This is a genomic window from Undibacterium sp. Ji22W (assembly GCF_049340305.1).
Lineage (GTDB): Bacteria > Pseudomonadota > Gammaproteobacteria > Burkholderiales > Burkholderiaceae_D > Undibacterium.
In genome coordinates this window covers 57,672-173,014 of record NZ_JBMPOU010000004.1, presented here as the reverse complement: position 1 = coordinate 173,014, position 115,343 = coordinate 57,672, and the positions used below count along the sequence as shown (strand labels likewise).

At 45.6% G+C, this 115,343-nt stretch carries 96 protein-coding genes, 2 tRNA genes and 3 riboswitches (2 of these 101 cut by a window edge); of the genes, 49 read left to right on the top strand and 49 right to left on the bottom strand.

All coding sequences use genetic code 11. The features are described from left to right. From nuoG to ACO0KW_RS18290, 10 genes are all read left to right on the top strand, one after another. On the top strand, positions 1-1,536 hold the 3' portion of the coding sequence (gene nuoG, locus ACO0KW_RS18335) for an NADH-quinone oxidoreductase subunit NuoG (protein WP_423054810.1). 795 nt of this gene lie to the left of the window's left edge; 1,536 of the gene's 2,331 nt are visible here — the last part of the coding sequence; the start codon falls outside the window, past its left edge; its stop codon occupies positions 1,534-1,536. Beyond that, complete coding sequence (gene nuoH / locus ACO0KW_RS18330; RefSeq protein WP_423054809.1) at positions 1,536-2,621, top strand: NADH-quinone oxidoreductase subunit NuoH; 1,086 nt, start codon at positions 1,536-1,538, stop codon at positions 2,619-2,621. Before nuoG ends, nuoH begins: the two co-directional genes overlap by 1 nt. Before the next feature lie 66 nt (positions 2,622-2,687). Continuing rightward, a complete protein-coding gene (gene nuoI, locus ACO0KW_RS18325) occupies positions 2,688-3,176 on the top strand; it encodes an NADH-quinone oxidoreductase subunit NuoI (protein ID WP_186889854.1) in 489 nt (162 codons plus the stop codon). Positions 3,177-3,194: 18 nt separating this feature from the next. Continuing rightward, on the top strand, positions 3,195-3,842 hold the full coding sequence (locus ACO0KW_RS18320; RefSeq protein ID WP_423054808.1) for an NADH-quinone oxidoreductase subunit J: 648 nt from the start codon (positions 3,195-3,197) through the stop codon (positions 3,840-3,842). Then, on the top strand, positions 3,843-4,151 hold the full coding sequence (gene nuoK / locus ACO0KW_RS18315; protein WP_186940007.1) for an NADH-quinone oxidoreductase subunit NuoK: 309 nt from the start codon (positions 3,843-3,845) through the stop codon (positions 4,149-4,151). A 71-nt stretch (positions 4,152-4,222) separates the two neighbouring features. Then, positions 4,223-6,259, top strand: a complete 2,037-nt coding sequence (gene nuoL, locus ACO0KW_RS18310; protein ID WP_423054807.1) for an NADH-quinone oxidoreductase subunit L — start codon at positions 4,223-4,225, stop codon at positions 6,257-6,259. Between the two features lie 20 nt (positions 6,260-6,279). Next, positions 6,280-7,773, top strand: a complete 1,494-nt coding sequence (locus tag ACO0KW_RS18305; RefSeq protein ID WP_423054806.1) for an NADH-quinone oxidoreductase subunit M — start codon at positions 6,280-6,282, stop codon at positions 7,771-7,773. Between the two features lie 35 nt (positions 7,774-7,808). Then, the gene (gene nuoN, locus ACO0KW_RS18300) at positions 7,809-9,287 is read left to right on the top strand and encodes an NADH-quinone oxidoreductase subunit NuoN (protein ID WP_423054805.1); all 1,479 of its coding nucleotides are present in this window, start codon (positions 7,809-7,811) and stop codon (positions 9,285-9,287) included. A gap of 32 nt (positions 9,288-9,319) precedes the next feature. Further along, a complete protein-coding gene (locus ACO0KW_RS18295; protein ID WP_423054804.1) occupies positions 9,320-9,622 on the top strand; it encodes a DUF2818 family protein in 303 nt (100 codons plus the stop codon). Positions 9,623-9,637: 15 nt separating this feature from the next. Beyond that, positions 9,638-10,219 carry an NUDIX domain-containing protein gene (locus tag ACO0KW_RS18290; protein ID WP_423054992.1) on the top strand — a complete coding sequence of 194 codons (582 nt, stop codon included), beginning with the start codon at positions 9,638-9,640 and terminating at the stop codon, positions 10,217-10,219. An 8-nt stretch (positions 10,220-10,227) separates the two neighbouring features. Here ACO0KW_RS18290 and ACO0KW_RS18285 read toward each other — a convergent pair whose 3' ends face one another. Both ACO0KW_RS18285 and ACO0KW_RS18280 read right to left on the bottom strand, forming a co-directional pair. Beyond that, the gene (locus tag ACO0KW_RS18285; RefSeq protein ID WP_423054803.1) at positions 10,228-12,339 is read right to left on the bottom strand and encodes a TonB-dependent receptor plug domain-containing protein; all 2,112 of its coding nucleotides are present in this window, start codon (positions 12,337-12,339) and stop codon (positions 10,228-10,230) included. A 300-nt stretch (positions 12,340-12,639) separates the two neighbouring features. Then, on the bottom strand, positions 12,640-14,310 hold the full coding sequence (locus ACO0KW_RS18280) for a 4Fe-4S dicluster domain-containing protein (protein WP_423054802.1): 1,671 nt from the start codon (positions 14,308-14,310) through the stop codon (positions 12,640-12,642). A 433-nt stretch (positions 14,311-14,743) separates the two neighbouring features. Here ACO0KW_RS18280 and ACO0KW_RS18275 point away from each other — a divergent pair, with 433 nt between their 5' ends. Then, positions 14,744-15,520, top strand: a complete 777-nt coding sequence (locus ACO0KW_RS18275; RefSeq protein ID WP_423054801.1) for an SDR family oxidoreductase — start codon at positions 14,744-14,746, stop codon at positions 15,518-15,520. A gap of 68 nt (positions 15,521-15,588) precedes the next feature. Here the strand turns inward: ACO0KW_RS18275 and ACO0KW_RS18270 are convergent, their stop codons facing one another. Further along, positions 15,589-16,146 carry a LuxR C-terminal-related transcriptional regulator gene (locus ACO0KW_RS18270; RefSeq protein WP_423054800.1) on the bottom strand — a complete coding sequence of 186 codons (558 nt, stop codon included), beginning with the start codon at positions 16,144-16,146 and terminating at the stop codon, positions 15,589-15,591. Positions 16,147-16,374: 228 nt separating this feature from the next. Here ACO0KW_RS18270 and ACO0KW_RS18265 point away from each other — a divergent pair, with 228 nt between their 5' ends. Both ACO0KW_RS18265 and ACO0KW_RS18260 read left to right on the top strand, forming a co-directional pair. Beyond that, complete coding sequence (locus ACO0KW_RS18265) at positions 16,375-17,073, top strand: CoA transferase subunit A (protein ID WP_423054799.1); 699 nt, start codon at positions 16,375-16,377, stop codon at positions 17,071-17,073. 41 nt (positions 17,074-17,114) lie between these two features. Then, complete coding sequence (locus tag ACO0KW_RS18260) at positions 17,115-17,756, top strand: CoA transferase subunit B (protein WP_423054798.1); 642 nt, start codon at positions 17,115-17,117, stop codon at positions 17,754-17,756. Between the two features lie 144 nt (positions 17,757-17,900). Here ACO0KW_RS18260 and ACO0KW_RS18255 read toward each other — a convergent pair whose 3' ends face one another. Together ACO0KW_RS18255 and ACO0KW_RS18250 are read right to left on the bottom strand one after the other, a co-directional pair. Continuing rightward, the gene (locus ACO0KW_RS18255; protein ID WP_423054797.1) at positions 17,901-18,509 is read right to left on the bottom strand and encodes a DUF3617 domain-containing protein; all 609 of its coding nucleotides are present in this window, start codon (positions 18,507-18,509) and stop codon (positions 17,901-17,903) included. Between the two features lie 50 nt (positions 18,510-18,559). Next, on the bottom strand, positions 18,560-19,354 hold the full coding sequence (locus ACO0KW_RS18250) for a 3-hydroxybutyrate dehydrogenase (protein WP_423054796.1): 795 nt from the start codon (positions 19,352-19,354) through the stop codon (positions 18,560-18,562). A 116-nt stretch (positions 19,355-19,470) separates the two neighbouring features. Between ACO0KW_RS18250 and ACO0KW_RS18245 the strand changes: the two genes are divergently transcribed. The 10 genes from ACO0KW_RS18245 (at position 19,471) to ACO0KW_RS18200 (ending at position 35,048) form a co-directional block, all read left to right on the top strand. Further along, positions 19,471-20,334, top strand: coding sequence for an alpha/beta fold hydrolase (locus ACO0KW_RS18245; RefSeq protein WP_423054795.1), 864 nt, complete (start codon positions 19,471-19,473; stop codon positions 20,332-20,334). 24 nt (positions 20,335-20,358) lie between these two features. Further along, on the top strand, positions 20,359-20,706 hold the full coding sequence (locus tag ACO0KW_RS18240; protein WP_423054794.1) for a RidA family protein: 348 nt from the start codon (positions 20,359-20,361) through the stop codon (positions 20,704-20,706). A 5-nt stretch (positions 20,707-20,711) separates the two neighbouring features. Beyond that, positions 20,712-22,949, top strand: a complete 2,238-nt coding sequence (locus ACO0KW_RS18235; protein WP_423054793.1) for a RelA/SpoT family protein — start codon at positions 20,712-20,714, stop codon at positions 22,947-22,949. A 130-nt stretch (positions 22,950-23,079) separates the two neighbouring features. Next, positions 23,080-24,234: a M28 family peptidase gene (locus ACO0KW_RS18230; RefSeq protein WP_423054792.1), complete on the top strand. Its 1,155-nt coding sequence runs from the start codon at positions 23,080-23,082 to the stop codon at positions 24,232-24,234. Positions 24,235-24,395: 161 nt separating this feature from the next. After that, the gene (locus tag ACO0KW_RS18225; protein WP_423054791.1) at positions 24,396-26,072 is read left to right on the top strand and encodes a M14 family zinc carboxypeptidase; all 1,677 of its coding nucleotides are present in this window, start codon (positions 24,396-24,398) and stop codon (positions 26,070-26,072) included. A 145-nt stretch (positions 26,073-26,217) separates the two neighbouring features. Further along, positions 26,218-26,315, top strand: a riboswitch (glycine riboswitch). Between the two features lie 11 nt (positions 26,316-26,326). Beyond that, a riboswitch (glycine riboswitch) is annotated at positions 26,327-26,456 on the top strand. Positions 26,457-26,570: 114 nt separating this feature from the next. Beyond that, a complete protein-coding gene (gene gcvT, locus ACO0KW_RS18220; RefSeq protein WP_423054790.1) occupies positions 26,571-27,695 on the top strand; it encodes a glycine cleavage system aminomethyltransferase GcvT in 1,125 nt (374 codons plus the stop codon). Positions 27,696-27,880: 185 nt separating this feature from the next. Further along, a complete protein-coding gene (gene gcvH, locus ACO0KW_RS18215) occupies positions 27,881-28,258 on the top strand; it encodes a glycine cleavage system protein GcvH (protein WP_315467019.1) in 378 nt (125 codons plus the stop codon). Positions 28,259-28,508: 250 nt separating this feature from the next. Further along, the gene (gcvP, locus tag ACO0KW_RS18210; RefSeq protein ID WP_423054789.1) at positions 28,509-31,388 is read left to right on the top strand and encodes an aminomethyl-transferring glycine dehydrogenase; all 2,880 of its coding nucleotides are present in this window, start codon (positions 28,509-28,511) and stop codon (positions 31,386-31,388) included. 722 nt (positions 31,389-32,110) lie between these two features. Beyond that, positions 32,111-34,396: a collagenase gene (locus ACO0KW_RS18205; RefSeq protein ID WP_423054788.1), complete on the top strand. Its 2,286-nt coding sequence runs from the start codon at positions 32,111-32,113 to the stop codon at positions 34,394-34,396. A 319-nt stretch (positions 34,397-34,715) separates the two neighbouring features. Continuing rightward, positions 34,716-35,048 (top strand): energy transducer TonB, encoded by a 333-nt coding sequence (locus tag ACO0KW_RS18200; RefSeq protein ID WP_423054787.1) that lies wholly within the window; start codon positions 34,716-34,718, stop codon positions 35,046-35,048. An 82-nt stretch (positions 35,049-35,130) separates the two neighbouring features. Here the strand turns inward: ACO0KW_RS18200 and ACO0KW_RS18195 are convergent, their stop codons facing one another. From ACO0KW_RS18195 to ACO0KW_RS18180, 4 genes are all read right to left on the bottom strand, one after another. After that, positions 35,131-35,604 carry a DUF962 domain-containing protein gene (locus ACO0KW_RS18195; protein ID WP_423054786.1) on the bottom strand — a complete coding sequence of 158 codons (474 nt, stop codon included), beginning with the start codon at positions 35,602-35,604 and terminating at the stop codon, positions 35,131-35,133. A 146-nt stretch (positions 35,605-35,750) separates the two neighbouring features. Continuing rightward, positions 35,751-37,064, bottom strand: coding sequence for a cyanophycinase (locus ACO0KW_RS18190; RefSeq protein ID WP_423054785.1), 1,314 nt, complete (start codon positions 37,062-37,064; stop codon positions 35,751-35,753). 163 nt (positions 37,065-37,227) lie between these two features. Beyond that, entirely contained in the window at positions 37,228-39,930 is a 2,703-nt protein-coding gene (locus ACO0KW_RS18185) for a TonB-dependent receptor plug domain-containing protein (protein WP_423054784.1), read from the bottom strand. A 112-nt stretch (positions 39,931-40,042) separates the two neighbouring features. Continuing rightward, positions 40,043-40,996 carry a MurR/RpiR family transcriptional regulator gene (locus ACO0KW_RS18180; protein ID WP_423054783.1) on the bottom strand — a complete coding sequence of 318 codons (954 nt, stop codon included), beginning with the start codon at positions 40,994-40,996 and terminating at the stop codon, positions 40,043-40,045. Positions 40,997-41,324: 328 nt separating this feature from the next. Here ACO0KW_RS18180 and ACO0KW_RS18175 point away from each other — a divergent pair, with 328 nt between their 5' ends. Further along, positions 41,325-42,443, top strand: a complete 1,119-nt coding sequence (locus ACO0KW_RS18175; RefSeq protein WP_423054782.1) for a succinylglutamate desuccinylase/aspartoacylase family protein — start codon at positions 41,325-41,327, stop codon at positions 42,441-42,443. A gap of 32 nt (positions 42,444-42,475) precedes the next feature. Further along, positions 42,476-43,867: a YfcC family protein gene (locus ACO0KW_RS18170; RefSeq protein WP_423054781.1), complete on the top strand. Its 1,392-nt coding sequence runs from the start codon at positions 42,476-42,478 to the stop codon at positions 43,865-43,867. 62 nt (positions 43,868-43,929) lie between these two features. On the opposite strand, the gene ACO0KW_RS18165 is transcribed toward ACO0KW_RS18170, so the two are convergent. From ACO0KW_RS18165 to ACO0KW_RS18135, 7 genes are all read right to left on the bottom strand, one after another. Next, positions 43,930-44,499, bottom strand: a complete 570-nt coding sequence (locus ACO0KW_RS18165; protein ID WP_423054780.1) for a lipocalin family protein — start codon at positions 44,497-44,499, stop codon at positions 43,930-43,932. A 374-nt stretch (positions 44,500-44,873) separates the two neighbouring features. Further along, positions 44,874-45,449, bottom strand: coding sequence for a peptidylprolyl isomerase (locus ACO0KW_RS18160; RefSeq protein ID WP_423054991.1), 576 nt, complete (start codon positions 45,447-45,449; stop codon positions 44,874-44,876). Positions 45,450-45,833: 384 nt separating this feature from the next. Continuing rightward, positions 45,834-46,682 carry a substrate-binding periplasmic protein gene (locus ACO0KW_RS18155; RefSeq protein WP_423054779.1) on the bottom strand — a complete coding sequence of 283 codons (849 nt, stop codon included), beginning with the start codon at positions 46,680-46,682 and terminating at the stop codon, positions 45,834-45,836. Between the two features lie 134 nt (positions 46,683-46,816). After that, positions 46,817-48,091, bottom strand: a complete 1,275-nt coding sequence (gene glp, locus ACO0KW_RS18150; RefSeq protein ID WP_423054778.1) for a gephyrin-like molybdotransferase Glp — start codon at positions 48,089-48,091, stop codon at positions 46,817-46,819. Between the two features lie 18 nt (positions 48,092-48,109). Next, entirely contained in the window at positions 48,110-48,724 is a 615-nt protein-coding gene (gene mobA, locus ACO0KW_RS18145; protein ID WP_423054777.1) for a molybdenum cofactor guanylyltransferase MobA, read from the bottom strand. 45 nt (positions 48,725-48,769) lie between these two features. After that, positions 48,770-49,909, bottom strand: coding sequence for a GTP 3',8-cyclase MoaA (gene moaA / locus ACO0KW_RS18140; RefSeq protein ID WP_423054776.1), 1,140 nt, complete (start codon positions 49,907-49,909; stop codon positions 48,770-48,772). 163 nt (positions 49,910-50,072) lie between these two features. Then, on the bottom strand, positions 50,073-53,171 hold the full coding sequence (locus tag ACO0KW_RS18135; protein WP_423054775.1) for an Rne/Rng family ribonuclease: 3,099 nt from the start codon (positions 53,169-53,171) through the stop codon (positions 50,073-50,075). 687 nt (positions 53,172-53,858) lie between these two features. Between ACO0KW_RS18135 and ACO0KW_RS18130 the strand changes: the two genes are divergently transcribed. The 6 genes from ACO0KW_RS18130 to ccoS all read left to right on the top strand — a co-directional run bounded on the left by ACO0KW_RS18130 (position 53,859) and on the right by ccoS (position 59,290). Beyond that, a complete protein-coding gene (locus tag ACO0KW_RS18130) occupies positions 53,859-54,866 on the top strand; it encodes an RluA family pseudouridine synthase (RefSeq protein ID WP_423054774.1) in 1,008 nt (335 codons plus the stop codon). Positions 54,867-54,972: 106 nt separating this feature from the next. Continuing rightward, on the top strand, positions 54,973-55,632 hold the full coding sequence (locus tag ACO0KW_RS18125) for an HAD-IIIA family hydrolase (protein ID WP_423054773.1): 660 nt from the start codon (positions 54,973-54,975) through the stop codon (positions 55,630-55,632). An 83-nt stretch (positions 55,633-55,715) separates the two neighbouring features. Next, entirely contained in the window at positions 55,716-56,108 is a 393-nt protein-coding gene (locus ACO0KW_RS18120; protein WP_423054772.1) for a Rieske (2Fe-2S) protein, read from the top strand. Between the two features lie 482 nt (positions 56,109-56,590). After that, positions 56,591-56,839 (top strand): heavy metal translocating P-type ATPase metal-binding domain-containing protein, encoded by a 249-nt coding sequence (locus tag ACO0KW_RS18115; protein ID WP_423054771.1) that lies wholly within the window; start codon positions 56,591-56,593, stop codon positions 56,837-56,839. Then, entirely contained in the window at positions 56,836-59,127 is a 2,292-nt protein-coding gene (locus ACO0KW_RS18110; protein ID WP_423054770.1) for a heavy metal translocating P-type ATPase, read from the top strand. Before ACO0KW_RS18115 ends, ACO0KW_RS18110 begins: the two co-directional genes overlap by 4 nt. 19 nt (positions 59,128-59,146) lie before the next feature. Further along, positions 59,147-59,290 (top strand): cbb3-type cytochrome oxidase assembly protein CcoS, encoded by a 144-nt coding sequence (ccoS, locus tag ACO0KW_RS18105; RefSeq protein ID WP_423054769.1) that lies wholly within the window; start codon positions 59,147-59,149, stop codon positions 59,288-59,290. A 23-nt stretch (positions 59,291-59,313) separates the two neighbouring features. Here the strand turns inward: ccoS and mnmH are convergent, their stop codons facing one another. Next, positions 59,314-60,375, bottom strand: a complete 1,062-nt coding sequence (mnmH, locus tag ACO0KW_RS18100) for a tRNA 2-selenouridine(34) synthase MnmH (RefSeq protein WP_423054768.1) — start codon at positions 60,373-60,375, stop codon at positions 59,314-59,316. Then, positions 60,372-61,001, bottom strand: coding sequence for an arylesterase (locus ACO0KW_RS18095; protein WP_423054767.1), 630 nt, complete (start codon positions 60,999-61,001; stop codon positions 60,372-60,374). Before ACO0KW_RS18095 ends, mnmH begins: the two co-directional genes overlap by 4 nt. 24 nt (positions 61,002-61,025) lie before the next feature. Between ACO0KW_RS18095 and ACO0KW_RS18090 the strand changes: the two genes are divergently transcribed. Further along, positions 61,026-61,712 (top strand): ABC transporter ATP-binding protein, encoded by a 687-nt coding sequence (locus tag ACO0KW_RS18090; protein WP_423054766.1) that lies wholly within the window; start codon positions 61,026-61,028, stop codon positions 61,710-61,712. A gap of 88 nt (positions 61,713-61,800) precedes the next feature. Here ACO0KW_RS18090 and ACO0KW_RS18085 read toward each other — a convergent pair whose 3' ends face one another. From ACO0KW_RS18085 to fumC, 16 genes are all read right to left on the bottom strand, one after another. Continuing rightward, complete coding sequence (locus ACO0KW_RS18085; protein WP_423054765.1) at positions 61,801-62,640, bottom strand: hypothetical protein; 840 nt, start codon at positions 62,638-62,640, stop codon at positions 61,801-61,803. A 14-nt stretch (positions 62,641-62,654) separates the two neighbouring features. After that, complete coding sequence (locus ACO0KW_RS18080) at positions 62,655-63,224, bottom strand: DUF4337 domain-containing protein (RefSeq protein ID WP_423054764.1); 570 nt, start codon at positions 63,222-63,224, stop codon at positions 62,655-62,657. 8 nt (positions 63,225-63,232) lie between these two features. Then, positions 63,233-63,715, bottom strand: a complete 483-nt coding sequence (locus ACO0KW_RS18075; RefSeq protein ID WP_423054763.1) for a dihydrofolate reductase — start codon at positions 63,713-63,715, stop codon at positions 63,233-63,235. 11 nt (positions 63,716-63,726) lie between these two features. After that, positions 63,727-64,521 (bottom strand): thymidylate synthase, encoded by a 795-nt coding sequence (locus ACO0KW_RS18070; RefSeq protein WP_423054762.1) that lies wholly within the window; start codon positions 64,519-64,521, stop codon positions 63,727-63,729. A 119-nt stretch (positions 64,522-64,640) separates the two neighbouring features. Beyond that, positions 64,641-66,248 carry a sensor histidine kinase gene (locus ACO0KW_RS18065; protein ID WP_423054761.1) on the bottom strand — a complete coding sequence of 536 codons (1,608 nt, stop codon included), beginning with the start codon at positions 66,246-66,248 and terminating at the stop codon, positions 64,641-64,643. A 277-nt stretch (positions 66,249-66,525) separates the two neighbouring features. After that, positions 66,526-66,864: an ISC system 2Fe-2S type ferredoxin gene (gene fdx / locus ACO0KW_RS18060; protein ID WP_423054760.1), complete on the bottom strand. Its 339-nt coding sequence runs from the start codon at positions 66,862-66,864 to the stop codon at positions 66,526-66,528. Positions 66,865-66,884: 20 nt separating this feature from the next. Next, the gene (hscA, locus tag ACO0KW_RS18055) at positions 66,885-68,750 is read right to left on the bottom strand and encodes a Fe-S protein assembly chaperone HscA (protein WP_423054759.1); all 1,866 of its coding nucleotides are present in this window, start codon (positions 68,748-68,750) and stop codon (positions 66,885-66,887) included. 112 nt (positions 68,751-68,862) lie between these two features. After that, entirely contained in the window at positions 68,863-69,366 is a 504-nt protein-coding gene (gene hscB / locus ACO0KW_RS18050) for a Fe-S protein assembly co-chaperone HscB (protein WP_423054990.1), read from the bottom strand. 23 nt (positions 69,367-69,389) lie between these two features. Further along, entirely contained in the window at positions 69,390-69,713 is a 324-nt protein-coding gene (gene iscA, locus ACO0KW_RS18045) for an iron-sulfur cluster assembly protein IscA (RefSeq protein ID WP_186889176.1), read from the bottom strand. Between the two features lie 49 nt (positions 69,714-69,762). Next, a complete protein-coding gene (iscU, locus tag ACO0KW_RS18040) occupies positions 69,763-70,149 on the bottom strand; it encodes a Fe-S cluster assembly scaffold IscU (RefSeq protein ID WP_186923096.1) in 387 nt (128 codons plus the stop codon). A 25-nt stretch (positions 70,150-70,174) separates the two neighbouring features. Then, positions 70,175-71,392, bottom strand: a complete 1,218-nt coding sequence (locus ACO0KW_RS18035) for an IscS subfamily cysteine desulfurase (RefSeq protein WP_423054989.1) — start codon at positions 71,390-71,392, stop codon at positions 70,175-70,177. 81 nt (positions 71,393-71,473) lie between these two features. Beyond that, positions 71,474-71,956, bottom strand: coding sequence for a Fe-S cluster assembly transcriptional regulator IscR (gene iscR / locus ACO0KW_RS18030; protein ID WP_186889179.1), 483 nt, complete (start codon positions 71,954-71,956; stop codon positions 71,474-71,476). A gap of 186 nt (positions 71,957-72,142) precedes the next feature. Beyond that, positions 72,143-74,269, bottom strand: coding sequence for a TonB-dependent siderophore receptor (locus ACO0KW_RS18025; RefSeq protein ID WP_423054758.1), 2,127 nt, complete (start codon positions 74,267-74,269; stop codon positions 72,143-72,145). Positions 74,270-74,326: 57 nt separating this feature from the next. Beyond that, a riboswitch (TPP riboswitch) is annotated at positions 74,327-74,427 on the bottom strand. A gap of 106 nt (positions 74,428-74,533) precedes the next feature. Further along, positions 74,534-74,609 (bottom strand) — tRNA-Asn (locus tag ACO0KW_RS18020). 64 nt (positions 74,610-74,673) lie between these two features. Beyond that, positions 74,674-74,749, bottom strand: a tRNA-Asn gene (locus ACO0KW_RS18015). A gap of 174 nt (positions 74,750-74,923) precedes the next feature. Next, the gene (gene fumC, locus ACO0KW_RS18010) at positions 74,924-76,318 is read right to left on the bottom strand and encodes a class II fumarate hydratase (RefSeq protein WP_423054757.1); all 1,395 of its coding nucleotides are present in this window, start codon (positions 76,316-76,318) and stop codon (positions 74,924-74,926) included. A 188-nt stretch (positions 76,319-76,506) separates the two neighbouring features. Between fumC and ACO0KW_RS18005 the strand changes: the two genes are divergently transcribed. The 4 genes from ACO0KW_RS18005 to uvrB all read left to right on the top strand — a co-directional run bounded on the left by ACO0KW_RS18005 (position 76,507) and on the right by uvrB (position 80,854). Beyond that, on the top strand, positions 76,507-76,665 hold the full coding sequence (locus ACO0KW_RS18005; RefSeq protein ID WP_423054756.1) for a DUF3309 domain-containing protein: 159 nt from the start codon (positions 76,507-76,509) through the stop codon (positions 76,663-76,665). Positions 76,666-76,754: 89 nt separating this feature from the next. Beyond that, entirely contained in the window at positions 76,755-77,327 is a 573-nt protein-coding gene (locus ACO0KW_RS18000) for a hypothetical protein (RefSeq protein WP_423054755.1), read from the top strand. Between the two features lie 30 nt (positions 77,328-77,357). Next, a complete protein-coding gene (locus ACO0KW_RS17995) occupies positions 77,358-78,551 on the top strand; it encodes an AI-2E family transporter (protein WP_423054754.1) in 1,194 nt (397 codons plus the stop codon). 209 nt (positions 78,552-78,760) lie between these two features. Then, positions 78,761-80,854: an excinuclease ABC subunit UvrB gene (uvrB, locus tag ACO0KW_RS17990; protein WP_423054753.1), complete on the top strand. Its 2,094-nt coding sequence runs from the start codon at positions 78,761-78,763 to the stop codon at positions 80,852-80,854. A gap of 73 nt (positions 80,855-80,927) precedes the next feature. Here uvrB and cphA (ACO0KW_RS17985) read toward each other — a convergent pair whose 3' ends face one another. Next, a complete protein-coding gene (gene cphA, locus ACO0KW_RS17985) occupies positions 80,928-83,498 on the bottom strand; it encodes a cyanophycin synthetase (protein WP_423054752.1) in 2,571 nt (856 codons plus the stop codon). An 88-nt stretch (positions 83,499-83,586) separates the two neighbouring features. Continuing rightward, the gene (gene cphA, locus ACO0KW_RS17980; RefSeq protein ID WP_423054751.1) at positions 83,587-85,767 is read right to left on the bottom strand and encodes a cyanophycin synthetase; all 2,181 of its coding nucleotides are present in this window, start codon (positions 85,765-85,767) and stop codon (positions 83,587-83,589) included. 433 nt (positions 85,768-86,200) lie between these two features. Here cphA (ACO0KW_RS17980) and ACO0KW_RS17975 point away from each other — a divergent pair, with 433 nt between their 5' ends. Further along, a complete protein-coding gene (locus ACO0KW_RS17975; RefSeq protein WP_423054750.1) occupies positions 86,201-88,465 on the top strand; it encodes an ABC transporter transmembrane domain-containing protein in 2,265 nt (754 codons plus the stop codon). Positions 88,466-88,467: 2 nt separating this feature from the next. Next, positions 88,468-88,935, top strand: a complete 468-nt coding sequence (locus ACO0KW_RS17970) for a DUF1854 domain-containing protein (RefSeq protein ID WP_423054749.1) — start codon at positions 88,468-88,470, stop codon at positions 88,933-88,935. 64 nt (positions 88,936-88,999) lie between these two features. Here the strand turns inward: ACO0KW_RS17970 and ACO0KW_RS17965 are convergent, their stop codons facing one another. Both ACO0KW_RS17965 and ACO0KW_RS17960 read right to left on the bottom strand, forming a co-directional pair. Then, positions 89,000-89,518, bottom strand: a complete 519-nt coding sequence (locus ACO0KW_RS17965; RefSeq protein WP_423054748.1) for a GNAT family N-acetyltransferase — start codon at positions 89,516-89,518, stop codon at positions 89,000-89,002. Positions 89,519-89,573: 55 nt separating this feature from the next. Further along, positions 89,574-91,172, bottom strand: coding sequence for a methyl-accepting chemotaxis protein (locus tag ACO0KW_RS17960; RefSeq protein WP_423054747.1), 1,599 nt, complete (start codon positions 91,170-91,172; stop codon positions 89,574-89,576). 204 nt (positions 91,173-91,376) lie between these two features. Between ACO0KW_RS17960 and ACO0KW_RS17955 the strand changes: the two genes are divergently transcribed. The 5 genes from ACO0KW_RS17955 to ACO0KW_RS17935 all read left to right on the top strand — a co-directional run bounded on the left by ACO0KW_RS17955 (position 91,377) and on the right by ACO0KW_RS17935 (position 94,932). After that, positions 91,377-92,366, top strand: a complete 990-nt coding sequence (locus ACO0KW_RS17955) for a fumarylacetoacetate hydrolase family protein (protein ID WP_423054746.1) — start codon at positions 91,377-91,379, stop codon at positions 92,364-92,366. A gap of 257 nt (positions 92,367-92,623) precedes the next feature. Beyond that, complete coding sequence (locus tag ACO0KW_RS17950; protein ID WP_423054745.1) at positions 92,624-93,565, top strand: CysB family HTH-type transcriptional regulator; 942 nt, start codon at positions 92,624-92,626, stop codon at positions 93,563-93,565. A gap of 53 nt (positions 93,566-93,618) precedes the next feature. Then, complete coding sequence (locus tag ACO0KW_RS17945; protein ID WP_423054744.1) at positions 93,619-94,278, top strand: class I SAM-dependent methyltransferase; 660 nt, start codon at positions 93,619-93,621, stop codon at positions 94,276-94,278. 29 nt (positions 94,279-94,307) lie between these two features. After that, positions 94,308-94,604 carry an SCP2 sterol-binding domain-containing protein gene (locus ACO0KW_RS17940; protein ID WP_423054743.1) on the top strand — a complete coding sequence of 99 codons (297 nt, stop codon included), beginning with the start codon at positions 94,308-94,310 and terminating at the stop codon, positions 94,602-94,604. A gap of 22 nt (positions 94,605-94,626) precedes the next feature. After that, complete coding sequence (locus ACO0KW_RS17935) at positions 94,627-94,932, top strand: 2Fe-2S iron-sulfur cluster-binding protein (RefSeq protein ID WP_423054742.1); 306 nt, start codon at positions 94,627-94,629, stop codon at positions 94,930-94,932. Positions 94,933-95,025: 93 nt separating this feature from the next. Here the strand turns inward: ACO0KW_RS17935 and ACO0KW_RS17930 are convergent, their stop codons facing one another. After that, positions 95,026-96,048 carry a CapA family protein gene (locus tag ACO0KW_RS17930; protein WP_423054741.1) on the bottom strand — a complete coding sequence of 341 codons (1,023 nt, stop codon included), beginning with the start codon at positions 96,046-96,048 and terminating at the stop codon, positions 95,026-95,028. Beyond that, entirely contained in the window at positions 96,045-96,389 is a 345-nt protein-coding gene (locus tag ACO0KW_RS17925; protein ID WP_423054740.1) for a hypothetical protein, read from the bottom strand. Before ACO0KW_RS17925 ends, ACO0KW_RS17930 begins: the two co-directional genes overlap by 4 nt. Positions 96,390-96,832: 443 nt before the next feature. On the opposite strand from ACO0KW_RS17925, the gene ACO0KW_RS17920 reads away from it, so the two are divergent. Both ACO0KW_RS17920 and ACO0KW_RS17915 read left to right on the top strand, forming a co-directional pair. Further along, positions 96,833-97,036: a cold-shock protein gene (locus tag ACO0KW_RS17920; protein WP_186889194.1), complete on the top strand. Its 204-nt coding sequence runs from the start codon at positions 96,833-96,835 to the stop codon at positions 97,034-97,036. 248 nt (positions 97,037-97,284) lie between these two features. Further along, positions 97,285-98,994, top strand: a complete 1,710-nt coding sequence (locus tag ACO0KW_RS17915; protein ID WP_423054739.1) for a methyl-accepting chemotaxis protein — start codon at positions 97,285-97,287, stop codon at positions 98,992-98,994. Between the two features lie 79 nt (positions 98,995-99,073). On the opposite strand, the gene ACO0KW_RS17910 is transcribed toward ACO0KW_RS17915, so the two are convergent. Further along, complete coding sequence (locus ACO0KW_RS17910) at positions 99,074-99,982, bottom strand: LysR family transcriptional regulator (RefSeq protein WP_423054738.1); 909 nt, start codon at positions 99,980-99,982, stop codon at positions 99,074-99,076. Between the two features lie 442 nt (positions 99,983-100,424). Between ACO0KW_RS17910 and aceB the strand changes: the two genes are divergently transcribed. After that, positions 100,425-102,011: a malate synthase A gene (gene aceB / locus ACO0KW_RS17905; protein ID WP_423054737.1), complete on the top strand. Its 1,587-nt coding sequence runs from the start codon at positions 100,425-100,427 to the stop codon at positions 102,009-102,011. A 190-nt stretch (positions 102,012-102,201) separates the two neighbouring features. On the opposite strand, the gene ACO0KW_RS17900 is transcribed toward aceB, so the two are convergent. Beyond that, positions 102,202-102,474, bottom strand: a complete 273-nt coding sequence (locus ACO0KW_RS17900) for an oxidative damage protection protein (protein WP_314861109.1) — start codon at positions 102,472-102,474, stop codon at positions 102,202-102,204. Between the two features lie 214 nt (positions 102,475-102,688). Beyond that, entirely contained in the window at positions 102,689-103,999 is a 1,311-nt protein-coding gene (argA, locus tag ACO0KW_RS17895) for an amino-acid N-acetyltransferase (RefSeq protein ID WP_423054736.1), read from the bottom strand. Positions 104,000-104,023: 24 nt separating this feature from the next. On the opposite strand from argA, the gene hrpA reads away from it, so the two are divergent. The 3 genes from hrpA to ACO0KW_RS17880 all read left to right on the top strand — a co-directional run bounded on the left by hrpA (position 104,024) and on the right by ACO0KW_RS17880 (position 109,297). Then, the gene (gene hrpA, locus ACO0KW_RS17890; protein ID WP_423054735.1) at positions 104,024-108,142 is read left to right on the top strand and encodes an ATP-dependent RNA helicase HrpA; all 4,119 of its coding nucleotides are present in this window, start codon (positions 104,024-104,026) and stop codon (positions 108,140-108,142) included. A 100-nt stretch (positions 108,143-108,242) separates the two neighbouring features. Next, positions 108,243-108,755 carry a T6SS immunity protein Tdi1 domain-containing protein gene (locus ACO0KW_RS17885; protein WP_423054734.1) on the top strand — a complete coding sequence of 171 codons (513 nt, stop codon included), beginning with the start codon at positions 108,243-108,245 and terminating at the stop codon, positions 108,753-108,755. A gap of 194 nt (positions 108,756-108,949) precedes the next feature. Beyond that, on the top strand, positions 108,950-109,297 hold the full coding sequence (locus ACO0KW_RS17880; protein ID WP_423054733.1) for a hypothetical protein: 348 nt from the start codon (positions 108,950-108,952) through the stop codon (positions 109,295-109,297). A gap of 393 nt (positions 109,298-109,690) precedes the next feature. Here the strand turns inward: ACO0KW_RS17880 and ACO0KW_RS17875 are convergent, their stop codons facing one another. The 6 genes from ACO0KW_RS17875 to ACO0KW_RS17850 all read right to left on the bottom strand — a co-directional run. Then, complete coding sequence (locus ACO0KW_RS17875) at positions 109,691-110,725, bottom strand: cytochrome d ubiquinol oxidase subunit II (RefSeq protein ID WP_423054732.1); 1,035 nt, start codon at positions 110,723-110,725, stop codon at positions 109,691-109,693. Positions 110,726-110,734: 9 nt separating this feature from the next. After that, positions 110,735-112,087: a cytochrome ubiquinol oxidase subunit I gene (locus tag ACO0KW_RS17870; RefSeq protein WP_423054731.1), complete on the bottom strand. Its 1,353-nt coding sequence runs from the start codon at positions 112,085-112,087 to the stop codon at positions 110,735-110,737. A 45-nt stretch (positions 112,088-112,132) separates the two neighbouring features. Further along, positions 112,133-112,690, bottom strand: a complete 558-nt coding sequence (locus ACO0KW_RS17865) for a GbsR/MarR family transcriptional regulator (protein ID WP_423054730.1) — start codon at positions 112,688-112,690, stop codon at positions 112,133-112,135. A gap of 318 nt (positions 112,691-113,008) precedes the next feature. Beyond that, a complete protein-coding gene (locus ACO0KW_RS17860) occupies positions 113,009-113,587 on the bottom strand; it encodes an SAM-dependent methyltransferase (RefSeq protein ID WP_423054729.1) in 579 nt (192 codons plus the stop codon). Positions 113,588-113,669: 82 nt separating this feature from the next. Continuing rightward, complete coding sequence (locus ACO0KW_RS17855; protein WP_423054728.1) at positions 113,670-114,278, bottom strand: DUF6882 domain-containing protein; 609 nt, start codon at positions 114,276-114,278, stop codon at positions 113,670-113,672. Between the two features lie 141 nt (positions 114,279-114,419). Continuing rightward, positions 114,420-115,343, bottom strand: the 3' portion of a protein-coding gene (locus ACO0KW_RS17850; RefSeq protein ID WP_423054727.1) for a hypothetical protein. Its footprint extends 303 nt past the window's final position; 924 of the gene's 1,227 nt are visible here — the last part of the coding sequence; the start codon falls outside the window, past its right edge; it ends in the stop codon at positions 114,420-114,422.

Sequence of the window (115,343 nt, the reverse complement as noted above, 5' to 3'; positions counted from 1 at the left end):
GAAGGTTTAAATAGTGCAGATCGGTTGACTAAGCCTATGTTGAAGCAGGGCGGTCAATGGCAAGAAACAGACTGGCAAACTGCCTTGGAATATGTTGCACATGGACTAAAAAATGTGAAACATGAGCATGGCGCAAATTCTATCGCTGGTTTAGCGACTGCCAATTCGACATTGGAAGAAATGAGCTTGTTGTCACGCGTAGTCCGAGGTATGGGTTCTGAGAATATCGAAACACGCTTACGTCAATCTGACTTTGGCTTGACAGCTAAGATCAAGCCTTGGTTGGGTATGTCGATCACAGCATTTGCACAGCTGAAAAATGTTTTTGTGATCGGTTCTTTCTTGCGTAAAGATCACCCATTGTTGGCAGCACGTTTGCGCCAAGCAGTGAAGTCCGGAGCTAAATTAAGTGTCTTACATGCGACTGACGATGAGTTGCTGATGAAAGTCGCCAACAAAGCTGTATTGGCACCATCTGTTTGGTTGTCTTTCTTGGCTGAAGTAGCCACCGCAGTGGCTACTGTCAAACAAGTTGCGAAACCTGTTGGGTTGGCAGATGTCGCAGTTTCAGAATCAGCTCAAGCGATAGCTACTAGCTTGTTGTCTGGCGCAGATGCCGCTTCCTCCGGTGTATTTCTTGGGAATACAGCAGCGCAACATCCTGATGCGTCAAAGATTCATGCTTTGGCACAATGGATTGCACAGAATACGGGTGCAGGCTTTGGTTATCTGACTGAAGCAGCAAATACAGTTGGCGCTTATCTGGCAGATGCAGTTCCTGCGAATGCAGATGCAGCCGCAAGTTTGCTAAGTAACGCGCGAAAAGCAGTCGTATTGCTGAACGCTGAACCTGAACTCGATTTTGCCAATGCTAATCAGGCGCAAGCCGTGTTGGCACAAGCCGATATGGTAGTGTTGATGTCACCGTTTAAGCATGGTTTGGAATACGCGGATGTACTCTTACCGGTTTCTCCGTACACAGAAACAGCTGGTACTTTCGTCAACTGCGAAGGTCGCGCTCAAAGCTTCCACGGCGTCGTTAAACCATTAGGTGATACCCGTCCAGCATGGAAAGTCTTGCGTGTACTCGGCAACTTATTGGGCTTGGATAACTTTGAATTTGAAACGGCAGAAGCGGTTCGCGATGCGGTTTTGGGCCAGGGGCAAGCAGATTTGTCCGCTAAATTAAATAATATTACTGATGTGGCGATTACGTCCTCTTCATCAGTTTCTGGTTTGGAACGTGTTTCCGATGTGCCTATTTACAGTACCGATGCCATTGTGCGTCGTGCAGAATCGTTGCAGCGCACTGCCGATGCAAGAGCAGCAGGCGTAAGTCTCAGCGCTGCAGAATTTGCTCGCCTTGGTATTGAGGATGGTGATTACGTGAAGGTGACTCAAGCTGGGGCATCAGTCATGGTTTCTGCCAAGCTTGATAAATCTTTGCCTGCGACTGTCGTGCGCGTGGCTGCCGGTGTTTTGGCAACGCATCAACTGGGTGCGATGTTTGGCCCGATTAATGTGGAGCGTGCATAATGAATTTCTTAGATACGGTTCAATCTTACGGCGTTCAATACCTTGGTGGTTTGTGGCCTTTAGTGTGGACTCTGGTGAAAATCGTCTGCATCACCTTGCCGGTCATGGGTTGCGTAGCCTATCTCACCTTGTGGGAACGTAAGATGATAGGTTGGATGCACGTACGTCTTGGTCCAAATCGCGTAGGTCCAGCAGGTTTGTTGCAACCGATTGCCGATGCTTTAAAGTTGCTGTTGAAAGAGATCATCATCCCAGCAAAAGCGAATAAAGTCTTGTTCGTGATTGCGCCGATTATGACAATTATGCCGGCTTTGGCAGCTTGGTCGGTCATTCCTTTCGGTCCGGAAATTGTACTTGCTAACGTAAATGCTGGCTTATTGTTGATCATGGCTATTACTTCGATGGAAGTCTACGGGATCATCATCGCAGGTTGGGCTTCTAATTCTAAATATGCTTTCCTTGGCGCTATGCGCGCTTCAGCGCAAATGATTTCTTATGAAATCGCGATGGGTTTTGTATTGGTGATCGTGCTGATGGTGTCAGGCAGCTTGAATCTGACAGATGTAGTGAACGGTCAGTCGAAAGGCTACTTCGCTGAGTATGGCTGGAATTTTCTTTCATGGAATTGGTTGCCTTTGTTGCCCATGTTTGTCGTGTACGTCATCTCAGGCATCGCTGAAACAAATCGTCATCCGTTTGACGTAGTGGAAGGTGAGTCTGAAATCGTTGCGGGTCACATGGTCGAGTATTCTGGTATGTCGTTTGCGATGTTTTTCCTCGCTGAATATGCCAATATGATCTTAATTTCCGCATTGGCGTCATTGATGTTCCTCGGTGGCTGGAATTCCCCGATTGGTCACGCAGTTCCAGTGTTAGGTTTGTTAGCTTACCTTCCGGGTTGGATTTGGTTAGGCGTGAAGACTTTCTTCGTGGTTTCTTTGTTTATCTGGGCTCGTGCATCTTTCCCACGTTATCGTTACGATCAAATTATGCGTTTGGGTTGGAAAGTTTTTATTCCTCTGACTTTGACATACTTGGTGATCGTGGCGGCATGGATGCAAACCTCCTGGAACATTTGGAAATAATCGGCTAAAGAAAAATGTCGGCAGATAATGCTGGCGAATGATGCTAGCAAATAATGGAAGCAAATAATGGAAGCAATTAAGGATTTCTTTGGCAGCTTGATGCTGCGCGAGTTGATCAAGGGCTTAGCCTTGACTGGTCGCTATATGTTTGCGCGCAAAATTACGGTGCAATTCCCAGAGGAAAAAACACCGCAATCACCACGTTTTCGTGGTTTGCATGCCTTGCGTCGTTATCCAAATGGTGAAGAACGCTGTATCGCTTGTAAATTGTGTGAAGCTGTTTGTCCTGCAATGGCAATTACGATTGAATCTGACCAACGCGAAGATGGTTCACGTCGTACCACACGTTACGATATCGATTTGACTAAATGTATTTTCTGCGGATTCTGTGAAGAGTCTTGTCCAGTTGATTCGATTGTGGAAACGCACGTGTTGGAATATCACGGTGAAAAACGCGGTGATTTGTATTTCACTAAAGAGATGTTACTCGCAGTGGGTGATCGTTACGAACCAGAAATCGCGGCAGCGCGTCAAGCTGACGCTAAATACCGCTAAGACTGGAAGAGCTGAATTATGGATTTTGTTACTGCATTATTTTATGCCTTCTCAGCGATCTTGATTATCGCTGCAACGCAGGTGATTACTGCCCGTAATCCTGTACATGCTGCTTTGTTTTTGGTCTTATCATTTTTTACCGCAGCCGGAATTTGGTTATTGTTGAAAGCCGAATTTTTGGCAATCGTGCTGGTGTTAGTGTATGTCGGCGCAGTTATGGTCTTGTTCTTATTTGTTGTGATGATGTTGGATATTGATATCGACAAATTGCGAGAGGGGTTCTGGGGTCGTTTACCTCTTGCGGCAATTGTTGGCGTGATTGTGGCCTTGGAAATGTCTGCAGTTTTATTAAAAGGTTTCTTACGTCCAGATAACAACGTACCGGCAGCGGCATCACAGATCGGTGGAACGAAGGCTCTGGGTTTGGAAATTTTTACTAATTATCTGTTTGCCTTCGAGGTTGCTGCCGCAATTTTGCTGTTGGCGATCGTCGCCGCCGTCGCTTTAACTTTGCGTCGCCGTAAAGACAGTAAGTATTTTGACCCAGCGGCCGCGGTAAAAGTGAAAGCCGCCGACCGTATCCGTATCGTGAGTATGAAAGCTGAATCTGATCGTGCAAGAGCAAAGACAGATACGCAGGCAAATGCAGAAAACACAGGTGCATAAATGACTTTAACACTGACACATTTTTTGATATTGGGCGCAATTTTATTTGCGATCTCGGTTGTGGGTATTTTCATGAATCGCAAAAACATCATTGTGTTATTGATGGCGATTGAATTGATGCTGTTGGCAGTGAATATGAATTTCATCGCGTTTTCGCATTATCTAGGTGATGCAGCCGGGCAGATTTTTGTATTCTTTATTTTGACAGTGGCTGCAGCGGAATCTGCAATTGGACTTGCAATTTTGGTCGTAATGTTCCGTAATCTGGATACGATTAATGTTGAAGATCTGGGTACGCTCAAAGGCTAAAGTAAGTAACGGTCTTCTTCGTTTGAGTGCAGTTCGAGAATTTATAAGAATTAAGATAACAAAGGGTCATTATGGCGGGGCAACTTAACCCACATTTATTGCTGGCAGTACCATTAGCGCCACTCGCTGGTTCAGCGATTGCAGGTCTGTTAGGCACGAAATTTTTCGGCAATTTGGTCGGACGCAAGGTCTCGCATACGGCGACTATCCTTGGTGTATTGATCGCTTTCATCTTGTCTTGTATGACTTTGTCCCAGGTACTAGATGGTGCGAAATACAATGCCACTTTGTATCATTGGATGACGGTCGGTAGTTTGAGACTGGAAGTCGGTTTCCTAGTTGATAGCTTAACTGCCATGATGATGTGCGTAGTGACTTTTGTTTCTCTGATGGTGCATATCTATACAGTTGGTTATATGGCGGAAGACGAGGGTTATAATCGTTTCTTCGCATATATTTCTTTGTTCACTTTCTCGATGTTGATGCTCGTTATGAGCAACAATTTCTTGCAATTGTTCTTCGGTTGGGAAGCAGTAGGTCTGGTTTCTTATTTGCTGATTGGATTTTGGTACACTAAACCAACGGCTATCTACGCGAATATGAAAGCCTTCTTGGTGAATCGTGTCGGTGACTTTGGTTTTATCTTAGGTATTGGCTTATTGGTTGCTTACACTGGTTCTATGGACTATGCGGAAGTTTTCGCGAAGAAGGGCGAGCTTGCACCATTGATGTTGCCAGGTACCGACTGGATGTTGATCACCGTTGCCTGTATCTGTTTATTTATTGGTGCCATGGGTAAGTCAGCGCAGTTCCCTTTGCACGTATGGTTGCCAGATTCAATGGAAGGTCCTACGCCAATTTCTGCTTTGATTCACGCTGCAACCATGGTGACGGCCGGTATTTTCATGGTGGCGCGTATGTCGCCATTGTTCGAGATGTCTGATGCCGCATTGAATTTCATCATGATCATCGGTTCTATTACCGCTTTGTTTATGGGATTCCTTGGAATTATCCAGAACGATATCAAGCGGGTTGTTGCTTATTCGACGTTATCTCAACTGGGTTACATGACTGTGGCTTTAGGTGCATCTGCTTATTCAGTCGCAGTATTCCATTTGATGACCCATGCTTTCTTTAAAGCTTTGCTATTCTTAGCTGCCGGATCTGTAATTATTGGTATGCATCATGACCAGGATATTCGTAACATGGGCGGCTTGCGTAAGTACATGAAAGTAACCTGGATTACTTCGTTGTTAGGCTCCTTGGCATTGATTGGAACACCATTTTTCTCCGGTTTCTATTCAAAGGATTCGATTATCGAAGCCGTCATGTTGTCACATTTGCCGAGTGCAGGTTTTGCGAAGTTTGCGGTGTTGGCTGGTGTGTTTGTCACGGCTTTCTATTCTTTCCGTATGTACTTCTTAGTATTTCACGGTAAAGAAAATTTTGGCCACGCCCACGATGCTCATGGACAGGACGATCATCATGACGATCACCACCACGGCTTGGCCCCGGGACAAAAACCGCATGAGTCTCCAGCCGTGGTTTGGGTACCATTGGCCTTATTGGCAGTGCCATCAGTGTTGATCGGCTTGTACACGATAGAACCGATGCTTTACGGTGACTTCTTCAAAGATGTGATTTTCATTGATCACCACACTCATCATGCGATGGGTGAATTGAAAGAGGAGTTCCATGGTTGGCAAGCAATGGGTATTCATGCGCTAATGACCCCGCCTTTCTGGTTGGCATTGGCGGGAGTTGCATTATCTTACTTCTTCTATATGGTGAAACCTGCAATCCCAACGATGATCAAACAAAAATTTAGTGCAGTTTATACGTTGCTCGATAATAAATATTACCTAGATAAATTCAACGAAGTCGTGTTCGCTGGCGGTGCACGTTTGTTGGGTGGTGGTTTGTGGAATATTGGTGATAAAGGTTTGATCGATGGCTTGGTGGTCAATGGAAGTGCGAAGTTAGTAGGGTTGTTCTCCAAAATGATTCGCCTGTTCCAGACTGGGTTCATCTACCACTATGCGCTGGTAATGATTTTGGGTGTTTTAGGCTTCTTGATTTATTTCATGCCGCTCCCGTTTGCTAAATAAGTGACCATAATAAGATAATCATGATGCTGTCAAACTCTCCATTATTAAGCCTGTCGATCTGGTTACCAATCGCATTTGGCGTTTTCGTATTAGCTTTTGGTCGTGATAAGAACCCTAGTTTGGTTCGTCTCATTTCTTTGGTCGGTTCCTTGTTTAGTTTCGCTGTCACTATTCCGGTGATACTGGGATTCAATAATTCAGCGCACGGTATGCAGTTCGTGGAACGGATGAATTGGATTGAACGCTTTAACGCTTTTTATGCTTTGGGCGTCGATGGAATTTCTATGTGGTTGGTGCCGTTGACAGCTTTCATTACGGTGATCGTCGTGATTGCCGCTTGGGAAGTCATTGAGAAAAATGTAGCTCAATACATGGGTGCGTTTTTGATCTTGTCGGGCCTCATGATCGGTGTTTTCTGCGCCACTGATGGTTTGTTGTTCTATGTATTCTTTGAAGCGACTTTGATTCCTATGTACATCATCGTTGGTGTCTGGGGTGGTCCGAATCGTGTTTATGCTGCATTTAAGTTTTTCCTGTACACCTTATTGGGGTCATTGTTGACTTTGGTCGCAATCATTTATTTGTACTTTAAGTCTAACGGTTCATTTGATATTCAAGTCTGGCACCAATTGCCATTGTCTTTGCATGTACAAATTTTGTTGTTCCTTGCGTTCTTAATGGCGTTCGCGGTCAAAGTTCCTATGTGGCCAGTTCATACTTGGTTACCTGATGCTCACGTAGAGGCACCGACTGGTGGCTCCGTGGTTTTGGCAGCGATTATGTTGAAATTGGGTGCATACGGTTTCTTACGGTTCTCACTACCTATCGCACCGGATGCTAGTCACTATTTGTCCGGGATGATGATTACCTTGTCTTTAATCGCGGTGATTTATATCGGCTTGGTTGCTTTGGTTCAAAAAGACATGAAGAAATTGGTTGCATATTCTTCGATTGCCCACATGGGTTTCGTCACTTTGGGCTTCTTCATGTTTAATGAATTAGCAGTGCAGGGCGCCGTGGTACAGATGATCTCTCACGGCTTCATCTCTGCCGCGATGTTCTTGTGTATCGGTGTGTTGTATGACCGCGTACATTCGCGTGAAATCGCTGACTACGGTGGAGTGGTCAATACTATGCCTAAATTTGCTGCTTTGTTTGTATTGTTCTCTATGGCGAACTGTGGCTTACCAGCGACTTCTGGTTTTGTAGGTGAATTCATGGTGATCATCGGTGCCGTGAAGTTTAATTTTTGGATCGGTATGTTGGCAGCAACTGCCTTGATTTTTGGTGCAGCATATTCCTTGTGGATGGTTAAGCGCGTAGTGTTTGGTGCGATTACGCATGACCACGTTGCCAAGCTGGTTGATTTGAATAAACGCGAATTCTTTATGTTGGGCGTATTGGCAATTGCTGTTATCGCAATGGGTCTCTATCCAGCACCGTTCACAGATGCGATGCAAGTGTCTGTGGCTGATCTGTTGAAGCATGTTGCAACATCAAAAATTGCTCCGTAGTCGCTATTAGAAATTAGAAATTAGAAATCGATAATATGAACCTGATTCCACCATCACTTTATCCAGAAGTATTTTTGCTGTTGTCAATCTGTGCGATTTTATTGGTCGACATGTTTCTCGGTGATGACAAGCGAAATATTACTTATGCCTTGAGTTTGCTGTCTCTGGGCGTGTGTGGCCTGTTGACTATGAATGCGACTAGTGGCACCTCGGTCTATCTGAGCAACAATATGTTTGTCTCGGATGCGATGTCAAATTTATTGAAGATGTTCAGCTACATTGCCGTTGGCGTCACTTTTATTTACGGTCGCCAATACGCTACTGATCGTGGCATGACAACAGGCATGCTAGGTGGTGAGTTCTACACACTTGCCTTGTTCTCTTTGTTAGGTCAGATGATCATGATCTCTGGGAATAATCTTTTGATTATCTATCTTGGTTTGGAATTGATGTCTCTGGCTTTGTATGCCTTAGTTGCTTTGCGTCGTGATCACACTGCTTCAACTGAAGCAGCGATGAAGTATTTTGTTTTAGGTGCTTTGGCTTCTGGTTTCTTGTTATACGGCATCTCTATGTTGTATGGCGCAACGGGCACATTGAATCTCAACGAAATGTCGAGAGTGGCTGCATCTGCGACCGCGAACAAAACGATACTGGTATTTGGGATTGTTTTCTTAGTTGCAGGTCTGGCGTTTAAATTGGGTGTTGTGCCATTCCACATGTGGGTACCAGACGTTTATCAAGGCTCTCCGACAGTTGTGACTTTGTTATTGGGTGGTGCACCGAAATTAGCAGCTTTTGCGATTACTTTCCGTTTATTGGTTGAGGGCTTGTTCCCACAAGTGCTGGATTGGCAGCAGATGTTAATGGTCTTGGCGGTGATGTCGATGGCTATTGGTAATATCACAGCGATCGCACAGACAAACTTGAAGCGGATGCTGGCTTATTCCACCATTTCACAAATGGGTTTCATGTTGCTTGGTTTCTTGTCTGGCGTCTCGAACGGTAATGTGACATTGGCAGGTGAGGCTTACAGTGCGTCTATGTTTTATGCAATTACTTATGTGATGACCACTTTGGGTACCTTTGGTGTTATCTTGTTGTTGTCTCGCGCAGGTTTCGAAGCAGAAAACATTGTTGATCTTAAAGGCTTGAATAAGCGTAGCAAATGGTTTGCATTCATCATGTTGCTGTTGATGTTCTCTCTGGCGGGTATCCCACCATTGATGGGCTTCTATGCGAAATTGTCAGTCTTAAGCTCGGTGGTTGCGGCTGGCCAAATCTGGTTGGCGGTAGCGGCGGTACTGTTCTCTTTGATCGGTGCTTTCTACTATTTGCGTATCGTTAAAGTCATGTATTTCGAAGAGCCAGCTGATACTACGCCTATCGTGGCTCACATGGATTTGAAAATAGTGTTGAGCGTAAATGGCTTGGCAGTATTAGCTTTAGGTATCATGCCAGGTTCTTTATTGCAAAGCTGTATCGACGCAATCAAGAGCACTTTAGCTTCTTAAGTTTTTTATTCCCTACCAAAAAGAGAAGTGCTTTGAATACATCACTATCAAGTTGGCTTGTGATTGTCGTGGCACTTCTTGCCGCTAGTTTGCCTTTTTTTACTGAGCGAGTTTTTGGTCTCATACCCATCAAATTTACAAAGACTGTCTGGGTGCGTTTAGTTGAATTAATTGCGCTGTACTTTGGAGTCGGCGCTATGGGTTTTTTGCTGGAAGCGAACGCGGGTAATCGTTTTGAACAGCGTTGGGAATTCTTTGCCATCACAGCATGCCTGTTTATCGTGTTTGCATTTCCGGGATTTGTGTATCGTTACCTACGCAAGAATTCAAATTAAGTGTCTAAGCCAAGTATGCAAATCCTTGATCTACGTCCAGATCAAAATCCCCAACTAGCTGAGATTAAAGTTGATAGCCAACGCGTTTACCAAGGTAGTTTTCTGCACGTAGAAAAAGATACAGTCAGACTGCCGGACGGTAATCTGGTCACGCGTGAATATATCAAACACCCAGGTGCGGTTGTGATCTTACCTTTGTTCGACGATGGCACAGTCCTGATGGAACGGCAGTTTCGCTATCCACTCAATCAAGTCTTTCTAGAATTCCCCGCCGGAAAAATAGATCCAAACGAAGATTCTTTAGTCTGCGCAAAGCGGGAACTCAAAGAAGAGACAGGCTACACGGCAAGTGATTGGCAATTTCTTTGTACTATCCACAATGCGATTGCCTACGCAGATGAACATCTGGATATTTATCTGGCACGTGGCTTGATTGCAGGCGAGGCAAAACTCGATGAGGAAGAATTTTTAGAGATCTTTACCGCACCCGTTTCTGAAGTATTAGAATGGGTCAACTCAGGCAAAATCACTGATGTGAAAACTGTCATTGGTGCTTTTTGGTTAGATAAAATTCTCAAGCAAGAATGGAAATTCTGAAGCATTCATCATAGTTTCATTTCTAATGTGACGCCAAATTGCCTGAATGACGGTGAAAATTCCTGATTAGTGGTTATGAGCTTACTGCTAGCATATTGTTGGATATTGAAATTGTCTTGCGCCAGCAAATTTCGTACAACAAATCGCATTGTGGTCTCTTTGTTCAATTTCCACTTCACAAATGCATCCAAACGGCGACTCACACTAATATAGCGACTGTTTTCTCGGGATAATTGAAATGGACCTCCGCTTGTGAAGGTATAGGATGCGCCGCCCGACCAATTATTGTTCGCGTTGTAATCGATCCCTGTGTTGCCAGATATACGTGCTTGCTGTGCAAATCGATTATTGGGTGTAGGAACATTATCTACGGTCGACCAATTGCGGGCAGCGTTCGCTCTGAATTCAATATTTTTGCCACCTTCGAATAGTCCTGATAAGGGAAATTTGGTGTCTAGTTCGATACCATACGCTTGTGCATCACCGTCATTGACAGGCATATCAACCCATCGTTGATTGATCTCACTAATGTCGCGGCGGATGACGTTTTCAATCTTCTTAAGATAGGAAGTCACACTGTATTTCAAACCATTCTCTCCAAAATGTTCAAACCCTGCATCAAGACCTAAGGCTATTTCTGATTTTAAAAATGGATTGCCACTTCTTTCTGGAAACGCAGACTGATTGTTTAAGCCTTTAAAATTAGAGGGTATTAAGTCTGTAGCATCTGGATTTTTAAAGCTGCGAGCAAATGCCAACCTGACTTGATTTTCCTTACTATCAAGCAGCTTCCACAAGCTCTGAAATATCGGGCTTAACACACTGGTGTTATTTTTGAACTGACTGAAATTGTCACCCGATCCTTTAGTCTGAAACGTTTCCCAACGAATGCCCAGATAGTTTGACCAGGTTGGTGTGGTTTGCCATTCATCTTGTACATAAAACGCTGCCCGCTGAATTTGCACGTGACTCGTTTCGCTCAAACTATTTGCTTGTGTAATAATTTGGCCAAGAACTTGATTGCTCGTTTGGTTTCTATGACTATCCGAAGTGCTGATTGCGCCATCCCATCCACTTTTAGCAACGTGTGTTTTCGCAAATGAAGTCACGTAACTTCCTGTTGATTTCCAATCTTGATGCATTTCATTAATCTGTGTTTGTCGTGTTATTGGTATTGAAGAACTAGCATTCAAAGTTTGATCTGAACCTGCTATTCCAAGCACAAAATGATTAAATCCAAGATTGAATTTGAATGTTGACTCATTGCCGAATTCATTCGCTAAACGACGTTCCCAATTGAGTTCAGAACCCAATGCTTTTCTATCGTCATGCGATCGAGTTTTTTCGGTAGTGGTTCGCCAGTCGGTCAAACTATTTCTCGTGACGGTTTGGTAGAAAATATTATTCTTCAACGTTAGGGTGTCGCCGTCTACGAGCGTCCAAGTAAACCTAGGATCGATATTCAATGCAGGGAAGGATGCTCGCGTTTGAAATTTCGCATATTGTGTATAAGCGTGCTCAGTTGATCTATTTAGGGTATTTAGTACTCCTTCATTAGCGCCAGTAAAATCTCCCGCGATGATTCGCACTCTGATTCCGTAGGAAAATCGTTCAAGCTTACTGGACTGATTGAAGTTGATATTTCCAAAATTATCAATTGGGGAACGATTGAAACTCGCGATGAAATCGCGGCTAGTCGTCTCTATCTTCTTCATAATTACATTAATGGTTCCGGCGATCGCTCGGGTACTCATATCCGCTGTACCAGAGCGTAGTATTTCTATGCGTTTGATCTGATTAACATTGATCGTGTCGATGTTCATGCCTCTTGGCAGAGGCTCGCCATCAATAAGAATCTGTGTGTATCCATTGGCTAAACCGCGCATACGAATCTCACTACCGGTGATGGTAATGCCAGATTGACGCTTGAGAATTTCCGCTATATTGGATTCGCCAAATTGCTTTATTTCCTCTTCTGTCACCACGATTTTTGTAGCGGTGTCCTCGCGCCGCGCATCATACTGTTTGGCAGTAATCTCGACCTTCTGTTCTTGTTCAGATGTCGCTGGTGATTTATTCGCGATGTTTTCTTGTGCAAACGCCTCATGTGGGATGCACATATAACTCAATATCGAGCACACTAATATCTGTCGGGTCAGGGATGAGGAATAAATAGCATGCATGAAAAAATCGCTTCAAGAAAATAATGCAATTTTCGACAATATCACATTGCATTATCTATAACTAGATTTTTTGACTTTGCCAGTATGTTCGTTTTTGCTCTATAGACGGGTTCCTGAAACTTTGGATATGCGTCAATAGACATGCACATTGCAAAGCAAAAAAACCGCTAAAAAAGTAGCGGTTTTTTTAAGTTACTTCAATGAATCGGGACCTATATAAAGCCACTCAACAATCGATTACATACTAGGATAATTCGGCCCACCACCACCTTCAGGTGTAACCCACACGATATTCTGGGTCGGGTCTTTGATATCGCAAGTTTTACAGTGGACGCAATTCTGTGCATTGATTTGTAGGCGATCTGCGCCTTCGTCGGTTTTCACAAATTCATACACTCCCGCAGGGCAGTAACGACTCTCTGGTCCTGCGTATTTCGCCAGGTTGACGTTGACCGGCACGCTGGCATCTTTCAAGGTCAGATGGATAGGCTGATCTTCGGCGTGATTTGTGTTGGAGATAAAAACGGAAGACAAGCGATCAAAAGTAAGCTTACCGTCTGGCTTAGGATAGTTAATCGGCGTGAATTCAGACGCAGGGCGCAGGCAAGCATGATCTGGCGTGGAATGACGCAAAGTCCACGGTGCTTTGCCACGTAACAGCACTTGATCTAACCAAACGAATGGTGAACCGTAAGCGCCTTTTTTTAGTAAATTCTTGACGTTACGTGCGACGTGCAATTCTTCATGTAACCACGAAGCTTCAAATGCTGCTGGGTAGGCTGTCAGTTCATCATGTTGACGTGCTGCACCCAAGGCTTCAAACGCTGCCGTTGCCGCTAACATGCCCGTTTTAATCGCAGCATGGCTACCTTTGATGCGGCTCATGTTCAAGAAGCCTGCATCACAGCCGATTAATGCACCACCTGGGAAAGTTAATTTAGGTAGAGATTGCAAACCACCTGCAGTGATTGCACGTGCACCGTAAGAAATGCGTTTTGCACCTTCAAAGAAACCGCGAATTGTTGGATGCGTTTTAAAACGTTGGAATTCTTCGAACGGTGAAATATAAGGATTTTCGTAAGCGAGACCGACTACATATCCTACGGCGACTTGATTGTTTTCTAAGTGATAAAGAAAAGAACCCGCGTAATCACTCATCATAGGCCAACCTGTCGTATGCACGACTAAGCCTTCCTGATGTTTGGCCGGATCAATCTCCCACAACTCTTTAATCCCGATACCGTAAGACTGGGGATCTTTACCTTTATCGAGTTCATACTTCGCAATCATTTGTTTGCCCAGATGGCCGCGCGCACCTTCAGCAAACAACGTGTATTTAGCATGCAATTCCATGCCGATCTGAAATGAAGGGGATGCTTCACCTTCGCGGTTCACGCCCATGTTCCCAGTAGCTACACCCTTGACTGAGCCATCGTCATTGAATAAGACTTCAGCGGCGGCAAAGCCCGGGAACACTTCGACGCCTAATGCTTCGGCTTGTTGTGCCAACCAGCGTGTGACGTTGGCTAAGGATACGATGTAGTTGCCTTCATTGTGGAAGCATTTTGGAACCAACCAATTTGGCGTCTTGAACGAGCTGTTTTCAGTCAGTACATAAATTCGATCTTCTGTGACTGGGGTGTTGAGAGGTGCGCCGAGTTCTTTCCAATTTGGGAAAAGTTCGGTCAAAGCAATCGGATCCATAATCGCACCAGACAAAATATGCGCACCGGGCTCTCCACCTTTTTCCAAAACCACGACAGAAACTTCCTTGCCGCTTTCTGCTGCTAATTGTTTGAGTTTGATCGCTGCAGATAAACCAGCAGGGCCGCCACCGACGATGACGACGTCATATTCCATCGCGTCGCGTGGACCATATTCTTCTAGCAATTTTTGTGAAGTAGTCATTTTTAATGTGAGCTTTCTAAATGGAAGGCAGTAGCTTGCTAAAGTCGATCCACGATCTTATGAGCACTCACACAAATGTGCAAGGCGATCAACTAGTGGTGGATTTCTAATGCCAGAATCTTGTTGTATTTTGAGTAGGTCTTAATAGGCGAATTATCCCAGATTTTACGCTGCTTGCCTGCTGGCTAATTTTAGAAATCAAGAGATTCGACGCTGAAAGCGCCAATATTCTTACTGAAACGTCGTTTTTATTGAAACTACTCTAATTCCATTAGCCCAATGCAATGTTGATTGCGAGTATGATTCGATCAAAGTAAAAAATTATTTGAACTTATATTTTGTCTTATATTTGGTCTTACTTTTAGACTTATTTGGGGCACCGTAGTGGCATTTAAAAATCGATCATCAGATCACAATTTAGTTGGAGAAAGAAATGGGAATTGAAGTTAATTTTGAGGGTAAAGTAGCCCTTATTACCGGTGCATCGAGTGGCTTAGGTGCGCGTTTTGCCAAAGTATTAGCAATGGCAGGTGCACAAGTCGTGTTGGCATCACGCCGGATTGATCGTTTGAAAGAGTTGCGCGCAGAAATAGAAGCCGACGGTGGCGCTGCACATGTAGTGGCTTTGGATGTGACGGATTACGCGAGCATTAAGTCTGCAATTGCGCATGCCGAAACCGAAGCGGGTCCTATCGATATTCTGATTAATAATTCAGGCGTATCAACACAACAAAAATTGGTGGATGTCACTCCGGAAGACTACGCCTTCGTGATGGATACCAATCAGCGCGGTGCTTTCTTCGTGGCGCAAGAAACTGCGAAACGCATGATTACCCGCTACAAAGGTGATCACAAAAAACAACATCGCATTATTAATATCGCTTCAGTGGCAGGCTTGCGTGTGATACCACAGTTGGGTATTTACTGTATGAGCAAAGCTGCTGTGGTGCAAATGACTAAAGCAATGGCGGTAGAGTGGGGCAAGTTTGGCATCAATGTGAATGCAATTTGTCCTGGCTATATCGAAACCGAAATTAACGAAGATCATTTCAGAACTGAGCAGGGTCAAAAGTTGATTGATATGTTGCCACGTAAACGCGTTGGAACACCGGAAGATTTAGATGGCTTATTGTTGTTATTGGCGGCCGAAGAATCGCGCTTTATTAATGGCGCAATTGTGTCAGCTGATGATGGTTTGAGTGTGTCCTAAGCCAGCAAATATCAGAAGGATAGAATACCCAACCTACTGAGGTCGGGTATTTTTTTGGGTGATTAAATTTAATTTATTCGTAATAATTTGTTAATTAAATCATTTGATGTGGTCGCATTGAGTTTTTTCATTAACTTGGCACGATGCATTTCTACCGTGCGCGGACTGAGATTCAAATTCCGGGCAATTATTTTGCTGGTTTGACCATCTGCCAACAGCGCAGCGATTTCGCGTTCACGAGTTGATAGTTCTTGTGATACTTTTCTCCTTGCGCTCAGATCATCAAAAGTCCAGATGCCGGCGGCATGCACGTTGTCGGTAGATAAAGAGCGCCCAGTAACATGGCACCAAAATAGTTCTTGGTTAGCCCGCTTCATAATGCGCTCGTCCGAATATGTTCCTGTCGCATTGATGATAGGCACAATGCGCGCACCTGTCCGTTCAAACTCATCCGAACTTGGATACAAAATCAAAAATGATTGGCTCACAAGTTCGTCTTGACGATAGCCAAACATCGTCGCCAAAGCACGATTGCAGGCAGTGATACGTCGATTTTGCGAAACGCACATCCCAATGGGAGCCAATTCAAAAATGCTTGCAAAGTCGATCGGCAGGGCAGTAGACATAGTCGGACAAAAATGAGGTAGTGATGAATCGACGTGAAGAGATGCTGACGACGATTTGTAAGCTGCATAGAATACAACGAAGCGCATATTCTGGCGAGAGTTAGCTAACCGGCTGTGCGTTATCGCATATCGCCTGTGCGACGATTATGTAGTAGTTCTACGGTATTGCATTGTCGTCCATTGCACTCTATCCTAGATTTTTTTTGTACACCTAAAAAAGGGAGACGTATGAATAAGCTTTATCCTGATGCTGCAACGGCACTGGCAGATATAGTCCAAGATGGTCAAACCATTGCCGTTGGGGGTTTTGGTTTGTGTGGTATTCCAGAAGCCCTGATTGGTGCTTTGCGCGATAGCGGTAAGAAAAATCTCACTGCAATTTCCAACAATGCAGGTGTTGATGGTTTTGGCTTGGGGCAATTACTGACCACCCGCCAAATTACCAAAATGATTTCATCTTATGTGGGTGAGAACAAAGAATTCGAGCGCCAATATCTTGCCGGTGAATTGCAATTGGAATTTACGCCACAAGGCACTCTAGCTGAAAAGTTACGTGCGGGTGGCGCTGGCATTCCAGCATTCTTCACCAAAACTGGCGTCGGCACGATAGTCGCGGAAGGCAAAGAATTGCGCGAATTTGATGGCGAACAATATGTGATGGAACGTGCTCTGGTTGCGGATGTGTCTTTGGTGAAAGCCTACAAAGCCGATAAGGCTGGCAATCTGGTGTACCGCAAAACAGCGCGCAATTTCAATCCCAATGTCGCGATGGCAGGCAAGATTACGATTGTTGAAGTCGAACAGTTAGTCGAGATTGGTGAAATCGATCCGGATGAGGTTCATACGCCTGGCATTTACGTACATCGAATCGTCGTCAATGCGAATCCTGAGAAACGCATAGAACAACGTACTGTAACGCCGAGCTAATCACAGTTAAGACATCACCGAATAATAAAGAGGACATCATCATGGCATGGAATCGTGACGAAATGGCTGCACGTGCAGCGCAAGAATTACAAGATGGCTTTTATGTGAACTTAGGAATTGGTCTGCCAACTTTGGTTGCCAATCATGTACCAAGTCATATGGAAGTTTGGTTGCAGTCCGAAAACGGCTTGCTTGGTATCGGACCGTTCCCAACAGAAGATCAAGTCGATCCAGATTTGATCAATGCGGGTAAACAAACGGTAACGACTTTGGCTGGATCCTCCATATTCAGCTCCGCTGATTCATTCGCCATGATACGCGGCGGCAAGATCAACGTGGCGATTTTGGGTGCAATGCAAGTATCCGAAAAAGGTGACCTCGCGAATTGGATGATTCCAGGAAAAATGGTCAAGGGCATGGGCGGTGCGATGGATTTGGTGGCAGGTGTTGGCCGTGTCGTGGTCTTGATGGAGCATGTGGCAAAAGGCGATGCACACAAAATTTTGAAAGCCTGTAATTTACCATTGACCGGAGTTGGCGTAGTAGATCGAATCATTACGGATTTAGGTGTGATCGATGTTACTGCGAATGGTTTGAAGTTGGTGGAATTAGCACCGGGTGTAACGAAGGAAGAAATTCAGGCGAAAACCGAAGCAGAAATTGATATGGCAGCGTTAGCTTAAGCGGGCAATACTTGTAGTCATTCTGGATGCGGGATTGATTTTAAAAAAACCGGGCAGATCATAAGCCCGGTTTTTTTTGCATGTAATTTTAGCTAAGACTGCTAGAAAAAATGAACGACTTACAGGAATATTTGGAATGGGTGTTTATTTCTTGGTGTTTGGTGTTGCACTAGCGCTGGCAGATGCGTTCGACATGGCATCGGACGGTGCTTTAATTGGTTTGATATCGCCGCAGTCAGCACTAATCCATTTCCCCGTTGTTTCCACATGTTGAATAGAGGGCCGGCGATTGGCTATCCCCTTAAAATCAAAACTCGATTCTAGGCTCTTTTCTGTGTAAGTTGCCTTGACTGTGCCTGTGCCTTTGAGATTTGGGTTGTCGCAAGCCATTTCCATGATGTAAGTATTGCCTTGTCGTTTGTTGCTTTTTTGTTTGCAGCCACCAGGGTTATTCTGCAAAGGTGCTTTGCCATTTTGCTCGGACATTTCTTTTGTTATACAGACTTTTTGTTTGATCGCCCCATCCTGCATGTCGGGCATTTTGATGCCACGTTTTTTTAATTCTTCTAATTGTGCGGGCGGTATTGACTGCATACTCTTGAGCATGTCTGATTTGACTGTCATTTCCCAAAGGCCAGGCTTCATTTTTTCTTCAGCGTGGGTAGATGCGGAGAACGCATTAAGTCCCATGATGGCAAGGATATAGTAGCTTGAAGTTAAGCCTGTGAAGCTTAAATTTTTCATCATGTTCATGTGCGTCTCCTGATCGGATTGAATGTGAGTACGGTGAAACTATTCTGCGATTATTGTGCGACCCAACCGCCATCCATGTTCCAGGCAACACCGCGGATTTGAGTTGCCGCATCGCTGCAAAAAAATACTGCTAAAGCCCCTAACTGTTCTGGCGTAACAAATTCGCCCGACGGTTGTTTTTCTGAGAGTAGAGATTTTTTTGCGGCTTCATTGCTGATGTTGTCGCGCTCAGCGCGGGCATCGACTTGTTTTTGTACAAGCGGTGTCAATACAAAGCCAGGGCAAATCGCATTGCAGGTGATTGCGCTATCGGCCGTTTCTAGAGCGGTGGTTTTTGTGAATCCAACCAAACCATGTTTGGCTGCGACGTAGGCGGATTTTTGTGCGGATGCGACTAAACCATGTACTGAGGCGACATTGATAATCCTCCCCCAATTCTTTGTACGCATAGAAGGTAATGCTAAGCGTGTAGTATGAAATGCTGAAGTCAGATTAATCGCAATAATCGCATCCCATTTTTCAACCGGAAAATCTTCAATCGCTGCCACATGCTGAATGCCAGCGTTATTCACCAAAATATCCACACCGCCAAACTCGGCGTGTGCTTGCGCCATCATCGCGGCGATTTGATGGACCTGAGTCATATCTGCATTTGAATAGCTCGTTTTGACTTGAAAATCTTGCTCTATTGCCGTACGTAAATCGGCGATTTCTTGCGCATCGCCAAAGCCATTCAAACAAATATTGGCACCTTCGGCGGCGAGTGAACGAGCAATTCCCAAACCTATGCCTGAGGTGGAACCCGTGACTAGGGCAGTTTTTCCAACAAGTGATCGAGTTTGCATGCGGTTTCCTATAAAAAAACAAAAATAGTGAGAGAAAAAAAGTCTTCAAGGGGATTTTATGCCAAACCCTCGGTAAAATGGCAGCTTACTCTCTCAAACCAACAAAGAATTTTGCTATGACTGTTACCCGTCAATCTGTACAGTGTATCTCTCCTGCAGGCCTTCATCGTATGTCTTACAAGGAATGGGGCGACCCGCGGAATTCTAAGGTCTTGATTTGCGTGCACGGCGTTACTCGTGTAGCTGATGATTTCGATGTATTGGCACAAGCATTGCAGGATGAATATCGCATCATTTGTCCAGATATCGTCGGACGTGGGCAATCTGATTTTTTGCCCAATCCTCAGTTGTATCAAATTCCTCAGTATGTGAGTGATGTTGTCACATTGCTCGCGCGACTTGATGCCCAGACTGTCGATTGGTTTGGAACATCGATGGGCGGCTTGATCGGGTTGATACTCGCGTCAATGAAGCAAAATCCCGTACGCAAATTAATTTTGAACGATGTCGGCCCAAGTTTACACTTTGACGGCTTAAAACGGATCGGTGAACTGATTAGTCAGGACGTTCGTTTCGATACTTTCGCACAAGGTGTGCAATTTATTCGTGAGGTCTCTGCCTCGTTTGGCCCGCATAGTGAGGCGCAATGGGACAAGCTTGCGCGCGATGTATTGAAGCAAAATGCCGATGGCAAATGGGTTCGCCATTATGACTTGAGTTTAGCGATTCCGGTGCAGGCTACCACCCTCGAAACCGCTGCGTTTGCCGAAAAAATGTTGTGGTCGGCGTATGATGCAATTAGCTGTGAGACCTTATTAGTGCGTGGTAGTGAATCTGATTTACTGAGTGCGGAAACCGCGCGGCAAATGCAAGTGCGGGGACCGCGTGCAAGCTTGGTGGAAATTGCAGGGGTAGGGCATGCGCCAACTTTTGTCCATGCAGAACAAATTGCCATCGCAAAAGATTTTTTACTCAGTTAATTTTAATTTTGGAGTTGAATTGTTATGCAGCGTTTTCATGTAGGTCCACGTTTATCAGAGTTTGCGATTTTCAATCAAACCGTCTATCTCGCGGGACAAGTTCCGGAAGATACTAGTCAAGACATTGTCGGACAAACCAATAATGTCCTGGCTCAAATTGATCGTCTGTTAGAGGAAGCCGGTAGCGATAAGGCACGCATACTGATGTGCCAGATTTTTATTACGGACATGGCAAACATGGCCGGAATGAACGAAGCTTGGGATGCGTGGGTTGCACCGGGCAATGCGCCGCCGCGCGCAACTGTGCAAGCTGCCTTAGCCAATCCTCAATGGTTAGTTGAAATTGTCGTTACCGCTGCACAGAAAAAATAATTTATATGGTCTCGCTCTCTGCTTCTCTTTCTGAATCACAATTGGTTGAAGGCCTGTCGGCTGCAGATGCTGCTCGAATTACGCAAGCACTGGAGTTTGTCACGCCGTTTTTTGAAGACAGAAATATCGTCACAGAACAAAATGCGTTGCAGTTTGCGGTTGGTGTTGCATCGACTTTAGCTATGCTGAAGACGGATGTTGATACACGGATTGCGGGATTGTTATTTGAGTTGTCGGAAATTAATCCTCTGGCAGCGGAAAAAATAGAGGCAAAATTTGGCAGGGAAATCGCAGATTTAGTTGCCGGCGTCAGACGTCTGATGCGACTGCGCGAGGCCACCCTGACCCAGCATGATGTTGGACGCGGCAAAGATGAAGCAGAGCGGACGGCATCGCAAATGGAAGTCTTGCGTAAGATGGTGCTGGCGATGGCGAATGATATGCGGGTGGTCTTGGTACGCCTCGCATCCAGAGTCACCTCACTTCGTTATTTTGCCGAATGTAAGCGCGATGATGGTGCAGTTCAACAATACGCCAGCGAAACCATGGATCTTTACGCGCCTTTGGCGAATCGCCTTGGTGTTTGGCAATTAAAGTGGGAGTTGGAAGATTTATCGTTTCGCTTTTTAGAGCCTGATCAATACAAGCGTATCGCCAAAATGCTGGAAGAGAAGCGAGTGGAACGTGAAAGCTTCGTCGTTTCCGCAATTGCACGATTAGAACATGAGTTGACGTTAGTCGGTGTCAAAGCGGAAGTCAGTGGTCGCCCAAAACACATCTATAGCATATGGAAAAAGATGAAGGGCAAGCGAGTCGATTTTGACGAGCTCTATGATGTGCGTGCTTTCCGTGTGATCGTCGACGACATAAAAGATTGCTATACCGTGCTCGGGATTTTGAATAATTTGTGGACGCCAATTCCTAAAGAATTCGACGACTACATTTCACGCCCAAAACCAAACGGTTACAAATCACTGCACACGGTGGTGATCGTGGACGATGGACGTCCTCTCGAAGTGCAAATTCGCACCAAAGAAATGCACCAGTTCTCTGAATTTGGTGTGGCCGCACATTGGCGCTACAAAGAGGCGGGTGGCTCGAATTTTTCTGCGCACGAATATGACGAAAAAATTGCTTGGCTAAGACAACTGCTGGCATGGAAAAATGAAGTCTCCGACGTCGTCGTTGATCAGGAGCAGCTACAACGTGAATGGGTGGAGAAGGTTAAAGCGGCGACGCTGGACGATCGCATCTATGTGTTAACGCCACAAGCGCGTGTAATTGAGTTGCCGACGGGGGCAACTCCGGTTGATTTTGCTTATCAGTTGCATACCGACGTTGGTCATCGCTGCCGAGGTGCACGTGTTGATGGTGTGATGGTGCCGCTCAATACCAAATTGAAGAACGGTCAGACGGTTGAAATCATCACACTAAAAATCGGTTCAATTCAAACCGGTCCGTCGCGCGATTGGCTAACGCCGGAATACACAGTCGGTACTCGTACTCGAAGCAAGATTCGCGCTTGGTTCAATGCAATTGATCAGGAAATTACGCTATCGACCGGCCGCGGTATGATAGAAAAAACCTTGCAACGCGAAGGTAAAACTTCTGTCAATTTGGAGGAGTTAGCACGTAAGTTGAGTTTTGCCAGCCTAGATGATTTGTTCTTGGCAGTCGGCAAAGAAGAATTCAGTTTGCGTCAAGTTGAGACTGCTTTGCGTGATGATCCAGAAACGGAAGATACACCAGAATTCGTGATCTCGAATAAGATTCGTGCATCCAGCGTGATTCATGGAGCGAAATCGGGTGTTCTGGTCGTTGGAACTGACGGCCTCATGACGCAATTAGCACGTTGCTGTAAACCAGCACCGCCGGACGATATCGTTGGCTTTGTCACTCGTGGGAAAGGCGTATCTATTCATCGCTTAAGTTGTAAAAATTTCGCCGAGATGCGGAATAAGGCGCCGGAACGCGTCATTCAAACGACTTGGGGAGATGGTGGTAAAGATTCCGTTTATCCTGTAGATATTTTTGTGCTAGCGCAAGATCGACAGGGATTGCTGCGCGACATTTCAGAGGTGTTTTCGCGCGAAAAAATTAATGTTATTGGTGTTAATACGCAAAGTGCCAAAGGACAGGCAAAGATGTCTTTTACGGCAGAAATTAACGGTACCAGTCAGTTGCAAAAAGCGCTGACTGTGATACATGAAGTGAGTGGCGTGCAAGAAGTTAGAAGAGCTTAGCGAACGAGCCAATTGGCGTGAACGGGAACTAATTGGCGATTGTTAGCTCTGATGTTCTCGATTGCTATAAATTGGACTGTTTCTATATTTATTGGAAATGGTATTCATAATTTAAAAACGAGTGGAAAAGATGAATAAGAAAATGATGAATGCATTCAAAGTGCTTGGTTCAATCGCATTGCTTTCTCAATGTGTGATGTCGGGCAATCTATTGGCTCAAACGACGGCAGTGAGTACCACACAAAAAATGCCTGCATTGTCTGCACCCATGCAAGTAACTGTGGACCGCATTTCGGCTGACTCTATGCGCGGCCATTTAAGTTTCTTGGCATCTGATTTATTGGAAGGCCGAGCAACGCCGTCACGCGGTTTGGACTTAGCTGCTGAATACATCGCGGCACAATTTCGTGTGATCGGTTTGGAGCCAGCAGTCAATGATTCTTACTTTCAAACGGCTGATTGGAATGTATTGAAAAGGGACTTACCACGTCGACCTGGCACGCCCGCGCCAGCCGCTGATGCAGAGCCGCAACCACCGGTGATTGTGCGTAATGTGATTGGCGTTTTGCGAGGTTCTGATCCCGTATTAAGAGATTCCTATATTTTGGTCACCGCACATTACGATCATATAGGTATGAAACCAAATGCAGAAGGCGATAAGATTTTTAATGGCGCCAATGATGATGCGAGTGGCACTGTTTCTGTGATTGAACTGGCTAAAGTGTTCGCGCAAATGAAAGAACGCCCAAAGCGCAGTATTGTTTTTATGACTTTCTTTGGTGAAGAAAGAGGCTTGGTAGGTTCACGTTACTATGGTAAAAATCCTGTGTTCCCTATAGAGAAAACGATCGCGGGTATTAATATTGAGCAAGTTGGTCGTACTGATGATTCAGAAGGTTCGCAAGTTGCTTCTGTGGCTGTGACAGGATTTGATTTCTCTGATGTCGGTGCCATCATTAAACTAGCTGGCGATAAAACCGGAATCAAGGTGTGGAAACATGCGAAGAATAGCGACGACTATTTTGGACGCAGTGATAATCAAGCAATTGCCGACCAAGGCGTACCAGCGCATACGATTAGTGTTGCCTATGCTTTTCCAGATTATCATGGTTTAGGTGATGAAGCGAACAAGATCGATTACGACAATATGGCGAAAGTAAACCGTGCGGTGGCAGTGGCGATAGAACAAATTGCGAATAGCAAGGATGCGCCTAAGTGGGATGAAAAGAATCCTAAGACAGCAAAATACGTCGACGCCTGGAAACAGCGTAACGCCGGTAAATAAATTTGCGGAACTGTTAGCGGATTTACGGATCAGAAAACGACCTGAGTTATTGATTGCTCGGGTCGTTTTTTTATGCGAGTGAGATAAATTCAGTAAGTCGGAGTCTCACTTAATTTTTAACTGCAGTCTCACACCAACCTAAAAGAATAACAATGAAATCTATGAAAATTTCTTTACTCGCTTGTGGAGTGGCGCTCACATTTGCTTCGATCGTGCAAGCGGGGGAGATGCCAAAAGGTAACAATTGGCCGCAAGCGCGTTTTGAACAAAATAATTATCAGACGACTAGCACGGTCGCTGATGTAGCGCAATTCATGGCGGCATTGCAAATAAAGGATAAGTCACTAAGCTCATATCGTCCAAAAATTGGGCCACGTAACACGGAGACTGGTCAGCCCTTGAATGCCTGGCGTCTGGCCGCGACAGGCAAAGATCCTTTGCGTGTGTATATTAATGCGGGGATTCATGCTGGCGAGGTTGAAGGCAAAGATGCGATACAAATCATCCTACGCGAGCTGGTTCAAGGTAAATATCCAGAAATCCGTCAAGCGATAGAAATTGTCACACTGCCGACATATAACGCTGACGGTGCTGATGCGCAAGATCCTTTGAATCGTCGTCATCAGCCAAATCCAGCCGGTGGGGTAGGACCACGTGAAAATGCTTTTGGGATAGACCTGAATCGCGACATGATGAAAGCGGCTGCGGCAAATACACGTTGGATGCTGGCGATGTATCAAGATTTTCAACCGGCGGCGGTATTTGATTTACACACGACCAATGGCAGCTATCACGGCTTTCATATTACCTATGAACCAGCTTGGGCGACGGGTGGCGATGCATCGCTACAGGGACTTAATCGTAAGATGTTGACGGATGTGCGAGCGACCATGCTGCCGCGTGGTATGCCGACCTATGACTACGGTAATTTCCGCTATAACAAAGATAAGCAGATTGACGGTTGGGAATCGGCTTTTTCTACGCCAAACTTAGTTAGTAATTATCCGACGCTGCAATATGCTTTGGGTGTTCTGGTTGAGACCTACGTGTATCGCAGCTACAAAGAACGTATAGAAGACAATCGCCTGTATGTGGTGGAATTATTGCGGTGGCTAGCCGCAAATAAAGAGCAAGTCAAACGTGAGCAAGCAGCCGCAAAAGCTCGTTGGGCTGATCAATGGAAAAATAATGACGCGCGCCTGCCATTGCGCACTGAAATGACCTTGGCGGAGACCTATAGTTTTGACGTGGTTGATCCAGTTAAAGACGCGAACGGTCAAATCATCGGCGAAAAATCACGTACCAAGATGGACTTGCCTGCCTATGTTGCCTTCAAAGCGGTGGATGAAATTCTTGTCCCACAAGGCTATCTGGTTGATCCGGCTTATGCCGAAAAATTACGTCCAATATTGGAGGCGCATGGTTTGAAAGTATTGCCGGGATCGGCTCGACCGAAAGACCAGGCATTGATGTATTTCGACGAAACTGAACGCAATATTGCGAAGGATACTTTCCAGGGAATTTTTACCGCTCAAATTAAAGGGCAGTGGAAAGAACAAATTCCAGAGAAACGTGCGGGCTATACTTGGACCAAAGAGACTTTAGACAAAGCATTGTATGTGCCTTTGAATCAGCCTTTAGGTCGTTTAGGGTTTTACTTGCTTGACCCGCGAAGTGGCGATGGGCTGGTGTATTGGGGCTATTTACATGCTTACTATGCAAGGGGCAAAGGGATGTGGGGTGAGCCACCACGTCAGCCGATTTTGGCGGTGGGTAGTGCCGCAGCGAATCATACCGCTGAAAGTGTTGCAGGTAAGCCTGAGCGCGTGCAGGAGTGAGATAATTAAATTAAAGGAAATTTGCCTCCAATAAGTGACTTTTGAACGCTTATTTGCATAAGACAATTGACACTTTATTACGCAATAAAATGTGAAAAAAAGTGCTGCGATAAGAAATCACCCAGATGTTTCGGGTTATAATCGCGGCACTTGATCGGGAGAGAGTGGTGACTCACAGAGTACATCGCCGCCGAAGGGGCTAATACCCAACAAACTCTCAGGCAAAAGGACCGATCAGCGGGGTTGTGTGAAAACTCCCCTACTCTGGAGAGCGGTAGCAGTGTGCTGAATTATCAGACATTGAACTACCCACCGAAGGTGCGACGAGACTCCGTTTTTATGCGGAACTCGTAATCTCTCAGGTACCAGGACAGAGGGGTAACGATTTTTGACTATTTTTGATTTGAATTGAAAGTAGCCAGGTAGCATACGGAATGTAATGATTCGTATGTTTTTTTTCGTCCCTTTTTTGTCCATTATTGGTACTGAGGCTCTCACATGACGCAAGCAACTCTTAAAGTAACTCCCTTGAACGCAGCACATCGTGCAGCCGGCGCGAAGATGGTTGATTTCGGTGGATGGGATATGCCAGTTAACTATGGCTCCCAAATCGAAGAACATCACGCGGTGCGTACCGATGTAGGCATGTTCGACGTTTCCCATATGTGTGTAGTTGATCTCAAAGGCGAGAACGTCCGCAGCTTCTTGCGTGGCCTGGTTGCTAATAACGTCGATAAATTACAAGTGTCGGGTAAAGCCCTGTATTCAGCGATGCTGAAACCTGAAGGCACTGTGATCGACGATTTGATCATCTACTTCATGAGCGAAAGCTGGTTCCGTCTGGTGGTCAATGCTGGTACAGCAGAAAAAGACGTTGCATGGATGAATGCACACAACGCAGCAACGAACGCCGGCATCACGATCACGCAACGTCGCGACGGTGCGAACTCCTATGGTTTGATCGCAGTCCAAGGTCCTAACGCACGTGCTAAAGCATGGGAAGTTCTGCCAGAAACCAAAGCAGCCAGCGCAGAAATGAAACCATTTAATGCTGTGATTGTCGATGGCACAGCCTTCGGTGAAGTGATGGTTGCACGCACTGGTTATACAGGTGAAGATGGTTTTGAAATCGCGGTATCAGCAGAGCGCATTACGGATTTGTGGAATGCTTTGGTCGCTGTGGGTGTGAAACCAGCTGGCTTGGGCGCACGCGATACTTTGCGTTTAGAAGCCGGCATGAATCTGTACGGTCAAGATATGGATGAAACCGTTAATCCATTAAATGCTGGATTGGCATGGACTATCGATCTGGTAGCAGAACGTGACTTCGTCGGCAAAAAAGCTTTGCAAGAGCAAGGTCAAACAGCGCAATTCTTAGGCTTGATTCTGCGTGAAAAAGGCGGCATTTTGCGCGCACATCAAAAAATCATCACAGCACATGGCGAAGGTGAGATCACCAGCGGTACTTTCAGCCCAAGTATGCAAGAAGCGATTGCTCTGGCGCGTTTGCCAATGGGTGTCGCAATCGGCGACACAGTTCACGTGCAGATTCGTGATAAGCAATTAGCAGCAACTGTAGTTAAACTTCCGTTCGTACGTAACGGCAAAGTTCTTGTAGCTTAAGGAGTCACCACAAATCTAATTCTAGAGCGCATTCCGGCGTTGTAAATCCTCACAATACCGACGTATTGCTCCGGTTTACGTCTTGGACTGCATCTCTATAATTGAATTTTTTTGGCGATCCCTGATTATTCAGAAGTACAAAAAGAAATTATTTTGAATTATTTTTAAATTTTTTGGAGAAAAACATGACAGTTCCAGCAGATCGTAAATACACAGAATCCCACGAATGGGTACGCGTTGAAGCTGACGGCACAGTGTCCGTTGGTATTACCGACTTCGCACAAGATGCATTGGGCGATATCGTTTTTGTTGAAGTACCAAAAGTCGGTACCGTATTGGCTGCTGGTAAAGATTGCTGCGTGATTGAATCTGTCAAAGCAGCTGGTGACGTGTACGCACCAGTGGCTGGTGAAGTTGTTGCAGTCAATGATGCCGTCGTTGACGCACCAGACTCCATCAATTCTGGTGCATTTGATGCATGGTTGTTCAAATTGAAGCCAGCCAATGCAGCGGATGTTGATGCTTTGATGTCAGCAGAAGCCTATCAAAAAAATATTGGTTAAATTTTGACTTTTACCCCTCGCCCGCAAGCGGGAGAGGGGCAGGGGTGAGGGCAATGTTTATTTGATGACAGTCCAAGAGACCGATGCGAGGCGAATCTGATTTTCGTGATTGCATATGAATCAAATTTATTCTTGCTGATACTCCCTCACCCTAACCCTCTCCCGCTCGCGGGAGAGGGGATTAAGTCAGAGTCCTACAGGACTGCCGCTCCCAATTGTTGATTTTTGTTTTTCTACTCCCCAAATTACCATGACACGTACTAGCCTTTCCCAACTTGAGGCACATGATGCCTTTATCGCCCGTCATATCGGCCCATCTGAAGCAGAACAAGCTGCTATGCTCAAAGTGTTGGGCTATGCGGATCGTACCGCTCTGATCGATGCGATTGTTCCTGCGAATATCCGTCGTAAAAATGTGTTGCCGCTGGCAGATTTCACAGAAGCGAAATCTGAAACTGAAGCATTGGCAACGTTGAAAGCTTTGGCGAGCAAAAATAAAGTGCTCAAGTCTTTCATCGGCCAAGGCTATTACAACACGCACACGCCAGGCGTGATCTTGCGTAATATTTTCGAAAATCCAGCGTGGTACACGGCTTACACGCCATACCAGCCAGAAATTTCTCAAGGTCGCTTAGAGGCGATTTTGAACTTCCAGCAAGTCATCATGGATATGACAGGCATGGACATCGCGAACGCGTCTATGCTCGACGAAGGTACAGCCGCTGCCGAAGCGATGACCTTGATCCAACGCGTTGGTAAATCGAATTCCAATGTGTTTTACGTAGCACATGATGTGTTGCCGCAAACACGTGAAATCATCGAAACACGTGCTAAGCCTTTGGGCATCGAAGTGCGCACATTGACAGCAAACGAAGCTCTAGAAAACGACTGCTTCGGCGTACTCTTGCAATATCCAAGCGTAGACGGTGAAATCCGTGATTACCGTGAATTTGCAACGGCAATTCATGCTAAAGGCGCTATGGTGATCGCTGCTGCAGATTTGCTGGCATTGACCTTGATCGAAGCACCAGGCACTTGGGGTGCTGACGTGGTCGTCGGTAACAGCCAACGCTTTGGTGTTCCGCTCGGCTTCGGCGGCCCACACGCTGGCTTCATGGGTACCAAAGACGCGTTTAAACGTTCTATGCCAGGTCGTTTGGTGGGCGTAACTGTTGATGCACAAGGTAAGCAAGCTTACCGTTTAGCATTGCAAACACGTGAGCAGCATATTCGCCGCGAAAAAGCGACATCGAACATCTGTACAGCGCAGGTTTTATTGGCAGTAATCGCGTCTATGTACGCCGTGTATCACGGTCCAGCTGGTTTGAAACAAATCGCACAACGCACACATCGTTTGACTGGCACATTGGCAGCTGGTTTGAAACAAATGGGTGTGGCGATCGCTAACAGCAGTTTCTTCGATACTTTGACGATCAATGTTGCTGATGCAGCAGCATTGCACGCAGCAGCGCAAGCTGCGGGTTATAACTTGCGTCAAATCAGCGCGACACAAGTTGGCGTTTCTATCGATGAAACCGCAACTCGCGCCGATATTGAGGCTTTGTGGACTATCTTCGGCCAAGGCAAAACAGCGCCAGCCTTTGACGCGACTGAAGCAAGCGTTGCGGATGCATTCCCAGCAGCCTTGGCGCGTACTACAACTTACTTGACGCATCCAACTTTCAGCCGCTACCACGCAGAACACGAAATGTTGCGTTACTTGCGCAGTTTGGCAGATAAAGATTTGGCGTTAGATCGCACGATGATCCCGCTCGGTTCTTGCACCATGAAGTTGAATGCAACGTCCGAAATGATTCCTGTGACATGGCCAGAGTTTTCTAATATTCATCCATTCGCACCGAACGATCAAACGATCGGTTACCGCGAAATGATCGATCAGTTAGAAGCGATGTTGTGCGCAGCGACTGGATACGATGCAGTCTCTCTGCAACCAAATGCTGGTTCTCAAGGCGAATATGCTGGCTTGTTGGTGATTCAGGCTTACCATCAATCTCGTGGCGACGCACATCGTAATATCTGCTTGATCCCATCCTCCGCGCACGGAACTAACCCAGCGTCTGCTTCGATGGTTGGCATGGAAGTTGTGGTGGTTGCATGCGATGACAACGGTAACGTTGATTTGGTTGATTTGAAAGCAAAGGCAGAAAAACACAGCGCCAATTTGGCAGCCGCGATGGTAACTTACCCATCAACACACGGTGTATTTGAAGAAGGCATTCAAACTTTGTGCGAGATCGTTCACGCACATGGCGGCCAAGTGTATGTCGACGGTGCGAACATGAATGCATTGGTCGGTGTTGCTGCACCAGGTAAATTCGGTGGTGACGTTAGTCATTTGAACTTGCACAAAACATTCTGTATTCCACACGGCGGCGGCGGTCCAGGTGTTGGCCCAGTCGCGGTTGGCGCACATTTAGCTAAGTTCTTGCCGAATCAAAAGTCAACCGGTTATGTACGCGGTGAAGATGGTATCTCAGCAGTGAGCGCAGCACCGTTCGGTTCAGCATCGATTTTGCCAATCTCATGGATGTACATCGCCATGATGGGTGCAGAAGGTTTGAAAGCAGCAACTGAGACAGCAATTTTGGCAGCGAACTACATCGCTAAGCGTTTAGCACCACACTACCCAGTGCTCTACACAGGTCATGATGGCTTGGTAGCGCATGAATGTATTTTGGATTTGCGTCCATTGACAGATGCCACTGGTATCTCGAATGAAGATGTGGCAAAACGTTTGATCGACTTTGGTTTCCATGCACCGACGATGAGCTTCCCAGTGCCAGGTACTTTGATGATTGAACCAACTGAAAGCGAATCCCAAGCTGAGTTGGATCGATTCATTGATGCGATGATCGTCATCCGTGAAGAAATCGCTAAAGTCGCCAGCGGTGAATTCGACGCCAAAGACAATCCACTCAAAAACGCACCACATACTGCAGAAGTATTGGTCGCCAACGAATGGAATCACGCTTACTGTCGCGAAGTGGCAGCTTTCCCAGTACCAGCATTGCGTAAGCAAAAATACTGGGCACCAGTGGGTCGTGCTGACAACGTCTATGGTGACCGTAACTTGTTCTGTGCGTGCGTACCGATGAGTGATTACGAGTAAATCAGTGATAAATAAACTAGTGGAGAAGAGTTAAGCCATCGAGCTTATTTTTTCTTGTTAGATTGGAAACGGACATGCAAGAAATTGTGTGTCCGTTTTTTTATGTCGATCAAAGTTATTAATCGACATGGCTTGGAACCCTGATTCTGTATGAGTTTGACGGCTGCACCTCGCAAGAGCCTTATGGATTGAGTGCTTCCGCCGAACTCCAAAATTAATTTCTTTAAACTTGAGATCACTAAATCGATGTTTCTTGCTGGAATTAATTCACTTATTTGCCACATTATTCCAAACTTAATTTTACTTATATGTTTTTAATATATTTAAAGTTTGGATTTGGCGTTGCCAATTAAAATTTCCTCTGTTTTTTGCTCTAAATCTCCTTAACGGCTCCTTAAATTTAAATATATGGTTGATATTTAATAAATATATTTATAAGATGAATTCGTCCCAGAAAATTCGCAAGCAACTCTTCGGGAGGGGAGTTGAAGAATTTTTGATGAACGGAAACTCACGTTATGACCGTTTTAGTTCTTGTCTGGTCATGTACTTAGATTCTCCGTTTCAGTCCTTGAGAAGTTTTGTTACGACTGAAGGAAGAAAGGACGAAGCTTCAATGGTGAAATTAAATTTTTGTTTTGCTGTTGAAAACGAGAGGGTGACGTAACGGGACAATATCGGCCGTGACGTTACCCATAACTACAAATAGAGGAGTCATAGTAATGTCATTCCAACACAAGACCTTAGTGCTGGCTGGTTTAATTGCCGCTAGCTTTTGCAGTGTAAGTCAGGCTGCAAATAAGGATCGTCTTCTTGACGATCCTAAGCACAGCCACGAGAGTCAAAAAATAAATCAGGCACCCATGCCACATGCGCGTTCAGCGATGCCACCTAGCGCTGATCAGGTGAAATTCAATTTGCCAACAAGTAAAAAAGACTTGCAGGCATTGTATGCACAAAGCAAAAATGGCGTTAATGCGAAGACTTTGGCGGTGATGGCTGCAGCACCAACAACCGCTTGCAAAGATATGACAACCATGGCTGGTTATAGCGGCACTGCGTTAGCGAACTACTTGGTGTCTTTACCTGATCCAGAATGCACCTATGGATTATTTTCATTAGGAGCCGCTCAAGGCACGACGATTTATTCGGCAGCGAATATGAGCGCCGTTGCAGCGCGCTTTGCGCAAGAGGCTAGTAGCTATAATGCGTCAAATATTGCTTTGGTTAACTTAACTTTGTATTTGCGTGCTGGTTACTACCTCGCTAGCAGCAGTACTATCCCGGCGCCGGCATCGTCTATCTTGACAAATCTGCGTGCACCTATCAAGCAACTTATAGATGGAAATGCCTTGTATGCTTCGAATGCGGCTTGGGGAAATACAGCCAGTGAAGTATTCAAATTGGTGACCAATCTGAATGACGAAGCTTACTACTTGCCAAGCGTAAAAAATATGATCGTGCGCTTTACAAATACCAGCGCGAACCCGAACGCAGTAACTCCTTTGTTGCAATCATCTGCAGCCGGTGCATTCACAGGTGCATTGACAGTGATGTTTTATGCGCATGGACGTGCCAATGCAGCTACGATCATTCAAGATGTTTCTTATCCGACTGCGTTGAATAATTTTGTCGTCAATAACAAAGCTGCTTTGCTGAGCACCGGCACCGCTTATCAATTAAATGATGCAGAAAATGAAGCGTTTCGTTTCATGAAGTATCCGACTTTATTACCAAGCGTGAAGCCGATGGTTAAAAATCAGTTGGCAACTTCCAGCATGACGGGCACTGATAGTGATTTGTGGTTGAACGCAGCGACGGCAGTTGACTATTATGATAGTGCGAATTGCGCTGAATATGGGACATGCAATTTCAAAACCCAGCTCGCCAATATCGTATTGAAAACCACCTATACCTGCAGTCCGACGATCAAAATTCGTGCACAGGATATGACGACGACTCAGTTGCAAGATTCCTGCAATATCTTGGGTGCTGAAGAGAACTACTTCCACAATATGCTGGTGACGAATCAGCAACCAGTAGCAAATGACAATAACAAGTCATTGGAATTGGTCGTGTTTGATGACTATACCAACTACAGCAAATATGCCGGCGTATTGTTTGGTATCAGTACAGACAATGGCGGAATGTATTTGGAAGGCGACCCAGCTGATGTGAATAATCAAGCTCGATTCATCGCACACGAAGCTTCTTGGTTGCGTCCTGCATTTTCAGTATGGAATTTAGAACATGAATATGTACATTACCTTGATGGTCGCTTCGATATGTTAGGTGACTTTGGTGCTGGCACAGTGCAGCCAACAGTGTGGTGGATCGAAGGTGTGGCGGAATATTTGTCACATAAAAATAACTATCAGGATGCAATTGATGTCGCCAAAACAGGCACCTACAAGCTGAGCACCATTTTTGGGAATACTTACTCTATGTCAGATTATGTGACTCGCGCCTATCGCTGGGGTTATATGGCTGTGCGCTTCATGAATGAAAGACACCGTAGTGATATCGATGCGATTATCCCGAAGTTCCGCGTTGGTGACTATACGGGCTATCAAACTTATATGACCAATATAGGTACAAAATATGATGCAGAATTTGCCTCATGGGCACAATCAGCGACGGTTGCTGGCGAACCTCCTTTGCCAACACCACCAGTAGTGACTTTACCTGCTTGTTCTTCCAGCTCTCAATTGGGTAAAAATTGCTCGATCAGAAACCTGTCATCGAGCTCGCAAGCATACGCCTACATCATGTTGCCAGCTGGTGCAAAAAATCTGAAGTTGTATACCAATGGTGGCACAGGAGATGTCGATTTGTATGTGAAGAAGGGTTCATACCCAAGCACGACTTCCTATGACGCTGCGTCTTTAAGAGCTGGTAATAACGAAAGTGTGTTATTCGCTATGCCAACTTCTGGCACCTGGTATTACATCACTTTGAAAGCTAAACAGGCGTTCACAGGTGTAAATATCAATGCGAGCTATGAATGATCAATCACATGCATTCATAAGTGGCTATATGAAATTAAGCTCAAGTTTCCCGATGTGATCATTCACTAGCAACCCTGCAAGTAATGATTTTGCCGAACATGTTTTATGACATGTTCGGCTTTTTTATTGCCTCGGGAATACTATTCAGGAGAATATATTTACATTTACACGAAAAAACTGATGAAATTTTGTGCAGGCATATTGCCTTGTGGAAAAATAATCTTTAGAATGTCGGCTGTTTCCATGTGGCAATTTGCAAGTCTTAGTTCGCAATACAGTTCTCATGGGCTTATCTCAAAATCTTTACAGTGATCCGACTATGAAAAAATGTTTATTGGCAGTGGCTTTGTTAAGTTCCGTTTTTGCAGCAAATGCAGCAGAAGTTCCTATGGTTGACAAACAGACGTGTGAAAAAGCTGTTTACCCAAAATCTTCTTTGATGAATGAAGAAACTGGCACTGTGATGTTGTCCGTATTGGTTGGTGCTGATGGTAGCGTTATGGATTCTAAAGTAGATCAATCCAGCGGTTCCAAAGCTTTAGATAAAGCGGCAGTGAAGATCTACTCTTCATGCAAATTTAAGCCAGCTGTGAAAGATGGCAAAGCACAGCAAGCTTGGGCAAAATTGGAGCACGTTTGGAGCTTGTCATAATGTGCGCTAGCATGATTTAGAATATTAAATAGAAAACGCCAGTTACCTACTGGCGTTTTTTATTGGGATGTTGCAGTGAAGATTAGTAAGGCAACTTCCATCGTCGATACAAAAAGCTGATGACAAATAAAGGTCCAATTAGTAGGAAACGCAGATCTTCAAAAAAGGATGGCTTTTTACCTTCGATCTTGTGACCGATGAATTGAAAAATCCAAGCGATCACGAACACAATGATGGCGACACGCAATACTAGTTCCTGCGGCATCCACCAAAGTACACTCAACATAAGCGTAGCCATCATGCACATACCGAGCGCAAATCCCACCGACAAGCTGAAGTAATAGAACAGGGCGATTACGCTGCCAGCGACGGCGACTAATGGATGGACTGCCCACAATAGCGCTAAGACCGTCCACATAATCACAGGCACACAAATGAAATGGATGATCTCATTGTGCGGGTTTCGGTGGCTTTCGGCATACTTGTTGAGTAGTTGTAAGACTTTTCGTTCGCCTTGCATTTGATTTGATGCGGGTAATTGTTGAATATCCATCATGTCTCCAAAGCTGCTCTGAGGGCAGATAATCGTTTATCAGAACATGGTAGTTCATGCTTGTGTAAAACGCTGCTTTACCGTCAATTAAAACAACAGAAGACTTCCTCTAATTGAGCTCATTTGAACAATTTTTGTTTGACTAGGACTCACTGAGGTTTCACTTCCTTGATCAGTTCGTATAGAGGTTGCGCTATTTTGACTGGTCTCACATCTAACCGAAGTCGCATCACAGTAAAAGTCTCTGCACCTGAACCACTGGAGAAATACGCTTGGGTATCTGGCGTCTTGCTAAACGTAAATTCATAACCTAAGTCTGGTTTGACTTTGCTGTGGGTATCAAATGCTAAACCTAAGGCTGAATGACGCGAGCTTTCGGCGAGTCCGGACATTAATTCTACTACCGCTGAATTACCCAGAATATTAGGATAGAAAACAGCTGCTTGATCGCTGTCTTCTGATTCCGTGCTTGTTATTAAAGACTTGTCGGGAGCGGGGAACATTTTTTTACTTTGCAGCTCGAAGCGATCACCATGCGACATGTACGAAATATGAGCATTTTGCAGATTGAATTCAGGGAGCGACGTACTTGTTTTTACAGTATCAAAGTCAATCAGAATGGCACCTTTGTAACCGATGACTTCAATATCGCGCTGCGGACGTACCAGCAAGGCTGTATTTTCATCTATGCCTATGCCTAGTTTGTAATTTTTCTTTAGCATGACAGGCAACATACGAGCAAAACGACCACGAATGATTAAATGTTGATCGATAAAAATATCGTCACCGATAAAACCTAAACCTGCAGCGATTTCCTTCTCATCATTGACGCCCAGTTTTAAAGTCGTCAATACACTCTTTGCATTATTGAACATCGTACTACTCATTATTGCTGCACCTGCGCTAGTACCGGCGATGATGCCACCACGTTGATAGAGCGACCAGATCGTAGTTAGCATCGCGCTGGGTTTGCCATCCTCATTAACTAAAGCGCGCGTAATTTTTGCTTGATCACCGCCCGTAAAGTATACGCCGTCGGCCTGTTCAATTTGCTTGATCCAGTGTAGATCTTGATTTATTTGAGAGGTTTTTTTCTGGCCATCTTTAGTTTCGTACTTAATTGAAAGCGGAACGACAAAAGCATTGCCACCATATTTTTTTAAAGTTTGCACCACGAAGTCGGCAGCCCGATCAGGGTTGCCTGATGCGGCTGGGATGATGGCGATTTTGCTGTTTTTGCCGCCAGCCTGGTCAATCAATCTTTCCCAAACCACAGCGTTGTCATTGCGTAATGCGCCACCGATAATAAGCAACGAGCCGCGAACCTTGCTTAAGTCAGTGCTAGCTTGCGATGTTGTGGGTAGCAAGCTCAGGCAAATAAGCAACAGGCGTAAGAGTAGTGCGCCTTGAGCGCTTAAATATTGATGTACTCGTGAGAAAGAGCAAGCCACAAAAAGTGTCATGAATTATCCAAAATAAATGTTGGGGATATTGTTAAGTAAAATACGCTGAACTATTTATCGCGCGTGATTACTGCGGTAAAAAAAGGGGTAGCAATCCAAAGATGCTACCCCAAAATGCGGGAGAAGTGCCGCACAAGAAAGTTGTACTCGTGTCTTTAGTTTTTTATTTAAAGGCGTAATTCAAACGAATATAAAAAGCACGCCCACGTGGATCAACATAGGTCGAATCAAAACCAGCAAAGTAAGTCAAAGTCTGATTCGAGAACGGTGGTTTCGTGTTCAATACATTCAAAATGCCGCCAGTGATTTTGATATCTTTGAAACCATAGTATCCGGTCTGCAGATCCCACAAGCTATATGAGGCAACGGTAGGGCGATTACCTTTAGGATCTAACTGCTGATCTTCGTGATGCAACTGGAAGCTATTTGCGACCGTGAAGCCCCAGTTACCGATATCCCAATCTGCACTCAAACGATGACGCCATTTTGGTGTCACGTATTCAAAACCCCATTTACCGAGATTGTCGAAAACTTTAGAGTTTTCGGAGAATTGCTGTTCACTCTTGGTCATTAAAGTGCCAGACAAGCGTGTCGTCAATTTACCCATGTCATCAAACTTCAAGCGATACGCTAAATTCAAGTCGATACCACTCTTGGTTTCTTTACCCTGATTTTGTGCTGTTAAGGCCCAGTTGGTGATGTACCCATCGCTATCGCGGGTGATAGATTTTTCGACGAAAGCTGGGTCCGTGTCGATCAAAGTTTCTGGTGCAAACTTGATGACATCCGTTTTGCGTACACTCCAATAATCGACCGCAGCGGAGAATGCAGCTAAAGGTTCCCATACAAAACCCATAGAGAATTGCTTAGATTTCTCCGGCTTCAGATTTGGATTGCCTGCTTCTGTCGTTGGGATCTGATCGCTGTAGCACTGTGAATTGTATTTTGCACAGCCTATGCTGTCGAAGTACAATCCACCTGTCGATGTTTCAACTGCTGACGGATCAAGATCCTTCATTGTCGGTGCGCGGAAACCGGTGCCGAAAGAAATGCGGAATAAGAAATCCTTACTTGGCTGGTAACGCAATGCTACTTTAGGATTGGTTGAGCTACCGATATTGCCGCCGTATGAGTCATGGCGTAAAGCCATTTGTGCGCTCAGGTCTTTGGCAAGTGGCACATCAAATTCAGCGAAGATCGCTTTTACATCGCGAGATTCAGAGACACGACGTGATTTTGAAGTGGAATAAATCGTTCCAGCCAAAATTTCATCAGAAGAATTGTCTTCCAGTTTTTCGCGACGGAATTCTATGCCTGTTGCCATACCAACTGCACCAGCATCAAGTTGGGCGATTTCACGAGTAAAGCGTGCATCGAATACGTCAGTAGTGGATTTGCCTTTGCGACCATCGATATTACGCTCTGCTGAATCTAGTAAAGCTTGTCCTTCTTGTGATTGTGCACCGAATGGATTGATTTTTCCGGTTTTGAAAGCGGCCAGTAGTTTCGCTTTGTCGTAGTAACCGTTAGTCAAAGTTTGCGTATTTTCAGATATAGAATGGGCAAATGCGGTGTTGTAATCCCAGCCAGCGATGACGCCTTCAGCACCTAATAACAGACGTTGTTGTTCAGATTCTTGGCCATTGGTACGTGCGCCACCTGGTGTCATGCGCATACGAACGTTAAACGGTTTGCCGTCAGTCGCGACAGTTTGTCCGGCAGAATTGACATAAGTTTTAGGATAGAATGGGCCGCCTGCCGGATAAGTCCAGGCGCTACTACCAGTACCTTGATTACCGTTCACGCCAGTCGGTGATAAGCGATATTTCGCTTCATTTTTGGACGCTGTAAATTCTGCAAAGACCGTATGATCTGCATTGATCGCCAAAGTGCCGCGTGTGATTAAATTAGTTTTTTGTGACTCTGGATACACGTCAGCAGCAGCCTGATAATCAAAGCGGCAAGCGCCATTGATCAAGATGCTCGATGGTGGTGCACAATCTGGCGCACTAGGATTGCCCAGATATTTTTTGCCAGATACTGCATACATCGCAGCAGGGAAGGTGTTGGCGGACGTGAAGTTATCAGGATAACCGCGCGCCTCAAGTGGACGCCATGCGCTAACTGCGAAATCACGCTGTGCTGTGCGTAACTGATCATTCTTTTTGTGTTGCAGACTGGCGAAAACATTGTAACCATCATTCGCAAGATTACCAAAACCACCTAGTAAACTAACTGACTTATCACCGCCGCCGCCTTCGTCTGTGCGCATACCGCTAACGCTCGCTTCGAAGCCTTTAAAGTCTTTGCGGGTAATAAAGTTAATGACTCCACCGACAGCATCTGCACCGTAGACAGCGGAGGCGCCATCTTTTAAGACTTCGACGCGATCAATTGCTGAGAGTGGGATGGAATTTAAATCCGTACCTTCACCACCGAAAGCAAACGCCGCCATACGACGACCATTGAGTAGTACCAATGTTGAGGAAACACCTAAACCGCGCAAGTTAGCACCAGACATACCACTGGAACCTGGTTTATCACTGATACTCGCTGATTCCTGGGTGTAGCCGGTATTAGCACTCAAGGTGGTCAGCAATTGCTCTGCCGTAGTAGCGCCCGTTTTTGCGATCTCAATGCGGCTGATAACTTGCACGGGTAAAGCTGTTTCTGCATTGATACGTTTGATGGATGAACCAGTAATTTCAATTTTTTGTATTGCCGGTTCGGCTGCTTTTTCTTGTGCGAACGCAGTATTCGCAGAAATACTCAGCATTGCCATCGCGCCCAGTGCGGACCAGGTTGCTGATGTGATTTTCTTCGGCACAGAGGGGAAGCGCTGTGTGCCTGCTTTGTAATTACTCATCTTTATTGACTCCTCAGGTTTTAAAATAATGCAGCAAAAATTTTGCGAAAAAGGGATCCCGTTCAAGCACTTTTTAAAGTGCTTGTTGCAAATAGTAGTTAGGGGCGGGAACTTATTTCTTCGGCTTGCGACTTTCCAGTTGCGAGGTTCTTGTGGTGTTATCGTTATTGTGTAAATAGCCTGAGAGCGCTTCCGTTAAACGAATCGCTTTCTCGACGTTTTTCTTATTCGAAACCATGATGCTGCTGACTAAAGCTTCGATGACGGCGGTAGCTGCAGTTGAGCTGCTGGCCAACACTGCATGAGTACTAGGTGCTAATAATAAGTAATCGCCAAGTTGCGCGATTGGTGATGCGGATGAGTCGGTAATGGCCACGATGCAAGTGGAGTGATTGCGCGCAAATTGGGTGAGGCGAATTACGTCTAAAGCGTAGCGCGGGAAAGAGATCACGATTAGCACGTCTTTGTCGGTGATGTTTGCAAGATTGCCCGCTGCCACCTCGGTACCGCCATAAGTTACTACTTCGGTTACACGATTACAGTAGGGCTGTAAGTGCAACGCGAGCATGCCAGCCAGATGTGAACTAATACCAAAGCCCATGATATACACAGTGCCAGCTTTACTCAGACGAGTGATGATCTGATTCATTTGCTCATCTTCTATGCCTTGACTTGCTGCATTGATATTTGCTGTTGCCGATTGCAAGCTAGCATTCGCCGGAGATGAATTACTTTTGCGCGCCTCTATGGTGTTACGTAATTTTTCAACCGGCGAAAAAATCTCTTGAACCGTTTCTGCAATTTTATTTTTTAATGCTGCGTAGTTAGTAAAACCCAAATCGCGAGCAAAGCGGCTGATAGTCGCGGTAGAGACTTCGCATTGTTCTGCCATGTCTTCGATTCCTAATGCGGTGACTTTGACTTGATTGCGCAATAGATAGTCGGCAATTCGTTTATAGGACGATGAGCCTTCCTTGAGTTGCTGCATCAAGCTTTCGCCTAAGCTGGATTTGGCAAATACCAGATCAGGAGAGTGCGATTCAGTAGAAGTCAGGTTTTTTTTCATTTTCTCTATTTCTGAAAAAAATAAACAATGTCGATGGCTGCACTTTAGAACGAATCAAAATAAATTTCAATAGTTATTGTCAGATTTTTTTCATAAAGATAGAATGTGTAAAAAATCAGACATAAATGAATGCAGTTGAGTGTGGTCAAAAAAAGTTCAGAAGCACAGTTTTGTATTGATTGTTGTTTGCAGGTGTAAAAAAGAGATCGATAATGCAATCGAATGATGTTAGTCACAGGATGTGTAGAAATTGGTATGTGTAGATGCGGATCAATCTGTTTGTAAAATTAATTGAGATGAGTTTGTAATTTTTTTTGAAAGTATTGTTATGCGTATTGTGAAACATGCTCTGCCGACGCTCAGTGCGGGAACCAGTAGAGAAATTGCGAGCTACCATTTTGGTAGTTGCAGTCAAGGAAAAAAAGTGTATATCCAGTCATCGCTCCACGCGGATGAGATTCCTGGCATGCTTGTTAGCCACTATTTACGTCAGAGCTTTTCAGCCTTAGAGCAAGCTGGGGCGATTGCTGGTGAAATTGTCTTGGTGCCAGTGGCCAACCCTATCGGTTTGGCGCAGGATATACAAGGCAGTGCGTTCGGGCGATTCGATATGGCGACAGGTATCAATTTTAATCGCGGTTATCAATATCTAACGCCTGCGCTGAAGCAACGATTGTTAGGAAAACTCGGTCCAGATCTTAGTGCCAATACCACGTTAGTGCGTGAACATGCTTTGGCCCTATTGGCTGAATGGCAGCCAGGTAGTGAAGCCGCTGCTCTCAAAAAGACACTGCAAACGCTGGCGATTGACGCTGATATCGTGCTTGATTTGCATTGTGATAATCAAGCGGTAATGCATCTATATACAGGAACGCCTTTGGCAGAAGCGACCATGCCTTTAGTGCGCTATTTGGGCGGGCGTGCTTTGTTGCTGTCGGTCTTATCCGGTGATGATCCTTTTGATGAATCTTGTTCGCGTCACTGGTGGGAATTAGCCGAGGCATTCGGCGTAGCAACGCCAATACCTTTAGGCTGTCAATCCGTGACTATAGAGCTGCGAGGAGAAAGTGATGTCGCACACGACTACGCACAGCAAGATGCACATGCCATCGTGCAGTTTCTTGTGCAGGCAGGGCATATACAAGCTGCAGCTGAGCCGATGCCTGAAGCTTTATGTCAGCCCACGCCTTTAGAAGGTTCTGAGCCTATCATCGCAGCACATGCTGGTATTCTGGCATTCACAAAAAATGTCGGTGATGCCATCATTGCTGGTGAATCTATCGGTGATCTGATTGATCCGATTTCAGGCCAAGTGACACCGATGATTTCTCATGTTACTGGGATCTTGTATGCACGGGTTGCACGTCGCTATGCACAGCACAGCATGCGGGTTGCCAAAGTAGCTGGCGCGATTTCATATCGCAGCGGCAATTTGCTGTCCATGTAAATCAGCATGACTGAAAAATAAGAGAGACTTGTATGTTTAAAAAAATCAGAATGCCGAATACCTTTGTGTTGTTATTTGCCTTGTTGGCGATATTGGCAATCTCCACCTGGTTTGTACCTGGCGGTAAATACGAAACACATCTTGTGAATGGCAAAACGCTGATTGATCCAGCCTCGTTTCATTACGTTGCCAGCAATCCGCAAGGACCTGTTGAGCTCATGATGGCTCCGATCAAAGGCTTTGTAGAAGCGGCTTTGATCATCGGCTTTGTCCTGATTGTTGGTGGTGCTTTCGCCGTGCTACAAAAAACCGAAGCGATCGACTCCATGATCAAATCAGTGGCACAGGCGCACACGCGTTCTGCCTTCGTGCGGGTCATGATCATTCCCGTTTTCGTCACACTATTTTCTTTAGGCGGCGCGAGTTTTGGTATGGCGGAGGAGGCGATTCCTTTTGTGATGATTTTTATTCCTTTGGCGCTGGCCTTGGGATATGACTCGATCGTTGGTGTTGCGATTCCTTTTGTCGGTTCACAAGTTGGTTTTGCTGCGGCTTTTTTAAACCCATTTAATGTGGGAATTGCACAGGGAATTGCAAGTGTGCCGGTTTTTTCTGGGATAGGCTTTCGCTTAGTAATTTGGGTGATCGCGACCGCTTGTACCATCACATTTTTGATGTGGTACGCGGCACGCATCAAGAAGAATCCGCAGTTAAGCCCGACCTACGCAATTGATCAGGAGAGGCGGCAACAACAAGCTAGTGATCATTTGTCTGAATTTGCTGGCATGACCAAAACGCATAAATTAGTGTTATGGATGTTTGTCGCTACCTTAGGTGTGATGGTGTTCGGCGTGGTGAAGTATGAATGGTTCATCAATGAAATCGCTGCCTTGTTTTTGGTGATGGCAATTGCAGTTGGCATTGTAGGCAGGCTCAGTACAGATGAATTCGTCGATGCTTTTATCCAAGGTGCGAAAGACTTGATCACGACTGCATTGGTGATCGCCCTAGCACGTGGCACCATGATTCTGGCGCGTGATGCGCATATCATCGATACCATGTTGTTTCACCTGATGCCGCTAGTCCAATCTGCGAATCCGGTATTTGCGGCGCATAAAATGTTTGTGATTCAATCGGTGATTAATTTCTTTATCCACTCGGGTAGCGGGCAGGCTGCTTTGACGATGCCTATTATGGCGCCACTGTCAGATCTGGTCGGTGTATCACGTCAAACCGCGGTGCTGGCATTTCAATTTGGTGAGTTCACTACCCCGATGATTCCGACTTCCGGCATCACAGTTGGCGTGTTGGCTTTGGCGCGCATTCCTTGGGTGACGTGGGCGAAATGGATGATTCCACTGCAGTTGATTTATTTCGTATTGGCTTTGGTGATGTTGGCAATTGCTTGCCAGTTTACTTGGTGATCCTATGAAAAAACGCCCTGATGCGATTTACTCAGGGCGTTTTAGTTTGCGACGCAAACAAATTATTTAAGGGGATTACTCTGCGCACTAACTTGAAATTGACTGCGTTGATAGCCTAGTGTTTCCGCTTTGTCCAATATTGATTTTTGGAGTGCAGAATCGAGTTGCGGTGTGCGCGAAAGAATCCAACCGTATTTGCGGCTAGGTTCTCCAACTAGCACCCATTGATAATTGGAATCTAAATCGAGTACCCAATAGTTGCCATAAAACGGGCGGAAAAAGCTGACACGAAGTTTGGCGTTATTGCTGTTTTCAACTAATTTCGCAATACCATTCGCCTGTTCTACGCTACCGTCCTTGGTGCGACAACGATTGATCACCCGAACATCTGTATCATCAAGTTGATATTCCGCCTGAGTATCCGCGACACACATCGATTGAAAACTATTTGGTATATAGGCGACTTGGTACCATTTACCCAAATAACGATTCAGTTCGACTTGTTTGACCGTTTCCATCGGTGCATAATTTTCATTGCACGCTACTAGTAAGCTAGCACTAGCGAATATTCCCACTATCAAGAGCTTAGTTCGTAATCGAGATGATAGTGATGCTCGTATTAATTGATTCATGTGTCCTTTTGCCTTGATAGGGGCAGTTCAAAATCAGTTTGTAACCTAAGCAATTTAACATAGTTGCTCACCCAAACCTATGGACTTTCATTTTCCTTTTGACCATGCTCCGGTCATAAGGAAAGATTTTCATCTATTTTGTTCGAGAACCATGATCATTGCAGATGCTTTGCGGAGGACATTCCGAAGATTGCGATGTCGTGATGCGAATGCGACTGTTGGTGGGCAATTGTGTGGAAATTAGACAAATCATTTTTCATTGCGAACAAAAAAAAGGCTGACTATGAAAGCCAGCCCCAAGAGGGAGTTTAATCTCTAAATAACGTCTCTAATTCACCATCGAACCTTACTGCACCCAGGTCGTGATTGAAGTACTACTGTGTCTGCAATGTCGTGTTAATGAAAATATTATTGACCGGGACATCGTTGAAGCCTGCCCTTGACGCCGTCGGAACCGCTTTAATTTTATCCACGACTTCTATGCCACTGATGACTTTGCCAAATACAGCGTAGCCTCCTGCGCTCGTATCAAGCGAAATATTGTCAACGACGTTGATAAAAAATTGTGATGTTGCCGAGTCTAAAGTACTCGTCCGAGCCATAGCAAGACTGCCACGGAGGTTACTCAAGCCATTGCCGGTTTCCAACTTAATCGGTGTCTGTGTCACAGCTTGTACCAAATCTGCGGAATAACCACCACCCTGAATCATAAAGTCGCTAATGACGCGGTGAAAAATCTTATTCACGTAAAAGCCTGATTCCACATAATTCAAGAAATTGTCAACCGTGATAGGGGCTTTGGCCGGGTTGAGTTCGACTACAAATTTTCCAAGCGTTGTTGTTATCGTTACTTGAGGCTGAACTGCTAAGGGGATCGTGACGGTGTTAGCGTAAAGTGACTTGCCATCGCCATCTGTAATCACAATGGGAGCGCTACCCACGCCAATAATTTTGCAACTGAAGGTTTTTTGAGTGGCGCTGCTACCGGTCAACTCTGTAATCTTGGAACAGCCAAGGTGTGAAAGGTTAATGCCAGCGTCCAGATTTTGACCTTTGACCGTGATTACACTGGTTTTACGATAGGCTAATTGATCGCTGTTGACCTCAGAAATACTAACTTTGAGGGGCGCACTTGGTGTCGTACTATCACCACCACATGCTGTGATTATGGACGCTACACAAAGTAATAACACAACTAATTTCAAGTTCACTCCGACTGGCTTGATTGCTAAGTCTAGGAGTATAGGTCGCCGACGAAAGATCTAAAATCGTTTTCCTGTCGTAATTTTGTAGCTAGATGTACAAAATTGTACGAAGTTCAAATTCTGGCGCTTTCACTTTTTTTTCTTAAAGACTTTTGTAGGCGGATTCAATCGCTTTAGGCTGCTGTTGATTCCATCTATGAGTTTTTCATTTTGCCCGCGCAAGATCGCAAAACGAATCCCATCCCTCAGTACCGGTACAGGTAATACTGAAAAGCGTGCTTGGATTGCAGATGCAGTTTCATTTTCCGTTGGGATCTTAATTGCATTGACGATCTTTTCGACTTCTTTAGCATCGGTTAATGGGCTTGCAAAAATAATGGCATCAATTTGTTTGTTGCTTAATTTTTTAAGTCGCGTCCCATACGCATCGATATCGTCATCGGTCTTGAACAATATATTTTTTTGCTGATCAAATTCACCGCCATATTTTGATCCTCTGACGACGCCTATCGTCTTGCCTTTCAGATCTTGTAAGCTTTTAAAAGGAAATTGACGGTCGGATCTGGTGATCAACCATAGATATTGATAGACCACTGGGTCTGAGAAACTAAAAATATCAGCACGTTCAGGCGTTATGCTTAATCCAAAAATCAATCCACCTTCTGTACTTGCGATCTTAACAGCACGATTCCATGGATAAATTTGGAGTTGAAATTGAATTGATAGGTCTTTTTCTATTGCAGAAAATATTTTTGTAAAGCGCTCTGGGATTGGATACAGATCTCCTTTCTCATTTCGGTTTTCACCAAACAATAGGGGGACTTTAGTTTGTGCGATTGCTGTTTGAAATGAAATTCCAAACAGCAGAATTAATGCCGCAACGAAGTGAGCACATTGTATAAATTGTGTGATCCTGAAGCTTAACTTTGATGCAGATAAGCGATGGGGTTTGAAGCTTACGTCGTGAAATTGTCCCATTGCTCTAAGATAGTTTGAATAATTGCCGTAACGTAATTATAAATCTGAATGCCTGGTTTACTTAAGAGAAAGTCAGATTCTCTCAATTTAGGACCAAGTTTAATATGTTTTGAATACTTAAACTGTTGTGTGGGTTAAACTAATCCATCAAACAATAAAATTTCAACAAGATCACCCGTCGCAATATTGTCCCGCTCATCATTTAATACAATCATACAATTTGCTTCCGACATGGAGCGTAGTACGCCAGATCCTTGCGAACCTGTTACTTCGACTTCTAACATGCCTTTTGCATTTCGGCTAACTATTCCACGTTGATATTCTGTGCGGCCGCGGCGTTTCCGGATCGGATGACGAGCGCTGGCGGGAATGAGCATTACTTCGTTCGCACGCTCCCCGTTCAATTGTTGCAAGGCCTGTTTAACAAAGAAATAAAAAGTCACCATTACAGCGACTGGATTACCTGGTAGACCAAAGAGATAGGCTGATTTCCCGTGGGATTGAATTTGACCAAATGTCATTGGCCGACCGGGTCGCATACCGATGGTCCAGAAAGCGACTTGCCCAAGCTTTGCCATCACCTGCTTTGTGTAATCTGCCGCACCAACAGATACTCCACCAGAGGTAATAATCGCATCGGCTTGCCCGCAAGCTTCACGCAAAGCAATTTCCAATGCCTCTGGATGGTCTTCAATGACGCCCATATCAATGATGTCGCAATCTAGTCGAGAAAGCATCCCATAGACTGTGTAACGATTACTGTCGTAAATACAGCCTTCGTCTAATTTTTCGCCAAGTGAGCGAATTTCATCGCCAGTAGAGAAATAGGCGATTTTGGGTTTTCTCTTGACTGTCACCGTATTGATGCCCAACGACGCGATTAGCCCGAGCTCGGCTGGACTGATACGCTTGCCCTTCGCTATAGCAGTTTTACCATGTTCTAAATCTTCTCCGCATAAGCGACGGTTGTCTCCCGCGGCGATGGTATTGGCTGGAATAGTGATCGCACTTTGTGTTGCCGTGACTAGCTCTTGCGGTACAACCGTGTCGCAGGACGCCGGCATCACCGCACCGGTCATGATGCGCACGCAATTCCCATCAGGAACGGTAACGGAATAGGGATGGCCTGCTAAAGCTTCGCCAATGATTGATAAACTTAGTGTTTGCCCAGGGATCAATTGCGCGCTATTGAACGCAAAACCATCCATGGCTGAATTATCATGCGCAGGTACATTGATTGGCGACAAGATGTCGTTGGCTAGCACGCGACCTAATGCTAAACGTAGTGGGACTTCGTCAAAGTCTGAAATTTCAACTAATTGTTCCCGTATAAATTGCTGCGCTTGTGCGACAGACAAAAACGCGTTGTCGTTCATATTGTTTGGGCTAGCGGTTGGTGACATACTCATGGATGCGAATGATGGAAGTTAGTCTCGACTTGTATTGTATTGCTCAAGCTCGTCTCGTGTATTGATATTGCGAAAACTTAATGCATCGTCGAAAGTAACTTCGACGACTTGCAGATGCGCATACCAATCACTAATCTTACGGCCACCTTTTAGGAGAAAACGTTCGAGATCGTTTGTTAGGCTTGCTTGCACCAAACAGAATACTGGTTGCTGTTGCCAAACAATATTGCCATGTAAATTTTCTGGCGTGACTGCAACTGCGAGTTGTCCTTTTTGTTGGTCTAATGCGTGTGCCAGACGCTTAACCAAATCCAGTGGAAGAAATGGAGAATCACAGGGCGCGGTGACTAAATAAGGCGTAGAACATTGTAATAAGCCAGCATGTAATCCTGCGAGAGGACCAGCATAATCAGGGATTGCATCGGCAATCAATGGGCAGTTGAATAACTTGTATTGATCTGCATCTTGATTGACATTGATACTAACCTGTGCAACTTGTGGAGATAGTCGATGCAATACGTGACTGACCATCATTCCGCCTTGGAAATTCTGTAAACCTTTGTTCACTTGCCCCATTCGCATGCCGCGTCCACCTGCGAGAATTAAGCCAGAAATTTGTTCTTTGGGAATCATATTTTGTCTGTCAGTAAAATCTAATGTCAATCATCGATCATGCTTTCAGCCGCCGATATACGACATTTCTATTTTTTGTCGATCTGTGAAAGTAGAATCGTTTGCCATGCCGCGTAATTCTGAATAGCGGTCATTGCGTTTTTCCCATATCGACTGAATTAAGTTGGCTATTTTCAAATCTGCTTGATCAAGAGACAAGTTGCGAAGATGCTGGCGTAAATCATATCCGTGACTAGCGAACAGACAGGTATAAAGCTTACCTTGAGTTGATAGCCTGGCGCGGCTGCAATCGTGGCAAAAAGCTTGACTGACACTGGAAATAAAACCTAACTCCCCGCTGCTATCAAGATGCTGAAAACGTGCCGCAGTTTCGCTGTTGTTGTGGGCTGGAAGTGGGATAAGCGGCATATCCGCTTTCGTCAAATCGTCAATAATTTGATGCGACGGAACCACCTCGTCCAGACACCAAGCATTTGATGAACCTACATCCATAAATTCAATAAAGCGCAGGATGTGGGGAGAATCTTTGAAAAAGCGTGCCATAGGAACTACTTCTCCTGCGTTGACACTTTTTTTGACCACCATATTGATCTTGATTTGAGAAAATCCCACAGATTCCGCAGCTTGTATCCCTTCCAGGACTTGTTCCACCGGAAATTCGACGTCATTCATTTGCTTAAAGACGTGATCGTTGAGCGCATCCAGAGAAACTGTGATGCGGCTCAACCCCGCATCCTTCAGATTTTGAGCTTTTTTTGCTAATAATGCGGCATTCGTTGTTAAGGTCAGATCAAGCGAATTGCCATCGACGGTTTTCAGTGCGCTCAACATATGCACTAATTCTTCGAGATTTTTTCTTAACAGAGGTTCTCCGCCAGTTAGTCGGATTTTCCTGACACCATGGGCGACAAAAATTTTTGCTATTCGAAGAATTTCTTCAAAACTGAGTAAATCTGTTTGTGGCAGGTATACATAGTTTTTATTGAATACATCTTTCGGCATGCAATAGGTGCAGCGAAAATTACAGCGGTCAGTCACCGAAATTCTGAGATCGTGTAGAGGGCGAAGCAAGGTGTCGTATAACTGTCCACTCGGGACCTGCAGTGGCGATGATGCAAGCCTATTGATATCAAGATCATTTGGCAAGCTTTGTATCGTTTGAATCGGGATGAATTTGTTGCTCATTGGGAGGGAATTAAGCAGGAATTTGCGCAACAATATCACGCCTGATTATTTTGTGTTCTACACAGAATTGATCTTACTCAAAAAACGTTCATACCAAATAAAAACAGCCCAGTCACAAAGTGCGCTGGGCTGCCTTATTTTCTTGGCGAATGCTTAAGATAGCTTAACGTTTTGTTTCCACCAACACTAAGGGCTCATCAGCAGCTACCACTGGGGCTTTACGTTCGCGCACGACACGCGGAGCAACATGCGCTTGTGTCGTAACTTCTTGTGCAGCCTTCAACTTGGCAGGATCTGTACTCGCTAAAATCAAACCAGCCTGCGCCAATACTGCATCTAAATCGGGCGCTGGGGGCGTGCTAATTGTTGCTGTCGGTGTGACCTGTACCGCAACTTCTGCAATAACTGGTGTGGGGGCAACCATTGCAGATTGCTCCACTTTCAGGATGTCTTGAACGTGTTGATCAGGGACTTCTGCAAACATTGGTAAAGTTTGATTGACTGCGACAGCTGCAGCAATCGCAGGTGCATCGGTCATCACAACTTCATTGACTGTCTCCGCAACCAGATTGCTCATTTGAGTAACAGTCACAGCTTCAGTCGGTACAATTGATTCTCCGCCTTCATTTAGGGTTGTACTAACACTTTCTGGCACGACCGATTCGGTAGATGCAAGTGTACTAGGATCTGCCTCATTGACGATTGGAGCAGTACCGACTGCAGCTACTGCAGCTACTTGTGCAGTAGGTGTCTCAGTAATAATGGCAGCTGGTTGCTCGACAAAGTTCTCAGGAGAACGTTCTGTGACCACGGTAGCTGCCAATTCCACTGCTGAAGTTGGTGCTAAATCAAAGCTAGCCTGGATCGGTGCGGCTTCTGTATTCACAGGCGCATTGGTCATCATATCTGCAACAGGAATAAATGCCGGTGGTGTGTCTTGTTTGACTTCACCATTCACTTCAGCCTGAGCTGCATTCAATTCTGTATTGTCAGCACCGTTACGATCACGACGATTCCGATTACGACCGCCGCGACGACGACGACGACCTTCTTCTGCCTGTGGTTCGTTACCATCTTGATCCGCTAAGCCAGCCGCGATTGGCACTTCCTGATTCTTTGGTTTATTCAGCGCAGGTGTAGTGGCAGTATCCAGCGCAGCGCTTGTTAGTTCTTCGACTTTTACATCAGAAATGCTATTGTCTTTCTTGCCATCGCGCTGACGTTGTTGACGATCACGACGACCTTGACCGCCTTGCGCTTCCTGACCTTCTTTTTCTTCCCGTGGCGGACGTGGCTGCTTGTTTTGACGTGCCTGTTGATTGGCTTCATTTGCCGTAGGTTTACTCACATCTTTTTCAGCACGATTTTGGTTGCTGTTTGGATTGCTGTTCGGATTCGCTGGACGATCTTCAGTCTCAGTTCCGTTCGCATTACGACCATTGCGACCATTGCGGCCGTTTTGGCCGCGATTGCGTTGGCGATTGCGGTCATTTCTATCGCGACTGTGTTTTGGTTTTTCTTCAGCGACTGGTGCTTTGCTTTCGCTGGCGCCAAAAATGGAACTGAAGAATTTTGCAATACCGGCAAACAAACCGCCGCTGGACGCTTCTTTTGCTGGTGCTGATACTGGAGCAGGCTTACGTTCAACAATAGGCGCTGTATCCGGTGTAATGCTCTTCACGACCGCTTCTTGACGTGGTTTGACATCGTCTTTTTGACGTTTGCTGTAACCAATATCGGTATCGGCTTGTTCAGCCATGGCATAGCTGACATGCGCCTCTTCCAAACGTGGATCATCATGCTTTAGGCGATCGAGCTTGTAATGAGGGGTTTCCAAGTGTTTGTTTGGAATCAAAATCGCTGTGACACGATGACGATTTTCTATTTTGAGGATTTCGCCACGTTTTTCATTCAGCAAGAACGCTGCGACGTCGACTGGAACTTGTACGTGGATCGCTGCTGAATTTTCCTTCATTGCTTCTTCTTGGATAATACGCAAGACTTGCAAAGCAGAAGATTCAGTATCGCGGATGTGGCCAGTGCCATTACAACGTGGGCAAGTGACATGGCTGCCTTCTGAGAGAGAAGGGCGCAAACGCTGGCGGGATAATTCCATTAAGCCGAAACGGGAAATCTTACCCATTTGTACGCGAGCACGGTCATAGCGCAATGCGTCTTTTAAGCGTGTTTCGACTTCGCGTTGATTCTTGGCGTTTTCCATGTCGATGAAATCGATCACGATCAAACCACCCAAGTCACGCAAACGTAATTGACGTGCAACTTCTTCAGCTGCTTCACAATTCGTGTTGAATGCGGTTGTTTCGATGTCGCCACCACGTGTTGCTCGAGCGGAGTTGACGTCCACAGAAACTAAAGCTTCTGTATGGTCAATCACGATCGCGCCGCCTGATGGCAATGGCACAGTGCGTGAGTAGGCTGTTTCGATCTGATGTTCGATTTGGAAACGTGAGAACAATGGCACGTCGTCGCTATAACGCTTTACACGGTGCACCATGTCGGGCATCACGTGGCTCATAAACTGCTGTGCTTGTTCGTAGATGTCGTCGGTGTCGATCAGGATTTCGCCGATGTCCGGTTGGAAATAATCACGGATTGCACGAATCACTAAAGAAGATTCTTGATAGATCAGGAAAGCGCCTTGTGCAGACTTGCCAGCACCATCAATCGCGCGCCAAAGTTGCATCAGGTAATTGAGATCCCATTGCAATTCGTCGACATTGCGGCCAATACCTGCGGTGCGAGCAATCACGGACATACCTTGTGGCAAGTCCAGCTTGTCCATCGTTTCGCGCAATTCTTGACGGTCTTCACCTTCAACGCGACGGGAAACACCACCACCACGTGGATTGTTTGGCATCAAAACCAAATAACGACCAGCCAAAGAAATGAAAGAAGTCAACGCCGCGCCTTTGTTGCCGCGTTCTTCTTTTTCTACCTGAACAATAATTTCCTGACCTTCGCGCAAAGCATCTTTGATCGATGAGTTGCGGACGTCGATACCTTCTTTGAAATAGCTACGGGCGACTTCTTTGAAAGGCAAAAAGCCGTGACGTTCTTCGCCATAATTGACGAAACAGGCTTCTAAGGATGGTTCGATACGTGTGATAACTCCTTTGTAGATATTCGATTTACGGAGTTCGCGTCCAGTTGTTTCGATATCGATGTCAATCAGTTTTTGCCCATTGACAATCGCTACGCGCAATTCTTCTTGCTGCGTAGCATTAAACAGCATACGTTTCATATTTTTCTCCATGGCATCAAAGCCATATTTCACTAGCGTCAGCTTGGCTGAACAATAGTGGCGTGCTTACGTTGGATGTATGCGAGAGCGGAGAGTTTGAGGGGGCGGGAAATGCCACTGACACAAAGAAATCTAAAAAATAATCCTGAGAGCGATCAGCGCGAAGCTGGAATCATTCAAAGGTGTTCATTAAATCATTTGTGCGCTTGGCGCGGATAGTTTTTACCTGGGGCGAGTGCACATGTCTCCGAGTATTCTGGCTTGCATTTCGCCATCCTTAGACGCGAAACAGAGATACATCAAGCTAATAATTATTCAGGCGATGCGCAACTTACTAAAATAAATAGTGTCAAAACGTTGGCAGTTCAATTTAACTACATCACGTATGACGAAATCGACCGGTATTTGTAAAACCATCAACCGGCAAGCCAACGAATTTATGTCAATTCGCATCTCTTGCCAGACTTATCCTTATATTTCAAACTTTCTGATCCAAATCGCTTTGCATGAGTCCGATTGCCACAATTGGTTGCAACCTTGACCTGCAAAAAACGATGTGCATACACATCTTTTCTATCGAATTTGCAAAATGGCGAGGCCGATAGACACGCCCCTGTGTAGAATAGTCGTCTTTCTTACACATGCTGAAGCTTTGTTAGCTCTAGCCTCAGGGATTATATATTCAAAATGAAGGACTTAGCGATAAATATGGGTGGAAACTCTCAAAAACCATCCAAAATAGCTGAAGGGCAGACCGCCTCGCAAACTTTTGCACAAGTGCAACTCATTACGATCACTGAAGAGGATGCAGGTCAGCGAATCGATAACTTTTTGTTGCGTATCTGCAAAGGCGTGCCAAAAAGCCATGTCTATCGGATTCTTCGATCGGGAGAGGTGCGTGTAAATAAGGGACGCATTGATCAGTTGTATCGCCTAAAAGAGGGCGATGTTGTACGAATTCCGCCGACACGAATAGCTGAGAAAGATTCGACGCATGTTCCCGGCGCGGAGTTTGCGATAGTGTTTGAAGATAGTCATTTGTTAATTATCGATAAACCGGCCGGCGTTGCTGTACATGGTGGGTCTGGCGTCAGCTTTGGTGTTATCGAGCAATTGCGTGCCTCTCGTCCTGATGCGAAGTTTCTAGAATTGGTGCATAGACTAGATCGAGAAACTTCAGGAATATTGTTGTTAGCAAAGAAACGTTCCGCTTTAGTTAATTTGCATGAGCAAATGCGTGATGGCGAAACGGACAAACGTTACCTGACTTTGATAGCGGGTGATTGGAAAAATCAAAGGCAACACATTAAATTGCCTCTGCACAAATACACGACGGCCGACGGCGAGCGCCGTGTGCGTGTGCAAGCCGATGGGATGGAATCCCACACGGTATTTAGCCTGAAGAAAAAATATACCGATTTCGCATTGCTGGAAGCGGAACTAAAAACCGGTCGTACCCATCAGATCCGCGTGCACTTATCATCCAGTGGCTTTGCGATTGCAGGCGATGATAAATACGGTGACTTTGCCTTAAATCGCGCTTTGTTAAAAGCGACTGATAGTCGTGGTGCATTAAAACGCATGTTCCTGCATGCGCATCAAATTACCTTTACGCACCCGGAAACAGGTAAGCAAATGACTTTGAATGCACCATTGCCAAAAGAATGTGAGAAATTTTTGCAAAGCCTGACGTAAAGTGAACTAGTTACACGCAGTCAAAAATCTCTAAGAGCAATTAAGAATAGCTAGGAATAGCTGAAAAAAAAGATCGATGATTTGCAGATACAAACAATAGGGAAATATGGCAAAAAAGTTATTTGATTTTATTGTGTTTGATTGGGATGGGACTTTGATGGATAGTACCGTCACCATCGTGAAATGCATACAAGCTGCGGCGAGAGACTTGCAACTGCCAGTTCCTGATGATGTGGCAGCTGCCCACGTGATTGGACTGGCCTTGGCCGATGCAATGCAAGCCGTCCTGCCGGATGTCGACCCTAAGTTTTATCCTAAAATGGTAGAGCGTTATCGCTACCATTATTTAGTCCGTGACCATGAGTTGCCCTTGTTTCCTGGTGTGAGGGAAATGTTGACTGACCTAGCACACCAAGGATATTTTCTGGCCGTTGCGACGGGTAAGAGTCGTGTTGGTCTGAATCGTGCGATGAATAGCGTGAATGTGTTGTCAATGTTTGATGCAACCCGTTGTGCCGATGAAACTTTTTCCAAGCCACACCCGGCCATGTTGCAAGAATTGACCCGTGAATTAGGACAAGATATGCAGCGAACCTTGATGATCGGCGACACCACGCATGATCTGTTAATGGCAGCGAATGCCGGCGCATCAGCTGTAGCGGTTGAGTATGGCGCACATGATGCAAACTTATTGGCGACTGTGCCGACCTTATATTCTGCAAAAAAAGTTGCGGACTTGCATCAGTGGCTAAGTGAAAATGCATGAGAGTACTGGCCTTGACCTGTGGCGCTTAATGCAAAAAATTGGCTTGCAGCAGGCGAATAGAAAACGATTTGGGAATTTGATTTATGGCGGAAATCTTTATTTGTAATTCAAGCGAATTGGAAGAGGGTGGTAAGGGCATCCGTTTCCCTTTGCTCGCGGGTAGTGATGAGGCAACTGGGTTTGTAGTTCGTTATGATGGAGGTGCGCATGGCTACTTGAACCGATGCGCCCATGTGCCGGTTGAGCTGGATTGGTCCCCAGGTGAATTTTTCGAAGGCAGTGGTTTGTACATTATGTGCGCAACCCACGGCGCGATTTATGTTCCAGAAACCGGTCATTGCACAGGCGGACCGTGCCGCGGAGGACGCTTGCGCAAAATACAAATCACGGAAGTGGATGGAAAGATTTGCTGGCAACCTGATGATTACTTGACTGCTAAACCAGAGCTCAAAACAGAAAAGTCTATGGAAGCATAAAAGCTTTAATGTTTGTTTTTATTTTGTTTGGCCTTATTTTGTCTTATTTGGCTTTAATTTCTTTAATCTTACAAATCATTTAGATAGTTAAAATTTTCTTTTCATTGCACGCTGGGTCGTCTATATTGAAGCCGTAACTGGTTCAAACGAGGAGGTCAATATACATAAATATTTTTGTATTTCAGACGAATGGCATTTGAGCTCCGGTGTGGTACTTTTACCGGTTATGTATGAAGTAGAAAGTCATTTTTGTACGTTGAGTACTATTTATACGAAGAAATCATCGAGTGAATCTTCCTCGGTTTAGAGGCTTCTAATAAGCCCCAATATGATAAAAACGATGGCTGACCGCCATCGTTTTTCATTTTGACTTGCAAACAATAGTGTTGTTGGTTTTATTGAATTTGCTTGCGTCAAATCAAGAAAAAAACTGCGTTGTCCGTTATCATGCGAGGAACAATGGTAAGGAAATTCGGTTTCTTATGCAAATAGCGCTTTCTCAATTTTATGGTACACATCTGTCGCGTTTTTTTAAGCGTGAGAAATGTCTGTGTTTTCATTGCGGCGAAAGTATGCGTAAAGATGCTGCGTTGATGGCGACTTTCCAACAAGTGCAGCAACCAGTTTGTTGTCATGGTTGCCTAGCCGTACTTAATGCGATTGAGCAAAATGGCTTGATCGAAGACTATTTGCAAGCTAAACAATTAAACGAAAGCACGATCTTCGAATGACGACTGCCAGTGCGCAGCCACCTGCAGGCGAATCTACTGTAACAAGCAAACAGTTGCAAACTGAATTGCTCAGTGTGGCTGGCATTCGTTGTGCAGCTTGTGTTCAGTTGATTGAATTCAGAGTGACACAATTATCCGGCGTTGAATCTTTCCGGATCAATCCGATTTCGCAAAAAGCCCAATTAAGTTGGCGCTCTGAGCAACTGAGTCTAAAACAAATTATTCAAGCCATCGTCGATCTTGGATACGCTGCATTTCCCGCGAATCAATCTTTAAGTGAATATCAGGCCAAAGAAAAGAAAGTGGCGCTGTGGCGATTATTTGTGGCCGGTTTTGCGATGATGCAGGTCATGATGTACGCCTTTCCTGCTTATTTAGTTCCCGTACCGGAAATCGATGGAGATCTCAGTCCCGATTTGGATCGTCTATTAAAAATCGCTAGTTTGATTATCACGCTTCCCGTAATAGGCTTTTCCGCTATTCCCTTCTTTCGTGGTGCTTTGCGTGATTTGAAACATCACACCGTGGGGATGGATGTTCCGGTTTCGGTGGGTATTCTGTTGACCTTTTTGGCCAGCTGCTGGGCAACATTTTTTGGCGGCGCGGTCTATTTTGATTCCGCCATCATGTTCGTTTTTCTGTTGTTGAGCGCTCGCTTCATCGAAGAGAACGTGAAACGAAGGACTTCCGCAGCACTAGCAGTGCTTACGCAAATTCACCCTAGCGTGGCGCAGAAAATTGTGGCCTATCCTTCCCTAGAGCAAGTGCAAAGGTGCCGTGCTGATGAAATTAATATTGGCGATTATTTATTAGTGCCAGCGGGTGAGCAAATTCCATGTGACGGACGAGTCATCGACGGACAAAGTGAATGTGATGAAGCCTTAATGACAGGTGAAGCGAAACCAGTCAGTAAAAAAGCGGACGATCTATTGATTGCGGGGTCAATTAATTTGCATAGTGCGTTGGTGATGCAGGCAGATCAAGTGGGTAATCAGACACAATTAGCGAGTCTGATTGCGATGATGGAGTCGGCAACGTTGGAAAAACCTAGGTTACTTGCTTTGGCAGATAAGCACGCCAGCCGGTTTCTATTTGCGATTTTAGTGATTGCGGTAATGTCGGGGATCGCCTGGAGTTTTATCGATCCGAGCCGCGCATTGTGGATCGCCATCAGCGTGGTTGTGGTGACTTGTCCCTGTGCATTGTCATTGGCGACGCCTGGCGTGATGTCGGCAGCGATCGGGCAATTAGCTAAATTCGGGATGTTGGTGACCAAAGGAAGCGCAATAGAAAATCTAGCGAATTTGACGCACGTGGTTTTCGATAAAACCGGTACGCTTACTTTTGGAAAATTAAAAGTCGTGCGCTCCGTTTATTTATATGACGAAATTTTTTCTACATCACAGCAACAAGATGTCGCAGCATTGTTAGCAAGCATGTCATTGCATCCCGCATCAAAAGCGATCGCCGACGATTTTCTGAAACAGCAATTGACTCCGCTAGTTTCTCGTTCAGGTTTAAAAGTTGAAGCTAGCCATGAACAAGCAGGTGCAGGGATCGCTGCAAAGTTGAACGGCGTATGGTTTCGACTTGGCAAGCTCGATTATGTGCAAGAAATAATTAAGGATGCAAACCAACGCGTATGGCAGATTCCCGATGAGTATCGTGGGCAGTCCGTTTCTGTTCTCGGAAATCAATTTTGTATTTTGGCATATTTTGTGATGGAAGATTGCTTGCGAGACGAGGCAATTGCCTGTGTGACCGAATTACAAAAGCAATCAAAGAAAGTGATTTTATTGTCCGGTGATCGAAGGGAAGTCGTGACTGCGATTGCCATGCAATGTGGCATCACTGACTTTCAGGCAGAACTTAGCCCAGCACAAAAGTACGAATATATTTTGCAACTACAGCGACAAGGTGCTGTAGTTGCTATGGTGGGTGATGGAATGAATGATGGACCGGCCTTATCCTTAGCGCAAGTATCGGTAGCGATGGGGCAGGGAGCACCGATTTCTCAAACCCGCAGCGATTGCTTGTTAATGTCTAATCGGCTTAGTGATTTTAATTTTAGTGTCCAATTGGCGGCGAAAGCTTATCGTTTAATTCGGCAAAATTTAGCTTGGTCATTGCTTTACAATGTGATCGCAGTACCTGCAGCAGTGCTAGGCTATCTTGAGCCTTGGCATGCCGCACTCGGCATGTCACTGAGTTCTTTATTCGTCGTTGTAAATGGCCTGCGTTTGCTTGGCCTTAAGCCCGTTGATCACGATGTGATGCGTTCCGCTTAATCTTTAGCTCAAAAAAATTATGGATATTTTGTACTTGTTGGTTCCGCTCAGCGTCATCTTAGTTTTTGCGATCGGTATCGTATTCTGGTGGGCATTAAATCACCGACAATTTGAGGAGCTTGATGAGATTGGGCAAAGCATTATTGACGACAAGGATAGTTAAATCGATTCTTGTGCTTAGAAGACTTAACTTCCTTGGATAATTTGTACCGCGAGATCTGCATATGAGGTATCCGATTTATCTTTTATCGCATAAATCTTCGCTTGCTCCACTTGTTCGAAATTTCGCGCTATCGCTTTTTGATAAGCTGGGTCATAATGTTTGAGAAGTAATTGTTTTACCAATTCCTCGAACTGTTTGGATTCCGCGAGTTCGTTCCAAATCCGAATTTGTTCTTTGCCGTGTAGGTCAATCAGACATGCCAATTGGGTTTTGAGAAGCGCGACGTCTTCGATGAAATGTTGGTAGTCATCGCTAAGTAAACCAACCCGCTCATTCAAAGGCAATTCTAGTTTGATGCAAGACGAGGCGCGCATCTTTTCCATCATTGCGTCCGGCACCCGCAAATTGCCGACTTTTTTGCTTTCTGCTTCGACATAAATAGGTTTGCTGAAGTCGAAACGACTGAGATGGCGCCAGATTTCTGTTTCAAAAAATTTCTGGGATGGCTGTCCGTTATCCGGCAATTTCCCAAGTACTGAGCCACGATGATGTGCCAACTCTTCGAGGTCAATGACTTGTTCGCCTGCGACTTGTAAATGTTGTAGTAATCGACTTTTTCCAGTGCCAGTTTCTCCGCACAATACGACCCAATGCGCTTGTGCTGCCAATTCTGGTAGTTGCTGATTTACGAAGCGGCGAAACCCTTTATAGCCGCCATCAAGTTGCATCGCGTGCCATCCGATTTTTGACATGACATGCGTCATGGCGCCACTGCGATTCCCTCCGCGCCAGCAATAAATCAAAGGCTTCCAATCTTTGGGCTTATCTAGAAATAACTGTTCAATATGCTTACCAATGTTTTTTGCGACTAAAGCAGCGCCAATTTTTTTTGCTTCAAATGGGCTAACTTGCTTATAGATCGTGCCGACTTTGATTCTTTCTTCATTGTCCAAAACTGGGCAATTAATGGCGCCCGGGATGTGATCTTCTGCAAACTCGGCAGGGCTACGCGCATCGATAATGCAATCAAACCCAGATGAATTTGTATAAGCTTCGGCAAAACTAACCAATCGGGATGCGCTCATTTTTTCAGTAATTTCTGTAATGGATCCCAGACGTTTTCCATCATGGTCGGGTGTGCTTCTGCAGTTAGATGAATACGGTCAGGTTGGAATAGCGCTGGCTTGTCAGCAACACCTTTGAGGAAAAATGGCACTAAGGCTGATTTAGTTTCTTTTGCCAATTTGGCATACATGGAGAAGAATTTATCGGTATATGCTCTGCCATAATTCGGTGGAATTTGCATCGCCACCAGTAATGGTTTCGCTTTGCTGGTTTGAATCATTTTTAACATATCGCGAAAATTTTGTTCTGATGCATCCAAATCCAAACCACGCAAAGCATCATTGCCACCTAGCTCGACAATAACGATATCTGGTCGGTGAATTTCGAGTAGAGCGCTTAAGCGAGCCTTACCTCCGCTACTAGTTTCTCCACTAATACTGGCATTGATCACGCGCGCTGCAATTTTTTTTGTCAGCAGTCGTTGTTCTAATAGCGCCACCCAACCCGTGCCGCGCGCGAGTCCATATTCCGCGGATAAACTATCACCAAGCACAAGTATGGTTTTTGGTGCAGAATGCGCATTACTCGATAGCACAAACAATAATAGTGCGACAAAAAGTGCGCTGAAGATGTTCAGTGATTTCATAAATTTTAAACGCATAAATTCAACATGAGCCTTTCTGATCAAAGCAATATTCCTGCAATACACGTAAAAAACCTGAGCAAGCGTGTCGCTGATGCGACGGGCGAACTAACTATTCTACATAATATCGAGTTTTCTGTTGAAGCGGGTGAGACTCTCGCAATTGTTGGCGCATCAGGCTCTGGAAAATCTACTTTGCTAGGTATTTTGGCTGGCCTCGACACGCCAACATCAGGAACCGTGGAGTTGGGCGGCGTCGATATTTTCGCTTTAGATGAAGACGGTCGGGCTTTATTACGTAAGAATCAGTTAGGCTTTGTGTTCCAGTCATTTCAATTATTAATGCATCTCAACGCTTTGGAAAATGTCATGTTGCCATTGGAATTACGCGGTGATAAGGAGGCGAAAAGCAAAGCGGAACAGATGTTAGCGAAAGTTGGTTTGTCCAGTCGCCTGAAACATTATCCAAAATATTTGTCGGGGGGCGAGCAGCAACGGGTCGCCTTGGCGCGCGCCTTTGTCACGGAGCCGCCGCTATTATTTGCCGACGAACCTACCGGTAGTCTGGATGCTGCGACGGGTGAGTCGGTGATTCAATTAGTGTTTGAATTAAATCGCGAGCGCGGTTCGAGTCTGGTGCTGGTCACACATGATCTATCGATTGCTGCCCGTTGTGGTCGTACGATTTCTATTGCGGCAGGCCGATTGATTTAAGACCTTCAAAATGAGTCCAAAGTGATGTCGGACTGATGGTAAATGCAGGAATAAGATAATGGCTCATCGCCAGAATGAGGCATTATCTTTAGAAACGATAAGTCGCGATCGAAAATACGGTTACCGGTGTGCGTTGTGTGAAGAAAGGATTGTTCACGGGAGAATTGAGCGAGTGACGTGCGCTGACACCGGTCGACAAGGACCAATTGGTATCAACGTTCCAGTTCCAGCTACTTCCTACACGTAACTCAGTTCGATTTAACTGATTGTTGAGCGATAAATAATTCTGTGATTGTTGCCAATCGAGTGTACTGAAAGGGTTCTTCGACACGCTGGACAGATTGCTCCAGTTGACGCTAAATACTGCGGTCAAATTGTGGCGCTTTCCAAAGACCTTATTAGCCTTTGCGCTGACGCTAAGTTGCGTACCACGTTCATACCCAGTGCCATAACGAATCGACGATCCCAACGAGTAAGTCGGATTAATACGATAATTAATGAAGGCTGAAGTCGAAAAGTCTGTGCCTGACAATTGATTTTTGCCTGCGCCGATTTGGGCAAGTTCAAAAGGATCACGCTTGCGATCAAGACTAAAATCCAGACCGTAGTCTAATTTATCTGATTTCGAAAAATGCAGAGTCGTTGAATTAGATTGATTCAGGAATAAACCTCGGGATGAGCCACGTTTACCTTGTTTACTCGGTGGACTATAGCCAAACTCAAGTGGTGAACTCATCGATAGCTCTTGTGTGCTGTGAATACTTGCAATACCACCAAAGCTGTTCCTGTCAGTTTGTGACAGAGAATATGTTGGATAGACTTGGGAAGCTATGGCAGAAGATTGATTCCAACGGAAATCTTGCGCGTGCACAGTCGAATGAACTGCACTTAATGCGCACAAGATCGTCAAGCAAGCAATCTTCTTCATAGTGTTAACTTTCCTTAAATATGCATCCAAGCTAAAGCTGCAATACCCACACCGGCGGTTGCAACAGCATAAGAAGCATACTCTAGCCATTTCTTTTTAGTCAATAAGGCAATCGCTGCTAAGGAGATTGCAATCTGCACTGCCGTCATCGCCTGTGCCCAGCGATGGTGCTGATGCAGGGATGCTTCTGACGATTTTTCTAATTCTACTACCTGAAGCTCCAAAGCTTCAGCTTCTTTTTTGATTTGTTCTTTTTCTGTCTTATAACGAGCAACTTCAGATTTATATTTTTCTACATCGCTACCTGGAATAATCATGGCAAGTTCGGCCAGATTTTGCTTGCTCGATTTAGCTTGGTAATAGCTCCAACGATCCGACGCTTCGGTTTTCTTGATTGCAGCACTATTTTTATGCATTGCCGCTTCGTTTTGCGTAGCGCCACCTTCATAGCCTAGCAAAGCGCCTACCGTAGCCATGATGGCAGTCATTACGGCAATTTTGCTAGAAAATTCATCGTTGCTATGCGCTGCATGTTCGATCTCATGATCGTGTGGACCATGTACATGGAAACCGTGACCTGACATTTGATATCCTATTTTCTTGTGTATGTAACAATTGCGTAGTGTAGCTGATTAGTTGCGCTAATAAGGCTCTCTCGTCGGCTTTCTTGCCAGATATTTTTATCAATAGCTGGAAAAAAGGCATCACATTCAAATTCATCTTGAATTTCAGTGACGATCAATTTTTGTGCTAAATGCATGGCCTGATCGTAGATTTGTGCGCCGCCTATCACAAAGGTTTCCAGGTCTTTAATCGAACTCAAGGCCGCTTCAATCGAAGTATGGCAACTCACATTGTCGTGCTGCCATTCCGCATTCCGACTAATCACGATATTGTGGCGATTAGGCAAAGCTCGTCCTATAGAGTCAAAAGTTTTTCTACCCATAATGATGGTATGACCAGAGGTGGTGCGCTTGAAATGCGCCAAGTCTTCCGGTAGATGCCAAGGCAATTGGTTTTTGATGCCAATGCCATTTTTTTTGTCGGTGGCGACAATAATGCTTAAATTGGTCATGAAATTACTATTTATACGGCAACAGGAGCTTTGATATGGGGATGAAACTCGTAATTTTCAATCTCAAAATCTTCAAATTTGTAATCAAAAATTGAAGCTGGTTTGCGCAAAATATTGAGCTTAGGTAGGGCATACGGCTCACGTGATAATTGCTCTTTGACTTGTTCCAAATGATTGCTGTACAAGTGGCAATCGCCACCGGTCCAAATAAAGTCACCCACTTCCAGGTTGGTTTGCTGCGCCACCATGTGGGTCAACAGAGCGTAAGACGCGATATTGAAGGGAACTCCCAGAAAGATATCCGCGCTGCGTTGGTATAACTGGCAGGAAAGACGTCCCTCAGCGACATAAAATTGAAAAAAAGCATGGCATGGTGGTAGCTTCATATTCGGAATTTCGGCGACGTTCCAAGCCGATACTATCAAACGGCGAGAATCAGGATTCGTTTTGATCTGTTCGATTAATTGCGCAATCTGATCAATATGCCCACCATCAGGTAAAGGCCAACTACGCCATTGCGAGCCATAGACGGGGCCAAGATCACCATTTTCATCTGCCCAATCATCCCAAATTGAGACGCCATTGTCCTTTAAATAAGCGATATTTGTGGAGCCCGCTAAGAACCAAATTAATTCATGAATGATTGATTTTAAGTGGAGTTTTTTGGTTGTAACCAAAGGGAAACCCTTACTTAAATCAAAGCGCATTTGGTAGCCAAAAACGGAGAGAGTGCCCGTACCAGTACGGTCGGTTTTGACATGGCCATGATCTTGTACATGGCGCATGAAGTCGAGATATTCTTGCATTTTTCGAAGCTTTGGAAAGTGATGTTCTGGGTGTCGAATTGATTTGACCAATGTGCATACTACCTTGCCATTAGTCGCGGCAAGGCATGTAAGCATATGCGGGCTACAGTATAGCAGCCTTAGACGTCGATAATTTGTCCGACATGTTCTGGATTTCCAGGTGCGATGAGCGGAATTGACATTTCAAAGCGTGCGCCGTGATTCGGTTCGCTAGTGACTTTGATTTCTCCGCCTAGAACATTAGTGATAATGTTGAATGTAATGCTCAACCCAAGACCGCTACCGCCTTTGCCAAATTTGGTAGTGAAGAATGGCTCAAAAATACGCTTGATAATGTTGGGAGGAATACCTTTCCCCGAGTCTTCAAACACAATTAACACGTGGTCTTCCTGGCGTCTTGCCATGCATCGCATGACACCTTGACTCATACCATCTAAGCCATGCACGACGGCATTATTCACTAAGTTGCTAAACACCTGTCCCAATGGGCCTGGATAGCTATCAAGTTCAATATCGTCTGGAATATCAAGTTCCAAATTGAATGGCGTTTTGCGTAAGCTTGAATGTAGCAAGGCTGCTAACTCCTGAAATACCACCATCAAGGTAAACTTCCTGCGCTGGGCGCTCGATTGGTCAACGGCAACCTGTTTGAAGTCACCAACCAATTGCGCTGCTTGCTGCAAGCCGCGCATCAATAACTTGCTTGATTCTGTTGCAGCTTCGACATAATGGGACAGTTCAGAACGTCGCATCGTGCCTTCAGTCATGGCTTTGCTGATTTGACGCGTTTCATCGCTCAAAGTACTGGCTACAAGCAGGCAGTTTCCAAGGGGTGTATTCAATTCATGGGCGACACCTGCAACCATAGAGCCTAATGCCGCCATCCGTTCAATTCGAGCCAATTCATTTTGGGCGCTATTGACGCTCGCAAGAGCCGCTTCTAAATGATGATTTGCATTTTCTAATTCTTGGGTGCGCTGGCGTACTTTTGATTCTAGAGTGCCTGAGTACTCAAGTAACTGTTGGTTCTTAATTTCAAGTTCATTAAATGATCGCTGTAAGGCTTGCCGAGTGGCCTCCAGACTGACAGCAAGATGACCAATTTCATCTTTGCGGTCAAATGAAATGACTTCATTCAATTCGCCGTTGGCGAGTAAATCAGATTTCTCAATGAGATCTTTAATCGGGCGTACTAATCGCCATTGCAACACAATATAAATACAAATTACCGACAATAGGAATGAAGTTGCCGTGACCAAAATCGCGCGATAGAAGTTGGAATTAATTTCAGCCTGCATAATCTCTTCAGTAAAGGTGAGTTGCACTTCACCGATGATCTGTTCACCATGCGAGATTGACCGAGTTTGCGTTCTGAATTTGCCTTGCTGCGTATTTTTACGTGAATTCGTAATAAAGGTTTTTTTATCAGGTAAGGTAATGACGTGAATTTCTGAAACATTTGGATTTGAAAAAACCACTTCACTTGAATTTTTCGCGATTTCAGGCGTAATTTGCCATACCGGCTCACTTAAAATAACGGCGAGAATTGCCGCTGAACGCAAGTGGTCATCTTCGAGTTTTTTTAAGCTATCGGCTGATATGGTTCGTAGCTGAATAGGAATCAGAACGATGGATGTAACAAGCAAACCAAAAAAAACCGCAAGGACAACGGCGAGGCGTAATGTGATGCGACTGAAAATAGAGGCAATCAAAGACGGCGTCTTCATTACTTATGCTCCTTCTTCTTTTTGCACTGGCACAGTAGCATACGTCGTCTTTCGTTGCACAAGCGTCCGGTCGTAACTTGAACAAAAACTTGTGTTAGTTGTAGGAAGGCGGTGTCGATCTTCGTTTATACAAAGCAATTATTTCTGATGGTAAAAGGTTTTAACAATTTGCACAAGTAACAGTGTTGAACTTGTGCAAATTCTATTCTGGGAGAGGGTAAAAACAGACATATTCATGCACAATCATTTAATTATGTGAATATTTATTAATTCAAACCTAGTGATTTTCACGTGCATGATTAATCGTGTACTTGGGAATTTCAATGGTAATGTCTTGCTCACCGAGCTTTACTTGGCACGACAGACGCGAAGTCGCTTCTAGACCCCAGGCGGCGTCGAGTAAATCTTCTTCGTCATCACTTGATTCATTTAAAGAGTTAAATCCCTGACGAATCACAACGTGGCAAGTGGTGCAGGCACAGGACATTTCGCATGCGTGTTCAATTTCGACATTGTTTTCGACCAGAGCTTCGCATAAGGATTTTCCTTCTTCAACTTTGATTGTTTTGCCAGTAGGACAGAGTTGAGCGTGCGGCAGGATAGTAATGATAGGCATGATGTTCTTTATCGTGAAAATTATTCAAACTCGTTCAGGTTTTTTCCCGCGAGTGCACTGCGTACGCTTTGATCCATGCGGCGTGCAGCAAATTCTTCGGTGCCATCCGCAAGTGCGGTGATCGCGGCCTTAATCGCGTCATGATCGTTGCCTTGCTTGCTTAGATGTAGACTTTCAATCAGCGCTTCTATTTGTTGTAATTCATCTGAGCTTAATAATTGTTTATCGCCCGCCAATGCGGATGCTATTGCTAATAGCAAACGATCCGCTTCGACTTGTTCTTCGCGTAAGGCTCGGGCTTGCATATCGCCGTCTGAAGAACTGAAAGAGTCTTGCAACATGCGTGCAATTTCATCATCTGCGAGACCATAAGAAGGTTTAACGACGATAGATGATTCCACACCCGAACGCATTTCACGTGCAGAAACTGATAGCAAACCATCGGCATCGACTTGATAAGTGATACGTATACGTGCAGCGCCAGCAGCCATAGGTGGAATGCCGCGCAATTCAAATTTAGCCAAAGAACGGCAGTCGCTGACTAACTCGCGTTCGCCTTGCACGACATGAATTGCTAAAGCAGTTTGACCATCTTTGAAAGTAGTAAATTCTTGCGCACGTGCGCACGGGATCGTGGAATTGCGTGGTATGACTTTTTCGGAGAGTCCACCCATAGTCTCAATACCCAAAGACAGCGGAATCACGTCCAATAGCAACCAGTCGTCACCAGCGGCACGATTGCCTGCTAATAAATTCGCTTGAATTGCAGCACCGAGTGCGACGACTTTATCAGGGTCGATATTTGCTAGCGGGGTGGTCTGGAAAAACTCACCGACTGCTTTACGTACATGTGGCATGCGTGTTGCGCCACCAACCAAAACGACGCCATCAATATCATCTACCGTTAATTTCGCATCGCGCAAAACCTTGCGGCATGGCGTAATGGTCTTGATGACCAGGTTTTCTGTAATTTCAGTAAAAATGCTCTTGGTAATCTGCAGATGCACGACGTCGCCATTCGTGAGTTTGGCGTCGATATAAGTTGAAGCCTGAGTCGATAAAATTTCTTTCGCTTCACGGGCCTTTACCATTAATACGCTGGTATCTGCATCGTTTAATAAAGATAGACCGGCTTCCTGCAAAATCCAGCAGAACAGGCGATGGTCAAAGTCATCACCGCCGAGTGCCGAATCACCGCCGGTTGACAAAACCTCGAACACGCCTTTGCTCATCCGCAAAATTGAAATGTCGAAAGTGCCGCCGCCTAAATCGTAGACTGCATACACCCCCTCAGAGCCATTGTCTAGACCGTAAGCAATCGCTGCAGCGGTTGGCTCGTTTAACAAGCGCAGTACATTTAAACCAGCCAGTTTTGCTGCATCTTTAGTCGCCTGACGTTGTGCGTCATCGAAGTAAGCTGGAACGGTAATTACGGCACCAACCAAATCGTCGCCCAGTGCGTCTTCTGCTTGCTGGCGTAAAGTCGCGAGAATTTGTGCAGACACTTCAACCGGGCTTTTAATGCCAGCGACAGTTTTCAATTGCACCATGCCAGGTTCATCGTGAAAATCATAAGGCAGATTTTCAGCATGGGCGATATCTTTCAAACCTCGCCCCATAAAACGCTTGACGGAAACGATGGTGTTCTTAGGATCTTTCGTTTGTTCTGCCTGCGCTTTAAAGCCGATATGTGCATGGCCGTTCGGTAAATATCTGACCACCGATGGTAATAATGAGCGGCCTTCCTCATCATTGAGAATTTCAGGAATACTATTGCGCACTGTGGCAACTAAGGAATTGGTCGTTCCCAAATCAATGCCAACCGCTAAGCGATGTTGGTGTGGGGCAGTGGACATGCCAGGTTCTGAAATTTGCAGTAATGCCATAATCTTGTCGTGAGGATGACGCTGGGCGTCGTCAGTTATTATTTGTCGGTGTCAATTGAGCTGAAGCTTGCGAAAAATCACAAAGACTCACAAGAAACCAGCGATCAATTACTTAATCATCAAATGCAGCAATATCGGCCAGAAATTTTTCTAAAAATAAACAGGCTCGAATGTCTTGCGCAGCTGCTGGAAAGTCACCGCTAGCTATCGCAGTACCGGCCTTTGCGGTTTGTGCTTTTAATCTTGCTTGCACTTCCTTTTCTAGCTGCATCATGGCAGCCATGTCATGGCTGTGCCGCGCATCATCAAAGGCTTCGCGCCATTCCATCTGCTGCATTAAAAAACTCGCAGGCATGCTGGTGTTTGATTCCGTTTGCAAATCAACACCATTCAAATGACACAGGTAAGTCGCACGTTTGAGCGGGTCTTTTAAGGTTTGAAAGGCTTCGTTGGCTTGTGTTGCCCACTGCATGGCGACGCGCTTTTCTGCATCGCCCGCTTGTACAAATTTGTCTGGATGCACGCGAGATTGCACTTCGCGATATGCGGTATCGAGCTGCGCACGATCAAGCTCGAATTGCATGGGCAAATGAAATAAAGCGAAGTGATTCTGCATCGTCATGGTCGGGCTGCCTGAGATTAAATCCGGAAGCTCTCGCCACAGCCGCACTCGTCTTTGACGTTGGGGTTGTAGAACTTAAAGCCCTCGTTTAAGCCTTCACGTGCGAAGTCCAGTTCTGTGCCATCAATGTAAGGCAAACTTTTCGGATCGACGAACACTTTCACACCATGGGTTTCGAAGATTTGATCTTCGTTACCGACTTCGTCTACATATTCCAATTTGTACGCCATGCCAGAGCAACCCGTGGTACGAACACCGAAGCGCAAGCCTATGCCTTTACCGCGACGCTCCATATAACGGATGACGTGTTTTGCTGCTTTTTCTGTCAGAGTAATCGCCATGATCTATCCAAATTGCGCAAATGCTGCGCGAAAAATAAGTTGAATAAAATTATTCAGCGCTATGCTTGTTTTTGTAATCGAGTACAGCCGCTTTGATCGCATCTTCTGCCAAAATTGAGCAGTGAATTTTGACCGGTGGTAACGCCAATTCTTCAGCGATTTCTGTGTTTTTGATGCTCATAGCTTGGTCTAAAGTTTTACCTTTAACCCACTCGGTCACCAAAGAAGAAGAGGCGATTGCAGAGCCGCAGCCATACGTTTTAAACTTGGCATCTTGAATCACGCCATCTGCGCCAACTTTGATCTGCAATTTCATTACGTCGCCGCAAGCAGGTGCACCGACCATGCCAGTGCCGACAGTGTCATCACCTTTTTCAAACGCGCCAACGTTGCGTGGATTCTCGTAGTGATCCAATACTTTTTCTGAATATGCCATGATTTTTCCTTCTTAAATTGTTTAATTAGTGTGCTGCCCACTGAATTGTGGAGATATCTATGCCGTCTTTGTACATATCCCACAACGGCGACAATTCGCGCAATTTGCCGACTTTGGATTTCAATAGTTCTATCGTGAAATCAATGTCTTCTTCCGTCGTAAAGCGACCGATGGTAAAGCGAATCGAGCTGTGCGCTAATTCATCGCTGCGACCCAAAGCGCGTAAAACGTAGGAAGGTTCCAAACTGGCAGACGTGCAAGCTGAGCCTGAGGATACAGCGATGTCTTTAATTGCCATGATCAGTGATTCGCCTTCAACATAGTTGAAACTGACGTTCAAATTATGCGGAACGCGGTGTTCCATGTCACCATTGATGTAAGTTTCTTCGATTTCGCTCAAACCTTTAGATAAACGATCACGCATGGCGCGAACGTGTGCTAATTCGCTAGTCATTTCTTCTTTGGCGATGCGGAAGGCTTCGCCCATGCCAGCGATTTGATGCGGAGCTAATGTGCCAGAACGCAAACCGCGCTCATGACCGCCACCGTGCATTTGCGCTTCTAAACGAACGCGTGGTTTGCGACGTACATACAAAGCACCCACGCCTTTTGGACCGTAGGATTTATGGGCAGAGAAGGAGACTAAATCGACCTTCACTTTTTCTAGATCAATCTCGACTTTACCAGTTGCTTGTGCGGCGTCTGAGTGGAAAATGATGCCTTTTTCTCGACACAATTCACCGATCTCAGCGATCGGTTGAATCACACCAATTTCGTTATTTACCCACATTACAGATACCAAAATCGTATCAGGACGGATTGCTTCTTTTAATTGCTCGATTGTGATCAAGCCATTGTCTTGTGGCTGCAAGTAAGTCGCTTCAAATCCTTGACGCTCTAATTCACGTACGGTGTCTAGCACTGCCTTGTGTTCAGTTTTGACTGTAATGATGTGCTTACCTTTGCCTTTGTAAAACTGCGCAGCACCTTTTAATGCGAGGTTATTACTTTCGGTCGCACCAGAGGTCCAGATGATTTCACGAGAATCTGCATTTACCAAAGCAGCAACGTGACCGCGTGCCGCTTCGACTGCTGCTTCTGCATCCCAGCCATAGGCGTGACTGCGTGACGCTGGATTGCCATATTGCGCGCGTAAATAAGGAATCATTACGTCGGCTACGCGCGGATCAACTGGGGTTGTCGCTGAGTAATCCATGTAAATAGGAAAATGCGGCGCTTTCAGCGTGTCGATCAAAGCTTTTGTCAATGGTACTGATACGTGAGTAGGTGCGTTAGTTGCGGCAGTCATTCAAAACTCCAAATTTTAGGAAATAGTGCGTTCGGCGTGTCCGTGACGAACGATAACAATAGGTTTATCTTGGGCTTTTTGTTTTTGTTGGTTGACCAAGTCTTGCAAAGAAACTGAGTCTAAATAATCGACCATCTTGGCGTTCAGGGTTGCCCACAAATCATGCGTCATGCAGTGAATACCATTATCATGATCACTGCCATGGCAATTGCCTTTGCTGCCGCATTGGGTGGCATCCAGTGGTTCATCGACTGCGATAATAATGTCTGCTACCGTCACATTTTGCGCTTTGCGGGCGAGATTATAACCACCGCCTGGGCCACGCACGGATTCGACGATTTCATGGCGACGCAGTTTGCCGAATAATTGTTCCAGATACGACAAGGAAATATCCTGGCGTTGGCTAATGCCTGCCAGCGTCACCGGTCCATTGTCTTGACGTAAGGCAAGATCGATCATGGCTGTAACAGCAAATCGGCCTTTAGTGGTTAGACGCATGAGTCAATACTCCAAACTTATTTAGTGATGCTTGGCAAAAGTCATGAATAAACTTTAATCCCGAGCATTTGACTCAAGTATAGCAAACTTGAGTAATCTTGTCAGGTACTGCCTGATTTTGCAGAAATGGGAAGTGTGGGGGGCGTAGAGGCGAACTTGCTTGTTCGCCTCTATAAGAAATACTGTTTAGAAGTCGAATTGTCCCGATATTTTATAAGTGCGCGGTGCGCCTGGGAATAAATAGCCGCCCAAACTTTGCGTTACATCACGCCAGTAGAATTTATTAAAAACATTGTTGATATCGAAGCGGAAAGTACTGACGACGCCATTGAGCTGTGTCGTATAGCGTGTGCCAAGATTGACGACGTTATATCCAGGCACGGTGACTTTATTGTCTGGACTAAACGACTTGCTGCCTGAGTATTGCCACGATGCGGTCAAGTGCGCGCCATTTAAGATGCTTGGTGCGTAATCTGTGTACACCGTGGATTTGAAGTTTGGCACATTGGTCACGCGTTTGCCTTCAATTGTCGGGTCACCTGTATTATTTTGACGCGCGTTGATTGCGGTGGCGCTGGCGCCGAGTGTCCACTCCTTGCCTAAGTTACCTTGAGCGGATAATTCCAACCCGCGATGTTCGGCTTCGCCTGCGCTCACATAGAAATTGGTCGCGTTGGTATATTCCAATGGCTTGGTGATGCGGAAGAGTGCGCCAGAAACATTGAAGTCTCTGTTTAGTGCGGCTTTGAAGCCGATTTCCACTTGCTTGGATTTGCCTGCATCGAGCATGCGGTTTTCATTCTTGGTACCAAATGGCGCTACGCCGCCGTGTTCCAAGCCTTCGCTGGCGCTGACATAGGTGCTGATGGCATTGTCAAGTTTAAATACCAATGCCAGGTTCGGCAGATTGTAGCTTTGTTCAAATTCGGGGCTGCCTGCTTGCATGCGGTCTACCTTCAGATGGCGCAAGCCGACATGTAGGTCGAGTTGCTTGCTTAAACTAATAATGTCTTGTACGAAGATTGAAGTTTCTTTGTCAGTACGGCGCAAAGAGACCGGTCCTGTCTTCATACTTGATGGCGATACTGCGACTGGGCGAAATAAACTGCTACTGCCAGCGTAGTCGTACACATAGTCACCAAAGTAATCGCGGCGTTGAGAGTTGCTCAAGCCTATAGCTAGTTTATGTTGCACATCGCCAGTGTTGAATTTGCCATTGAGTAGGGCTTGTGCGCCACGCAATGATTTAGACTCGTTCAGACTGCGATAATCGTACACATCGTAATCGCCATTGGCGCAATAGCCTGGATATAGATCTTGCGCGCCACATCCATACGGAAATGCGGTGTAATCATCGCGTTTGAATTCGTGATTGTTGCTGGAGATGGTTGCTGTCCAATTGCTGTCTAGTTGATATTCAAAGCGCAGGCCAATATTGCGATTAGTAGTGTCAACTGGCTTCACCCATTTTTGATCGTTCAGCATCAAATCGGCAGAGATGCCGCGTGGCAGATCGGTGCCATTAAATAATTGAAATCCCGGTACTGATAATTGCGATTTGTGTTGATGATCGAGATCGATCTGGAATAAAGCTTGCGGGCTGATTTGCCAGTCAAATGCAGCGGATACGAATTGGCGTTCACCGTCGGCACCTTTGACGTAGGAGCGTAATTTTTCACCCGCCGCATTGATGCGATAACCGAATTGTTTGTCTTCAGATTTGCCGCCTAGATCGAGTGCGCCATACAAAGTGCCGCGTTCGCTAGCTTCCAAAGTGATGGCGCGCATTGCGGTATTGGTGGGGCGTTTTGTTACATAATTTAAAATGCCGCCAGGCGTCGTAAAGCCAGCTTGAAGCCCGCTGATACCTTTTAAGATTTCCAAACGTTCTTTGTTTTCTAAAGGGATGGAGGCATCGCCCGGAATCGCAAAGCCATCTTTGCGGTAACTTGATGCATTGTCGAGTGTGAAGCCGCGAATGGAAAATTGTTCTGCGTAGCCGATGGCGTTGTAGGCCTCATTCACACTAGCATCGAATTTCATCGCGTCCGTGGTCTGGCGAATTCGCAAGTCTTGCAATTGATTTGCCGAAAAAACAGTGATGGAAAGCGGCGTGTCTTGCAGGGCATTTTCGATAAAGCCGCCGACTTTACTTGTTTCAGTTTTTCCGGTGCGGCTACCGCTGATGACGACTTCTTGCAACGCTTGTTCCTTGCTTTGGGCGTAAGCTGCGGTGGACGCGGTAAATGCTTGCGCAATCGCGATGACAACTAAACTTAAGCGGAAACAGGTGCGAAAACTTGGATTTGACATGATGTGTTCTTTTACTTGGTTAAGTCTGGACGAGCCAAGCAAAAGAGGGCGGATGAGCAGAGTCATCTTGCGCTTCCCTTCGCTGGCATTATCCAGATCAGGTTCAAGGGACTATCTCACCCGTGCAAAAAATGTGCACAGGACCCCTAGCGAAGGAGAGACTTTAACATAAAACCGCTTTGAACGTTTTTTAAGGGGGGCGGTGATCGCACGATGATTGCGCTGAAATGAAAAAAGCCTTGTATCGCTACAAGGCTTTTTATTTGGCTCCTCGACCTGGACTCGAACCAGGGACCTGCGGATTAACAGTCCGTCGCTCTACCAACTGAGCTATCAAGGAATAGAAGGTTCGCTTCTAAACTTTTATTGCACTACATCTCTATTTCTAGAGCTACAAAATTCTGTGGCTCCTCGACCTGGACTCGAACCAGGGACCTGCGGATTAACAGTCCGTCGCTCTACCAACTGAGCTATCAAGGAACAGAGACAAACATTATAGGGAGCTTTCCTAAACTTGTCAAAAGTTTTTGCTGTAAATAGTCTTTTTTTTCCGGGATTTTTGCCGTGTTATTGAAGTTAATTTAAACGCAAATGCTTTGCTGGCGGGCTTTTCCGGCAATCACCTTTCATTTTTCTAAGCGGGAAAATTTTGACTCAAGCATGGGCGGCCAGCATTAATTGTGGGTCAACCCACCTGTCAAAGTCGGTTTCAGTGACAAACCTTAAGATCGTCGCTGCTTCTCGTAAAGAGCAATCGTGACTGTGTGCATATTTTGCGATTTGTGCTGCCTTGTCGTAACCAATATGTGGAGTGAGTGCCGTCACGAGCATGAGCGAATTGTTGAGTAATGCATTGATACGTTCTGATTTTGCTTGAATGTTAATCAAGCAATGCTCAGTAAAACTATTCATGACATCGCTGAGTAGGCGTGAGCTATCTAAGGTATCAAGTGCAATTAGTGGTTTATAGACATTGAGCTCAAAATGACCTTGGCTCGCGGCAAAACCAATCGCAACATCATGTCCTAGTACTTGAGCGCAAACCATGCTGAGCGCTTCGATTTGTGTTGGGTTTACTTTACCTGGCATGATAGAACTACCAGGCTCATTTTCTGGCAATTGCAATTCACCCAAACCTGCACGTGGGCCGCTCGCCATTAAGCGTATGTCGTTTCCGATTTTAGTTAGTGTGATCGCTAGCATTTTCAGGGCGCCATGAAAAGCAACAATCGCCTCATGTCCTGCCATTGCAGCGAATAGGTTGTTGGCCGGAGCGAAGGGCAGCGAGAATTTTTCTGCTAATAATTGCGCGACTCTGGCTCCAAATTTAGGATGGGTGTTCAATCCAGTCCCCACTGCAGTGCCACCAATTGCTAACGAATAGATGGCAGGCAATGCTTGAAACAAGGTGTTTTTACACAAGTCGATTTGCGCTGCGTAGCCACTGAATTCTTGCCCTAAGGTGATGGGGGTTGCGTCTTGCAAATGAGTGCGACCTATTTTGATGACGTCTCGGAAATCGTCAGATTTTTTTTGCAAATGTTGGTGTAAATATTCTAGCGCTGGAATCAATTTATGTTTGGTTTGAAGTGCGATCGCAATATGCATGGCAGAGGGAAAGACATCATTTGAAGACTGACCCAAATTGACTTCGTCATTCGGATGTATTTTCTCCACATCGGCATCTTCTTTTTGTAGTGAAGTGCTTGCGAGGTGGGCGACTACTTCATTGACGTTCATATTGCTTTGCGTGCCAGATCCGGTTTGCCAAACAGAGAGCGGAAACTCTTGATTATGCTGACCATTTGCGACTTCTAGTGCGGCTGCCGCAATCGCCTTTGATCGATGCAAAGAAATGCGTTGTACATCGTGATTGACACACGCTGCGGCCCATTTGATGGCAGCTAATGCATGGACGATTTCCAGAGGCATGCGTTGTTCACCGATGGCAAAAAAATGCAAACTACGTGCGGTCTGTGCACCCCATAAGACATGGCTGGGCACGTCAATTTCTCCAAAGCTATCGGTCTCAGTACGAGTTGTTTGCATGCGAACACCTTTGATTGAAGATGAGGGTTGAAGGAAGTGTGACTTGATGCCAGCAGGATACGTCGATTTGGCGCTAAGTTCAGCCAATCATTTATTTGTATGAATTTCCAGTGTGTGCTGGCGAACGGATGTTTTGCTGATTTTTGGTTCTAATGTAGCTCACCGTTCTTTTTTTGAGGGAAATCACCATGAGTATTGCTACTATTTTGTTAATTGTTTTGATCATTATGTTGATCGGTGCATTTCCACGGTGGCCACATAGCCGCGGATGGGGTTATGGACCTAGTGGCGGACTGGGATTAGTTTTTGTCATTTTGTTGATCTTACTGTTAATGGGGCGAATTTAGTCATTCCTATTTTGCTCAATCGCAAATTTCTGTGACTAATCAATTGTCGTTGTTCGATGAAGTTTTGGATTTAACTAAGGTAATTATTTATGTCACACATCATTGCTGGATTCGTGCAGCAACAGGACCAAGTCGTCAAACTCATGTTGGCATTGCAGAGCGCCAAATTCGATGAAAAACACATTAGCTCGTTTTATGTAAATCCGCCTGGACAACATGACATATTGCCTCAAGGAGGTGATCGGTTTGACTCTCCAGGAACGAAAGACGTGCTGACGGGAGTTGCGATTGGCGCTAGTGGAGGTAGTCTGCTTGGCGCTGCCCTCGGCGTTGTTGCGATCCCCATCGGAGGCCCTTTTGCGCCTGTACTTGGCGCTGCTGCAGGCGCTCATATCGGTTCTTTGATTGGCAGTGTGTCCGAAATGAAGGATAAAGGCGAGATTGAGGTTGGTGGTGAGAATGTTTTAAGACAGCGCAAGACTGGGATGATGGTTGCCGTTAGCGTTAGGGATGCGAGTGAGGAAGTCGAGGCCATTCATATTTTTAATACTTTTGGTGCTGTCGATATTGAAAGTAGCGCTGGAAAGATTGTAGATGGCGATTGGCACGATTTCGACCCTCTGACTACGCCACATTTAGTCTTTCAAACATCTCTTCAATAAATCTGGATCGAACTCAAAGTGCCGATTGTTATGAGTGAACAAGACACCGAAAATGAAGCGCGAGATGTAGGCGCATCATCAATTACGATCAGTAATGATCACTTGATTAACGATGGCGGTAATAGCCCAGTAACTTTGCCAATTCATGTAAACGCACGCGGTTTGGCGTTGGGCTTGATTGCGAGTATTACGTTTATTTTTGCATTGCAGTGGGCACGGAAATTTTTGGTGCCATTGATCTTGGCGATTTTTATCGCGTATACGATTAATCCTCTCGTTAAGGGATTACAGGCAATAAAATTGCCACGCCTATTAAGTTCCGTCCTCGTGACCATCGGTTTACTATCGAGTGGAATCGGTATAGCAATTGCATTGCAAGGCCAGTTTGTGTCGATTATTGAGGCTTTGCCCGAAGCAAGTCATAAACTATCCCGTCTAATAGAGACCGCCCCCAATGGGCAACCGGGTGCATTAGAACAAATGCAAATTGCAGCTACCGAAATTGTGAGGGCTGCGAATTCCGGTTCGACCACTGTTCGTCCCTTGAAGAAAGCCGTAGTGGCTGAGGTGGCAGGGTTCAAGGTCATCGACTGGGTGTGGGCGGGCTCACTAGGGATGATGGGCTTTGTTGGTCAAGCCACGATGGTGATATTTTTAGTGTTTTTTCTATTGGTATCGGGTGATACATTCAAACGTAAATTAGTGAAGCTCACGGGGCCGTCATTGCATCAAAAGAAAATTACGGTTCACATTTTGGATGAGATTAATACATCGATTCAAAATTATATGTTTATGTTATTGGTGACGAATCTGATGTTGGCCTTGTGCATGTGGCTGATGCTACATCTGCTTGGTGTCGAGAATGCAGGCGCCTGGGCCGTCGCTGCAGGGTTGCTGCATATCATGCCCTATTTTGGCTCCTTAATTGCCACTGCAGTCATCGGCGTGGCGGTATTCTTGCAATTTGAATCTCTGCAAATGCTCTTGTTGGTCGCTGGTTTGACAATTGGCATTGCTAGCCTGATTGGTACCGTTGTCACGACCTGGATGACGGGTCGAATTGCCAAAATGAATTCTGTCGCGGTATTTATCAGCCTCTTGTTTGGCGCTTGGCTGTGGGGAGTATGGGGGATGTTATTAGGGGTGCCGATGATAGTGATTTTAAAGGTGGTGGCTGAACGCTTGGAAGGCTTAGAGTTTGTTGCAGAATTATTGGCAGAATAGTGCAAGATGATGCATTGTACTGATTAAGTGTACAGTATAATGATCGTGCGAACGGTCCACTTCCAAAGTTAAAGCGCTCGTGAAGCTATTAATTCCGTGTGATTTGCTATCCCAACGATCATTTCCATCGAAGCCCTCATGTGTGAGCTCGTGTTAAGATATTCGGCTAGTGGCATATCCTCCCGTTTGCCTTATTCAAAGGTTTTTCCATGAGTGATTTACTCGCAGTAGTTCAGGATGAAGCAGAGGCGAAGTTCGTCACTTTTCCTGACTCGCCTTTTCAACTTTGTCAGATATTTCAGCCCGCAGGCGATCAGCCAGCCGCCATCGCACAACTGGTAGAAGGAATTAACGACGGTTTATTTTTTCAAACTTTGCTCGGGGTAACTGGCTCCGGTAAAACCTATACGATGGCGAATGTCATCGCACGTACTGGACGCCCAGCGATAATTTTTGCGCCGAATAAGACTTTGGCCGCGCAGCTCTACAGTGAATTTAAAGAGTTCTTTCCGCGTAATGCAGTCGAGTATTTCGTCAGTTACTACGATTACTATCAGCCAGAAGCCTATGTGCCACAACGCGATTTGTTTATCGAAAAAGATTCGGCAATCAATGAACACATAGAGCAGATGCGGCTGTCTTGTACTAAGTCATTGATGGAGCGGCGTGATGTGATTATCGTCGCGACGGTTTCGGCGATTTATGGTATCGGTAACCCAAACGAATATCATAAAATGATTTTGACTTTGCGTGCCAAGGACAAGTTAAGCCAACGCGATGTGATCGCCCGTTTGATACAGATGCAATACACGCGCAATGAAGTCGATTTCGGGCGCGGTACTTTCCGTGTGCGCGGCGATACGATTGATATTTTCCCCGCCGAGCATGCTGAGTTAGCTGTGCGACTGGAGATGTTTGATGATGAAGTCGAAAGTATCGCCTTGTTCGATCCTTTGACTGGGCGGGTCAAGCAAAAAATTCCACGATTTACCGTGTACCCCGGTTCACACTATGTGACGCCGCGTGAAACTGTTTTGCGGGCAATAGAAACGATCAAGATAGAGCTGCGTGAGCGCCTTGATTTCTATCGTCGTGAAAATAAATTGATTGAAGAGCAGCGTATAGAACAACGTACGCGCTTTGATTTGGAAATGATGGCGGAGATCGGTTTTACCAAAGGTATTGAAAACTACTCGCGCCATTTGAGTGGCGCAAAACCGGGCGATCCACCGCCAACTTTAGTCGATTATTTACCCGCTGATGCTTTGATGTTTCTTGATGAATCGCATGTCCTGACTGGGCAACTCAATGCGATGTATAACGGAGATCGTTCACGGAAAACCAATCTGGTGGATTATGGATTTCGTTTGCCATCGGCATTAGATAATCGCCCGCTGAAATTTGAAGAGTTTGAAAGCAAGATGAGGCAGACGGTGTTCGTGTCTGCTACGCCAGCAGATTATGAAAAGCAGCATTCTGATCAAGTCGTAGAGCAAGTGGTGCGTCCAACGGGTTTGGTGGATCCACGCATCGAAGTGCGCCCGGCTCTGACGCAGGTTGATGATCTGATGAATCAAATCACTCTGCGTGTGAAACTCAATGAACGTGTCTTGGTAACGACTTTGACCAAGCGCATGTCTGAACAATTGACGGAGTTTTTGGGTGACAACGGCGTCAAAGTGCGTTATTTACACAGCGATATCGATACGGTGGAGCGTGTCGAAATTTTGCGTGACTTACGTCTCGGTGCTTTTGATGTATTGGTTGGAATCAACTTATTGCGCGAAGGTTTGGATTTGCCAGAAGTATCTTTGGTAGCGATTCTCGATGCGGATAAAGAAGGATTTTTACGTTCTGAACGCAGCCTGATTCAAACCATAGGGCGCGCGGCACGGAATCTGAATGGTACGGCGATCTTGTACGCAGATCGCGTGACCGATTCTATGCGTCGCGCAATCGATGAAACAGAGCGTCGTCGTGCTAAGCAGATCGCGTTTAATACTGTGAACAATATTACGCCAACAGGGATCAATAAAAAGATCAAAGACATTATCGATGGCGTGTATAACCCACAAGAAGCGCGCGATGATTTGATGGTAGCGCAAGAGCAGGCCAAGTATGAGGCGATGAGCGAGAAGCAGATTAGTAAAGAGATTAAACGTCTGGAAAAGCTCATGCTTGACCATGCGAAGAATCTGGAGTTTGAACAAGCAGCGAAAGTGCGAGATCAGTTGTCTGTACTGAAGGAGCAATTATTTGGCGCTGGTGGGCATGATAATGTGGTGTCGATTATTGGTCGTTAAAGCGCTTAAAAAAACAAAAAAGCCGGATCACTCCGGCTTTTTTATGTCTTCTGAAAACCAAGTTCGAAAAGTTTTAGCCTTCAGCAATTCGTTTTGCTATATGCGCCAACGCATCTTCTACTTGATCAATCAAGATCAGGCATAAATCACCGTCGCCCAATGTTGACAACGCAGTGTCAATTGCGATGAATTCGCCGTTGATTTCTTGGATATCGGTCGTGCGTTTTGCATTCGCCAATCCAGAGCGCAAGAGTGCGACGACTTCACCATCCGCACGACCACGCTGACATTGATCTTGATACAGAATGACCTGATCAAAAGCATTGCCCAGAATTTCGGTTTGCTGACGAATGTCTTGATCGCGACGATCACCTGCACCACTAATGACGACAGAGCGACGTTTGCCTGGCATGCTCTCCACGGCTTGCACTAAAGCCGTGATTGCATCTGGATTGTGGCCGTAGTCCGCAATTAAAGTCGCACCACGATAATTGAATACGTTAAAGCGTCCAGGGGCATTATCGCTATCGTTCATAAAGGTTTTCAAGCCTTTGCGAATCGCATCCCAACTTATATTCGTTGCCCACGCTGCTGCGACAGATGCCATCACGTTTTCAACCTGGAAACCGATCGTGCCATTGCGTGTGATTGGCACTTCGGCTAGGGGAATTCGCTGTGTTAGCTTACCTTCGACTGCGACGATTTCGTTATTTTCGATGAAGACAACGCGATGCCCTTTGACGCGATGCGCCGCCATGACTGGGAATTGGCTATCAACGGCGAAGAAGGTGACAGCTCCCGTGCAATTGCTTGCCATACCCGCGACGATTGGGTCAGCTGCATTTAATACCGCAACGCCATTGTCGGCCACGTTTTGTACGATCACACGCTTGAGAACAGCGAGGTCTTCTACGGTGGTAATGTAATTTAAGCCAAGATGATCGCCCGAGCCAATATTAGTAACGACCGCGACTTTACAGCGGTCATAAGCTAAACCTTCGCGCAATACACCACCGCGGGCGGTTTCGAACACGGCGGCGTCGACATCAGGATGCGACAAGACGTTACGTGCACTACGTGGACCGCTGCAGTCACCGCTGTCGATTTGACGACCTTCTACATAAACGCCGTCGGTATTTGTCATGCCGGTGCGCAAACCGCTGGCTGTCAATAAGTGCGCGATCAAACGTACAGTCGTGGTTTTACCATTTGTTCCTGTTACCGCGATAATTGGAATCCGACCGTCGTCACCGTCGGCAAACATAGCAGCAACAATCGCTTCACCAACCGCACGGCCTTTACCAAAGGAAGGGGAGAGGTGCATGCGCAAACCAGGTGCTGCATTCACTTCAACCACACCGCCGTTTTGTTCTTCAATAGGTTTTAAGACGCTGTCGCAGACCACATCTACGCCACAAATATCTAAGCCGACCATCTGTGCTGCAGCAACAGCCCGTGCGGCCACTTCTGGATGGACGTCATCGGTGACATCGGTCGCTGAACCACCCGTAGAAAGGTTGGCGTTATTGCGCAAAACCACGCGCGTACCTTTAATAGGGACGGAGTCAGCGTCATAGCCCTGCTTAGCTAAACTAGCGAGTGCAATGTCGTCGAAGCGAATTTTGGTGAGGGACGTGGCATGACCACTGCCGCGACGCGGATCTTTGTTCACTTGTTCTACCAATTCACGCACAGAGTGCGTCCCATCGCCAACCACTTGTGGTGGGTCGCGACGTGCTGCTGCGACTAATTTATTACCTATGACGAGTAAGCGGAAATCATTGCCAGGCAAATAGCGTTCCACCAAAATATCATCGCGGAATTCACAGGCAGCTGCATAACCTGCTTCTAGTTGTTCGCGTGTGGTGACATTCACTGTCACACCTTTACCTTGATTGCCGTCTTTAGGCTTGACGACGACTGGCAAGCCGATTTCTAAAGCAATATTCCAGGCATCTTCAACGTCTAGAGCGGTGCGGCCCAGTGGTACCGGTACACCTGCAGCATCGAGTAACTTTTTGGTGAGTTCTTTATCTTGCGCGATGGCTTCCGCGATAGCGCTGGTTCCGTCCATCTCCGCAGCTTGGATCTTGCGTTGCTTGCTACCCCAGCCAAAGGTTACCAAGCTGCCACTCGTTAACCGTCGATAAGGAATGTTTCGGGCAACAGCCGCGTAGACGATAGAGCCGGTTGAAGGTCCGAGGCGCAGATCTTCGTCCAATTCGCGTAATTCATTGAGTGCAGTGACTAAATCAAAACTGGTATTGGATAATGCAGCGTTACACAGTTTTTCGGCAAATTCAAAAGCAAGACGACCAACGTCTTCTTCAGAGTATTCGACTACCACCTGAAAAATGCCAGCTTCTAAAGTCTGGGTACTACGGCTAAATGTAACTGGGCAACCGGCTTGTGCTTGCAACGCTAGTGTCGCTAATTCGAATACACGTGCCATTGGAATGGCGTCGTCATGACCCGTCGCCTGCAGTGGGCCAATTTCCGGAAACAAAGCGCGCAGGCGTGCTTCAAATTCTGGGATGTCATTGATTGATAACTCCTCTGGCGTGCAACGGACGATGGCTTCGACCGCCGTATGATGACTCCAGAGGTTAGGGCCACGTAAAGCCCTGATTCGTGAAACTTCCATAAACCTTTATCCTATCTAGTGGCGTAAGCGCCCAAATATCTGTTGTCTGATTCAGCGGATATTCCGCGATGTCGTTCAGCTCAGGGTTTTAATAGTGTTTTTTTGGTGGATTAGAATCGAAATTTCTCATTGCTGCGGCTATCAAATCCGGGGCAATGTCCAAGGCCCACGCTGCTGCCACTGCTGCCATGATGGTGTCAGGTTGCTCAGCTTTACTGGTTTTTAGTGATGACAATGCGAGTAAGGTAATTTCTTGATTGCCAGTTGCCAGAATAATTTGCTGATCACGAATGAACACTGCACGTTTGCCGAGTTGCAAATGCTTGCAGAGAGCCGTATTGTGAGTGCTTAAGCCATAGTAAATAACTTCACCATCGCACAATTCTGCGAGTTCTTCCGCTTGCGGGATCTCGGCGTTAATCACAGCGCAGCCATGTGGCAAGATAACGTCGACTTGAGCTCGCATCACTTTGAACATTTGTTCGGCTTCAGTGATATAGAACTCCGCCAAGTCTTGATGTCCTTCCAGATCAGTGACTACGCCAACGGTACATTTGTCGTAAGCTAAACCGTCTTTCAGAATATTAAGTGCGTTGGTTTCGAAAACTGCACTTTGTACATTACGATTGAGAAGCAAACGTTGACCGGCTTCCCAACTGGTGCAATTAGTTTTCACTACTTGACGTTGATCCAGATACAAACCATCGCTGCAAGCAACGCCTGAATATTGACCACTCATGCTGAGCATACTGGAGACCAAGCGAGCAATGAGACTGCAACCCTTGCTGCCCGCGACGCCGACGATAGGCATACGGCCATTATCTTCTTCGCCAAATAAATGCTGAATGATGGCTGCGCCGATATCGCGAGGTTTGCCTTGTGCTGGCTTGAGATGCGATAACAAGCCAGGGCTGGCATTGACTTCAATAATCGCACCTCGTTGTTCCTGCAATGGTCGTGAGATATCTTCACAAACCAGATCAATGCCCGCGATATCTAAGCCAACGATGCGGGTCGCTAAGGCAACCAAGCGCGCATTTTCTGGATGAACTTCATCAGTAACATCAATAGCGACGTTACCATTAATCTGGATTAAAACGTTTTGATCATGCGCAGGTATGGACATCGCATCCATGCCTTGGCGTTTCAATTCTAGAATAATTTCGGCGCTTTCATCAGGTTTGATCAATCCAAGAGGGAAGTCTTCGGTTTCACCACGACGGGGATCGATGTTGATTTGTTGTGCAACCAACTCTTTAATCGTGGATTTTCCATCGCCGATGACTGATAAGGATTCTCCTTTAGCAGCGGCGACCAGCTTATTGCCAACCACCAATAGACGATGTTCATGACCGGTAATATAGCGTTCAACCAACACACTCTTGCTATCGCCTTTACGAGAAGCTAGTGCGTAAGCCGCATGAATTTCAGCTTCTTCTTTCAAGTTTAAAGTGACACCACGACCATGATTGCCATCATATGGTTTGATTACGACGGGCAAACCGATGTCCTGTGCTTCCTCCCAAGCTTCTTCAGCGCTACGCACTAAACTGCCTTCTGGCACGGGAACACCGCAAGCTTTGAGTAAGGATTTCGTCATATCCTTATCACTGGCGATGCTCTCAGCAATTGCGCTAGTGCGATCAGTTTCTGCGGTCCAAATACGTCGTTGTGATGCACCATGGCCTAATTGAACCAAGTTGCCTTCTGTTAAACGGATGGAGGGAATATTGCGATCTGTTGCAGCGTCGACGATATGTGCGGTACTTGGGCCGAGGCAAAGCGCGTCGACCATATCACGTAATTTTTCAATTTCAGCATCGAAGTCAAAGACTTGATCTTCGACCAGGGACATCAATAAATCACGCCCCATGGTGAGCGCAGCGCGACCAACTTGCTCCTGACGTGTGCGGAAAGCCATTTTATACACGCCTTCGATATGGGTGGAACGTGTCTGGCCAAAGCCAGTGCGCATACCTGCCATATTTTGCAATTCCAGTACCACATGCTCAAGAATATGGCCAACCCAAGTGCCTTCTTTTAAACGTTCTAGAAAGCCACCAACCTCGCCAACGCCACAGCGATGTTGTAATAGACCGGGCAATCTTGCAGTGAGACGCTCATACAAGCCAGGCAATTTGTTGGAGGGGAGTTCTTCAAATTCGCCGATGTCTAGCCAAACTTCAATGACTGGGCGATAAGTCCAAATGTTCGGTCCGCGTAGATGTGTAATGCGCAGCGGGGTGATGTCTTTCTTTTTTGTAGTCATGAATGTCAATTTTATTATGGAATAGTGATTTCGCTATTCGCTTCAATTTTGTTGGAACTCAATCTATTTCTATTTTGGCAGCAACCCTAGCCAGCTAAACGAGGTAGACCTGCGCTTAACGTCCTGAAAGCCATACTGGCTGACAGCCATTGTTAAATTCAGCAAATTTGAAATTATCTCGTGTGAGCTTGCTGGTATACTTCTTACCAATAATAAAAATAGATAATCTCCATGATCTTGTTTCCCTGTCGACAGAATACCGTAATTTGTCGTTTCAGTCATACAGCTTGATGCATTCTCCCGTAGTTTTATGGGGCTTTCTTATTGATTCTCGCCCTAAATTGTCTGTCTTTATAAAAAAAATGCGGTTTTTTTAATTTTTGTTGAGTTTCCTGATGTATCCAGAATACTCATCTTTGGAGTTCATTTTACGATGACAACAGCACCAATAGCTATTACAAGCTCAACATCACATTTGCCCGAAAAGTGGACGCAAGAATTAAGTTTGCAATTAGTGCAAGATGAAATAATAATTAATGCCGTCGAAACTGATCTCGATGCCAAATTGCGCTTTGAGCAAGGATTAATTGTCGTCACGAATCAACGCTTGTTGTCTAAATCTCCAAATGACACACAATGGCAAAGTTGGACCTATTCCGCTGGTCTGCAGATGCGCCATCACGATCATGCCGGCGTCGGTCATCTGGAATTACTTGACGACGCGCAGTTATTAGTTCATTGGCGCTTTACGCTGGGACAGAATCTGTTGGTTATTCGTTTGATGGATGCGTTTCGCGAAAAACTGCAAGAAAAACTGACGGGTAAGCCAGTCGAAAAAGCGGAGCAAAACATTTGCCCTAGCTGTAAAGCAATTTTAGAGCCGGACCAAGAAGAGTGTCCGGTTTGCACCAAAGTGATTCACACGCCACCTTCAACCTGGACTTTATTTAGACTTTGGCGTTTTGCACGCCCATATCGTATTTCTTTGTTCATCGGCTTTACTCTGATGTTACTGGGGACGGCAGCGCACATGATTCCGCGTTACCTGACCAAGCCCTTAACAGATGAAGTGTTGATCCCTTATCAAAACGGTCAACATGTTGATTCTGCTTTAGTCGCTACTTACATCGGTGGCTTGTTTGGTGCGGCGGTCCTAGCGTGGCTATTGAGTTGGGGGAAAACCTATATCTTGGCCTTGGTATCTGAACGCATCGGCGCTGATCTGCGCACAGCGACGTATGAACATCTGTTGAAGCTTTCGCTGGAATATTTTGGTAGCAAACGCACTGGCGATTTGATGTCGCGTATCGGTAGCGAAAGTGATCGGATTTGTGTTTATTTGTCCTTGCACTTATTAGATTTTGCGACTGATGTGTTGATGTTTATTATGACTGCTGTATTTCTACTGCAGATCAATACCAAATTAGCACTGGTGACTTTGTTACCTTTACCTTTAATTGCCTGGGCCATCCATTTAGTACGTGATCGCTTGCGTACTGGCTTTGAAAAAATTGATAGAGTTTGGGGGGAAGTCACGAATGTATTGGCCGATACCATTCCTGGTATTCGCGTGGTGAAAGCGTTCGCGCAAGAAAAACGCGAAGCGACGCGTTTTCGTGAAGCGAATAGACACAATCTGGCGGTCAACGATAAGTTGAATAAAGTCTGGTCTTTGTTCTCGCCTATAGTTTCTTTTTTAACTGATATCGGTATTCTGGTTGTCTGGGGCTTTGGTATCTGGCAAGTTTCGCATAATGAAATCACCGTCGGTGCTTTGGTATCTGCGGTGGCGTTCATCAGTAACTTCTATGGACGTATCGATTCCATGAGCCGTATTGTCTCAGTGACGCAAAAATCTGCGTCGGCAGCGAAACGTATTTTCGATATCCTTGATCACGTTTCTAGTGTTCCTGAACCACAAAATCCAGTGAAAATAAAAGAAGTGAAGGGGCAGATTGAATTGCGCGAAGTCGGTTTCCGTTACGGTAATCGGGCAGTGAATCGCAACGTGAGTTTGAATATTCAACCAGGTGAAATGATCGGCTTGGTTGGTCACAGTGGTTCTGGTAAGAGTACTTTGGTAAATTTGATCTGCCGTTTCTATGATGTCGCCGAAGGTGCGATTTTGCTCGATGGCGTCGATATCCGTTCGTTTGCGGTCGCTGACTATCGCAGCCATATTGGTTTGGTGTTGCAGGAACCTTTCTTATTTTTTGGGACGATCGCTGATAATATTGCTTACGGTAAGCCTGATGCGACGCGGGAAGAAATTATTGCCGCTGCGCGTGCGGCACACGCACACGAATTCATTTTACGTCTACCGCAAGGGTACGATTCGATGGTCGGCGAGCGTGGTCAAGGATTGTCCGGTGGCGAGCGCCAGAGGATTTCCATTGCACGTGCGTTACTGATTGATCCACGTATTTTGATCATGGATGAAGCGACTTCGTCAGTTGATTCTGAAACCGAAAAAGAAATCCAAAAAGCTTTGGACAATCTGGTGAAAGGCCGCACTACGATTGCGATTGCTCATCGCCTTTCTACTTTGCACAAAGCAGATCGTTTGGTGGTGCTTGAAAGAGGTGAAGTAGTCGAAGTCGGCAGTCACGATGAATTGATGGCTAAACATGGCGCTTATTTTAAATTGTACGAAGCGCAGGCGCGCAACGCTGCGGCGTTAGCGGTGGGAGGAGAATAAAAATGACGACGACATTTCAATTGTACCGAAATAATTTTCGCCAATTAGTCCTAACCGACGCACAAGGCGCAGCACATGTTGACGTGCGCCCTGTACGCGCATTTCCAATTCAATCTCCTGATGCTGGAATCTCGCTGGTGAAAGAAAATGGCGCTGAGGTTGCTTGGATTGATCACATAAATGATCTGCCAGAAGCGATTCGCAATTTGATTGACGAAGAGTTAGAAGGTCGTGAATTTATGCCTGAGATCGCCAAGATACTTAGCGTCACGAGTTTTGCAACACCATGCACGTGGCATGTGCAGACGGATCGTGGTGATACACGATTTGTATTAAAGGGAGACGAAGATATTCGTCGTATCGGTAAAGAATCTTTGTTGATTGCTGATAATCATGGAATTCATTTCCTGATTCGCAATATGTTCGAAATCGATAAGCATAGCCGAAAAATTTTAGATCGTTTTCTATAAATTTTGCGTAAATCAGGTGCTTGGGATGTGAACATTAGCTGAGCACTAGCGGACGACGCAGCATTTAATCAAGTGAGCGCTTGTAAAGTTTCACTGCACCGCCTTCTTTCCAGGGAATTATTTCTTGCAACTGAAAACCGAGCTTTTCTAATAAATTGGATGAAGCTTGGTTGTGTGGTGAAACAATCGCGAGTAATTCAGTTAATTTTAGGTTGTCTCTTGCGTAATCGAGTAACCCCGCATTCGCTTCGTATGCATAGCCCTGACGTGCATATTCCGGCAAATAGGCATAGCCGATATCTATTCCCGGCAAATCATCGCGCTTTACTAAGCCACATAAGCCTATGGCTGCACTATCGTCTTTGCGTTCGACCAGATATAAGCTAAACCCCATTTTTTCTTGCACTTCGCAGTGTCCGGTCTGAATAGCCTGTTCGGACTCTGCAATTGTGCGTATTCCTTTGTCGCGAATATTCTCGATGAAGCTCGGTTCATTTACCAGTTGCAGATAAAAACTGGCATCGTTTGCATCCAAAGTTCTCAGTCTCAGGCGTGCTGTTTCGTAGATGATGGTGGTAGACAAGGACAATTTCTCCGCGAATGAGTCAGTAAATAAGATTGGTTTGCTGAGACTTTATTTAGCTTAATCGAGACCGTTGTTGTCTAGTTGGTTTCGCTACTATCATCTGAGCCTGATGCAATTTGAACACAGAGACCGCTTGCGACAAAGCCTGCGCTTGTTCTTGCATACTTTCGGCAGCTGCCGCTGCTTGTTCAACCAAAGCTGCATTTTGCTGGGTCATTTCATCAATATGAGTGATGGCCAAATTAACTTCTTCAATCCCCGCGCTTTGCTCTTGGCTGGCGGCAGTAATCTCCGCCATGATATCGGCAACATATTTCACGGACGAGACAATTTCGCTCATAGTGCGTCCAGCATCATCAACCAAACGAGAACCTTCATCGACTTTAGAGACCGAGTCGTTAATCAATTCTTTGATTTCTTTGGCTGCGCTTGCTGAACGTTGAGCTAGGCTTCGCACTTCCGATGCGACTACCGCGAATCCACGACCTTGTTCACCTGCACGAGCTGCTTCTACCGCTGCATTGAGAGCCAAAATATTGGTTTGGAATGCGATGCCATCAATCACGCCAATGATATCAACAATGCGTTTGGAACTATCTTTGATCGAATTCATGGTGTGCACGACGTTGCCAACCACTTCGCCACCTTGACTCGCTACGCCAGAAGCTTTTAGGGCAAGTGCGTTGGCTTGCCGCGCATTGTCTGCATTTTGCTTAACGGTAGAGGTCAATTCCTCCATGGAAGAGGCTGTTTCTTCTAAAGAACTGGCTTGCGATTCTGTCCGCGCAGATAAATCGGCATTGCCCGCTGCAATTTCTCCAGAGGCGGTTGCGATAGTCGCGACGCTGGTGTTGACCTGCTGGATAGTCTGAATCAAATTTTGATTCATGTGTGCCAGCGCATCAAGTAGGATGCCCGTTTCATCTTCAGCATTCTTTTCAATTTTAGTCGTTAGATCGCCATCTGCGACGCGTGTTGCAATATCAATCGCGGCATTCAAAGGGGCCGTAATCGAGTGCGTAATCAGATAAGCGAGTAAGGCGCAGACGGCGGTGGCCACAAGTCCTGCAACGATCATCATTTTGAGAGAGAAACTCACGTCTTTCTTGATCGAAGTATCTTCCAAACTCATCTGCTGTCTTTCGTAATCTACCAGCGCTTTCATATCCGCCGTCGCTTTGTTCAGCGTAGGGAAGACTGTGGTGTTCATTTGGTTTTCGGCAGATTCAATGTCGTCTAATTCTAGCGAATCTGCGGCCTTGATGAATGACGCGACAAATGCCACACGTGATTTTGTCGCGGTCTCAATCAGTGCTTTTCGCTCGGGGTTGTTTGCTTGTTTGGAAAGTTTTTCTAGCAGTTGACCTATGCTTTTCTTATTGATGTCGATTGCCTGATAATGTTCTTTGCGCAAATTCTGGTCACGTGTTAGAAACAGAGCAGAAACGCGTCTACCATTTTCCTGCATCAGGCGGGCAACCTCCAACGAACTTTCAAGTCCGCTGACGTTTTGATCTAGCATTGCGGAGGTCTGATTGGCGATTGTGTTGAGGCGGGTTGCGTTAAAGAGCGCCATCAGCAACATGATGACAAGCAAGCTGCCAAAACCGAACCAGAGTCGCGTACGGATCATAAGTGAATTCATATGCATGTTATTGCTCCTAATTTGAAGGTCAGCTAACTGTTTTAATCATACACGTGCTGATTCCCACCAGAAATAAATTATTCCTATGCACATCGAAATCCAACAGCAGCGGCGCGGTAAAATGCATGCTGAGAAGTTCATCTACTGAATTACTGATGTGATGATGATGGTGGTGAATTGATATGTAAATAATTATATGGCTATAAAAATATGAAACTAGCGACACTCAAAGATGGAACACGTGATGGCCAACTGATCGTCGTTGCGCGCGACTTAAAAACTGCTCAGGTCGCCGACGGAATCGCGGCAACGCTACAGCACGCGCTGGATGACTGGAGTTTTATTGCCCCTCAATTGGACGAGGTGTATGAGCGCTTGAATTTGGGGCGTGGCATTAATAGCTTCGATTTCGATCCGAAGAATTGTATGGCACCTTTGCCGCGCGCTTATCAATGGGCAGATGGTTCTTCTTATGTAAATCATGTTGAGCTGGTGCGCAAAGCACGGAATGCCGAAATGCCTGAGAGCTTTTGGCACGACCCGCTGATGTATCAAGGTGGTAGCGATGATTTTATTGGCCCCATGGATGACATTGCCTTATTGTCTGACGAATGGGGTATCGATTTTGAGAGTGAAATCGCGGTCGTGACTAGTGACGTGCCCATGGGAGTGAAAGTTCAGCATGCCGGCGAACATATTCGTCTATTGATGCTGGTGAACGATGTGTCGTTGCGAAATTTGATTCCGGCAGAATTGGCGAAAGGCTTTGGCTTCTTTCAATCCAAGCCGGCTTCCAGTTTTTCACCTGTGGCGATCACACCGGATGAATTAGGCGATGCATGGAAAGACGGCAAAGTGCATTTGCCATTACGGTCGACCTGGAACGACAATTTGGTCGGGCAACCGAATGCCGGTGTGGATATGGTGTTTTCTTTTCCTCAATTGATCACGCATTTATGTAAAACACGCAATGCCCGCGCAGGTACGATTATTGGGTCGGGTACGGTTTCAAATAAAGATCCGAAGAAGGGTTACAGCTGTATCGCCGAAAAGCGCGCGTTGGAAATGATTGCGAATGGCGCAGCCATGACAGAATTCATGAAATTTGGTGACAAAATCCGGATCGAGATGCTGGATAAAAACGGCAAATCAATATTTGGTGCGATTGAACAAAGCGTGGTCGAATACGCAAAAAACTAAAGATTCACGGTTTTTGAGGGGGAACTTTGATTTTTTCTAGAAAATGAGCCCTTGAGTCTATATACTGTTCAGGTTATATAAATCGAATAAAATTATTCTTTATCGTATAAAGAGATGTTTCAATAATTCCAAGTACTTAATCGCGATTTTCAGTGGTGACAAGCGCTCGCTGAGTGTGCAATTGTGGTTTCCCTGCGGTTAATGGAAATGGTAAATTTATCCGATAAAGAACTTTACGCTGACTCAAGGATGCTTGCATGAATCTTCATCAATTGCGTTTCGTTCGCGAAGCGGTCAGACAGAACTTTAATCTTACCGAAGCTGCCAAGGCTTTGTTTACTTCACAACCCGGCGTTTCAAAGGCCATTATTGAGCTGGAAGAAGAGCTGGGCGTTGACATTTTTGCCCGTCATGGTAAGCGGATCCGTGGCTTGACAGAACCTGGCCGCGCCGTCTTGAAATCAGTAGAAATGATTATGCAAGAGATCGATGGCTTAAAACGCATTGGTAAAGAATTTGCAGCGCAAGATAGCGGTAGTTTTACGATCGCCACGACTCATACACAAGCACGTTATGCTTTGCCTAAGTTGGTTCAAGCTTTCATGCAAAAGTATCCGAAAGTGCGATTGTCGTTGTTGCAGGGCAGCCCAAAACAAATCGCCGAAATGGTCATGCGTGATCAGGCCGATATTGCGATTGCGACAGAGGCTATTACCAGCGTTGATGGTTTGGTTTCTATGCCATGTTATCAGTGGGAACACGTGGTGGTGGTGCCTCAAGATCATGCTCTTCTCAAGCTGAAATCGATCAGTTTAGAGGATATCGCGCGTTATCCTTTGATTACCTATGACGCTGCCTTCGCTGGTCGCAGCAAGATCGACCATGCGTTTGAAGTCCGTCATTTAAAACCCGATGTCTTGCTGGAAGCGATTGATGCTGACGTGATTAAGACTTATGTAGAATTGGGGATGGGGGTTGGGATTATTGCGGGTATGGCGTTTGATCCTGAGCGGGATTTGAATTTGCGCACGATTTCAGTCGGACATTTGTTTGGAATGAATGTGTCACGCGTAGCCGTCAGACAGGGGGCATACCTACGCACCTACATGTATACCTTTATTGAGATGCTATCACCAACCATGAATCGTAAATTGATCGATCAGGTGATGCAGGGCGGTAAAGACAACTACGATCTTTAAGATCGCGCGGCAATTTGAGATGCGCGATGTATGCAATAAAATTTTAGTGAAAGATGACCATGAAGCGAGAAGCTTTAGCAGAATATTATGCGCATTGCGCTGAGAACTTTGATGAAAAATATCAAGAGCCAGATTTAGAGGAAGATGCCTATGCCGCCGCTGAACATATCAGTGATGCGTTGGCAAATCACGATGTGCTGGAGTTAGGGTGTGGTTCAGGATTTTGGACTCAACATATTGCAGAAGCTGCTAGAACTGTTTTGGCAACTGACATCAATGAAGTCATGTTGGAGATGGCGCAAGATCACGATTACCCGGATGGCAAGGTCGAATTCGCAGTGGCTGACTGGCACGATTTGAAGTTGCCTGCAGAGCGTAAATTTACCGCATGCTTTGCTGCTGGCATGTGGTCACACATTCGTCGCGATGAATATAATTCTGCGATGAAAAATATGCAGAAGGCTCTGGCTTCAGGTGGACTTTTGGTTTTGATTGACGATAATGTGGTGGAAGATTTTACTCGCCCCACGGCACGTACGGACAGCGATGGTAATACCTATCAGATTCGCGAGTTACCAGATGGCACAAGAGTTGAAGTCATTAAAAATTTCCCTACCGATAGCTACCTGAAAAAGAAATTTTCGGCGATCGCGCGTGAAGTCAGAGTTAGCCGAAATGAATTTTTTTGGATGTTGACTTGCGTCTTAAAGTAATGACTTGAATTTTTCGAGAAAGAAGATCTATGGATTTGCCTGCTTGTACAGAAAAGATACGTCAAAAACTAGGTCAAAATAGTAGTTTGAATGCGACTCTGAAATTTGATTGTGGTGACGATGGCGTGATTTTTGTTGATGCCTTAGCGAATCCGCATTTTGTAAATAATCAAAATGCCGAAGCAAGCTGCACAGTGTCGCTGACATTGTCAGATTTAGTAGACTTGCTTGCGGGGCAGCTCAATCCAGTGAGTGGATTTATGAGCGGCAAACTCAAATTAGCGGGCGATATGAGCATCGCTATGCGTTTGCAAAAAGTCGTGTGATTACCTATTGCCAGTGCTTAGGATGACAGCCGATATTCAGAAATTTAGAATTTTCCTAGCGAAATCAGGTGAAGAATTTTCGTGTGCGGCGGATGAGACGATCTTGGCAGCAGCACTGCGAAACGGTTTAATGCTCGCAAATTCTTGCAGGAATGGCAGTTGCCGCACTTGCCTGTGTCAGATGCAGCATGGGCAGATAGCCTATACGATAGAGTGGCCGGGCGTCAGCTTTGACGAAAAATCTGAAGGAACTATTTTGCCCTGTGTGGCGCAACCGCGTAGTGATCTAGTATTGATTAATTTAGTCTTGAGTCGGGCGCTAGGCTAAACGACAAGTATAAAATTCCCGACGATGCTGCGGGCATGACCGGGATTTTTATTTACTGCAGTTGAACCAATATCGTCGATTTACTTCGCTTTTTTACTTCAGCTGGGCATTGCTACACAGGGTGGTTTGTCCAGTTTTTTTATTCCAGCAAGGACTATTTGCATCGACAACAGGCGCAGGTGTACCTTGTGGATTTATTTTGACTAAACGTGTATCCCAAGCTTGTGCGCCATTTTGATTGACATGTAGTCGCACTGCCCATCCTAGAGTCTGTGCTTCATTATCTAATGCATCCATCATGAAGTTGCCGATGCTATAAATAATCGGTTTGCCTTTATATGTTTCCGTGTCTTGTATAACATGCGGATGACCACCAATAACAGCGTCTGCGCCAGCGTCAATCATTATTCTAGCTAGTTGCCGTTGGCGTTTATTTGCGGTCGTTTCATTTTCCCAGCCCCAGTGCATGAATGGAATCACAATATCGGCACGATAGACTTTGCGGGCATTGATAATGTCACGTACTACTTGTTCATCTTCACTCCAAGCGACACCGGCTTTATTTGTGTTTGCTTCGAAACTACGCGGCATGAATTCATCGTAACCAAGTAGGGCAATTCGTAAGCCATTTTTTTCTATTATGTGAGGACGATGTGCTTCGCTGACATTATTACCTCCACCAAAATAGGCTAACTCTTGCGTTTTTAATAGGCCGAGCATTTCACTAAATGCCTCTGGGCCAAAGTCGCCGGAATGATTGTTAGCGAGAGAAATTGCATCAAAATGTTGCTTAAGTACGGGAATAACTCTGGGGTGCGCCCGGAAAGTAAAGTTCTTGTCTGCCGCTTTACCCGTGGTTGCTATTACACATTCCAGATTACCTATGCGTAGATCTGCGGTAGCGAAAATGTCCTTAAATGCAGCATAGGGATCGCGCCCTTGTTCGATAGTTTTACCAGGTAAATCTGCGAGTACCATATCGCCGGCAAATAAAATACTGACTTGCTTAGACGGTGTATCTAGGGGCTTTTTTGATGGCTGTTGGGCAAAACTGCTAAACGGAAACAACAAACTCAACGACAAAGTGCAAAAGAGATTTTTTGTGGACTGATTCATTTCTTATTCCATCCGAAGTAGCCTAGATAACATTGGTATTGCAATTCACGTTCAACTTCACCTGCATATAAATGATTAAATGGTGTTAGAGCGCGCATCGTCTTGCTGATACGAATTGGTGCTTTGAAAGTGGCTTGATGAATTGGAATGTCGAATTCACGACCCTGTAAGTACGCGTAGAGTTTGATGTAGTGTATGGACGAGTTATGTTTGCTTCCTATCATTACTGCTTTAAAACTGAAGCGGCCGCCAATATCATAAATCTCTGCTGCGTAGGGATCGCTGCTTAAGCGCGTATCGATCCGCTGTGTCGTCCCAGCATAAGTGACGTCGCATCGCAATAAGGGAGAGCTTGCAGCATGAACATCGTTGCTGCTAAAAACGAAGCAAAAAAGAAAGCAGCTTATTTGCAAGATCAATGAATTAAATTTGCTATTACACAGGTTTTTTTTCATCATTAAGAGACTTTGGTATGGATGTGTTTAATCGAGCCGCAAGTGTAATGCTGAAATGGTAGAAAATTGTATGAATGTGTAAGACTTCGCCATTTATCGGCATTCATGAAAAAATCGTGAAGAATTTGTCTAAAAAACAGGCAAAATGATTCAAAATGCCACGAATTGCACCACTTTCACTTTAAAATTTACTTTCTGGAGAAATTGTGAGTATAATCGGGGTTATCGTTGAGATTCTAGGTAGTAGTGCAGTATCAGTCTGTCATTTCTTGCTTGGTTGAAACGATCTATCGGGCATCTGCCCACATTAACTGAAATAGGAAATTGTAATGGCAACAGGTATTGTAAAATGGTTTAATGATTCTAAAGGTTTTGGCTTCATTACTCCTGACGAAGGCGGCGAAGATTTGTTCGCACATTTCTCAGCAATCGTATCAGCAGGCTTCAAGTCTTTGAAAGAAAACCAACGTGTTTCTTTCGACGTAACTACAGGCCCTAAAGGCAAACAAGCATCAAACATCCAAGCTATCTAATTTAGATAATTTGTATGGCTTGTTAAAGTCGAAAAAGTAAAAAAAGACCCAGTCGATAGACTGGGTTTTTTTTCGTCTTTTTTTTACACTTTTGTGCCGTATCGCTAATATTCCTTTCCGATCAATATAAACCTAACTATACTTATCTTGTGTTAAATCAATGTTGATTTTCGGCAACTGTATTATTTTTACGAGTTAGCAAAGCAAAATTTACTTATCGCATTTGAAATTCAGTCGGAGACAAATCTATGTTTAATGTCACAATCAAGTTCAGGTTGATTGCCACCATGGCGGTTATGGGAATAATGTTAACCGTTGGTGGTTTAATGGGTATTTTTGGCGTCCGAAATAGCAATGCAAGTTTTAATGAGCTATTTACGAATCAGATGCCTTCATTAGAAGCTTTGAGTTCTGCACGCGTTGCACTGTTGCGCGCCCGAACTGCAGTTGATCGTTCCATAGCACATCCAGAGGCTAGCGATAACGCCGAAAATCTCAAACGTGTTGAGGAATTTCTAAACCAAGCCGACACAAACTGGAAAAAATATCTTGCTCTGCCTGCTGATGCGGAAGAAAAGCGCCTTGGTGATGATGCGATGTTGGCTCGGGATAAATTTCTCAAAGAAGCATTCCAACCAATGTTGACGGCGATAAAAGCCGGTGATAAAGATACCGCTGATAATATTAATATGAATATAGTACCAACTTTATTCAGAGTGTATTCTGAAAAGATGGTGAGCTTGAATGATTTTCAGCGTAAGTCAGCCGAAACGATGCTGAAGGAAAATCAGGATGCCTTGAAGATATTTACTTGGGTTGATATTTTGGGCGTTTTGACTGGACTGACTGCGGTTGCAATTTCGGCGTATTTCCTATTGGTAGCTATTTCACACCCACTGCATTTTACTTTGCAGCAATTTGAAGCCATTGGAAATGGCGATTTGTCGCAGCAAATTAAAGCAAAATCTAACGATGAAATGGGACAATTGCTAAGCGGCTTGGAAAACATGCGCCAAAATCTGGTGCAAACAGTGAATACCGTACGCCAGGGGAGTTCTTCAATCGCGGTGTCGTCCGAGGAAATTGCGACCGGAAATATGGACCTCTCCGCACGTACCGAAAATCAGGCCGCAAGCCTAGAAGAAACAGCATCCTCCATGGAAGAACTCACCTCGACCGTGCAGCAAAATGCTGATAATGCGCGTCAGGCAAATACCTTGGCCTTGAAAGCATCGGGTGTCGCGACTAAAGGTGGTCAAGTAGTGGGCGATGTTGTGCATACGATGAATTCGATAAAAGACAGCTCGAAAAAAATTGTCGATATTATTGGGGTGATTGATGGTATTGCGTTTCAGACCAATATTCTGGCGTTGAATGCTGCAGTAGAAGCGGCACGTGCTGGTGAGCAAGGACGTGGATTTGCCGTTGTGGCCTCCGAGGTTCGCAGTCTGGCACAACGTTCAGCGAGTGCAGCGAAAGAAATTAAAGAATTGATTAACGATTCTGTTTCTAAAGTCGATGTTGGCTCGCGCTTGGTTGATGATGCTGGACGCACGATGGACGAGATCGTTGTATCGATCAAAGGCGTGGCCGACATCATGGCGGAAATTACCGCTGCAAGTGTTGAACAAAGTGATGGTATTGGACAGGTGAATATCGCCATTTCAAAAATGGATGAAGCTGTTCAACAGAATGCAGCTTTGGTTGAAGAGGCCGCTGCAGCTGCTGGAAGTATGCAAGAGCAGGCGAATAATCTTAATCGTGCCGTTAGTATTTTTAAGCTGAATGCGAATGATGTTAGTCATTTGGACGCGATGGATACACCCTCTGTGAAACCTGCAAAAGTAGGTAAGCCTGCCGCAAAAAAAGCACCGATGAAATCCTTAGCACATCGCTCCGCTACCTCTTCAAAAAGTAGCAATCAAGAATCATCGGGACAGGATTGGGAGGAGTTCTAAATTTTTGAGCGATGGGTGAAAATACCAAATAAAAAAAGCGACTCTGGTCGCTTTTTTTATTCTACAACGAATGAAATTCTTAAATTTTGTGTTGCCAGTAGTTGGGTTTGCTATAAGAAGCCCTGAGAAAATCGACAAACGCACGAATTCTTAGTGGGAGATGTCGACGTTGCGCGAAAATTGCGTAAATATCGTTGCCAGGCGCATTGTATTCATCCAACACAGTCACCAACTTACCGGTTTCAATTTCACTGCCAACTTCCCACATAGAACGCCAAGCCAAACCTTTGCCGGATAACGCCCAATCATGTAGTACCGCGCCATCATTGCAAACCATATTGCCTTCGACTTTGCGTAATACGTTTTTGCCATTCTCTTTGAAAGTCCAACCGCGTTGGCTACCATCACTACTAAAAGTAAGACAATTGTGGTGATGTAGGTCGTCCAAAGATTGGGGACGTCCATAGCGTTTGATGTAGTCTGGAGAGGCGACTACGACGCGTTTGTTATCCGCCAGCTTCACACCAATCAAATTAGAATCGGTGAGTGTTGCGATACGGATTGCAACATCGACACCTTCACCGATCAGATCAACGACGCGGTCATTTAGATTGAGGGTTAATTTGACTTCTTTGTGTTCCGCTAAGAAATTTGGAATTAAGGGGGCGACATGTTGGCGTCCAAAACCTGCCGGCGCGGAAATCGTCAATTGACCACTTGCTTTAGCGCTACGCTCAGAAACCGAAGTTTCGGCTTCTTCTAATTCAGCCAAAATGCGTTGGCAATCTTCTAAAAATGCCGCACCTTCAATCGTCAGGGCAATTTTGCGCGTTGTGCGTTGTAAAAGTTTAACGTCGAGTCTTTCTTCTAATGCGTCGAGGCGACGTCCTATCATCGCTGGTGCCACGCCTTCAGCACGCGCTGCGGCGGATAAACTGCCACGCGTTGCGACTTCAGCAAAAGTGGAAATTTGTTTGAATTGGTCCATGGTATGTCTCCGCCAAAAAGCGATTCTTCTTTGAGAAATCTAGTTAATTAGTCGATGTGTTACATCGTTTATTTGTTTGTCACGTGAGTCCCCACATGCTATTTGGACTCCTACGAAGACTGCAATTCGTTACAAAATGACCCAAGTCTTTTAACTAATAATATCAATAAATAGTTGATATGGATTTATTTGTGATTAAAAGTTAAAAATACTATGATAAAACGAGATATTATGTACACTTAAATGTTGAATATACTTGGATTTAAGTATTCATTTGCGTCTAAATTTTGCTCATTTTTTTGTTTTTTTTAAAGTATTTTGCGGTTTTTGACTAAATAAGTCATTTGTACTGCTAAAAATCGACTACTAAGAATAAATTGTGCACTGCAATGATTGAACCGGTTTTTTACTATTTTTTTGATAATTTTTAAGCGAGGCTGTAATGACACAACTAAAATTACCTGAAGGCATGCAAATTACGGGTGAAATCACGCCAGGATTTGAGCAGATTTTGACACTGGATGCATTGAACCTAGTGGCAAAGCTGAGTCGGCAATTTGAGGTGCGTCGCCAAGAATTACTCGCATTGCGCATTGCGCGAGCGGCGCGAATGGATGCTGGAGAACGGCCTGAGTTCTTAAGTGAAACTGCGCACATTCGAAGTGGCGATTGGCGTATCGCGCCGATTCCCAAAGCTTTGGAGTGCCGTCGCGTAGAAATCACCGGGCCAGTCGAACGCAAAATGATTATCAATGCACTCAATTCGGGTGCCGATAGCTATATGACTGACTTCGAAGATTCCAATACGCCGAATTGGGATAACCAAATTACTGGTCAAATCAACTTACGGGATGCAGTACGTCGCACCATCAGCCTTGAGCAAAATGGCAAACGCTACCAACTCAATGAAAAAATCGCGACCTTGGTGGTACGTCCCCGTGGTTGGCACCTTGATGAAAAACATGTACTGGTGGATGGCAAACGTGTTTCAGGTGGAATCTTTGATTTTGCTTTATTTATGTTCCATAACGCTAAAGAACAGATCGCTCGCGGTGTGGGCCCATTTTTCTATTTGCCTAAAATGGAATCGCATTTAGAAGCCCGTTTGTGGAACGATATTTTCGTTACGACACAGAATGAATTAGGTTTGCCTCAGGGCACCATTAAAGCCACCGTGTTGATAGAAACCATTCTCGCTGCGTTTGAGATGGATGAGATCTTGTATGAACTGAGGGAGCACAGTTCAGGTCTAAATGCAGGGCGTTGGGACTATATTTTCTCTTGCATTAAAAAGTTTAAAAACGACCAGAATTTCTGTCTAGCAGATCGCGCTAAAGTGACAATGACAGCACCATTCATGCGCTCGTATGCCTTGTTATTGCTGAAGACCTGTCATCATCGTAACGCACCTGCAATTGGCGGTATGGCAGCTTTGATTCCGATTAAAAACGACCCTGAAAAAAATGAAATCGCTATGGCTGGCGTGCGCAATGATAAAGCACGTGATGCGACGGATGGTTACGATGGTGGTTGGGTCGCGCACCCCGGTTTGGTTGATTTAGCAATGGCTGAATTTAAGAAAGTGTTGGGAGATGCGCCAAATCAAATCACAAAAAAACGCCCAGATATCGAAGTCAGCGCACAAGATTTGCTTAATTTTCAACCAGAAACACCAATCACCGAAGCGGGCTTGCGTTACAACATTAACGTCGGCATTCACTATCTGGGAGCGTGGCTGGCAGGCAATGGTTGTGTGCCAATCCATAACTTGATGGAGGATGCCGCGACAGCAGAAATCAGCCGTTCACAAGTGTGGCAATGGATACGTTCTGCCAAAGGCACCTTAGAAGATGGGCGTAAAATTACCGCAGAAATGGTACGGATGATGACAACCGAAGAGTTGGTTAAGGTGAAGCAATCCGTCGGTGATGGTGTGACTTATGACCGTGCGGCACAAATTTTTGAGCAGATGTCGACTTCTGCCGAATTCGCAGAATTCTTGACTTTGCCTTTATACGAAGAGATTTAATATACGAAGAGATTCAAGTGGTGATGTGAGGAGACAGCGTCTGCGAAATCGTTCTGGATAAGATTCTGATAAAGAATTTTCCAGATTTGCAGCAGCAAATCGACGACAAAACAAATCAAACAGGCGTTATTGTCGATAAAAAAGCGAGCTCAAAAGGCTCGCTTTTTTGTTCATACTGGCATCTACATTTTTAGTCAGCAGGGGGAACATAACCTTGTGCGGCGTCTGCACCATCACCGAAGAAATGCTTTTCCATTTGTGTCGCTAAATATTTACGGGCACGCGTGTCTGCCAGATTTAGACGGTTTTCATTGACTAACATGGTTTGGTGTTTTAACCATGCCGCCCATGCTTCTTTAGATACACTTTCATAAATCTTCTTACCTAATTCACCCGGATAAGTCGGGAAATCCAAGCCTTCAGCTTCTTTATCTAATTTAATGCAGTGGACCATGCGGGCCATATTGATACTCCTTCAATAATTCAATATCTGGATAGAGACCTCTGCACAAGCTACTGCGCGACCGGATTTTGAGTCTGCGATGCTCACGGTGCTTTAGCACAGCTGCGCTTCTCAACTCAAACTTCGACCGCTCGCTACGCTTGCGTAGAGGTTTCTGGTAATGACTACTCTTTGCGATTATACGTTTGAATTCTCATTTACGTACGAACCTGCGCTATAGCTGCTTGATTAAAACCAAGGATTTGCGCTGCCAGTTATACATTTTCTGACGGTCTTTAGGCAAATCATCGACACTTGCTTGTACGAAGCCGCGCTTTAAGAACCAGTGTGCGGTGCGGGTCGTTAATACAAACAAGGAATGAAAGCCAGCACGACGAGCACGCTTTTCCATGTGCTTTAGGATACGTTCGCCATCACCCTGGCTCTGTACGTCGGGGTTGACGGTGAGACATGCCATTTCGCCCATTTTGTCGAAAGGGAAAGGATAAAGCGCTGCGCAGCCAAAAATAACGCCATCATGCTCAATGACAGAGAAGTAATTGATTTCACGTTCGATCAATTCGCGACCACGTTTCACCAAGGTTCCATCAGCTTCAAGTGGTTCGATTAATTTAATAATGCCACCGACATCTTCAATTGTTGCTTCGCGTAAGCTCTCCAGATTTTCTGTCGACACCATCGTGCCGACACCATCGTGGGTAAATAATTCCAGTAGCGCAGAACCGTCGATCTTGTATGGCACGATATGGATACGAGGTACGCCACCGCGCGAAGCTTTGACGGCATGTTCCAGATAAAATGCTGAGTCCGAAGGTAAATAATTTTTGCCTAATTCCACTTCAGCCTGTTTATAAGATAATTCACGTATTTCATCGCCATCTTGATCGACTAACATCGGCGTTTCAGAAATAAAGATTAATTTGTCCGCGCGAAGGGCACTGGCAGCTGACACAGCCACGTCTTCCATGGTCAAATTAAATGCCTCCCCTGTCGGTGAAAAACCTAGTGGTCCCAATAAAACCAAACTGCCTGCATCTAAAATTCTATCGATGGTGTCATACGCGACTTTGCGCGTGGTTCCTGTCAATTGGAAATCAACACCATCGACAATGCCAATTGGTTTAGCCGTGACGAAGTTGCCAGAGATAATCCGGATCGCAGCATGCGCCATTGGCGTATTTGGCAAACCTTGGCTGAATGCGGCTTCAATATCTAAGCGCAATTCACCAGCTGCTTCTTTTGAACATTCCAGCGCAGCGGTATCAGTAATGCGTATGCCATTATGGAAACGACCTTCGACATTACGTAGTGCGAGCTGCTCCGCAACTTGTGGGCGCGAACCATGCACAATTACGATTTTGATTCCAAGTGCATGCAAAAGCGATAAATCCTGCGCCAAAACGGGCAGGGCGCCAGCCACCACGAGTTCTCCAGGAAAGGCAACCACGAAGGTCTTTCCACGGAATGCATGAATATAGGGTGCGACCGAGCGCAACCAGTGAACGAATTGAACAGAATTTTCCATGGACGAATTATAATCGCAGGTACTATGTCATCTCACAAAACAAATACAAATTCTCCGGAAAAAGTCGCTTCAGACCTACGTCAATTGCGCGATAACCTGCGTCAGGCAGCCCAACAACAAACAAAACCGGCTAATTTCCCGAAAAAGGAAAAGCTCGGCACGCCTGCGAGACCTCCAAATCGTACTGAAAATGCTAGCCAAGCAAGAAATAAACAGGCTTCTGCACCTTCAGTGGCGGCGGCTAAGCAAGCACCAGGACGACCTACGCAGTCGAAAAAAATAGAAACGCGCCCCGAACCTGCGCTACCTTTCCGTAATCCGCCGCCCGTCATTAGCTATCCTGAAGAATTACCCGTCTCCGGCAGGCGCGAAGAAATCGCCGAGGCACTGCGAAAAAATCAGGTCATCATCGTCTGTGGTGAAACCGGTTCAGGTAAAACCACCCAGTTGCCCAAAATTTGTCTTGAACTAGGGCGAGGTCAAAAAGGTTTAATTGGACATACCCAACCACGTCGTATCGCAGCTTCATCGACGGCGAAGCGCATTGCTCAAGAACTGAATTCACCATTGGGCGAACATGTCGGCTTTAAAGTTCGGTTCACCGATACCTTGACCAAAGGCGCATCAGTCAAGTTGATGACTGACGGTATTTTGCTAGCAGAAACGCAGACCGATCCGCTCTTACGTCAATACGACACCATCATCATCGATGAGGCGCATGAGCGTAGTTTGAATATTGATTTCTTGCTCGGCTACCTCAAGCAGATTTTGCCTAAGCGTCGCGATCTGAAAGTCATCATCACGTCCGCGACGATCGATGCGCAACGCTTTGCCAATCACTTTGGTGAGAACGGTAAAGCCGCGCCTGTGATAGAAGTATCGGGTCGTTTGTATCCGGTCGAATTGCGGTATCGCCCGATACAGGCGGATGAAAAAGATAAAGAACGTGATCTGATGGTCGCTATCACCGATGCCGTCGATGAGTTATGTCGTATTGGTTCTGGCGATGTGTTGGTGTTTTTGCCGGGTGAGCGTGAAATCCGAGATGCAGCTGAAGCACTGCGCAAGCATCATCCACCGCATGTAGAAATTTTGCCTTTGTTCGCTCGTTTGTCGGCACAAGAACAAGAACGTGTATTCAAAATATCGAACGCGCGTCGCATTGTGTTAGCAACGAATGTCGCAGAAACTTCATTGACTGTACCAGGCATCCGTTACGTGGTTGACGCGGGTTTGGCACGCGTCAAACGCTATAGTTATAAAAATAAAGTCGAGCAATTACAAATCGAAGCGATTGCCCAATCCGCCGCCAATCAACGCGCGGGTCGTTGCGGTCGTGTCGCCGCTGGCGTGTGTATTCGTCTGTATGACGAACAAGAATTCAAACAACGTACCGCTTTTACCGAACCCGAAATTCTACGTTCGTCCTTAGCCGCTGTTATTTTGCGGATGAAATCTTTACGCCTGACTGACGTTGAGAGTTTCCCGTTTATCGAACCACCGCCTGGCCGTGCGATTGCCGATGGTTACCAACTCTTGCAAGAGTTGGGCGCCATGGACGACAGCAACGAATTGACAGCTGTCGGAAAAGAACTCGCAAAGTTACCTCTAGATCCCCGCGTCGGTCGCATGATTTTAGCCGCACGTGATAATCAGGCTTTAAGTGAAGTGTTGATCATTGCCGCCGCTTTGTCGGTACAAGATCCACGCGATCGTCCGATGGACGCGCAAACTGCCGCCGATTTGGCACACAAAAAATTTGCTGATGAAAAATCAGAATTCACGTCCTATCTCAAAATCTGGAAATGGTTTGAAGACGCGATTGAGCACAAGAAAACCAATCGTCAATTACAAGACAATTGCCGCAGTAATTTCTTAAGTCAAATGCGTCTGCGTGAATGGCGCGAAGTCCATTCGCAATTGCTAACCATCGTCAAAGAACAGGGCTGGCGCATCAACGAAGCACCCGCGACGTACGAGCAATTGCATCTCGCCTTATTGACAGGTTTGCTTGGCAATATCGGTTTTAAATCCGAAGAAGATTCGCATTACTTAGGAGCACGCGCCATCAAGTTTTATATTTGGCCGGGTTCTTACATGGCGAAAAAAGCCGGTAAGTGGATCATGGCAGCAGAGCTAGTTGATACCACACGTTTATACGGTCGTTGCCTCGCACAGATACAACCAGAGTGGTTAGAAAAAGTCGGTGGACATTTACTCAAAAAGTCTTACGGTGAACCACGTTGGGAAAAGCGCACTGGTCAAGTGTCAGGCTTTGAACGAGCAACTCTATACGGTTTGGTTGTGTACAGCCAAAGACGCATACAGTATGGCTTAACGCATCCCAAAGAAGCACGTGAGATATTCATTCGTGATGCCTTGGTTGAAGGCGACTTCGACACTCGTGCACCGTTCTTAGCTTTCAATCAAAAACTGATACGCGAAATTGAAAACATCGAACACAAATCACGTCGCCAAGACGTGTTGGTCGATGATCATTTAATCGCTGCTTTCTATGACAAGCATTTACCTGCCGACGTGTATAACGCGGTCTTATTTGAGCAATGGCATAAAGAAGCGACTAAGGGTAATCCTAAATTACTCTATTTGAACAAAGATGAGTTGATGCGCCACGAAGCGGCGGGTATTACTACCGATGTGTTTCCTAAGACTATGCAAGTTTCGGGTGTGGGTTTGCAACTCTCGTATCACTTCGAACCGGGTAGCCCACGTGATGGTGTGACGCTATGGATACCTTTGTTTTCACTCAATCAAGTATCGAGTGATCGTTGTGAATGGTTAGTACCGGGCATGGTGAAGGAAAAAGTGCAGTTGCTGATTAAATCATTACCACAAAAAATCCGCCGTCATTGTGTTCCGCTGCCGGATTACGCGGCTGGTTTTTGTGAGCGCAACGAATTCGGCAGAGGTAATTTCTTAGAAACCTTAATCGCCGATATCCGCGAGCAAAAAGGCTTGCAGTGTTTGAGCACCGATTTCAAATTTGAATTGCTCCCAGCGCATCTCACGATGAATTTTAAAATCATCGATGAACACGGACGTCAACTAGAAATGGGTCGCAACCTCGCCACACTACGCGCCGAATTTGGATCGCAAGCGCGTGAGAGTTTTCAGAAGATAGCAAGTGCAGATAAACTGGCTCTGCTAGATAACTCAAAACAATCAGCAACAACGAACAATATTGACCGTCATTCCCGCGAAGGCGGGAATCCAGCGTCGTTAAGTTCAGCAAAAATTGCAAGCAAATCAGAAACAAAAGCCCCAACAATCCAACAAGAAAACCTAACTGCGTGGACCTTCGACGAACTCCCAGAACTACTCGAAGTCCAACAAGGCAAACAAACCTTAATCGGCTACCCCGCCTTAGTCGATAAACAAACACATTGCCACATCGAAGTCTTCGATGACCCCGACGAAGCTGCGCGTACGCACCACAACGGCTTACGCCGCCTGTTCGCCTTACAGATGAAGGAACAAGTCAAGTTCTTAGAAAAAAACATCCCTGGCTTACAGCAAATGGGCATGCAGTTTATGTCGCTGGGTTCGCAAGAAGAGCTACGCGAACAAATCGTCACGACGGCTTTGGATCGCGCATTCATGCAATCGCCCTTGCCAAAGAACTCCGGCGAATTCAATAAACGCCGCGACGAAGGAAAGGCAAGACTCAATTTATTAGCCAACGAAATTGCCCGTTTAGCAGGCTTGATTTTGGCCGAATACTACAGTCTGCCGAAGAAGCTACAAGGCCTCAAAGCCCACGCACAAGCAGCGGCTGACATGCAGCAACAACTGCAAAACCTAGTCACCAAACGCTTCATCGCCGAAATCGATTTCGCCCAATTAGCACATTACCCACGCTATCTCAAAGCGATCACAGTACGAATGGATAAACTACGCGCTGATCCTGCACGCGATGCGAAGTTGCTAGCTGATTGGAACAGTGTTGCACAGCCATGGCAACGCACACCGCGCAAATCGGGTGTTGATGCTGATCCGAAGTTGATTGAGTTTCGGTGGTTGTTAGAGGAGTTACGTGTGTCTTTGTTTGCGCAGGAATTAAAAACGCCTATGCCTGTGTCGGTTAAGCGTTTGCAGAAGGTTTGGGAGAGTTTGTTGCGGTAGGGTCGTCACATTTTTTAGATGCGCTTTTGGATTTAGAACTAAGACTTTTTCTATGGCATCTAGATTTTTTTGCTAAATAGTATTTTTGTGGAGTTATGGATTGAATCTAACTTTTAATGATTTAACCGTGAATTTTTCTAAATGCAATTCGAAAACTTTGCTTTCGGACTGGAATTGGCTTATTGGAAAGAACAAAGTTCCAATTTTGATTACCGCCTTTGGTGAGCCTTTCGTACAAGATAGCGGAAGTGGTGAAGTATTTTTTCTGAATATTGGCGAAGGATTGATGACAAAAGTTGCTGTTGATCTTGATGATTTCAAGGGGCAATTAAACAGTGATGATTTTTGGGAAAAGTATTTGCCAACCCAAGCTGTTGGTGATTTAAGGTTGGCGGCGAAAATGTTGAGTATAGGTGAGGTATATAGCTACAAGGTGCCGCCAATTTTAGGCGGTACGCATGAATTCGAGAATATTGAAGTCTGTGATATTCAGGTGCACTTTTCAATTCTTGGACAAATTCATCATCAGGTAAAAGATTTGCCTTACGGAACGGAGATTGGAAGTGTTCAATTGAATTTGGCCAAAAGACCTTGGTGGAAATTTTGGAATTGAAGCTCCTGTTGCTTCGATCGGAAGACCGTAAGGGGTAGCATCAAAGTAGGGCGCAATAGCGTTAGCCATGTAGGGCGGGTGAAACCCGCGCCGCTAAAACTTTTAAAATATCGTCACGGTAATTTGAATCGAGAAAAAATCTCAGCGCAGAATTGGGAATAGTTCTTTTTACATGGAAGTAGTCAATTTCATTCGTGATCAAATCACCTGTTTTTATCCATATTTTCGCTTGCAAACAATCTCAACGTTCACAGGTCGGTGGTAGACCGACAACTACTCACTTTCTTTGCTTCGCCAAAGAAAGTAAGCAAAGAAAGGCGACCACGCTGCCACTGGCCTTCGGCTTCCCAATTGTGCAGGACAAAAAATGGGAAAGCCTTGAAACTCGCCTTCGGCTCAAACAGCAAGGCTTTCTTTATCCATTTTCTGTCCTGCACAATTGGCAGTGTCAGAAGTGGGTGAAGGTCAAAGACAACAACAAATTCAAAAACAACGGCAACACCAAAACAATCAGTCCCGATGGTCGTTCATTTTTCTTATAGCTGTAGTAGGTCGTTGCTTTTGACTTGCCCCCGTTTGAGACAAGGTAATTTTTGCGTCACAGAAAATGGATAAGAAAGTGTTGTTGTCTGAGCCGCAGGCGAGTTTCAACACTTTCCCATTTTTTGTGGTGCACAAATTATGCTGAAGCGAAGCGTAAGCACCCGAAGGGCGAGTCTACGGTCGCCTTTCTTTTGCTTACTCTTTCTTTGGCGAAGCAAAGAAAAGTAAGTAGCCGTCGGGCTACCCCCGACCATTAAACTTCAAGAAAGCACATCCGTAATTTCAGTGCGAGAATTCAAAACTACAGAATACAAATCCAAACAAATTATTCTTACAGTCATCCAGGCCCCCTCATCCCCAACCCTTCTCCCGCTCGCGGGAGAAGGGATCTTTCAATACTCCAGCAAGGTCGCTTTACCCCAAAATATCCGATAAGCCATCACCGTGTATCCGATGATGACTGGCAAAACAACGCAGGCGCCAACAAAAATAATCATCAAAGATTCGGGTGCACTCGCTGCTTGCCAGATGGTGAGTTCGTCAATGATGAGATAGGGGAACAGGCTATACGCCAAGCCGTGAAAGGCAAGTAGAAAAATGCCGACCGTGCAGGCGAATGGTGTCCAAATCCAGCCTTGGTTTTGTTGCGCTAATTGTGCAGGCAGACGTTTTAAAATTCTATCTATCCACCAGAATAAAATCGCAGTGATGAGTGGGATCGGCAAGAGCAGTATAAAGTTGGGAAAGCTAAACCATTTTGCGGCAATGCTAGGACTGGCGAATGGAGTGACGATGGAGATGGTGGCAATGCCAACGCCTGCCAACCATAAACTACGTCTTGCCCAGGTTGCTGCTTTGATTTGCAGTTGTCCTTCCGACTTCATGAGTAGCCAGGTTGCACCCAAAAGACTGTAGGCTGCCACCAAGCATAAGCCTATCAATGCTGCAAACGCATAGCTCCAAAAACTAGATTGAAACCCAAGTACTAACATACCAAGCATAAAGCCTTGTGAAAATGCGGCGATGATGGAACCGAGGTGAAAGGCGAGGTTCCATGCTGGCTTATTTTGCGCATGGGCTTTGACCCGAAAGTCGAAGGCAACGCCGCGTAGAATCAAACCAAGTAGCATCATCGCGACTGGTAAGTACAGTGCGCCGAGTATTTGACCGTGTGCGGTAGGGAAAGCAACTAATAAGATACCGACGCCAAGCACGAGCCAGGTTTCATTGGCATCCCAAAATGGGCCAATGGAAGCGATCATGATGTCCTTTTCTGCGTCTTCGGCATGATGCATCAGAATGCCGACGCCGAGATCGTAGCCATCTAAGATCACATAGGCCAACATGGCCAAGCCCATGACGATGAGAAAGGCGAGTGGTAACCAACCAGCGGGCTGGGATAAATCGGGATGGAGTGGAGCAATCATGGCTTATCCTCAAGTGGTGGTAGCTGGTGTCGGTACTGTCGGTGAACTATCGGCTTTGCGGGCTAAATAAAACACCACCGAGACATAGGAAATAATCAGAAATACATAGAGAGTCAGATACATGATCAAGGAACTGGCCAGCATAGGCACTGGTACTTTAGCCGCCGCTTCCGCGGTGGTAAGTACACCTTGTACCAGATACGGTTGGCGACCAATTTCTGTGGTGTACCAACCAGCCAGTAAGGCAATCCAGCCAGAAAAGCTCATCGCGACTAATGCTCGCGAAACTAAAGTTGGCATGGCTGGAGCACGCCACGCATACCATGATGCTAGCCAGGAAATACCGAACATCAAAAGGCCTACCCCGACCATGATGCGAAAGGCAAAGAAGACAGGTGCTACGGGTGGATGTTTACCTTCGAAATCATTGAGTCCTTTGATCTCACCATCAGCATCATGCGTGAGGTAGAGCGAGGCCAATTTGGGGATTGCGATTTCGGCTTTGTTTGTTCTTTCCTTTTGATCTGGGAGTGCGAATAGAACCGCTGGTGCACCTTTTTGGGTTTCCCAAATACCTTCCATCGCCGCGATTTTTGCAGGTTGGTGTTGTAGGGTATTGAGTCCATGCAAATCGCCAACCAAAATTTGTAGTGGAATCAAAATAGCGGCCAGTGTCACGCCGGTTTTGATGCCGATCTGAATTTCACCGTGACGTCCGCCGCGCAAATAACGGTAGCTGCTGATACCGGCGATCAGAAAGGATACTGTCAATCCGGATGCAAGCATCATGTGGGTAAAACGATAGGGCATGGAAGGATTAAAAATGATCTGCAGCCAGTTGGTTGCGTGCGCCTGACCATTGATCATTTCAAATCCTACTGGCGTATGCATCCATGAATTCAAAGCGATAATCCAAAATACCGATAGCGTCGTACCGCCCGCGACAAGTACGGTAGCCATGGTATGCAGACGATCACCTACGCGTTTTTGACCGAATAGCATAATCCCAAGAAATGTCGCTTCTAAGAAGAAAGCCGTCAAAATTTCATAGGCGAGTAAGGGACCAGCGATGTTCCCAACTTTTTCCATATAGCCGGGCCAGTTGGTGCCAAACTGAAAGCTCATGGTGATGCCACTCACCACACCTAAGGCAAAACTCAAGGCAAATACTTTGATCCAAAAATAGTAGGCGCGTTGCCAATGCTCTGCCTTGGTGCGGTTATAGCGCCATTTGAAAAAAACCAATACCCAGCCAAGTGCAATGCTGATACTGGGAAAAAGAATATGAAAACTGATGTTGGCGGCAAATTGTATACGCGCCAATAACATGGGGTCGAAGGTGTTGACTAGTTCTGCTGACATGATGAATTCTCTATGCGGGTTTTGCGTTGTTTTGCGTGGTTGCAGCTAGTTTTTGGATTTGCCGTCGAAGCGAAGACGATCGGTAAACTCGATCAGCTTGACCACCTTAGAACCCATTTTCATCAAGGTTTGCAAAGTCTCTGGTGAGAGCTTTTCAACGTCGTCGAACCAGGCACTGGTGAGTTCTATCAGGTCGTGCATTTGTTGAATTCGACCGAGTGCATAGTGTTCATCTTCGGTCGCATCGTTTTTGAGTAAGGCTTCTCGCAACATCGAGAGCGTAGGCTCGACTTCACGACGACGACGTTCTTCCACTAAGTTGCGAAAAATTTCCCACACATCTTTGGGCGCTTCAAAGAACTCTCGACGTTCGCCCGGAATGTGAACCAGCTTGACTAGGCGCCAGGCTTGTAATTCCTTGAGGCTCATGCCCACATTGGAGCGGGAGAAGGTCAATTGCTCGGCGATCTCGTCGGCGCATAGCGGTTTTTCACTGAGAAAAATGAGAGCATAAATTTGCCCAACAGTACGATTAATGCCCCAGCGACTGCCCATTTCACCAAAATGCGAGATGAATTTTTCTTTCGTTGAATTGATAGCCATCATTTTTCCTTGTTTGTATTTACAGTATTATTTGAATTTCCAGTATTTTCAGGAAATATAGCACGATTACTTTTTTCTTGTTTTTTTGTGCCTGATTTTGAAGTTGAATCCGAATCGTGCTGCGACTCGACTATGCAAGATCGCCGCCTTAGGGCGACTGCGCTGGAAAAAAGATGCTGCTTCACACTCTGCATACTAAAGTTTGCAGGGTGTAAAAACGTTGGGGGAATGATGCTAGAAGAGTTGATCCGAAATGATCAGTTGTTACCCTAATGCGGCTGATCTATTTCGAGATTGATTTGGCTTACTTTCACTTGTTTAGCGGATGCCCGATAAATCCGCTGGTGGTTCATCGCCCGCAAGGACACCAGCGCCGCCTGATAAGCCTTCTGCTTTGCGCATCAGATAGTCTGTATGTTCGTACACATTCGGGCAGCCAGTTTCAGCGATCAGGGCTTTGACGATGGCGACTTTCCATGCATCAACGCCGGCGGCTTGAAACTGACAAGCCAAGAAACCATTTTGGATCGCGTGATATTCCACCACCAAGCCGGGTAGATGATCTTCTTCTGCATTGATTAGACGTTGCGGCTTGCCCGGTTTGGCATTGAGCGGTACACGTTTTGCCAGCGCGGCTTGAATCCGACGTTTGAACATCGCATGATCAACCGCTTCAGATTCATCGAAACTCCAGACTCGTGCTCGGATTTGAGATTTTGGACTCCACCCTGCACGAGCTAAGAATTCGCCTTTGGATGAGCGTACTAAGCAAGTTGCTCCAAATTTCATTTTTTCATGAAACTTACCATCGACGCGTTCAATCGCCGAGAGATAAATCCAAGGATCTTTGTCGAGTAAAGATTTTTCTTTGCCTTGCTTGATGGTGATGATGAGCATGTTGTGGTGTGTGTTGGAGGCGAAAAAGGGCTAGAGAACTAAAATGGGCTGAGAAAACAAAGTTTAGTGAGGCATCGATGTCTTACCACTTGGTTTTTTGCCGACCCTTGGCCCAATGTGTCTGTGACGGCGCTATATCGACTGCTTTCGCAGCGGGACTTGCGTCTGCTGAAGTCTTGATGTCGATCAGAATTTCGTCCGTCGTCATGAAAAAATAGCGATTACCAACACGTCCGCGGTAGACACTGATAGCACCCGCAAGCTTGCGCGTAACGGCGGCAAAATTCCAAGCATCTTCCATGCTGCAGCGTACGCTGCTTGTTTGAAACGAAGGATGCTGTTCAGTTTTACCCCATTGTTTCGCCAACATTGCATGCGATCGTAAGGTCGTGGGGATCGTGTTTTGTGCCCATGCCCAGCTAAAAACTTTATCAGCGTCGTTATATATACCAATGACTTGAAAGTGCGTTGTGCCAGTCCGCTCCCCCGCAAATTGAAATGCGATGATGCCGGCTTCCATATCTGCAGTCCAGCCTTTTTCTTTGCCATATTTCCAGTTTGTCGCATGTTGCAAATGTTGCGCTAGCATTTCTTCGTGCGCGGTGGCGATAAACGTCGTGGCCGCACTACTTGGTGCAGTCTGCTTTGGGCGCTGGAAAATTTTGCGAAAAAAATCGGTGAGTGTCTTCATCTTTGCTAACAAAAAACCTAGACAAATCAAAAACTTATGATTAAGGAAATGATTTGGAGAATCGAATGTCTATGGGTAGCTATTATAGCAGTTCGATTTTTCTGGTTTTTTGAATTAGCGTACAGATTCCAATCAGTTACATCAAAATTTTAATTTGAAGTTAATTTTATTGAGTGCCGCAACGATCGATATGATGAAGAACGCATAAATGACGGAAGCCATTATTCCCGTCCCACCTTCGAAAAAATGTATTGGGGAAGGTAGATTAAATAGTTTGAGCAGTGCTTCAATCACAAACGGAATCAAATAACATACCAAGGGGTTTATTGCTGCCGGCTTGACGAGATTGACCCAGGATTGCGAACGCTTGAGATCAATGATCCAGTACAGAAATGAAAAGACGATGATACAAATAGCTGCAGAATATAAGCACCAGGACGGTGTCGCATAGATTTTGGAAATTTTAAATTGTGGACGTAATATTGTGGCCAAGACGATGAGACTCACAGCGAATAGGAGTGCGTTACGAAACCGCTGGGGAAGATGTTCTGATTGCTTGTTTGCCTGATTCTCTTCAAAGAAAATCAAGCTACAAACAAGTCCACTGAGAACGATGGAACAATGTGCTGCATGGCCATCCAGGCTTAATAACAGCTTTACAACGAAATCTGTTTGACCAACGAGCTGCGTGTTAATGCTGTGAATCACGGCATACAGCGCAACACAGGTAAGGATGGCGATCAAGAGCAACTTTTGTTTGCCACGGCACAACTGATAGATCCAAGACGATAATAAATAAGCCCAACCAATGAGTCCTAAAATACCCCACCACTGTGGCAACATCGTTTGGCTACCATCTACGCCGCCACGATAGAGCAGTGCAAGCGTGATCAAGATGGCGATCCCCATGCCGACCAACGCGCGATTGAGGATGAGAGAGTTGAATTGATAGACACCCCAGATCAGCATAAAGCCGAGATAAGACAACAGTGCCCAGCTGTGTATCGAGATCGGCATCGACGGCTGATGAAAACCATCTTCTGCATTCACCATGAAGAAACCCAT

Bases quoted from the DNA above. Each gene is read 5' to 3' on its own strand.
- ACO0KW_RS18110 (WP_423054770.1), top strand. From the start codon at position 56,836: ATGACGACTGCCAGTGCGCAGCCACCTGCAGGCGAATCTACTGTAACA.
- ACO0KW_RS17855 (WP_423054728.1), bottom strand. From the start codon at position 114,278: ATGAAGACACTCACCGATTTTTTTCGCAAAATTTTCCAGCGCCCAAAG.
- nuoL (WP_423054807.1), top strand. From the start codon at position 4,223: ATGGCGGGGCAACTTAACCCACATTTATTGCTGGCAGTACCATTAGCG.
- ACO0KW_RS18075 (WP_423054763.1), bottom strand. From the start codon at position 63,715: ATGACCAATTTAAGCATTATTGTCGCCACCGACAAAAAAAATGGCATT.
- ACO0KW_RS17865 (WP_423054730.1), bottom strand. From the start codon at position 112,690: ATGGCTATCAATTCAACGAAAGAAAAATTCATCTCGCATTTTGGTGAA.
- ACO0KW_RS18255 (WP_423054797.1), bottom strand. From the start codon at position 18,509: ATGAACATGATGAAAAATTTAAGCTTCACAGGCTTAACTTCAAGCTAC.
- iscU (WP_186923096.1), bottom strand. From the start codon at position 70,149: ATGGCATATTCAGAAAAAGTATTGGATCACTACGAGAATCCACGCAAC.
- iscA (WP_186889176.1), bottom strand. From the start codon at position 69,713: ATGGCGATTACTCTGACAGAAAAAGCAGCAAAACACGTCATCCGTTAT.
- ACO0KW_RS18205 (WP_423054788.1), top strand. From the start codon at position 32,111: ATGTCATTCCAACACAAGACCTTAGTGCTGGCTGGTTTAATTGCCGCT.
- nuoN (WP_423054805.1), top strand. From the start codon at position 7,809: ATGAACCTGATTCCACCATCACTTTATCCAGAAGTATTTTTGCTGTTG.
- ACO0KW_RS18230 (WP_423054792.1), top strand. From the start codon at position 23,080: ATGAATAAGAAAATGATGAATGCATTCAAAGTGCTTGGTTCAATCGCA.
- ACO0KW_RS17875 (WP_423054732.1), bottom strand. From the start codon at position 110,725: ATGATTGCTCCACTCCATCCCGATTTATCCCAGCCCGCTGGTTGGTTA.
- ACO0KW_RS17950 (WP_423054745.1), top strand. From the start codon at position 92,624: ATGAATCTTCATCAATTGCGTTTCGTTCGCGAAGCGGTCAGACAGAAC.
- ACO0KW_RS17960 (WP_423054747.1), bottom strand. From the start codon at position 91,172: ATGCATATGAATTCACTTATGATCCGTACGCGACTCTGGTTCGGTTTT.
- ACO0KW_RS18320 (WP_423054808.1), top strand. From the start codon at position 3,195: ATGGATTTTGTTACTGCATTATTTTATGCCTTCTCAGCGATCTTGATT.
- ACO0KW_RS18280 (WP_423054802.1), bottom strand. From the start codon at position 14,310: ATGACTACTTCACAAAAATTGCTAGAAGAATATGGTCCACGCGACGCG.
- ACO0KW_RS18165 (WP_423054780.1), bottom strand. From the start codon at position 44,499: ATGAATCAATTAATACGAGCATCACTATCATCTCGATTACGAACTAAG.
- ACO0KW_RS17930 (WP_423054741.1), bottom strand. From the start codon at position 96,048: ATGAATCAGTCCACAAAAAATCTCTTTTGCACTTTGTCGTTGAGTTTG.
- hrpA (WP_423054735.1), top strand. From the start codon at position 104,024: ATGTCATCTCACAAAACAAATACAAATTCTCCGGAAAAAGTCGCTTCA.
- ACO0KW_RS17915 (WP_423054739.1), top strand. From the start codon at position 97,285: ATGTTTAATGTCACAATCAAGTTCAGGTTGATTGCCACCATGGCGGTT.
- aceB (WP_423054737.1), top strand. From the start codon at position 100,425: ATGACACAACTAAAATTACCTGAAGGCATGCAAATTACGGGTGAAATC.
- ACO0KW_RS17935 (WP_423054742.1), top strand. From the start codon at position 94,627: ATGACAGCCGATATTCAGAAATTTAGAATTTTCCTAGCGAAATCAGGT.
- ACO0KW_RS18250 (WP_423054796.1), bottom strand. From the start codon at position 19,354: ATGCAAACTCGATCACTTGTTGGAAAAACTGCCCTAGTCACGGGTTCC.
- ACO0KW_RS18065 (WP_423054761.1), bottom strand. From the start codon at position 66,248: ATGAAGACGCCGTCTTTGATTGCCTCTATTTTCAGTCGCATCACATTA.
- ACO0KW_RS17945 (WP_423054744.1), top strand. From the start codon at position 93,619: ATGACCATGAAGCGAGAAGCTTTAGCAGAATATTATGCGCATTGCGCT.
- nuoI (WP_186889854.1), top strand. From the start codon at position 2,688: ATGGAAGCAATTAAGGATTTCTTTGGCAGCTTGATGCTGCGCGAGTTG.
- ACO0KW_RS17975 (WP_423054750.1), top strand. From the start codon at position 86,201: ATGACAACAGCACCAATAGCTATTACAAGCTCAACATCACATTTGCCC.
- ACO0KW_RS18130 (WP_423054774.1), top strand. From the start codon at position 53,859: ATGAAGGACTTAGCGATAAATATGGGTGGAAACTCTCAAAAACCATCC.
- ACO0KW_RS18070 (WP_423054762.1), bottom strand. From the start codon at position 64,521: ATGCAAGAATATCTCGACTTCATGCGCCATGTACAAGATCATGGCCAT.
- ACO0KW_RS18305 (WP_423054806.1), top strand. From the start codon at position 6,280: ATGATGCTGTCAAACTCTCCATTATTAAGCCTGTCGATCTGGTTACCA.
- ACO0KW_RS18285 (WP_423054803.1), bottom strand. From the start codon at position 12,339: ATGTGCATCCCACATGAGGCGTTTGCACAAGAAAACATCGCGAATAAA.
- ACO0KW_RS17920 (WP_186889194.1), top strand. From the start codon at position 96,833: ATGGCAACAGGTATTGTAAAATGGTTTAATGATTCTAAAGGTTTTGGC.
- ACO0KW_RS18125 (WP_423054773.1), top strand. From the start codon at position 54,973: ATGGCAAAAAAGTTATTTGATTTTATTGTGTTTGATTGGGATGGGACT.
- ACO0KW_RS18025 (WP_423054758.1), bottom strand. From the start codon at position 74,269: ATGTCAAATCCAAGTTTTCGCACCTGTTTCCGCTTAAGTTTAGTTGTC.
- ACO0KW_RS17955 (WP_423054746.1), top strand. From the start codon at position 91,377: ATGAAACTAGCGACACTCAAAGATGGAACACGTGATGGCCAACTGATC.
- ACO0KW_RS18120 (WP_423054772.1), top strand. From the start codon at position 55,716: ATGGCGGAAATCTTTATTTGTAATTCAAGCGAATTGGAAGAGGGTGGT.
- ACO0KW_RS17870 (WP_423054731.1), bottom strand. From the start codon at position 112,087: ATGTCAGCAGAACTAGTCAACACCTTCGACCCCATGTTATTGGCGCGT.
- ACO0KW_RS18000 (WP_423054755.1), top strand. From the start codon at position 76,755: ATGTCACACATCATTGCTGGATTCGTGCAGCAACAGGACCAAGTCGTC.
- iscR (WP_186889179.1), bottom strand. From the start codon at position 71,956: ATGCGTCTAACCACTAAAGGCCGATTTGCTGTTACAGCCATGATCGAT.
- ACO0KW_RS18095 (WP_423054767.1), bottom strand. From the start codon at position 61,001: ATGAAATCACTGAACATCTTCAGCGCACTTTTTGTCGCACTATTATTG.
- ACO0KW_RS18245 (WP_423054795.1), top strand. From the start codon at position 19,471: ATGACTGTTACCCGTCAATCTGTACAGTGTATCTCTCCTGCAGGCCTT.
- ACO0KW_RS18115 (WP_423054771.1), top strand. From the start codon at position 56,591: ATGCAAATAGCGCTTTCTCAATTTTATGGTACACATCTGTCGCGTTTT.
- ACO0KW_RS17995 (WP_423054754.1), top strand. From the start codon at position 77,358: ATGAGTGAACAAGACACCGAAAATGAAGCGCGAGATGTAGGCGCATCA.
- ACO0KW_RS18090 (WP_423054766.1), top strand. From the start codon at position 61,026: ATGAGCCTTTCTGATCAAAGCAATATTCCTGCAATACACGTAAAAAAC.
- fdx (WP_423054760.1), bottom strand. From the start codon at position 66,864: ATGCCTATCATTACTATCCTGCCGCACGCTCAACTCTGTCCTACTGGC.
- gcvT (WP_423054790.1), top strand. From the start codon at position 26,571: ATGACGCAAGCAACTCTTAAAGTAACTCCCTTGAACGCAGCACATCGT.
- ACO0KW_RS18185 (WP_423054784.1), bottom strand. From the start codon at position 39,930: ATGAGTAATTACAAAGCAGGCACACAGCGCTTCCCCTCTGTGCCGAAG.
- ACO0KW_RS18270 (WP_423054800.1), bottom strand. From the start codon at position 16,146: ATGTCTACTGCCCTGCCGATCGACTTTGCAAGCATTTTTGAATTGGCT.
- ACO0KW_RS18235 (WP_423054793.1), top strand. From the start codon at position 20,712: ATGGTCTCGCTCTCTGCTTCTCTTTCTGAATCACAATTGGTTGAAGGC.
- ACO0KW_RS18085 (WP_423054765.1), bottom strand. From the start codon at position 62,640: ATGAAGAAGATTGCTTGCTTGACGATCTTGTGCGCATTAAGTGCAGTT.
- ACO0KW_RS17940 (WP_423054743.1), top strand. From the start codon at position 94,308: ATGGATTTGCCTGCTTGTACAGAAAAGATACGTCAAAAACTAGGTCAA.
- ACO0KW_RS18190 (WP_423054785.1), bottom strand. From the start codon at position 37,064: ATGACACTTTTTGTGGCTTGCTCTTTCTCACGAGTACATCAATATTTA.
- ACO0KW_RS18265 (WP_423054799.1), top strand. From the start codon at position 16,375: ATGAATAAGCTTTATCCTGATGCTGCAACGGCACTGGCAGATATAGTC.
- ACO0KW_RS18135 (WP_423054775.1), bottom strand. From the start codon at position 53,171: ATGAAACGTATGCTGTTTAATGCTACGCAGCAAGAAGAATTGCGCGTA.
- ACO0KW_RS18195 (WP_423054786.1), bottom strand. From the start codon at position 35,604: ATGATGGATATTCAACAATTACCCGCATCAAATCAAATGCAAGGCGAA.
- hscA (WP_423054759.1), bottom strand. From the start codon at position 68,750: ATGGCATTACTGCAAATTTCAGAACCTGGCATGTCCACTGCCCCACAC.
- argA (WP_423054736.1), bottom strand. From the start codon at position 103,999: ATGGAAAATTCTGTTCAATTCGTTCACTGGTTGCGCTCGGTCGCACCC.
- ACO0KW_RS17900 (WP_314861109.1), bottom strand. From the start codon at position 102,474: ATGGCCCGCATGGTCCACTGCATTAAATTAGATAAAGAAGCTGAAGGC.
- ACO0KW_RS18155 (WP_423054779.1), bottom strand. From the start codon at position 46,682: ATGGGACAATTTCACGACGTAAGCTTCAAACCCCATCGCTTATCTGCA.
- mnmH (WP_423054768.1), bottom strand. From the start codon at position 60,375: ATGAGCGCATCCCGATTGGTTAGTTTTGCCGAAGCTTATACAAATTCA.
- ACO0KW_RS18200 (WP_423054787.1), top strand. From the start codon at position 34,716: ATGAAAAAATGTTTATTGGCAGTGGCTTTGTTAAGTTCCGTTTTTGCA.
- ACO0KW_RS18080 (WP_423054764.1), bottom strand. From the start codon at position 63,224: ATGTCAGGTCACGGTTTCCATGTACATGGTCCACACGATCATGAGATC.
- ACO0KW_RS18290 (WP_423054992.1), top strand. From the start codon at position 9,638: ATGCAAATCCTTGATCTACGTCCAGATCAAAATCCCCAACTAGCTGAG.
- uvrB (WP_423054753.1), top strand. From the start codon at position 78,761: ATGAGTGATTTACTCGCAGTAGTTCAGGATGAAGCAGAGGCGAAGTTC.
- ACO0KW_RS17970 (WP_423054749.1), top strand. From the start codon at position 88,468: ATGACGACGACATTTCAATTGTACCGAAATAATTTTCGCCAATTAGTC.
- ACO0KW_RS18175 (WP_423054782.1), top strand. From the start codon at position 41,325: ATGCGTATTGTGAAACATGCTCTGCCGACGCTCAGTGCGGGAACCAGT.
- nuoH (WP_423054809.1), top strand. From the start codon at position 1,536: ATGAATTTCTTAGATACGGTTCAATCTTACGGCGTTCAATACCTTGGT.
- ACO0KW_RS18005 (WP_423054756.1), top strand. From the start codon at position 76,507: ATGAGTATTGCTACTATTTTGTTAATTGTTTTGATCATTATGTTGATC.
- moaA (WP_423054776.1), bottom strand. From the start codon at position 49,909: ATGAGCAACAAATTCATCCCGATTCAAACGATACAAAGCTTGCCAAAT.
- nuoK (WP_186940007.1), top strand. From the start codon at position 3,843: ATGACTTTAACACTGACACATTTTTTGATATTGGGCGCAATTTTATTT.
- ACO0KW_RS18260 (WP_423054798.1), top strand. From the start codon at position 17,115: ATGGCATGGAATCGTGACGAAATGGCTGCACGTGCAGCGCAAGAATTA.
- cphA (WP_423054752.1), bottom strand. From the start codon at position 83,498: ATGGAAGTTTCACGAATCAGGGCTTTACGTGGCCCTAACCTCTGGAGT.
- mobA (WP_423054777.1), bottom strand. From the start codon at position 48,724: ATGATTCCCAAAGAACAAATTTCTGGCTTAATTCTCGCAGGTGGACGC.
- ACO0KW_RS17910 (WP_423054738.1), bottom strand. From the start codon at position 99,982: ATGGACCAATTCAAACAAATTTCCACTTTTGCTGAAGTCGCAACGCGT.
- glp (WP_423054778.1), bottom strand. From the start codon at position 48,091: ATGAGTATGTCACCAACCGCTAGCCCAAACAATATGAACGACAACGCG.
- ACO0KW_RS17860 (WP_423054729.1), bottom strand. From the start codon at position 113,587: ATGCTCATCATCACCATCAAGCAAGGCAAAGAAAAATCTTTACTCGAC.
- ACO0KW_RS18240 (WP_423054794.1), top strand. From the start codon at position 20,359: ATGCAGCGTTTTCATGTAGGTCCACGTTTATCAGAGTTTGCGATTTTC.
- gcvH (WP_315467019.1), top strand. From the start codon at position 27,881: ATGACAGTTCCAGCAGATCGTAAATACACAGAATCCCACGAATGGGTA.
- fumC (WP_423054757.1), bottom strand. From the start codon at position 76,318: ATGCAAACAACTCGTACTGAGACCGATAGCTTTGGAGAAATTGACGTG.
- ACO0KW_RS18170 (WP_423054781.1), top strand. From the start codon at position 42,476: ATGTTTAAAAAAATCAGAATGCCGAATACCTTTGTGTTGTTATTTGCC.
- hscB (WP_423054990.1), bottom strand. From the start codon at position 69,366: ATGCAGAATCACTTCGCTTTATTTCATTTGCCCATGCAATTCGAGCTT.
- ACO0KW_RS18225 (WP_423054791.1), top strand. From the start codon at position 24,396: ATGAAAATTTCTTTACTCGCTTGTGGAGTGGCGCTCACATTTGCTTCG.
- gcvP (WP_423054789.1), top strand. From the start codon at position 28,509: ATGACACGTACTAGCCTTTCCCAACTTGAGGCACATGATGCCTTTATC.
- ACO0KW_RS18275 (WP_423054801.1), top strand. From the start codon at position 14,744: ATGGGAATTGAAGTTAATTTTGAGGGTAAAGTAGCCCTTATTACCGGT.
- ccoS (WP_423054769.1), top strand. From the start codon at position 59,147: ATGGATATTTTGTACTTGTTGGTTCCGCTCAGCGTCATCTTAGTTTTT.
- cphA (WP_423054751.1), bottom strand. From the start codon at position 85,767: ATGACTACAAAAAAGAAAGACATCACCCCGCTGCGCATTACACATCTA.
- ACO0KW_RS18180 (WP_423054783.1), bottom strand. From the start codon at position 40,996: ATGAAAAAAAACCTGACTTCTACTGAATCGCACTCTCCTGATCTGGTA.